At 60.4% G+C, this 115,343-nt stretch carries 92 protein-coding genes, 1 tRNA gene, 2 pseudogenes and 2 riboswitches (1 of these 97 running past the window's edge); of the genes and pseudogenes, 39 read left to right on the plus strand and 56 right to left on the minus strand.

All coding sequences use genetic code 11. From position 1 onward, the window contains the following. Nucleotides 1-99: 99 nt before the first annotated feature. The 3 genes from LCM4573_RS09870 to acnA all read right to left on the minus strand — a co-directional run bounded on the left by LCM4573_RS09870 (nucleotide 100) and on the right by acnA (nucleotide 4,582). Complete coding sequence (locus tag LCM4573_RS09870; protein ID WP_071006107.1) at nucleotides 100-849, minus strand: thioredoxin family protein; 750 nt, start codon at nucleotides 847-849, stop codon at nucleotides 100-102. A gap of 196 nt (nucleotides 850-1,045) precedes the next feature. Next, entirely contained in the window at nucleotides 1,046-1,783 is a 738-nt protein-coding gene (locus LCM4573_RS09875) for a sulfite exporter TauE/SafE family protein (RefSeq protein WP_071006108.1), read from the minus strand. A gap of 105 nt (nucleotides 1,784-1,888) precedes the next feature. Continuing rightward, a complete protein-coding gene (acnA, locus tag LCM4573_RS09880; protein WP_071006109.1) occupies nucleotides 1,889-4,582 on the minus strand; it encodes an aconitate hydratase AcnA in 2,694 nt (897 codons plus the stop codon). Nucleotides 4,583-4,843: 261 nt separating this feature from the next. Between acnA and ccmA the strand changes: the two genes are divergently transcribed. The 5 genes from ccmA to LCM4573_RS09905 are packed head-to-tail and all read left to right on the plus strand — an operon-like array spanning nucleotide 4,844 to nucleotide 7,718. Next, nucleotides 4,844-5,491, plus strand: a complete 648-nt coding sequence (gene ccmA, locus LCM4573_RS09885; RefSeq protein ID WP_071006110.1) for a heme ABC exporter ATP-binding protein CcmA — start codon at nucleotides 4,844-4,846, stop codon at nucleotides 5,489-5,491. After that, nucleotides 5,488-6,147 carry a heme exporter protein CcmB gene (gene ccmB / locus LCM4573_RS09890; protein ID WP_071006111.1) on the plus strand — a complete coding sequence of 220 codons (660 nt, stop codon included), beginning with the start codon at nucleotides 5,488-5,490 and terminating at the stop codon, nucleotides 6,145-6,147. The genes ccmA and ccmB overlap by 4 nt, the downstream gene beginning before the upstream one ends. A gap of 44 nt (nucleotides 6,148-6,191) precedes the next feature. Further along, on the plus strand, nucleotides 6,192-6,950 hold the full coding sequence (locus LCM4573_RS09895; RefSeq protein ID WP_071006112.1) for a heme ABC transporter permease: 759 nt from the start codon (nucleotides 6,192-6,194) through the stop codon (nucleotides 6,948-6,950). Nucleotides 6,951-6,954: 4 nt separating this feature from the next. Then, nucleotides 6,955-7,128 carry a heme exporter protein CcmD gene (gene ccmD, locus LCM4573_RS09900; RefSeq protein WP_071006113.1) on the plus strand — a complete coding sequence of 58 codons (174 nt, stop codon included), beginning with the start codon at nucleotides 6,955-6,957 and terminating at the stop codon, nucleotides 7,126-7,128. Continuing rightward, the gene (locus tag LCM4573_RS09905) at nucleotides 7,125-7,718 is read left to right on the plus strand and encodes a DsbE family thiol:disulfide interchange protein (protein ID WP_071006114.1); all 594 of its coding nucleotides are present in this window, start codon (nucleotides 7,125-7,127) and stop codon (nucleotides 7,716-7,718) included. The genes ccmD and LCM4573_RS09905 overlap by 4 nt, the downstream gene beginning before the upstream one ends. Here LCM4573_RS09905 and LCM4573_RS09910 read toward each other — a convergent pair whose 3' ends face one another. From LCM4573_RS09910 to dapF, 5 genes are read right to left on the minus strand one after another with little or no spacing between them, the layout of a single operon-like run. Further along, nucleotides 7,719-8,306, minus strand: coding sequence for a DUF2585 domain-containing protein (locus tag LCM4573_RS09910; protein WP_071006115.1), 588 nt, complete (start codon nucleotides 8,304-8,306; stop codon nucleotides 7,719-7,721). It abuts the gene before it with no gap. Then, on the minus strand, nucleotides 8,303-8,953 hold the full coding sequence (locus tag LCM4573_RS09915) for a septation protein A (RefSeq protein ID WP_071006116.1): 651 nt from the start codon (nucleotides 8,951-8,953) through the stop codon (nucleotides 8,303-8,305). Before LCM4573_RS09915 ends, LCM4573_RS09910 begins: the two co-directional genes overlap by 4 nt. Nucleotides 8,954-9,008: 55 nt before the next feature. Further along, a complete protein-coding gene (gene ftsY / locus LCM4573_RS09920; protein ID WP_071006117.1) occupies nucleotides 9,009-10,574 on the minus strand; it encodes a signal recognition particle-docking protein FtsY in 1,566 nt (521 codons plus the stop codon). Between the two features lie 16 nt (nucleotides 10,575-10,590). Then, entirely contained in the window at nucleotides 10,591-11,865 is a 1,275-nt protein-coding gene (mtaB, locus tag LCM4573_RS09925) for a tRNA (N(6)-L-threonylcarbamoyladenosine(37)-C(2))-methylthiotransferase MtaB (protein WP_071006118.1), read from the minus strand. Next, entirely contained in the window at nucleotides 11,862-12,779 is a 918-nt protein-coding gene (gene dapF / locus LCM4573_RS09930) for a diaminopimelate epimerase (RefSeq protein ID WP_071006119.1), read from the minus strand. The genes mtaB and dapF overlap by 4 nt, the downstream gene beginning before the upstream one ends. A gap of 211 nt (nucleotides 12,780-12,990) precedes the next feature. Between dapF and LCM4573_RS09935 the strand changes: the two genes are divergently transcribed. Beyond that, on the plus strand, nucleotides 12,991-14,934 hold the full coding sequence (locus LCM4573_RS09935; protein ID WP_071006120.1) for an elongation factor G: 1,944 nt from the start codon (nucleotides 12,991-12,993) through the stop codon (nucleotides 14,932-14,934). 16 nt (nucleotides 14,935-14,950) lie between these two features. On the opposite strand, the gene LCM4573_RS09940 is transcribed toward LCM4573_RS09935, so the two are convergent. Beyond that, entirely contained in the window at nucleotides 14,951-16,033 is a 1,083-nt protein-coding gene (locus LCM4573_RS09940; protein WP_071006121.1) for an MBL fold metallo-hydrolase, read from the minus strand. Between the two features lie 298 nt (nucleotides 16,034-16,331). Between LCM4573_RS09940 and ffh the strand changes: the two genes are divergently transcribed. From ffh to trmD, 5 genes are all read left to right on the plus strand, one after another. Continuing rightward, entirely contained in the window at nucleotides 16,332-17,891 is a 1,560-nt protein-coding gene (gene ffh / locus LCM4573_RS09945) for a signal recognition particle protein (RefSeq protein ID WP_071006122.1), read from the plus strand. A 12-nt stretch (nucleotides 17,892-17,903) separates the two neighbouring features. After that, nucleotides 17,904-18,224, plus strand: coding sequence for a chorismate mutase (locus LCM4573_RS09950; protein WP_071006123.1), 321 nt, complete (start codon nucleotides 17,904-17,906; stop codon nucleotides 18,222-18,224). Between the two features lie 68 nt (nucleotides 18,225-18,292). Continuing rightward, nucleotides 18,293-18,667, plus strand: a complete 375-nt coding sequence (rpsP, locus tag LCM4573_RS09955) for a 30S ribosomal protein S16 (RefSeq protein WP_071006124.1) — start codon at nucleotides 18,293-18,295, stop codon at nucleotides 18,665-18,667. 114 nt (nucleotides 18,668-18,781) lie between these two features. Then, nucleotides 18,782-19,348, plus strand: coding sequence for a ribosome maturation factor RimM (gene rimM / locus LCM4573_RS09960; protein WP_071006125.1), 567 nt, complete (start codon nucleotides 18,782-18,784; stop codon nucleotides 19,346-19,348). 5 nt (nucleotides 19,349-19,353) lie between these two features. After that, nucleotides 19,354-20,049 (plus strand): tRNA (guanosine(37)-N1)-methyltransferase TrmD, encoded by a 696-nt coding sequence (gene trmD / locus LCM4573_RS09965; protein ID WP_071006126.1) that lies wholly within the window; start codon nucleotides 19,354-19,356, stop codon nucleotides 20,047-20,049. On the opposite strand, the gene LCM4573_RS09970 is transcribed toward trmD, so the two are convergent. Further along, entirely contained in the window at nucleotides 20,031-20,777 is a 747-nt protein-coding gene (locus LCM4573_RS09970) for a sulfite exporter TauE/SafE family protein (RefSeq protein ID WP_071006127.1), read from the minus strand. The two genes, trmD and LCM4573_RS09970, sit on opposite strands and share 19 nt — an antisense overlap. Nucleotides 20,778-20,875: 98 nt before the next feature. Beyond that, entirely contained in the window at nucleotides 20,876-22,324 is a 1,449-nt protein-coding gene (locus LCM4573_RS09975) for an NCS1 family nucleobase:cation symporter-1 (RefSeq protein WP_071006128.1), read from the minus strand. 331 nt (nucleotides 22,325-22,655) lie between these two features. Here LCM4573_RS09975 and rplS point away from each other — a divergent pair, with 331 nt between their 5' ends. The 5 genes from rplS (at nucleotide 22,656) to LCM4573_RS10000 (ending at nucleotide 27,307) form a co-directional block, all read left to right on the plus strand. Then, nucleotides 22,656-23,192, plus strand: coding sequence for a 50S ribosomal protein L19 (gene rplS / locus LCM4573_RS09980; protein WP_071006129.1), 537 nt, complete (start codon nucleotides 22,656-22,658; stop codon nucleotides 23,190-23,192). Nucleotides 23,193-23,331: 139 nt separating this feature from the next. After that, on the plus strand, nucleotides 23,332-24,129 hold the full coding sequence (locus LCM4573_RS09985; protein WP_071006130.1) for a basic amino acid ABC transporter substrate-binding protein: 798 nt from the start codon (nucleotides 23,332-23,334) through the stop codon (nucleotides 24,127-24,129). 5 nt (nucleotides 24,130-24,134) lie between these two features. Then, a complete protein-coding gene (locus LCM4573_RS09990; protein ID WP_071006131.1) occupies nucleotides 24,135-24,977 on the plus strand; it encodes an amino acid ABC transporter permease in 843 nt (280 codons plus the stop codon). A gap of 241 nt (nucleotides 24,978-25,218) precedes the next feature. Beyond that, complete coding sequence (gene leuC / locus LCM4573_RS09995; RefSeq protein ID WP_071006132.1) at nucleotides 25,219-26,628, plus strand: 3-isopropylmalate dehydratase large subunit; 1,410 nt, start codon at nucleotides 25,219-25,221, stop codon at nucleotides 26,626-26,628. A gap of 130 nt (nucleotides 26,629-26,758) precedes the next feature. Continuing rightward, on the plus strand, nucleotides 26,759-27,307 hold the full coding sequence (locus LCM4573_RS10000; protein ID WP_071006133.1) for a histidine phosphatase family protein: 549 nt from the start codon (nucleotides 26,759-26,761) through the stop codon (nucleotides 27,305-27,307). 12 nt (nucleotides 27,308-27,319) lie between these two features. Here the strand turns inward: LCM4573_RS10000 and LCM4573_RS10005 are convergent, their stop codons facing one another. After that, entirely contained in the window at nucleotides 27,320-27,868 is a 549-nt protein-coding gene (locus LCM4573_RS10005; protein ID WP_071006134.1) for a L,D-transpeptidase, read from the minus strand. Nucleotides 27,869-28,011: 143 nt separating this feature from the next. On the opposite strand from LCM4573_RS10005, the gene LCM4573_RS10010 reads away from it, so the two are divergent. Beyond that, the gene (locus tag LCM4573_RS10010; protein ID WP_071006135.1) at nucleotides 28,012-28,695 is read left to right on the plus strand and encodes a response regulator transcription factor; all 684 of its coding nucleotides are present in this window, start codon (nucleotides 28,012-28,014) and stop codon (nucleotides 28,693-28,695) included. A gap of 11 nt (nucleotides 28,696-28,706) precedes the next feature. Beyond that, entirely contained in the window at nucleotides 28,707-29,162 is a 456-nt protein-coding gene (locus tag LCM4573_RS10015; protein ID WP_071006136.1) for a cyclic nucleotide-binding domain-containing protein, read from the plus strand. Between the two features lie 9 nt (nucleotides 29,163-29,171). On the opposite strand, the gene LCM4573_RS10020 is transcribed toward LCM4573_RS10015, so the two are convergent. The 6 genes from LCM4573_RS10020 to tesB all read right to left on the minus strand — a co-directional run bounded on the left by LCM4573_RS10020 (nucleotide 29,172) and on the right by tesB (nucleotide 36,569). After that, complete coding sequence (locus LCM4573_RS10020; RefSeq protein WP_071006137.1) at nucleotides 29,172-29,975, minus strand: exodeoxyribonuclease III; 804 nt, start codon at nucleotides 29,973-29,975, stop codon at nucleotides 29,172-29,174. A 98-nt stretch (nucleotides 29,976-30,073) separates the two neighbouring features. Then, complete coding sequence (locus tag LCM4573_RS10025) at nucleotides 30,074-30,733, minus strand: outer membrane lipoprotein carrier protein LolA (RefSeq protein ID WP_083347383.1); 660 nt, start codon at nucleotides 30,731-30,733, stop codon at nucleotides 30,074-30,076. Between the two features lie 74 nt (nucleotides 30,734-30,807). Beyond that, complete coding sequence (locus LCM4573_RS10030) at nucleotides 30,808-33,501, minus strand: DNA translocase FtsK (protein WP_071006138.1); 2,694 nt, start codon at nucleotides 33,499-33,501, stop codon at nucleotides 30,808-30,810. Nucleotides 33,502-33,736: 235 nt separating this feature from the next. Continuing rightward, nucleotides 33,737-35,095 carry an ammonium transporter gene (locus LCM4573_RS10035; RefSeq protein ID WP_071006139.1) on the minus strand — a complete coding sequence of 453 codons (1,359 nt, stop codon included), beginning with the start codon at nucleotides 35,093-35,095 and terminating at the stop codon, nucleotides 33,737-33,739. Between the two features lie 27 nt (nucleotides 35,096-35,122). Then, nucleotides 35,123-35,473: a P-II family nitrogen regulator gene (locus LCM4573_RS10040; protein WP_046796220.1), complete on the minus strand. Its 351-nt coding sequence runs from the start codon at nucleotides 35,471-35,473 to the stop codon at nucleotides 35,123-35,125. A 211-nt stretch (nucleotides 35,474-35,684) separates the two neighbouring features. Beyond that, nucleotides 35,685-36,569: an acyl-CoA thioesterase II gene (tesB, locus tag LCM4573_RS10045; RefSeq protein ID WP_071006140.1), complete on the minus strand. Its 885-nt coding sequence runs from the start codon at nucleotides 36,567-36,569 to the stop codon at nucleotides 35,685-35,687. Nucleotides 36,570-36,648: 79 nt separating this feature from the next. Here tesB and LCM4573_RS10050 point away from each other — a divergent pair. After that, nucleotides 36,649-37,872, plus strand: a pseudogene (locus tag LCM4573_RS10050) (ubiquinone biosynthesis hydroxylase); the annotation flags it as partial. Here the strand turns inward: LCM4573_RS10050 and LCM4573_RS10055 are convergent. The 9 genes from LCM4573_RS10055 to metA form a co-directional block, all read right to left on the minus strand. After that, nucleotides 37,869-38,057, minus strand: a complete 189-nt coding sequence (locus tag LCM4573_RS10055; protein WP_071006141.1) for a Trm112 family protein — start codon at nucleotides 38,055-38,057, stop codon at nucleotides 37,869-37,871. The pseudogene LCM4573_RS10050 and the gene LCM4573_RS10055 sit on opposite strands and share 4 nt — an antisense overlap. A gap of 8 nt (nucleotides 38,058-38,065) precedes the next feature. Next, a complete protein-coding gene (locus LCM4573_RS10060; RefSeq protein WP_071006142.1) occupies nucleotides 38,066-38,746 on the minus strand; it encodes an LON peptidase substrate-binding domain-containing protein in 681 nt (226 codons plus the stop codon). A gap of 96 nt (nucleotides 38,747-38,842) precedes the next feature. After that, nucleotides 38,843-39,835, minus strand: coding sequence for a thioredoxin (gene trxA / locus LCM4573_RS10065; RefSeq protein ID WP_071006143.1), 993 nt, complete (start codon nucleotides 39,833-39,835; stop codon nucleotides 38,843-38,845). A gap of 57 nt (nucleotides 39,836-39,892) precedes the next feature. Further along, nucleotides 39,893-40,402, minus strand: a complete 510-nt coding sequence (locus LCM4573_RS10070) for a prolyl-tRNA synthetase associated domain-containing protein (RefSeq protein WP_071006144.1) — start codon at nucleotides 40,400-40,402, stop codon at nucleotides 39,893-39,895. A 124-nt stretch (nucleotides 40,403-40,526) separates the two neighbouring features. After that, nucleotides 40,527-42,122 carry an EAL domain-containing protein gene (locus tag LCM4573_RS10075; RefSeq protein ID WP_071006145.1) on the minus strand — a complete coding sequence of 532 codons (1,596 nt, stop codon included), beginning with the start codon at nucleotides 42,120-42,122 and terminating at the stop codon, nucleotides 40,527-40,529. Between the two features lie 124 nt (nucleotides 42,123-42,246). Further along, a tRNA-Gly gene (locus LCM4573_RS10080) sits at nucleotides 42,247-42,321 on the minus strand. Nucleotides 42,322-42,593: 272 nt separating this feature from the next. Next, nucleotides 42,594-44,873, minus strand: a complete 2,280-nt coding sequence (locus LCM4573_RS10085; RefSeq protein WP_071006146.1) for a CDC48 family AAA ATPase — start codon at nucleotides 44,871-44,873, stop codon at nucleotides 42,594-42,596. 82 nt (nucleotides 44,874-44,955) lie between these two features. Then, a complete protein-coding gene (locus tag LCM4573_RS10090) occupies nucleotides 44,956-45,978 on the minus strand; it encodes an aldose epimerase family protein (RefSeq protein WP_071006147.1) in 1,023 nt (340 codons plus the stop codon). Nucleotides 45,979-46,064: 86 nt separating this feature from the next. Further along, on the minus strand, nucleotides 46,065-46,991 hold the full coding sequence (gene metA, locus LCM4573_RS10095) for a homoserine O-succinyltransferase (RefSeq protein ID WP_071006148.1): 927 nt from the start codon (nucleotides 46,989-46,991) through the stop codon (nucleotides 46,065-46,067). Nucleotides 46,992-47,048: 57 nt separating this feature from the next. Then, a riboswitch (SAM riboswitch) is annotated at nucleotides 47,049-47,126 on the minus strand. 158 nt (nucleotides 47,127-47,284) lie between these two features. On the opposite strand from metA, the gene LCM4573_RS10100 reads away from it, so the two are divergent. The 7 genes from LCM4573_RS10100 (at nucleotide 47,285) to LCM4573_RS10130 (ending at nucleotide 55,641) form a co-directional block, all read left to right on the plus strand. Next, on the plus strand, nucleotides 47,285-47,941 hold the full coding sequence (locus LCM4573_RS10100) for a thiamine diphosphokinase (RefSeq protein ID WP_198539714.1): 657 nt from the start codon (nucleotides 47,285-47,287) through the stop codon (nucleotides 47,939-47,941). A 5-nt stretch (nucleotides 47,942-47,946) separates the two neighbouring features. Next, nucleotides 47,947-49,764: an ABC-F family ATP-binding cassette domain-containing protein gene (locus LCM4573_RS10105; RefSeq protein WP_071006280.1), complete on the plus strand. Its 1,818-nt coding sequence runs from the start codon at nucleotides 47,947-47,949 to the stop codon at nucleotides 49,762-49,764. Between the two features lie 157 nt (nucleotides 49,765-49,921). Further along, nucleotides 49,922-50,368, plus strand: coding sequence for a response regulator (locus LCM4573_RS10110; protein WP_071006150.1), 447 nt, complete (start codon nucleotides 49,922-49,924; stop codon nucleotides 50,366-50,368). A gap of 41 nt (nucleotides 50,369-50,409) precedes the next feature. Continuing rightward, a riboswitch (TPP riboswitch) is annotated at nucleotides 50,410-50,513 on the plus strand. A gap of 39 nt (nucleotides 50,514-50,552) precedes the next feature. Continuing rightward, nucleotides 50,553-51,557: a thiamine ABC transporter substrate binding subunit gene (thiB, locus tag LCM4573_RS10115; protein WP_071006151.1), complete on the plus strand. Its 1,005-nt coding sequence runs from the start codon at nucleotides 50,553-50,555 to the stop codon at nucleotides 51,555-51,557. 4 nt (nucleotides 51,558-51,561) lie between these two features. Next, nucleotides 51,562-53,184, plus strand: a complete 1,623-nt coding sequence (gene thiP / locus LCM4573_RS10120) for a thiamine/thiamine pyrophosphate ABC transporter permease ThiP (RefSeq protein WP_071006152.1) — start codon at nucleotides 51,562-51,564, stop codon at nucleotides 53,182-53,184. Continuing rightward, nucleotides 53,171-53,890 carry an ATP-binding cassette domain-containing protein gene (locus LCM4573_RS10125; RefSeq protein ID WP_071006153.1) on the plus strand — a complete coding sequence of 240 codons (720 nt, stop codon included), beginning with the start codon at nucleotides 53,171-53,173 and terminating at the stop codon, nucleotides 53,888-53,890. The genes thiP and LCM4573_RS10125 overlap by 14 nt, the downstream gene beginning before the upstream one ends. 245 nt (nucleotides 53,891-54,135) lie before the next feature. Next, the gene (locus LCM4573_RS10130) at nucleotides 54,136-55,641 is read left to right on the plus strand and encodes a M48 family metalloprotease (RefSeq protein WP_083347395.1); all 1,506 of its coding nucleotides are present in this window, start codon (nucleotides 54,136-54,138) and stop codon (nucleotides 55,639-55,641) included. Nucleotides 55,642-55,667: 26 nt separating this feature from the next. Here the strand turns inward: LCM4573_RS10130 and LCM4573_RS10135 are convergent, their stop codons facing one another. The 5 genes from LCM4573_RS10135 to LCM4573_RS10155 all read right to left on the minus strand — a co-directional run bounded on the left by LCM4573_RS10135 (nucleotide 55,668) and on the right by LCM4573_RS10155 (nucleotide 61,756). Then, nucleotides 55,668-56,531, minus strand: a complete 864-nt coding sequence (locus LCM4573_RS10135) for an RNA polymerase factor sigma-32 (RefSeq protein WP_071006155.1) — start codon at nucleotides 56,529-56,531, stop codon at nucleotides 55,668-55,670. A gap of 312 nt (nucleotides 56,532-56,843) precedes the next feature. Further along, on the minus strand, nucleotides 56,844-57,413 hold the full coding sequence (locus LCM4573_RS10140) for a CarD family transcriptional regulator (protein ID WP_046796205.1): 570 nt from the start codon (nucleotides 57,411-57,413) through the stop codon (nucleotides 56,844-56,846). A gap of 387 nt (nucleotides 57,414-57,800) precedes the next feature. Next, nucleotides 57,801-58,139, minus strand: coding sequence for a ferredoxin FdxA (gene fdxA, locus LCM4573_RS10145; RefSeq protein WP_046796204.1), 339 nt, complete (start codon nucleotides 58,137-58,139; stop codon nucleotides 57,801-57,803). Nucleotides 58,140-58,362: 223 nt separating this feature from the next. Further along, a complete protein-coding gene (locus LCM4573_RS10150) occupies nucleotides 58,363-58,719 on the minus strand; it encodes an RNA-binding S4 domain-containing protein (RefSeq protein ID WP_071006156.1) in 357 nt (118 codons plus the stop codon). Between the two features lie 7 nt (nucleotides 58,720-58,726). After that, the gene (locus LCM4573_RS10155; protein WP_071006157.1) at nucleotides 58,727-61,756 is read right to left on the minus strand and encodes a helicase-related protein; all 3,030 of its coding nucleotides are present in this window, start codon (nucleotides 61,754-61,756) and stop codon (nucleotides 58,727-58,729) included. Between the two features lie 720 nt (nucleotides 61,757-62,476). On the opposite strand from LCM4573_RS10155, the gene LCM4573_RS10160 reads away from it, so the two are divergent. Together LCM4573_RS10160 and LCM4573_RS10165 are read left to right on the plus strand one after the other, a co-directional pair. Next, the gene (locus tag LCM4573_RS10160; protein ID WP_071006158.1) at nucleotides 62,477-62,632 is read left to right on the plus strand and encodes a DUF3309 family protein; all 156 of its coding nucleotides are present in this window, start codon (nucleotides 62,477-62,479) and stop codon (nucleotides 62,630-62,632) included. Between the two features lie 35 nt (nucleotides 62,633-62,667). Beyond that, entirely contained in the window at nucleotides 62,668-62,922 is a 255-nt protein-coding gene (locus LCM4573_RS10165; protein WP_071006159.1) for a YMGG-like glycine zipper-containing protein, read from the plus strand. 244 nt (nucleotides 62,923-63,166) lie between these two features. Here LCM4573_RS10165 and LCM4573_RS10170 read toward each other — a convergent pair whose 3' ends face one another. Both LCM4573_RS10170 and LCM4573_RS10175 read right to left on the minus strand, forming a co-directional pair. Further along, on the minus strand, nucleotides 63,167-63,892 hold the full coding sequence (locus LCM4573_RS10170; protein ID WP_071006160.1) for a beta-ketoacyl-ACP reductase: 726 nt from the start codon (nucleotides 63,890-63,892) through the stop codon (nucleotides 63,167-63,169). Between the two features lie 124 nt (nucleotides 63,893-64,016). Beyond that, entirely contained in the window at nucleotides 64,017-65,198 is a 1,182-nt protein-coding gene (locus LCM4573_RS10175) for an acetyl-CoA C-acetyltransferase (protein WP_071006161.1), read from the minus strand. A 241-nt stretch (nucleotides 65,199-65,439) separates the two neighbouring features. Here LCM4573_RS10175 and phaR point away from each other — a divergent pair, with 241 nt between their 5' ends. Next, on the plus strand, nucleotides 65,440-66,021 hold the full coding sequence (gene phaR, locus LCM4573_RS10180; protein ID WP_071006162.1) for a polyhydroxyalkanoate synthesis repressor PhaR: 582 nt from the start codon (nucleotides 65,440-65,442) through the stop codon (nucleotides 66,019-66,021). A 138-nt stretch (nucleotides 66,022-66,159) separates the two neighbouring features. Here the strand turns inward: phaR and rpmF are convergent, their stop codons facing one another. The 3 genes from rpmF to mtgA all read right to left on the minus strand — a co-directional run bounded on the left by rpmF (nucleotide 66,160) and on the right by mtgA (nucleotide 67,957). After that, complete coding sequence (gene rpmF, locus LCM4573_RS10185; RefSeq protein WP_012067326.1) at nucleotides 66,160-66,345, minus strand: 50S ribosomal protein L32; 186 nt, start codon at nucleotides 66,343-66,345, stop codon at nucleotides 66,160-66,162. Nucleotides 66,346-66,492: 147 nt separating this feature from the next. Further along, nucleotides 66,493-67,140 (minus strand): glutathione S-transferase family protein, encoded by a 648-nt coding sequence (locus LCM4573_RS10190; RefSeq protein WP_071006163.1) that lies wholly within the window; start codon nucleotides 67,138-67,140, stop codon nucleotides 66,493-66,495. Between the two features lie 70 nt (nucleotides 67,141-67,210). Beyond that, nucleotides 67,211-67,957 carry a monofunctional biosynthetic peptidoglycan transglycosylase gene (gene mtgA, locus LCM4573_RS10195; protein WP_083347385.1) on the minus strand — a complete coding sequence of 249 codons (747 nt, stop codon included), beginning with the start codon at nucleotides 67,955-67,957 and terminating at the stop codon, nucleotides 67,211-67,213. 135 nt (nucleotides 67,958-68,092) lie between these two features. Between mtgA and LCM4573_RS10200 the strand changes: the two genes are divergently transcribed. Continuing rightward, a complete protein-coding gene (locus LCM4573_RS10200) occupies nucleotides 68,093-69,007 on the plus strand; it encodes a polyprenyl synthetase family protein (protein WP_071006164.1) in 915 nt (304 codons plus the stop codon). Nucleotides 69,008-69,048: 41 nt separating this feature from the next. Further along, a pseudogene (locus tag LCM4573_RS10205) lies at nucleotides 69,049-69,659 on the plus strand (LysE family translocator). A 32-nt stretch (nucleotides 69,660-69,691) separates the two neighbouring features. Here LCM4573_RS10205 and LCM4573_RS10210 read toward each other — a convergent pair. The 6 genes from LCM4573_RS10210 to LCM4573_RS10235 form a co-directional block, all read right to left on the minus strand. Beyond that, a complete protein-coding gene (locus tag LCM4573_RS10210) occupies nucleotides 69,692-70,351 on the minus strand; it encodes an OmpA family protein (RefSeq protein ID WP_071006165.1) in 660 nt (219 codons plus the stop codon). A 76-nt stretch (nucleotides 70,352-70,427) separates the two neighbouring features. Further along, nucleotides 70,428-71,678, minus strand: a complete 1,251-nt coding sequence (gene ispG, locus LCM4573_RS10215) for a flavodoxin-dependent (E)-4-hydroxy-3-methylbut-2-enyl-diphosphate synthase (RefSeq protein ID WP_071006166.1) — start codon at nucleotides 71,676-71,678, stop codon at nucleotides 70,428-70,430. A 113-nt stretch (nucleotides 71,679-71,791) separates the two neighbouring features. Then, nucleotides 71,792-72,985, minus strand: a complete 1,194-nt coding sequence (locus LCM4573_RS10220) for an MFS transporter (protein ID WP_071006167.1) — start codon at nucleotides 72,983-72,985, stop codon at nucleotides 71,792-71,794. Next, nucleotides 72,982-73,791 carry a DeoR/GlpR family DNA-binding transcription regulator gene (locus tag LCM4573_RS10225; RefSeq protein WP_071006282.1) on the minus strand — a complete coding sequence of 270 codons (810 nt, stop codon included), beginning with the start codon at nucleotides 73,789-73,791 and terminating at the stop codon, nucleotides 72,982-72,984. The genes LCM4573_RS10220 and LCM4573_RS10225 overlap by 4 nt, the downstream gene beginning before the upstream one ends. Nucleotides 73,792-73,905: 114 nt before the next feature. Then, nucleotides 73,906-77,367, minus strand: a complete 3,462-nt coding sequence (gene pyc, locus LCM4573_RS10230) for a pyruvate carboxylase (RefSeq protein ID WP_071006168.1) — start codon at nucleotides 77,365-77,367, stop codon at nucleotides 73,906-73,908. A gap of 121 nt (nucleotides 77,368-77,488) precedes the next feature. After that, entirely contained in the window at nucleotides 77,489-78,232 is a 744-nt protein-coding gene (locus LCM4573_RS10235) for a LuxR family transcriptional regulator (protein ID WP_071006169.1), read from the minus strand. 417 nt (nucleotides 78,233-78,649) lie between these two features. On the opposite strand from LCM4573_RS10235, the gene LCM4573_RS10240 reads away from it, so the two are divergent. Beyond that, complete coding sequence (locus LCM4573_RS10240; RefSeq protein ID WP_071006170.1) at nucleotides 78,650-80,410, plus strand: glucan ABC transporter ATP-binding protein/ permease; 1,761 nt, start codon at nucleotides 78,650-78,652, stop codon at nucleotides 80,408-80,410. A 77-nt stretch (nucleotides 80,411-80,487) separates the two neighbouring features. Here LCM4573_RS10240 and LCM4573_RS10245 read toward each other — a convergent pair whose 3' ends face one another. Continuing rightward, the gene (locus LCM4573_RS10245; protein ID WP_071006171.1) at nucleotides 80,488-88,995 is read right to left on the minus strand and encodes a GH36-type glycosyl hydrolase domain-containing protein; all 8,508 of its coding nucleotides are present in this window, start codon (nucleotides 88,993-88,995) and stop codon (nucleotides 80,488-80,490) included. A gap of 26 nt (nucleotides 88,996-89,021) precedes the next feature. Beyond that, on the minus strand, nucleotides 89,022-89,156 hold the full coding sequence (locus tag LCM4573_RS28775; protein ID WP_274534850.1) for a hypothetical protein: 135 nt from the start codon (nucleotides 89,154-89,156) through the stop codon (nucleotides 89,022-89,024). A 255-nt stretch (nucleotides 89,157-89,411) separates the two neighbouring features. Here LCM4573_RS28775 and LCM4573_RS10250 point away from each other — a divergent pair, with 255 nt between their 5' ends. Beyond that, nucleotides 89,412-90,575: a M20 aminoacylase family protein gene (locus LCM4573_RS10250; protein WP_071006172.1), complete on the plus strand. Its 1,164-nt coding sequence runs from the start codon at nucleotides 89,412-89,414 to the stop codon at nucleotides 90,573-90,575. 420 nt (nucleotides 90,576-90,995) lie between these two features. Here the strand turns inward: LCM4573_RS10250 and LCM4573_RS10255 are convergent, their stop codons facing one another. From LCM4573_RS10255 to LCM4573_RS10265, 3 genes are all read right to left on the minus strand, one after another. Beyond that, the gene (locus LCM4573_RS10255) at nucleotides 90,996-91,970 is read right to left on the minus strand and encodes a threonine/serine dehydratase (protein ID WP_071006173.1); all 975 of its coding nucleotides are present in this window, start codon (nucleotides 91,968-91,970) and stop codon (nucleotides 90,996-90,998) included. Nucleotides 91,971-92,001: 31 nt separating this feature from the next. Next, entirely contained in the window at nucleotides 92,002-93,435 is a 1,434-nt protein-coding gene (locus LCM4573_RS10260; protein WP_071006283.1) for an aldehyde dehydrogenase family protein, read from the minus strand. A 69-nt stretch (nucleotides 93,436-93,504) separates the two neighbouring features. Next, nucleotides 93,505-94,242 carry an endonuclease/exonuclease/phosphatase family protein gene (locus tag LCM4573_RS10265; protein ID WP_244505287.1) on the minus strand — a complete coding sequence of 246 codons (738 nt, stop codon included), beginning with the start codon at nucleotides 94,240-94,242 and terminating at the stop codon, nucleotides 93,505-93,507. On the opposite strand from LCM4573_RS10265, the gene LCM4573_RS28515 reads away from it, so the two are divergent. Further along, the gene (locus LCM4573_RS28515) at nucleotides 94,241-94,420 is read left to right on the plus strand and encodes a hypothetical protein (protein WP_244505288.1); all 180 of its coding nucleotides are present in this window, start codon (nucleotides 94,241-94,243) and stop codon (nucleotides 94,418-94,420) included. The genes LCM4573_RS10265 and LCM4573_RS28515 overlap by 2 nt on opposite strands. On the opposite strand, the gene LCM4573_RS10270 is transcribed toward LCM4573_RS28515, so the two are convergent. The 3 genes from LCM4573_RS10270 to LCM4573_RS10280 all read right to left on the minus strand — a co-directional run bounded on the left by LCM4573_RS10270 (nucleotide 94,417) and on the right by LCM4573_RS10280 (nucleotide 98,887). Next, nucleotides 94,417-95,877 (minus strand): phosphatidylserine/phosphatidylglycerophosphate/cardiolipin synthase family protein, encoded by a 1,461-nt coding sequence (locus LCM4573_RS10270; RefSeq protein ID WP_071006174.1) that lies wholly within the window; start codon nucleotides 95,875-95,877, stop codon nucleotides 94,417-94,419. The genes LCM4573_RS28515 and LCM4573_RS10270 overlap by 4 nt on opposite strands. Nucleotides 95,878-95,952: 75 nt before the next feature. Beyond that, complete coding sequence (locus tag LCM4573_RS10275; protein ID WP_071006175.1) at nucleotides 95,953-97,311, minus strand: aspartate aminotransferase family protein; 1,359 nt, start codon at nucleotides 97,309-97,311, stop codon at nucleotides 95,953-95,955. A 142-nt stretch (nucleotides 97,312-97,453) separates the two neighbouring features. Continuing rightward, nucleotides 97,454-98,887, minus strand: a complete 1,434-nt coding sequence (locus LCM4573_RS10280) for a M20 family metallopeptidase (RefSeq protein ID WP_071006176.1) — start codon at nucleotides 98,885-98,887, stop codon at nucleotides 97,454-97,456. 529 nt (nucleotides 98,888-99,416) lie between these two features. Here LCM4573_RS10280 and LCM4573_RS10285 point away from each other — a divergent pair. The 5 genes from LCM4573_RS10285 to LCM4573_RS10305 all read left to right on the plus strand — a co-directional run bounded on the left by LCM4573_RS10285 (nucleotide 99,417) and on the right by LCM4573_RS10305 (nucleotide 104,812). Then, complete coding sequence (locus LCM4573_RS10285) at nucleotides 99,417-101,012, plus strand: ABC transporter substrate-binding protein (RefSeq protein ID WP_071006177.1); 1,596 nt, start codon at nucleotides 99,417-99,419, stop codon at nucleotides 101,010-101,012. A gap of 161 nt (nucleotides 101,013-101,173) precedes the next feature. After that, nucleotides 101,174-102,178, plus strand: a complete 1,005-nt coding sequence (locus LCM4573_RS10290; RefSeq protein ID WP_071006178.1) for an ABC transporter permease subunit — start codon at nucleotides 101,174-101,176, stop codon at nucleotides 102,176-102,178. A gap of 15 nt (nucleotides 102,179-102,193) precedes the next feature. Further along, the gene (locus LCM4573_RS10295; protein ID WP_071006179.1) at nucleotides 102,194-103,111 is read left to right on the plus strand and encodes an ABC transporter permease subunit; all 918 of its coding nucleotides are present in this window, start codon (nucleotides 102,194-102,196) and stop codon (nucleotides 103,109-103,111) included. A gap of 1 nt (nucleotide 103,112) precedes the next feature. Beyond that, nucleotides 103,113-103,964 (plus strand): ABC transporter ATP-binding protein, encoded by an 852-nt coding sequence (locus LCM4573_RS10300; RefSeq protein WP_083347386.1) that lies wholly within the window; start codon nucleotides 103,113-103,115, stop codon nucleotides 103,962-103,964. Beyond that, nucleotides 103,964-104,812 carry a dipeptide ABC transporter ATP-binding protein gene (locus LCM4573_RS10305; protein WP_071006180.1) on the plus strand — a complete coding sequence of 283 codons (849 nt, stop codon included), beginning with the start codon at nucleotides 103,964-103,966 and terminating at the stop codon, nucleotides 104,810-104,812. The genes LCM4573_RS10300 and LCM4573_RS10305 overlap by 1 nt, the downstream gene beginning before the upstream one ends. Nucleotides 104,813-104,837: 25 nt before the next feature. Here LCM4573_RS10305 and pbpC read toward each other — a convergent pair whose 3' ends face one another. From pbpC to LCM4573_RS10330, 5 genes are all read right to left on the minus strand, one after another. Beyond that, nucleotides 104,838-106,919 (minus strand): penicillin-binding protein 1C, encoded by a 2,082-nt coding sequence (gene pbpC / locus LCM4573_RS10310; RefSeq protein ID WP_071006181.1) that lies wholly within the window; start codon nucleotides 106,917-106,919, stop codon nucleotides 104,838-104,840. A gap of 11 nt (nucleotides 106,920-106,930) precedes the next feature. Next, on the minus strand, nucleotides 106,931-112,375 hold the full coding sequence (locus LCM4573_RS10315) for an alpha-2-macroglobulin family protein (protein WP_071006182.1): 5,445 nt from the start codon (nucleotides 112,373-112,375) through the stop codon (nucleotides 106,931-106,933). Between the two features lie 132 nt (nucleotides 112,376-112,507). Beyond that, nucleotides 112,508-113,263, minus strand: coding sequence for an SDR family NAD(P)-dependent oxidoreductase (locus tag LCM4573_RS10320; RefSeq protein ID WP_071006183.1), 756 nt, complete (start codon nucleotides 113,261-113,263; stop codon nucleotides 112,508-112,510). Nucleotide 113,264: 1 nt separating this feature from the next. Further along, the gene (locus tag LCM4573_RS10325) at nucleotides 113,265-114,110 is read right to left on the minus strand and encodes a PCC domain-containing protein (RefSeq protein ID WP_071006285.1); all 846 of its coding nucleotides are present in this window, start codon (nucleotides 114,108-114,110) and stop codon (nucleotides 113,265-113,267) included. Between the two features lie 25 nt (nucleotides 114,111-114,135). Beyond that, nucleotides 114,136-115,343: the 3' portion of an acyl-CoA synthetase gene (locus tag LCM4573_RS10330; protein ID WP_407071724.1), read on the minus strand. The gene runs 430 nt beyond the window's last position; 1,208 of the gene's 1,638 nt are visible here — the last part of the coding sequence; the start codon falls outside the window, past its right edge — the gene reads right to left on this strand; the stop codon is at nucleotides 114,136-114,138.

Consider the following 115,343-nt stretch of genomic DNA (forward strand, 5'->3'; position numbering starts at 1 on the left):
TCGATTGGCGCGGATTCTGCGCCAATTTGGTCCGGTCCGGTACATTGACCCTTACCCCCAGCCCCCCAGTGTCCCGGACCGGGCCGCCGACAAGGAACCTCAATATTTCTTGCGACCGACCATAAGAACGGTGGCACCGAGTATGGCTGCCGGTTCTCCGCCGGGGCCTGAGGCTTGAAGCAATACGGCGCAGCCGTCCTTCTTGGATTTGCCCATCAGCTTGCCCGGCAATGTGATCTTCATGCTTTTGCCATTCCACATGCCGACCGACTGGACGTCGTAGACGCTGTGCCAGTAATCCATGCGCTTGCCGCTGTTTTCGCCCTTGAGGACTTCCACCTGCTCGTGCCTGGTGAAATAGGCGACGACCACCTCCGCCTCGCCCTTGCCCTCACCGATTTCGATCTCGATCTCCTTGCCGCGCAACGATGCCTTGACCGGTACGTTGAGGCCCTTGCCGCTGGCTTTCAGGAGATCGATCTTGCCGTTGATGGCGGCCAGGTCCGTACCCTTCACGTGGTCCCGGCCATTGATCACCGCCTGGGGCGTGTATACGCCGCTTCTTCCGAGCGTCCTGGCATAGCCGTATTGCCGCTCGGTGTTTTCACGCGAGCTCAGCGTATCGGTCCATCCCAGATAGTTCCAATAATCGACATGGTAGGAAAGCGCCACGACATCGCCCTGGAACGCCAGGTCGCGCAGGGCCGTGTCTGCCGGCGGGCAGGACGAACAGCCCTGCGAGGTAAACAATTCGACGACTCCCTTCGGCGGTTTCGAATCCTCCGCGACCGCGGTACCTGAAAACAGCAGGGCCGCGAGGAAGATCGCTTTGCGGAACTGGGGCGTCATGAAGTGCAGACCTCTTCGAAGGACTTTGTATTGGTGACGACGTGATATCGTAACCAAGAACCTAACAAGCTGGATGATGCAAGGTAACCGTCCCGATACATAAAGAGGAAGTCACGATGGGGTGAGGCAAAGATATTCCCCGGCACCAGCGGACATTCAGCTTTCACGCGCATTGACGAATACAAACAAAGGATAGTCAGAGCAGTTTCACGATGCCCTGAGCGAAATAAACCGCACCGATTCCGGTCACGACCCAGCGGGTCCAGGAGCGGAAGTTCGCGTCGGTGATCCTCTGCAGGATTCCATTGCCCGCCAGCGCCCCGATAATGGCGATCGGCGCCGCGACAAGAACCGAGATCAGATCGACAGCCGGAAGCCTGGATGCTGCATCCCAGTAGAATGCGATCTTCGCCATATGGGAGAGCGTCTGGATCGAGGCCTTGGTGGCTATGACCTTGCGGCGATCCATCTCGGTGCGAATGAAGAAAACATCAACGGTGGGCCCTGCCACACCGACACTGATGGTCAAGGCGCCGGACATGAGGCCAGCGACAAAGGCATGCGAAGGACGGGAAGCATCGAGCTGCAGCCGCTTGAACGGCAACCATACCAGGATAGGCATCAGCCCGACCCCGATCAAAACGACCGTCAGATTGGGTGTATAATCGATCAGAAACAGAACCGAACCGGATACGAACACACCGACGCACAATATGCCGAGAATCTTCCAATCGATATAGGCACGGGAAAACCAGGCCCGTGATCCGTTTGAGGTCATCTGGATGACGCCGTGGATCGCGATGGCCGTGCCGACCGGATAGAGGAAGAGCAGGACCCAGAGCAGGATGAGCCCGCCTGCCATGCCGAAAATGCCTGACAGAAGCGACGTCAGGAACACGGTGACGGCCATTCCGACAAAGATGACGAGGGACAAGCTGCTCAGGCCTCATCGAGGCGGAACGCCACTATGAGCGGGCGCCAGAAACAGAGAGAACAGCATCCGCCGGAGGCATGCCCCGGCGGATGCAAATCATGAAGCTTAAGCAGCCAGATCGCGAAGAAYGGTCTGCAGAATACCGCCGTTGTTCATGTAGGTGACCTCATCGAGCGTATCGATGCGGCAAAGGATGTTGATTTCCTTCACCTTGCCGTCGCCATAGGTGATCTTGGCCGTCTTCCACTCACGCGGCTTGATGTCACCTTCCAGGCCTTCGATGGTGACCACTTCATCGCCCTTGAGATCAAGCGAAGCCCAGGTCGTGCCCTCTTCGAAGACGAAGGGCACGACACCCATGCCGACCAGGTTCGAGCGGTGGATGCGCTCGAAGGACTGGGCGATCACGGCCTTCACCCCGAGCAGATTGGTGCCCTTGGCAGCCCAGTCGCGCGAAGAACCGTTGCCGTATTCGACACCGGCGAAGATGACGAGCGGAACGCCCTCTTCCTTGTACTTCATGGCGGCGTCGTAAATCGACATCTCTTCCTTAGACGGATAGTGGATGGTGTAGCCACCTTCCCTGCCGTTCGGACCGAGCATGAAGTTGCGGATGCGGATATTGGCGAAGGTGCCGCGCATCATCACTTCATGGTTGCCGCGCCGCGTACCATATTGGTTGAAGTCGGCAACGCCGACGCCGTTTTCCGTGAGATAGGCACCGGCCGGAGAAGCAGCCTTGATCGAGCCGGCAGGCGAAATGTGGTCGGTGGTGATCTTGTCGCCGAAGAGACCAAGGACGCGGGCGCCCTTGATATCCTTCAGGCCCGAGCCCTTCTTGCCCATGCCTACGAAGTACGGCGGATTCTGCACGTAGGTCGACTTGTCGTCCCAAGCATAGGTCTGTCCCGTCGGAGCATTGACGGCCTGCCAGTGCTGATCACCCTTGAAGACGTCGGCATACTTGCTCTCATAGAGTTCRCGGGTGACGTATTTCTGGATGAACTCCTGCACTTCGTACGAGGTCGGCCAGATGTCCTTGAGGTAGACCGGATTGCCGTTCTGGTCCTCGCCGATCGGCTCCTTGGTCAGGTCCTTCTGGACAGAGCCGGCGAGCGCATAGGCGACGACGAGCGGCGGCGAGGCGAGATAATTGGCCTGGACGTCCGGCGAAATGCGGCCTTCGAAGTTACGGTTGCCCGAGAGGACGCCGGCAACGATCAGGCCCTTGTCGTTGATCGTCTTGGAGATCGGCGCCGGCAGCGGTCCGGAATTGCCGATGCAGGTCGTGCAGCCGAAGCCGACGAGGTTGAAGCCGAGCTTGTCCAAATCGGCCTGAAGACCGGACTTGGCAAGATATTCGCCGACGACCTGAGATCCGGGCGCCAGCGAGGTCTTGACCCACGGCTTGGTCTTCAGGCCCTTGGCAACGGCGTTGCGCGCGAGCAGCCCGGCGGCAATCAGAACCGATGGGTTGGACGTATTGGTGCAGGAGGTGATGGCGGCAATCGCAACATCGCCATGGCCGAGGTCGAAGCCTTCGCCTTCAACCGCATAGCGGTTATCGAGCTGACCAGGCTTCTTGTAATCGGCGTCCATCGAGCCGGCGAAACCGGATGCGATGTTTTCCAGCGCAATGCGGCCTTCCGGGCGCTTCGGGCCGGCCATCGACGGCACGACGTCTCCGAGGTCGAGTTCCAGCGTATCGGTGAAGACGAGATCGGAACCGTCGCCTTCGCGCCACATGCCCTGTGCCTTGGAATAGGCTTCGACCAGCGCGATGCGGTCCTTGGTGCGGCCGGACATGTTGAGGTAGTTGATGGTCTCGCCATCAACCGGGAAGAAGCCGCAGGTCGCGCCATATTCCGGGCCCATGTTGCCGATCGTCGCGCGGTCGGCGAGCGGCATATTGTCCATGCCGGGACCGAAGAATTCGACGAACTTGGACACGACGCCCTTCTTGCGCAGCATCTGCACGACGGTAAGCACCAGGTCGGTCGCCGTGACGCCCTCCTTGAGCTTACCGGTCAGCTTGAAGCCCACGACTTCCGGCAGGAGCATGGAAACGGGCTGGCCGAGCATGGAGGCTTCGGCTTCGATACCGCCGACACCCCAGCCGAGAACACCGAGACCGTTGATCATCGTGGTGTGTGAATCGGTGCCAACGCAGGTGTCGGGATAGGCGACGGTTTCGCCGTCTTCCTCATTCGTCCAGACCGTCTGGCCGAGATATTCGAGGTTGACCTGGTGACAGATGCCCGTCCCTGGAGGAACGACGCGAAAGTTCTTGAAGGCCTGCTGACCCCATTTCAAGAAGCGGTAACGCTCGCCGTTGCGCTGGTATTCCAACTCGACATTCCGGGAAAATGCCTGCGGCGTGCCGAATTCGTCGACGATGACCGAGTGGTCGATGACGAGGTCGACCGGAACCAGCGGATTGATCTTCTCCGGGTCGCCGCCGAGCGCCTTGATGCCGTCGCGCATCGCCGCAAGGTCCACCACAGCCGGAACGCCGGTGAAATCCTGCATCAGCACGCGGGCCGGGCGATAGGCGATTTCGCTTTCGACCTTGCCCTTGTTGTTCAGCCATTCGGCCACGGCAAGAATCTGGTCCTTGGTAACGGAACGACCGTCCTCGAAGCGCAGGAGGTTTTCGAGCAGCACCTTCATGGAAAAGGGAAGCTTGGAAACACCCTTGAGCCCGTTCGCCTCGGCCTTGGGCAGGCTGTAATAGACATAGTCCTTACCGCCGACAGTAAGGACGGAGCGACAATTGAAGCTGTCGAGAGATTTGGCCACGGAAAATAACCCCGCTGATAYTAAGAGCCAACACGCGCGTGCGGACGCCTATGCACTTCATGCACATCAGGATGCGGGTGCGACCATTTCCGCTGTCCGCACGAGAAGATTTTTGATGTCTTCAGGTTCGGCGCTAGGTGGAAATCACGCCGGCCGCTGGCGTGGTTGCACCGCTTATAGATAATTTCTAAGAAGGGTTCCAGACACCATTTTGAAGATTTTTCACATCCGACAATCAAATTTCAAACGAAGGCGAGGAGCATGCGGCTAACAGCCGAAAACATCGCGGCAAGACGCGGCGAAGACCTGCTTTTTGCCGAGGTCTCCTTCACCTTGACGTCAGGTGAAGCACTCATCTTGACCGGCCGCAACGGCACGGGAAAGTCCACGCTGCTGCGGGTTCTCGCGGGCCTGCTTAGGCCGGAGAAGGGGAACGTTTCCTGGTTTTCACAACACGCCGAGGCAGGAGCACGCGCCTGCGAGGCCTGTCACTATCTCGGCCATCGCAACGCCATGAAGGCCGAACTTACCGTGGCCGAAAACCTCTCCTTCTGGAAAAACTTTTTCGGCGATTTCCCAGGTGGAACCGGCATCGCGATTCAGCACGCGGCCGAAGCGGTGGGCCTCCAGGAAATCCTCCATCTGCCCTTCGGATATCTTTCTGCCGGACAGCAACGGCGCATGGCCTTCGCAAAGCTGCTACTGTCCTATCGTCCCRTGTGGCTGCTTGACGAACCCACAGCAGCAGTCGATTCGGGCGCTGAGGCAATCATCACCGCTCTCATTGGAAAACATCTCGCGCATGGAGGTGTCGTGATCGCGGCAACTCATCAACCTCTCGGACTGGCGAATGCGCGGGAATTGCGGATGACAGGATTTGCCGGTGTCGGCGAGGGGATGTGGCGATGACCGACCTCCTCCTCCGCGATCTCAAACTCGCCGTTCGTGCCGGCGGCGGCGCGCTCATCGGCGTATTGTTCTTCCTAACCGTCGTGGCCGTCATTCCATTCGGCGTCGGCCCGGATCTCAATCTGCTTTCCCGCATCGGTCCGGCGATCCTATGGATCGGTGCATTGCTTTCCGCCCTTCTCGGGCTGGACCGGCTGTTCCAGACTGACCGCGAGGATGGTTCGCTCGACCTAATGCTTATGCAGGAGCATCCGCTGGCCCTGACGATACTCGTCAAATGCGTCGCACACTGGATCGCGACCGGCCTGCCCCTCGTCCTCGCTGCGCCTCTGCTCGGTCTTTTCATGAACATGAACGAAGTCGCTATCGGTGCGGTGATGCTGACCCTGCTCGTCGGCTCCCCGGCCATCACCTTCATCGGTGCGGTCGGCGCGGCAGTCGCGGTGGCACTGCCGCGCGGCGGACTGCTCGTCTCGATCCTCGTACTGCCGCTTGCCATCCCCGTGCTGATCTTCGGCGTCAGCGCTTCCTATGCAGCGGTGGAGGAGCCCGCCCCGTTTATGCCGCCTTTCCTGATATTGATCGCGCTCACGATGTTTTTTGCGGTACTTGGACCGGTTGGCGCCGCACTGGCGTTGAAGAATGCCGGTGATTGATTAGGATCAGAGCGTCCGGCGCCATCCTAGCGCAGAAAGAATCCATGACTGAAAGCCTTGCTATCACGAAAATCAGCGATCTCGCCAACCCGACGCGGTTCCTCGCGCTGGCAGCGCGTATTCTGCCTTGGATGGCAGGAGCGACCGCATTGCTCTTCGCAATCGGACTCTACCTGAGCTTCACGACCGAAGGCGACTATCAGCAGGGCGACACGGTCAGGATCATGTATGTTCATGTGCCTGCCGCCTGGCTGTCGATGATGTGCTACACGGTCATGGCGATCTCGGCGATCGGAACCCTCGTATGGCGTCATCCGCTGGCGGATGTGAGCCACAAGGCTGCAGCGCCGCTGGGCGCAGCCTTCACGCTGATCGCGCTCGTCACGGGTTCTCTCTGGGGCAAACCGATGTGGGGTACCTGGTGGGTCTGGGATGCCCGTCTCACGTCCGTCTTCGTTCTCTTCCTCATGTATCTCGGGCTGATTGCACTCAATCGCGCTCTGGATGATCCCTCGCGTGCCGCGCGTGTCAGCGCCGTGCTCATCCTAGTCGGCTTCGTCAACATTCCGATCATCAAGTTCTCGGTCGACTGGTGGAACACGCTGCACCAGCCGGCAAGCGTCGTCCGATTGGACGGACCGACCATCGACGCGGAGTTTCTGTGGCCCCTTCTCATCATGGCAGTGGCTTTTACCCTGCTCTTCTTCACCCTGCATATAGCGGCGATGCGCAACGAAATCTGGCGTCGCCGCGTGACCGCACAGCGCCGCATGGCCGCGCGCATGGCGGGAAAGGAAGAGTGACCTCATGAGCCATACCTTCTATATCGCGATGTCCTATGGCCTCACCGCGCTGGTCGCCCTCTGTCTGATCGGCTGGGTGATGCTCGACGGCCGCGCACGCAAACGGGAACTCGCGGAACTGGAAATGTCCGGCATCCGCAGACGTTCGGCGCCCCACTCCGCGGGAGAGACAAGATGAGTCTCGAGACCGGCACGCCTGTCCRCAGGAGCTACGCCCGTTATGCGCTGGCGATCATTCCGCTCGCTGTCTTTGCGGGTTTCGTCGCCGTCGCCGGAAAGATGCTCTACGACCAGGACGTCAACGGTCGCGATGTCTCCGCGATCCCCTCGGCACTGATCGGCAAGATCGCGCCGCCGCTTTCGCTGCCTCCTCTCGAGGGTTCGGGAACCGCGCCGCTCACCGACGCTGCGATCAGGAACAAGCTGACGCTCGTCAACGTCTTCGCCTCATGGTGCGTGCCCTGCAGGCAGGAACACCCGATCCTCAAGGAGCTCGCAAAGGACGATCGTTTGACTGTCGTCGGCATCAACTACAAGGACCGCAACGATAACGCCTTGCGCTTTCTCGGGGAGCTCGGAAATCCCTATGCGGCGATCGGCGTCGATCCGAACGGCAAGGCAGCGATCGATTGGGGCGTCTACGGTATCCCGGAGAGCTATCTCGTCGGGCCGGACGGGACCATTCTTTACAAGAAGGTCGGCCCCTTCGACGAGCGCAGCCTCACCCAGGAGCTGATGCCGGCGATCGAGAAAGCAGCCGGAGGCTGACTACAGTGCCCCCTGCCATTCGCGTATGGCATCGATCGGCCAGATCAGCATCAGCACGTTGAGGGTCAGATTGTCCCGGATGATCCATCCGGTCATGAGTTCGAAGCCGACAGCGATCAGAACCGTCACCCATACCGGCAGGCGCGCGGCGGCAAGAAAGCCGAGAACCATGAAGATCGTATCCATGGCGGAGTTCAGAATGCTGTCTCCGCTATAGCCGAGCGCCATAGTGGCGGTGCGATAGCGGTTGATCACCATGGGCGTGTTCTCGGCGATCTCCCAGGCAGCCTCGATCAATACCGCCAACGATAACCGCGCCGTGAGCGGCGCACTTCGAAGCAAGAGAAAGCCGAGGCCGTAGAATAGGAAGCCATGGATGATGTGCGAGGGTGTATACCAGTCGGAGAGATGCTGGGAATTGCCGCTGGAATTCACCTCGCCTTCCCAGAGCTTCACGTAGCCGCACTCGCAGATCGGAATACGCCCCATCGCGTGGAGAACGATGATCTGAAGGACAAAAAGAACGACCGCTGCGATGAGCCAGCGTCGTGACAACGAACGACTTTCGGCTAAGCCGTCGATCGTCACTTTTCGGCCTCCGCAGTCGGCTCGCTCACCGTGTGACGCATCACGAGCGGCATCTGCGCCAACGTGAAGGCAATGGTGATCGGCATGGTCCCCCAAACCTTGAACATGACCCAGAAGTCGTCGGAGAAGTTCCGCCAGATGGCCTCGTTGAGCACCGCCAGGAACAGGAAGAAGACGCCCCAGCGGAAGGTGAGCTTCTTCCAGCCTTCCTCGTCGAGCTGAAATGCGGCGTTGAACACATAGCCGAGCAGCGACTTTCCGAAGAAGAGGCCGCCGAGCAGGACCACGCCGAACAGCGAATTGACGATCGTGGGCTTCATTTYGATGAAGGTTTCGTCCTGCAGCCAGATCGACAGCGAACCAAAAACCATAACGACCACGCCGGAAACGAATGGCATTACCGGCAGATGGCGGAAGACGATCTTCGAGATGACGAGAGAAATGATCGTGGCCACCATGAAGAGCGCCGTTGCGATCAGCAGCGGACCACCGATTGCCGAAAGCGCCGGAACTTTCTCCAACAGCCATTCGCCGCGCAGGTTTGCAAAGAAGAAGACGAGCAGGGGACCGAGTTCCAGGGCCATCTTCAGGCCCGGATGATGCTTTTCTTCCCTGGTCGGCGTGACATCGCTTTCCATCGTCTGCATGGTTCCCAAATTCTCCGGCTTCATGTGAGCAAAGCCCAACAGCCATTCTGTGGCATCAATGCGTCAAACCCGCAATCGCCTTGGCAAAATCGTCGGCCTCGAACGGCTCCAGATCGTCGACGCCTTCGCCGACCCCGATGAAATAAACCGGTAGCTTGTGCTTAGCCGCAATCGCCACGAGGATGCCGCCGCGGGCGGTGCCATCGAGCTTGGTCATGATGAGGCCGCTGACGCCGGCGACGTTGCGGAATATTTCGACTTGCTGGAGGGCGTTCTGACCGGTCGTGGCGTCCAGCGTCTGGAGCACCGTATGCGGCGCGTCCGGATCGAGCTTGCCGAGCACGCGAACGATCTTTTCTAGTTCCGCCATCAGCTCGGTGCGGTTCTGGAGACGGCCGGCGGTATCGATGATCAGCACGTCCGATTTCTTCGCCTTTGCCTGCTCGTAAGCATCATAGGCAAGCCCAGCGGCATCCGCGCCGAGCTTTGTGCCGATGAAATCGGAGCCGGTGCGCTCCGCCCATATTTTGAGCTGCTCTATTGCCGCCGCGCGGAACGTATCGCCGGCGGCAAGCGTGATCTTCAGGCCGGCGCCCGACAGTTTCGCGGCAAGTTTGCCGATCGTCGTCGTCTTGCCGGTTCCATTGACCCCGACTACCAGAATGACATGCGGCTTGTGCGACAGATCGAGTTGCAACGGTTTGGCGACCGGCGAAAGCACCTTTGAGATTTCCGCTGCCATGATGCGCGAGACATCCTCGCCCGTCACGTCCTTGCCGTAGCGCTCCGAGGACAACGCGCCAGTAACGCGCATTGCCGTCTCTACGCCGAGATCGGCCTGGATCAACAGATCCTCCAATTCCTCCAGGGTATCCTCGTCCAGCTTCCGCTTGGTGAAGAGCGCGGTGATCTGACCGGTAAGCTGTGAGGACGTGCGGGCAAGTCCGGCGCGCAGCCGCTGGAACCAGGAAAGTTTCGGCGCGGGCGCCGCGGGTGCCTGCGCGGGTTCCGGGCGGGCGGAGGAGAAGCCCTTCGGGAGGACGGGTTCGATGGCAGCCGCTTCTTCTAAAGGGATACCCCCCTCTGTCCTCCCAGACATCTCCCCGTCAGGAGGGGAGATTGGCAGAACGGCGTCGTCCTGCCCTGTATCGAAAGCTGAGTCACTTAGGCCATTGGAGTGAGTCTTTTCCGAATACGGCTCGTCATCCTCCGGGCGATCTTCCGCCTTGAGGGGGAGATATCCCGAAGGGACAGAGGGGGGCGCTTCGGTGGACCCGATGCCCTCCTCAGCCTCGGCTTCCGCCTCCAGCAGTGAAAGCGGCACCATGCCGATCTCGGGTGCATTCTCGATCCCCGGAAGGACCGCGGATGGCTCGTCTTCAGCGTCATCGGCTGGGCCGGCATCCTCGGAAGTCGCATCATCTGCAGGTCCGCCCGCGGTCTCCATCTCGGTCGGAGAAACAGGGTCGATCGACGATACCGGTAATTCTTGGTCCAGCTTCGGTTCGAGTTCCGTCTCGACCGTGCCCGGCTCCTCCGGCTTTACGCCCTCCTGCGCCTGTTCCTCGATCGGCTTTTCCTTGCCGAATGTGAAGACCTTCTTGATGAAGCTCAATGCCATGAAAAACCTGTTCCGGTTACGCTGCGAGCGCAGGCGCGACCTGCATTTCCAGATGCTTGCCGTTGTGGCCGGTAATCACCACCCGCTTGAAATCACGGGGCGGGAGGTCAGGCGCTGCCACCAGCGAGAAATTCTCGGTATGCGCAAGACCATTGTTCTCCACCAGGATCATCTGGTGCGTTCCGACCATTCTGTCGAGATGCGCGCGATGCAGCGCTTCGCCCCGTGCCCTCAATCGTGACGCGCGGTCCTTGACGAGGGCCCGGCCGAGCTGCGGCATGCGAGCCGCCGGCGTTCCGGGCCGCGGGCTAAAGGGAAAGACGTGCAGGAAGGAGATGCCGGCCTCTTCCGCAAGTGTTGCGGAACTCTCGAACATCTCTTCCGTCTCGGTCGGGAAACCGGCGATCATATCCGCGCCGAAGATCATGTCCGGGCGCAATCGCCGTGCCTGTTCGGTGAAAGCAAGCACATCTGCGCGAGAATGGCGGCGCTTCATGCGCTTCAGGATCAGGTCGTTGCCATGCTGCAGCGACAGATGAAGATGCGGCATGAAGCGCGGCTCGTCAGCGATCAGATCCCACAAATGCCTGTCCGCCTCGATGCTGTCGATCGACGACAGCCTTAATCTGAGAATATCGGGCACCTGCTTTAAAATGGTCTTCGCCAGATATCCGAGCGACGGCTGTCCTGGCAGATCGGCGCCATAGCTGGTGGCATCGACGCCCGTCAGCACGATCTCGCGATAACCGCTTTCGGTAAGTTTTCGAGCTTGATCGACCACCGCGCCCATCGGCACAGAGCGGGAGTTTCCGCGGCCATAAGGAATGATGCAGAAGGTGCAGCGGTGATCGCAGCCATTCTGCACCTGGATGAAGGCCCGCACATGCCCGTCGATATGCTTCACCATCTGCGGCGCGGTGGCCTTCACGCTCATGATGTCGTTGACGCGGAGCTTCTCTTCCGCCGCCACGCCGAAATCCGGAAGCGCTCGATAGGAGGTGCTCCTCAGCTTCTCCTCGTTTCCGAGAACGGCATCCACTTCCGCCATTTCGGAGAAGGTATGTTTCTCGGTTTGCGCCGCGCAGCCGGTGACGATGATGCGGGCATGCGGATTTTCGCGCCGTGCGCGGCGGATCGCCTGGCGTGCCTGACGCACCGCCTCGCCGGTGACGGCGCAGGTATTGACGAGCACGGCATTGTTGAGCCCGGCCTTTTCCGCCTCGGCCCGCATCACTTCGGATTCATAGGTATTGAGGCGACAGCCGAAGGTGATGACTTCGACGCCACTCAATTGACCCGAGCTCCCTGTTCATTGTCGTGAGGCTCTTCGTCGCGCGTGAAACTGCCGGTCATGGGGTTCACCTTGCCGGACCATTCCCATTCGGCCGGACCGGTCATCACGACATGATCATCATCCCGCCATTCGATGACGAGCGGTTGGCGAACCGGGCTGGAGGCGACGTCGATTGTCACCCGCCGGCCGGTGCGGCCCGTGCGTGCAGCTGAAACCGCAGCCGCACATGCGGCCGAACCGCAGGCAAGCGTCAGGCCGGCTCCGCGTTCCCAGGTGCGGGTCCGTAGCGATACGGTCGAAGTGACCTGCGCGAGCGTGATATTCGCCTTTTCCGGAAACATCGGATGGTTTTCGAGAAGCGGGCCAAACCGCTCGAGATCAAATCCCATCGGATCGCTGGTCACCCAGAAGATTGCATGCGGATTTCCCATCGACATGGCGGAGGGCGAATGGAGGACCGGATCGTCGATCGGGCCGATCTGCAATTCGATGCGGCTGGTATCGAAGAATTCTTCGGCCAGCGGAATACGGTTCCACTCGAAGACGGGTCTGCCCATGTCGACCGAAATCATCCCGTCCTCGTGCTCGACCGCATTGAGGATGCCGGCGACCGTCTGGAAGGTGAAGGCCTTGCGGCCGGTCTCGGCGGCGAGCGCCTGAACCACGCAGCGCGTTCCGTTTCCGCAAGCCTGGGCCTTCGTGCCATCGGAATTCAGGATGTCGATCCAGGCATCGGTGCCGGCAGCCTTTGGATCATGGATCGCCATGATCTGGTCAAATTGCGTGGCCGCATTGGCATTCAACGCGATCGCCGCCTCCGGCGTGACCATATCGGTGCGGCCGCGCATGTCGACGACTAGGATCTTGTTACCAAGCCCGTTCATTTTCGCGAATTCGACCGTTGCACTCATGGAAGCCGTTTCGTCTGTAGTTTCGGCCTATATGGCGGAAATGCGTTGGAAATACCAGTGGGAGCAAAGGAAAGCGGCCGCAGCTTCCCATGACTGGACCTCTCGATCGCCTGCCTCATATTTAAGAATGATTGCAATTATCTGGCACTTTACGCCGGATAGGAGCATTCTTGTCATTCGGACGCGTGCTTTTGGCAGGGGAGGATCGCCGATGCGCTGCTTCACGGTACTGGGACCGTCACAGACGGGCAAATCGACACTTGTCGCGAAACTGGCCTCGTTGGAAGGCACCCCCAAAAAAACAAGCTCTCCCTACAATCTGAACCTCCTCGAATTCCAATTCATCGGCGAAACATGGTGCGCACTCGATACCCCCGGCGCTAACGAGGCGCTGGCCGTCGCGCAGGATGCACTGCTGGCGAGCGATGTGTGCGTTCTCTGCGTCTCGCCTTCTCCCGACGATGCCGTTCTGGCAGCACCCTATCTGCGCGTCATCGAAGCTTCGGGCACTCCGTGCGTTCTCTTCGTCAACCGGATGGATGAACCCCGCGGGCGTCTGCGTGACGTAATCGCCGCGTTGCAGGCCTATTCGAACCATCCCCTTGTTCTCCGGCAGGTGCCGATCCGCGAGGGTGACAAGGTTGTCGGGAGTTGCGACCTGATTTCGGAACGGGCTTGGCGTTACCGGGAGGGCCAGCCATCCGCGCTGATCGAACTGCCCCAGAACACCGTCGAGCGGGAACATGAAGCGCGCACCGAGATGCTGGAGCAGCTTTCCGAATTCGACGACTGGCTTTTGGAAGAGCTGATCGAGGACCGCGAACCGGCAAGCGATGCACTGTTCACGATCGCTTCGCGCATTCTGAAGGAAAATCGGGTCATCCCCGTCATGTTCGGTGCAGCTTCTCATGCGAACGGTGCCATGCGCCTGATGAAGGCGCTCCGCCATGAAGCGCCGCCGGTCGCCGTCTTGCAAGCCCGCCTTGCCTCCGGACTGGAAGATGAAAAGCTTTCCGCCGTGAGCTTCCACGCGTTTCATCGGGCGAATGTCGGGAAAATGGTCCTTATCCGCTCGCTTGTCGAGGGTCTGAAACAGGGCGCGGCACTCGGCGGCGCCGGGTTGGGACCGATCCAGGAAAACGGCAATGGCAAGGCTGCCGGCGAGGCCGGCTCCGTCTTCGCGGCGGTCAAATCCGACCATGTTCCCGTTCCATCGCTTTTGACGTCCGGCCGGGCAATCGAGCCACCGGATTGGGCGATGCCGCCGACACCGATGCTGGAGCGAATACTGGTTCCGAGCAGCGAGCGTGATGAGGCCAAGCTGTCCGCGACGCTGGCGAAACTCACGGAAACCGATCGCGGTCTGAAGGTCACGCAGGAAGAAGGCACCGGCGCTCTGCTGATTTGCGCGCAAGGTCCGGTGCATCTGCGTGAGCTTCGCAAGATGCTTTCGGAGGTTTTCCGGGTTGAGGTGGCCGAGCGCGCGCCCAACCCAGTCTACCGGGAAACCATTTCAAAGCCCTCCAACGTGCATTACCGTCACCGCAAGCAGACGGGCGGCGCCGGCCAGTTCGCCGATGTCCATCTGAGCGTCAGGCCGAACGACCGCGGCCAGGGCTTCGCGTTCAGGGAAACCGTCAAGGGCGGYACGGTTCCGCGAAACTACATACCCTCCGTGGAAGCCGGAGCCCGCGAAGCCATGGAGAAGGGGCCGCTGGGATTTCAGGTCATCGATATCGACGTGACCTTGACCGACGGACAATATCACTCCGTCGACAGTTCCGATTTCGCCTTTCGCGCGGCCGCGAAGATGGGCGTGCGCCAGGCCTTGTCCGAGGCGTCGGCTGTTCTGATGCAGCCGGTGATCCGCGTCGAGATCCATATACCCTCGGTCTTTTCCGGCGGCATGGTGACCCTCGTCTCATCGCTCAAAGGGCAGGTGCTCGGCTTCGACCGGGACGAGAACGCAAAGGGATGGGATATCTTCCGGGCGCTCGTTCCCGGCGGAGCACTGGAGGAACTGGCGCGGTCGTTGCGTGCCGCCACGCAGGGCATTGGCTACTATTCCAAGACTTTCGATCATTTCGAGGAGCTCTACGGCAAGGAGGCGGACGCCATCATCAACGCCCACGGCTCCGGCGCGCATTCAGGCTGACCGCGGCGTCGGACGCTCAAACATGCGCCGCCGGCACCTCGAAGACCTCGCCAGGCCGCATGGGGCGGAAACGTTCGCGGGAGATATTTCGCGCCTCGAGCGCCGCATGAAGTGCGGTTACCGGCTCCTCGATACCCTCGTCGGTGAGCTTGAAAGTACCCCAGTGATGGCCCGCGACGAAAGCCGCCTCGCAGGCAAGCATGCCTTCGACCGCCTCCTCCGGATTCTGGTGCTGCGCACGCATGAACCACCGCGGCTCATAGGCGCCGAAGGGGAGGTTGGCGAGCCGGAAAGGCCCATGCTTTTCCCGCGCGGCCCGATAGTTGATACCCTGATGAAAGCCCGTATCGCCGATATGATAGATCTTGCCCGCCGGCGTTTCGATAACGAAGGCAGCCCAGAGCGCCATGCGTCGGTCCCCCAGCCCTCGCGCCGACCAGTGATGGCAGGGCTCGCAATGGAGTTTCATACCGGACGCCATCTCGATGGCATCACCCCAATCCACCACCGTTATCTTCGCATCGGCCACTCGGCTGCGAATGATCGCGTCGTTTCCCAACGGGGTGATGAAGTGCGGCTTGTCGCGGTCCTGCAGGACCCAGAGGGTCTCCAGATCCAGATGGTCGTAATGATTGTGCGTGACAATCACCACGTCGATCGGCGGCAGGTCGCCCATGCGGACGCCCGGCGGATTGATGCGCTTCGGGCCGGCGAAGCGGAAGGGGCTYGCCCGCTCATCCCATACCGGATCGGTAAGGATGTTGAGGCCCGCGACCTGGATCAGCATCGAGGCATGACCAACCATGGTGACCACGATACGGCTGCCCTCCACCCGCGTTTCCGGAACGGCTTGAGGAAACGGGCTCGGAAAGCTCTCCGGCCAGGCAATGTTGCCGCCGCCAAGCTTCCAGCGTAGCAGGTTGAAAAAGCCGCTCGGCTCTTCCCCATTGGGATTGAAGAAGAGTTTTCCGTCAAAGTGATCGGAAATGGGACCGGAATAATATTTGTTGGCCGCCATGGCGCCTCTCGCGGTAAAGCCGCCCGTGATCGCCACGAGCACACCAATGCCTGTCCATTTCAAGAATGAGCGACGCTTCATGTTTCATTTATTAGAAGCTGCCGCACACCTCTTCAAGCGAATGGTCGAGGAGCACGGAAATGTTATGAAGCCCTGTCTCCCTTGACTTTGGCTGCCTTTTCCTGTTTAAGCCCGGCGATCTGCTGACAAGTCGAGAACTTGAAGCCGCCGACCGGGACCCGCAAAGGTATAAAGAGATCCCGGAGGTCAACACCCGACAGCGCGTCGCGCCCTCGGGTGCTTTTTGGCTTTGCGTCTTGTTTTTGTCACGGAAGCACCCGACGTTTCCGGTAACCCGGAAGCGAAGAAGGAAGAAACGATGTTCGAAAACCTCCAGGACCGTCTTGGTTCCATCCTCAGTGGACTGACCGGCCGTGGCGCGCTCTCGGAAGCCGATGTTTCCGCAGCCCTGCGCGAGGTTCGCCGTGCGCTGCTCGAGGCCGACGTGGCGCTGGAAGTCGTCCGCTCCTTTACCGACAAGGTGCGCGAAAARGCCGTCGGTGCGGAAGTCCTGAAGTCGATCAAACCCGGCCAGATGGTCGTCAAGATCGTTCATGACGAACTGGTCGAGATGCTGGGTTCCGAAGGCGTCGGCATCGATCTGCATGCGGCAGCCCCCGTCGTCATCATGATGGTCGGCCTCCAGGGTTCGGGTAAGACGACGACGACCGGCAAGATTGCCAAACGGCTGACCGAGCGCGAGAAGAAGAAGGTGCTGATGGCGTCGCTCGATACGCGTCGCCCGGCAGCCCAGGAACAGCTCCGCCAGCTCGGCGTCCAGACCGGCATAGACACGCTGCCGATCATCGCCGGCCAGTCGCCGACCGATATCGCCGGGCGCGCCGTGCAGGCCGCGAAGCTCGGCGGCCACGATGTCGTTATTCTCGATACCGCCGGCCGCACGCATATCGACGAGCCCTTGATGGCGGAAATGGCGGAGATCAAGCGGAAATCCAATCCGCATGAAATCCTCCTCGTCGCCGACAGCCTGACCGGTCAGGACGCCGTCAACCTCGCCCGCAATTTCGACGAGCGCGTCGGCATTACCGGCCTTGTCCTGACCCGCATGGACGGCGAYGGCCGCGGCGGTGCAGCACTCTCGATGCGTGCCGTCACCGGCAAGCCGATCAAGCTGATCGGTACGGGCGAAAAGATGACGGAGATGGAGGAGTTCCATCCCCGCCGCATCGCCGACCGCATTCTCGGCATGGGCGACATTGTTTCGCTGGTCGAAAAGGCCGCCGAAAACATCGACGCGGAAAAAGCCGCGGCGATGGCCAAGAAGATGCAGTCGGGCAAGTTCGACCTGAACGACCTCGCCGATCAGCTCCGCCAGATGAAATCGCTTGGCGGCATGGGCGGAATCATGGGTCTGATGCCAGGCATGGCCGGAATGAAGGACAAGCTCGCGGCGTCGGGTATGAACGACAAGATGTTCGACCGCCAGCTCGCCATCATCTCCTCGATGACAAAGGCCGAGCGCGCCAATCCGGATATACTGAAACACTCCCGCAAGAAGCGCATTGCTGCCGGTTCCGGCACGGATGCGGCGGAGATCAACAAGCTTCTGAAAATGCACCGCCAGATGGCCGACATGATGAAAATGATGGGCGGCAAGGGCAAGGGCGGCATGATGAAGCAGATGATGGGCGGCCTTGCCTCGAAGATGGGGCTTGGTGGCATGGGCGGCATGCCTGACCTTTCAAAGCTTGATCCGAAGCAGCTCGAGGCTCTGCAGAAGCAGGCGGAAGCGGCGGGCATCAAGCCCGGCTCCATGCCTGGCCTGCCGGGCGGCGGTCTTCCCGGTCTGGGCGGCGGCACGCTGCATGGTCTCGGTGGTGGCTTTCCAGGCCTTCCAGGCCTGCCGAAAAAGAAGTGAGGAGGGATTTGGATGGTTGACTCCGAGGTGAAGGCCCGGCTTTCGAGCTATCGCCAGTCGATCGACAACATCGATGCGGCGCTCGTGCACATGCTGGCCGAGCGTTTCCGCTGCACAAAGGAAGTTGGCCTCTTGAAGGCCAAGCACGATTTGCCGCCGGCCGATCCGGCGCGCGAGGAATACCAGATCGAACGCCTTCGCCAACTGGCGAAGGAAGCCCGTCTGGACCCGGATTTTGCTGAGAAGTTTCTGAACTTCATCATCAGGGAAGTCATCCGGCATCATGAAGCGATCGCCGCCGAGCATGGCGGCAATACGAAACAGACCGCCTGATGGCGGCCTCAAGAAAAACCCCGGCCCGCCGGATGGCGGCCGAGAGAAAACCCAAGGAGTAAATTGAAATGGCCCTTAAGATTCGTCTCGCCCGTGGCGGCTCCAAGAAGCGTCCGTACTACCACGTCGTTGTTGCCGACGCCCGCTCGCCACGCGACGGCCGCTTCCTCGAAAAGCTCGGTTCCTGGAACCCTATGCTGGCCAAGGAAGATGCAAAGCGCGTTGAGCTGAACGCCGATCGCATCAAGCATTGGCTCGACAACGGCGCGCAGCCGACCGACCGCGTTCTGCGCTTCCTCGCGGAAGCCGGCATCGCTCAGCGCGACGCCCGCAGCAACCCGGAAAAGGCAAAGCCGGGCAAGAAAGCCCAGGAACGCGCCGCCGAGCGTGCCCAGCGCGAGGAAGACGCCAAGGCCGCAGCAGCCGAAGCTGCAGCGGAATAATTTCAGCGTTCCGGCATTTTCGACGGGCGGCATGGCGACATGCCGCCCGTTTTGCTGTTTGCTTTTGATCGCGCGGAGCTTAAATGAAGCGACACAACCGAGATGAAGACCCGCATGGCCAAGCTTGAGAACCCCATTCTGATGGCGACGATCGGAGCCCCTCAGGGCCTGCGGGGAGAAGTGCGTGTGCGGTCCTATACAGCCGATCCCGTGGCGCTTGGCGACTACGGCAACCTCCATAGCGAGGACGGCCGGATTTTCGAAATCCTCGAGATCCGCGAAAGCAAGAATGTCGTGATCATCCGCTTCCGCGGCATCAATGACAGGAATGCGGCCGAGGCCTTGAACGGGCTCGAACTCTTCATCGAACGCGACAACCTGCCCGACGAGGAGTTGGAAGAGGACGAGTTCTACTACGCCGATCTCGAGGGACTGGAAGTGGTCGATCGCGACGGCAAGAGTTACGGGACCGTCAGCGCCATCTTCGACTTCGGCGCCGGCGACCTTCTGGAGCTGAAGGGCGCCGGCCGTCGCCCGGCCCTCATCCCCTTCTCGGAAGCCGCGGTGCTGGAAATCGACCTCGAGGGAGGAAAGATCCTGATCGATCCGCAGGCCGCCGGCTTGACCGAAGAACCCGATGACAGTGGTCCCGGGAAGAGCTTCCGCCGCAAGGGCAGTTAAGGCCTATGGTTTTCCGCGCGACGATCCTGACGCTTTATCCCGAAATGTTTCCCGGCCATCTTGGCCATTCTCTGGCCGGAAAAGCGCTGGAGCGTGGCCAATGGTCGCTCGAAACGATGCAGATTAGGGATTTCGCAGAAGATAAGCATCGAACGGTGGACGATACGCCGGCCGGCGGCGGCGCCGGCATGGTGCTGAAACCGGACGTGCTCGCCCGCGCGATCGACAAGGTCTCGGAAGGAGACAGCCGCCCGCGCCTGCTGATGAGCCCGCGCGGCAAGCCGCTGACGCAGGCAAGGGTGCGGGAACTAGCAGCGGCCGGCGGCGCAGTCATCGTGTGTGGCCGGTTCGAGGGGGTTGACCAGCGGGTCATCGATGCCCGCAGTCTCGAGGAAGTTTCGATCGGTGACTACGTTCTTTCAGGTGGAGAGCCCGCCGCGCTGACCCTGCTCGATGCCGTTGTGCGCATCCTGCCAGGCGTCATGGGCAACGCGCTTTCCGGCACCCATGAGAGCTTCGAGAACGGGCTTCTCGAGCATCCGCACTATACCCGCCCGCAGGTCTTCGAAGGCCGGGAAATACCGGCCGTACTGACCTCCGGAAACCATGCGGCGATCGAAAAATGGCGGTATGAGCAGGCGCTGCGGCTGACGCAGGAACGCCGCCCCGACCTTCTCGCCGATCAGCCCGTCACGAAATAGTAGACGGTGAGCGCCGTGCCCACGGCAACCACGCACCAGCGCAATATGGCTTGCGGCACCCGTCTCGCCATCCAGACGCCCGCATAGCCGCCAAGAGCGCCAGCCGGAATCATGACGATCGCTTCCGGCCAGGCGATCACCCCGCCACCGACGAAAATGACGATCGCCACCGCCGCAATCAGCATCGAGAGAAGATTCTTCAGCGCATTGAGATGGTGATAGCTGCCTCCGGTGGTGAGGCCGAGTACCGCCAGCATCATGATGCCCATACCGGCGCCGAAAAAGCCGCCATAGATTGCCGTCGGAAGCTGCGCTGCCACGCTCGGCAGCGAATTGGCTGGGCGCTCGGCGGATGCTTTCGGCTTCAGCCAGGGACCGGCAGCGAATACGGCCGTGGYGGCGGCCAGTAGCCACGGCACGATGGCGCGAAAAGATGGATTGTCGAGCGACAGGAGCAGCAGCGATCCCCCAATGGCTCCGATCACCGAGACGACTGCCAGAGCAAGTGCGCTGCGCCAGCGGCTGGATATCTCGTCCCAATAGGCGAGCGTTGATGTGACGTAGCCCGGAAACTGTACGATGGAAGAGGTGGCATTGGCCGAAATGGGCGGTATGCCGCCAAGCGTCATGGCCCCGAAAGTCAGGAACGTGCCGCCACCGGCAATGGCATTGACTGCGCCGGAAAGAAAGCCGGCGACGAACAGGAATACGATAGAGGCAAGGGTCATCAGCGGATTCGGAACTTGGAGCTTTTACGTGAAGGAGCGAGTACAGGCAAACGAGGATACCCGCCTGAGCAGGCGGGTATCCTCTTGATCGGAGGGAATCAGGCGAAGGCAGGCTTGCGGCGTGCGCCCGCCCTCAACATGAAATATACGGCGCCACCGATAGCCACGCCGAAGAACCATCCGTAGGTCCCCCACCAGGCCGGCAGTATCGTGGTGAAGGTCGGCAGGATGGAGGAAAAGAGCGCGCCGACCGCAAAGGCGATGAAGGCATTGCCGTGCCAGCCGTTCTGGAAGCGGAACTCGCCATCTTCTCGGTAAAGCGCCTCCACGTTGAGCTGGCTCTTTCGGATGAGATAGTAATCGACCATCATGATCCCGAAGATCGGGCCCATCGTGGAACCGATGAAGTTGACGAAATGCGCCGCACCCGTTTCCCATGGCGCGAACGGATAGAGCGCAAGCGCGATCAGCGCGGCGATGTATCCGCCTCGCTTGAAGGATATCTGGCGCGGAAAGACATTCGCGAAGTCGAATGCCGGCGAAACGAAGTTCGCCACTACGTTGATACCGAGCGTCGCCACCGCGAAAGTGAGCGCGGCGAGCAAGGCTAGGAACCAGCTATCGAATTTCGCCGAAATCTGATCCGGATGCAGCAGGACTTCACCATAGACGGCGTAAGCGGCCGTGGTGGTCACGCCGGCAACCAGGCAGAAGGCTAGGAGATTGATCGGCAGTCCCCAGAGATTGCCCTTCCGCAAGGTCTTCTCATCCTTCGCATAGCGCGAGAAATCGCAGAAATTCAGATAGAGGGCCGCAAAATAGGTGATCCAGGTTGCCGCTACCGCTGCAAGCGCAGCGAACGACCCCGGCTCGCCGGGCACGCCGGCGTCCTTGGTCTTTTCGATAAGAACATCCCGCGGAATTTCGGAGCCGAATGAGAACGTGCCGGATTTCACGAGCAGATAAACGGCAAGGATCAGCATCATGATCCAGACCGCCGGGCCCGCCCAATCCTGGAACTTGCGGACGGTTTCCATGCCGCGCTGGATAATCAGCAACTGCAACGCCCAGACAATCACGTAGCAGATCACCTCGAGCGTCGAATGACCGAGCATGTGGCTGCTCTGGTGGAAGGCAAGCAGGCTTTCGTTCCGGATGAGCAGCGCCACGATGGCGCCCGAGGCGGCCGCGGTCTGAGCGCCGTACCAGAAGCAGGCTACGACCGCGCGGACGAGTGCCGGCGCGTTGGCTCCGAACGTGCCGAAGGAAGCGCGTGCGAGCACCGGGAACGGCACGCCGGTACGCACGCCGGCATTGCCCACCAGGCTCATGAGGGCGAAGATCACCAGCGAACCGATGCCGATCGCGATGACGAAATTCACGAAACTGCCGCAGAGCAGGAAAAGGCTTGCCGCAAGATAATAGCCCCAAAGGCTGTGGACGTCGGACGTCCAGACGTTGAAAATGCTGAAAGCGCCCCATCTCCGCTCCTCGGCGGGCGCAAGATCCTCGTTGTACAACGATGGCGACGGATTGCTGACCGACATGATATCCCCTCCCATGCCTTCCTTGGAGCCATTGGCTCCGTAGCAAGTCTGCTGCTTATCTCGGCATTTGACAAATTGTTAATCACACCATGCACAGCCTTCGTCTTCGCCATCCTGCCCGCAAGTACCGAAGCCCTCGGGAATTTTTCCATTAAGGGATGACAATCGGGACTCTTTCGTGTATTGGCGCACCCGGAAATGGGACATAATCCCGTYGACCAGCAAGCAAAGAATGGCGAATCCGCTCTGCCTGACGGCAAATCCCGAGGCTTGATCCAAGGGATATCATCGAGCGCTCTGGCTGTTTCWGAAGAACTTAGAGGTTTGACCGATGAACATCATCCAGGAATTGGAAGCCGAACAGGCCGCCAAGATCGCCGCTCAGCGCACCCTTCCGGAATTCTCTCCGGGCGACACCGTCCGCGTCAACGTTCGCGTTCGCGAAGGTAACCGTACCCGCGTACAGGCCTATGAAGGCGTCTGCATCGCTCGCTCCGGCGGCGGTCTCAACGAAAGCTTCACTGTCCGTAAGATCTCCTACGGAGAAGGCGTAGAGCGCGTTTTCCCTGTCTACTCGCCGCTCGTCGAAAGCGTCGATGTCGTCCGTCGCGGCAAGGTCCGCCGCGCCAAGCTTTACTACCTGCGCGATCGCCGCGGCAAGTCGGCTCGTATCGTCGAGAACACCGGCACCCGCGCCCGCAAGTTGAACGAAGCCGAGCGCCAGGCTCTTGCTGAAGAGAAGGCACGCATCGAGGCAGAGAAGGTGGCAGCCGCCCAGGCTCTCGCCGCAGAGAAGGCCGCAGCGGAAGCCGCCGAGGCAAAGGCAGCAGCAGAAGCACAGGCAGCAGCGGAAACCTCCGCCGAATAAGCTTCGAACAATCATTCTGAAAAAGGCGGTCTTCGGGCCGCCTTTTTTGTTTCCTCTCGGCGGCGCGGCAAATGCCGGCCTTGCCATTCACTTTTGAAGTGTGAGACTTTTCCGCCGTTCACTTCATGAGGGGTTTCCAATGCTCTCCCGTCGCCCGTTCCTCGCCGGCCTTGCTGCACTCCTCTTTGCGCCGCTTTGCGGCCAGGCAGCGGAACTGCCCGATCTCGGCGGACGCGCCGTGGTCGTGGTGACGGAAAACGCCTATCCCCCGCTGCAGTTCGTCGATCCCAAAAGCGGCGCGGTGATCGGCTGGGAATACGATGCGATGAACGAGATCGCCAAACGTCTCAATTTCAAGGTGGAATATCAGAACACCAGTTGGGATGCGATGATCCAGGCCGTCGCGGACGGGCAGTACGATATCGGCATGACTGGCATCACAATTAAGGACGACCGCAAGGAGAAGGTGGATTTCTCCGATCCTTACATACGCTCGCAGCAGCTCATGCTGGTGCGCAGCGATGAGGCCCGGTTTACCGATGCCGAGAGCTTTGCGGGGACCGAGGGCGCTCTCATCGGTGCTCAGCCGGGGACAAGCCCGTTCTACACGGCGGTCTACGAAATCCTCGACGGCAATGAACAGAACCCGCGCATCAAGCTCTTCGAAACCTTCGGAGCGACGGTGCAGGCGCTGAAGGCCGGCGATGTCGATCTGGTGCTGACGGACAGCACCGCCGGTGAAGGCTATGTGAAGGCCTCCGGCGGCACATTGAAGATCGTCGGTGAGCCGCTGGGTACGGAAGACTTCGGCTTCATCTTCAAGAAAGGGTCCGATCTCGTCGCGCCGGTCAACGCCGCAATCGCCGCGCTGAAGGCCGACGGCACGCTGGATAAGCTGAACAGGAAGTGGTTCCTCGACTACAAGATGGGCCAGTGAGCCTCATGAGGGCTTCCGGTCAGAAGGTCGCCGTACCGCAGGACTTTCCCTGGTGGCTCGCCGCTTTCGGGATGCTTTGCCTCGTGCTGGCCGGCGTGATCGCCYTCAACGAACTTTATGCGCAGGTCTTCGGCGTCGTCATCAAGGGAATCGGCATAACGATCGGCGTGACRCTTGCCGCCTTTTTCCTGGCGACCGTACTTGGCCTCGGCATCGCGCTGGCTGGCCTTTCCGGCAATATCGTGCTCCGGCAGGCGGCACGCTTCTATGTCGAGATGATCCGCGGCATACCGATCCTCGTCCTGCTTTTCTACATTGCCTTCGTCGGCGCACCGGTCTTCGTGACGCTCTACAATTGGGCGCTGAAGCCATTGATCAACAGCGGCCTGGTGGAAAGCCTGCTCGTTCGGGATGTTTCTCTGCTTTGGCGAGCCGTGATTGCGCTGACGATCGGTTATGCCGCCTTCATCRCCGAGATATTCCGCGCGGGGTTCCAGTCGGTCGACGAGGGTCAGATCGAGGCAGCGAAGGCGCTTGGCCTYACCCGCTTCCAGCGCTTCCGRCTGATCGTTTTCCCACAGGCGATGCGGGTGATCTTTCCACCYCTCTCCAATGATTTCGTATCGATGGTGAAGGATAGTTCGCTCGTCTCCGTGCTCGGCGTTGCCGACATCACACAGATGGCCAAGGTTTATGCAGCCGGCTCGTTCCGCTTCTTCGAGACCTATTCGATCGTCACCTATATCTATCTCCTGTTGACGATTGGACTTTCGCTTGTCCTGCGAAGCGTCGAGAGACGCCTGCGCACCAAGAGTTCTCCTATCGGACGCGCTAAGCTGGAGAGATGATGCCAACAGCTTCAAGATTGCCGCGCCCCGCAAAAACTGCTAGAAGCTCACGCCATGGGATCGAAATTCGGATGCCTCGCGAAGCAGTTCATCGTGCTGCAGGACCACAAGCGCCTGCCGGCACGGTTCTATGCGCGCGTCTCCGGGGCGCTTTGCGACCGACTTAGCTGACTTCACTCAGCATGAGGCAGCCAGCAGCTGCCGACCCAAATCCTTTCAGTCAGCATTACGGATAGCAGCCATGAGCGCACCCCGCACCCTCTACGACAAGATCTGGGACGACCATGTCGTCAGCCAGGACGAGAACGGCACCTGTCTTCTCTATATCGACCGTCACCTCGTGCATGAAGTGACGAGCCCTCAAGCTTTCGAAGGCCTGCGCATGGCCGGCCGCAAGGTCCGCGCGCCGGAAAAAACGCTCGCCGTCGTCGACCATAACGTTCCGACGACCGCCGACCGCCATGAGGGCATCAAGAACGAGGAAAGCCGCATCCAGGTCGAGGCGCTCGCGCAGAATGCCAAGGATTTCGGCGTCGAATATTATTCCGAGAAGGATGTCCGCCAGGGCATCGTCCATATCGTCGGGCCGGAACAGGGCTTCACTTTGCCTGGCATGACGATCGTCTGCGGTGACAGCCACACCTCCACTCATGGCGCTTTCGGCGCCCTCGCCCACGGCATCGGCACGTCGGAGGTCGAGCATGTTCTCGCTACCCAGACGCTGACGCAGAAGAAGGCGAAGAACATGCTGGTGCGCGTCGACGGGAAGCTTCCCGAAGGCGTCACCGCCAAGGATATCATTCTCGCCATCATCGGCGAGATCGGCACCGCCGGCGGCACCGGCCATGTGATCGAGTTCGCCGGTGAGGCGATACGTTCGCTCTCCATGGAAGGCCGCATGACCGTCTGCAACATGACGATCGAAGGCGGCGCCCGCGCCGGCCTCATCGCTCCGGACGAGACCACCTTCGCGTATATCAAGGACAAGCCGCGCGCTCCCAAGGGCAAGGCTTGGGACATGGCGCTCGACTACTGGAAGACGCTGCACACGGAAGAAGGCGCGCATTTCGACAAGGTCGTCGTGCTCGATGCAGCCAACCTGCCGCCGATCGTCTCCTGGGGCTCTTCGCCGGAAGATGTCATCTCGGTGCAGGGTGTCGTACCGAACCCCGATGACATTCAGGAAGAGACGAAGCGAGCCTCCAAGTGGCGTGCCCTCGAATATATGGGCCTGCAGCCCGGCACTAAAATAACCGATATCGCCATCGATCGCGTCTTCATCGGCTCGTGCACCAACGGCCGTATCGAGGATCTGCGTGCCGCGGCCAAGGTCGTCGAAGGCAGGAAGGTTGCTTCCACGGTCAACGCCATGATCGTGCCGGGCTCCGGCATTGTGAAGGAGCAGGCGGAAGCCGAGGGGCTCGACAAGATCTTCAAGGAAGCTGGCTTCGAATGGCGCGAGCCGGGCTGCTCCATGTGCCTAGCGATGAACGACGACCGCCTGAAGCCGGGCGAGCGCTGCGCCTCCACCTCGAACCGCAATTTCGAGGGCCGTCAGGGCTATAAAGGCCGGACCCATCTCGTCTCGCCGGCCATGGCGGCCGCCGCCGCGATCGCCGGCCATTTCGTCGATATCCGCGAGTGGAAGTAAGGCTACGGTCTGCTGGAGACATAAATGCCGCCCTTCAGGGCGGCATTTTTCTTGAAAGTCGCTCTTTAAACAGGAGACCCGATCGGCGCTTCGCGACATAATAACGAAAGTGTCAGAAGAGGGAGCTTTCATGCCGGGGAGACAGAAAGCAGCGCACAACGACCCGCATCGCCGGTTGATTCTGCTGCGGCACGCAAAGTCCGCATGGCCGGAAAACGTTCCCGACCGGGAGCGGCCCCTTGCAGCACGAGGAGAAAAAGCCGCGCCCCTCATGGGAGACTATATGGCCCGCAAGGAACTCATTCCCGACCTTGCTCTCGTTTCTCCCGCCCGGCGAACCCGGGAAACATGGGCTCTGGTCCGCGACAAGCTACCGGAGGCGGTGGAAGCCCGCGAATGCCCAGAGCTTTACGAAACGGCATCGCCCAAAATTCTCCGGTTTCTGCAAAGCATCGAAGCCACCTATCGAAATCTTCTTATCGTCGGGCACAATCCCGGTCTTCAGGAACTGGCGCTCTTGCTGACGGGAACAGGAGATGCGGATCCCCGTGAGAGAATGATCGAGAAATATCCCACGGCCGCACTCGCCGTGCTCAACTTCGCCATCGCCTCCTGGGCAGATATCAAACCCGCCCAAGGCCATCTCGAGCATTTCATCACACCACGCTCACTCAGATGAAATGAAACTGCCTTATAGAACCCGCACTACGGTTCCCTTGCGCATGAAGCGGATCAATCGTCTCATATCGGCGAGGCTTACGGCAACGCAGCCCGCCGTCGGCTGATATCCAGGCTTGATCAGGTGGAAAAAGATGGCCGACCCACGATGGCGCCGGCGCGAGGTGATGTTCCAGTCGAGTACGAGGCAGATGTCATAGAGGCCGTCCTGGCGCATCATCTCCTCATGGCTTCGGTGGAAAGGCGCCTTGACCAGGCGATTGTAGGAGGCATGCTCAGGCTGGTCGCACCACAGCATGTCCTTGCGGATTCGCCTTATCGGCAAGGACGTGGCGAGCGATCGCACCCGATCTCCGCGCGTGAACCCGTAAAGCAGCGGCATTGCGGCAATCGGCGTTGCGCCATCTCCTTCTCTCTTGAGAATGCTGCGCCCAGAGCGGCCGATCGCTGCTGGAACCGTAATTCCCCCGAAGTTGATGATCGCGCGCGTGGAGCAGCGGGGAGCGGCCCGTACCGTCACGACACCGCGCGAACCCGTTCCCCTCTTTCGAAAATGCGCCATTTTTCTCACAAGTTTTTGCTTTGAAAATGATTTCGTTTGAATTCATAGCACGATGGGACTTAGATCAAGCGCCCGAACCAATTGTGCCGCTGAAAACTATCGGCCGGCGCTGAGCGAAGACGCGAGACGAGAGGCAAGGACGTATGGCAGCGCGGACGATTCTGCTGGTGGACGACGATAACGATCTGCGCGAGACGCTGGTGGAGCAGCTATCGCTCTATGACGAATTCAACCTCCTGCAGGAAGCCACAGCCACCAAGGCCATGGGCGCGGCAAAAGCCAGCCAGGTCGATCTCCTCATCATGGATGTCGGCCTGCCGGACATGGACGGCCGTGAAGCGGTGAAGCTGCTGCGCAAGAACGGCTTCAAGGCGCCGATCATCATGCTGACCGGCCACGACACCGATTCTGATACCATTCTCGGCCTTGAGGCGGGCGCCAACGACTACATCACCAAGCCCTTTCGGTTTGCCGTGCTTCTCGCACGCATCCGGGCCCAGCTCCGGCAATACGAACAGAGCGAAGACGCGACCTTTACGGTCGGTCCCTATCTCTTCAAGCCAAGCCAGAAACTGCTCACCACCGAGGATGGAAAAAAAATCCGGCTAACGGAAAAGGAAGCGGCCATCATCCGCTATCTCTATCGTGCCGGCCAAAAGGTGGTGACCCGCGACGTGCTCCTCGAAGAAGTCTGGGGCTATAATTCCGGCGTGACCACCCATACGCTCGAAACGCATGTCTACCGCCTGCGCCAGAAGATCGAGCGCGATCCTTCCAATGCCGAGATCCTGGTGACCGAAAACGGCGGCTACAAGATCGTTCCTTAAGAAGAATATCCATGGCGCTTGCCGATGACATACACCTGATTTCCCAGGTTCCGCTCTTCCGGGGGCTGGATGGCGATCAGTTGCGGCTGATCGCGTTCGGCGCTGAGCGGCGGGGCGTGGCTGCGGGCCAGGAGCTTTTCCGCGAAAGATCGCCGGCCGAGAGTGCCTTTGTCGTGGCAAGCGGCCGATTCGAGTTATTGGCCGCCGGGCGCGACGGCAATCTCGTCGCCGAGAAGGTCGCCGGGCCGGGCACGCTGCTTTCGGAGCTTGCGCTCGTCACCATGGTGGAACGCAAGTTCACCGCGATTGCTCTGGAGGATTCCGAAGCGCTGCGCATCACCCGCACGCTCTTCCACCGGCTGCTGGAGGAGTATCCCCAAGTGGGCCGCGCCGTCGAAGCGCGCATACGCGAAAACATCGCGGATCTCGCCAAAGCGGCCGCTGCCATGCAGCACCGCTTTCGCTGATACTCCATTTCAGATCTTGAAGACCGCCGTGACCGGCACATGGTCGGATGGCTGGTTCCAGCCGCGCGCTTCCTTCAGCACCTCGATACGCTCCAGAAAAGGACCGAGATCGGCGGACGACCAGATATGGTCGAGCCTGCGGCCCTTGTTCGCGGCTTCCCAGTCCTTGGCGCGGTAGCTCCACCACGTATAGATCTTTTCCGGCTCCGGCGTGTACTGGCGCATCAGGTCGAGCCAGCCGCCCTTGGCGATGACCTCCTTCATGCCATCGGTCTCGACAGGCGTATGGCTGACGATCTTCAAGAGCTGCTTGTGCGACCAGACATCATGTTCGAGGGGCGCGATGTTGAGATCTCCGACGAGGATGGAGGAGATGCCCGGCATGGCATCGGCCTTCAGCGACTTCATCTCCTCGATGAAATCCAGCTTGTGGCCGAACTTCGGATTGATCGTGCGGTCCGGCTCGTCGCCACCGGCGGGAACGTAGAAGTTATGAAGCCTTATGCGCCGCGAACCACGTTCGAAGATCGCCGAAATGTGGCGCGCATCGCCGACCCCGCAATAATTCTGCCGATGGTCTTCATGAAGCGGCACTTTCGAAGCGATGGCAACGCCATGATAGCCTTTCTGGCCATGAATGATGATGTGCCCGTATCCGAGGTCCTTCAGCGGCTGGAGCGGAAACTCCGGCTCCATGCACTTTATCTCCTGCAGGCAGAGAATATCGGGCTTGTGGCGGACGAGGAACTGCTCGACGATCGGCATGCGCAGCCGCACCGAGTTGATGTTCCAGGTCGTGATCGAAAAAGTCATGCGCTGTMCCTCGCTTGGCCAGCGAGGTTTAGGAGATTTCATGGGCGCTGAGAAGCGAAAAGGCGGCCATTCCGGTCGCCTTCCAAGGCCTTGCCCCGTCAGTTACGGCTGCGGGGGCGATGCACTTCCGCATAGGGAATGTTGAAGACCTTGTCATCGAGGCCCATGCCGGTCTTGACGTTGTATATCATCACCGACGTGTCCTTGTTCTGAGCATCGGTGATGGTCCACTGGCGCAGGTCGTAAGTCTTGGAATCGAACATCATCGTGATGGTCGAATCCCCGAATATCGTCTTGTTGCCGAGAACGATCGTCGTCAGATCGTCCTCCACACGCACGCCGCGCACCATCTGGTTCGACAGGTCGATCTTGCTTGCCAGCAGCAGGCTCAGCGGCGTCTTGGAGAGCGGATAAAGGTCCCACGTCTTCAGCTTCATATTGCCGATGACAACGTTCTTACCATCGGCAATCACGCGGATCGGCGAGGGATCGTCGAAATTGAAGCGCAGCCGGCCGGGACGTTCGATGAAGAATTTTCCGCCCGTTTGTTCACCGCGGGGGCCGAACTGCACAAATTCGCCCATCATCGTTTTGACCGAGGAAAAATGATCGGCGATGCGCTGTGCCGCCGCGGAGCCACCGGCGCCTTGGGCAAAGCCGGATGCCGGTGTAAGGACCGCGGCTGCCAGGCCTGCAAGACCGAGAGAAAACTGCCTGCGGCCGATAGCGCCCGAAAGGATGGTTTTTTGGTTCTTCATTTGTATCTCCTTCCGCTGCTTCCTGCGCGTGAAAGGCGGCGGCTTGATGGCCCGGCGCCCTCTTCAACAACCTGTTACCGCTCGAGGATATCCGCCTCGGTCGGAACCAGAATCTCGCGCTTGCCGGCGTGGTTCGCCGGTCCGATCAGCCCCTCTTTCTCCATTCGCTCGATGAGCGAAGCGGCACGATTATAGCCGATGCCCAGCCTGCGCTGGACGTAGGAAGTGGAAGCCTTGCCGTCACGCAGCACGATCGCCACCGCCTGGTCATAGGGGTCGTCCGATTCAGAAAGGTTGGAAGTACCGGCAGGTCCGCCGCCGTCGCCATCCTCGTCGTCATCGGCCGTGATCGCATCGAGATATTGGGGTGCGCCCTGAGTTTTCAAGTAGGCAACGATCTCCTCGACTTCGATGTCCGAGACGAACGGCCCATGAACGCGCTGGATACGGCCGCCGCCGGCCATATAGAGCATGTCGCCCATACCGAGGAGCTGTTCCGCTCCCTGTTCGCCCAGGATCGTTCGACTGTCGATCTTGGAGGTCACCTGGAAGGAGATGCGGGTCGGGAAGTTTGCCTTGATCGTGCCCGTGATGACGTCGACAGATGGACGCTGGGTCGCCATGATGACGTGGATGCCGGCTGCGCGAGCCATCTGCGCCAGACGCTGAACCGCGCCTTCGATATCCTTGCCGGCGACCATCATCAGGTCCGCCATCTCGTCGATGATAACGACGATATACGGCATAGGCTGGAGATCGAACTCCTCCGTCTCGTAGATCGCTTCGCCCGTCTGGCGGTCGAAGCCGGTCTGCACCGTGYGGGTCAACACCTCGCCCTTTGCAAGGGCCTGCTCAACTCGGGTGTTGAAGCCGTCGATGTTTCTGACCCCGATCTTCGACATCTTCTTGTAACGCTCTTCCATCTCGCGGACGGTCCACTTGAGCGCAACCACCGCTTTCTTCGGATCGGTAACGACGGGAGAGAGTAGATGCGGGATGCCGTCGTAGACGGAGAGTTCGAGCATCTTCGGATCGATCATGATCAGACGGCATTTTTCCGGTGTATAGCGGTAAAGCAGCGACAGGATCATGGTGTTGATGGCGACCGATTTACCGGAGCCCGTCGTACCTGCGACGAGCAGGTGGGGCATCTTGGCAAGATCGGCGACCACCGGCTCTCCGCCGATCGTCTTGCCGAGTGCCATGGCGAGCTTGGCCTTGCTCGCCTCGAAATCCTTGCTGCCGATCATTTCGCGCAGGTAGACCGTCTCGCGCGTGCGGTTCGGCAGCTCGATACCGATCGCATTTCGCCCGGGAACCACAGCCACACGGGCAGCGATCGCGCTCATCGAGCGGGCAATATCATCTGCCAGGCCGATGACGCGGGAAGACTTGATGCCTGGCGCCGGCTCCAGTTCGTAGAGCGTGACCACCGGGCCGGGACGGACATGAATGATCTCGCCCTTGACGCCGAAATCCTCCAGCACGCCTTCCAGCATGCGAGCGTTCTGTTCCAGCGCATCAGCCGAAAGAGAGGCGTCGCGGGCGACCGCTTTCGGCTCGGCGAGCAGATGAATGGAGGGAAGCTGGAAGCCGTCGGGATCGATGAAGGAAGCCTGAGCCTCGCGCACTACGCGGGCGCTCGGCTTCGGCGGGGCCGCAGCAGGAGTGACGCGCGACGCCATTCGTGCACCGGCCCCGACCGGCTGCGGCGCCCGTGAGGCTACGAAGGGCGCATCGTCGTCGTCCGGCAGGATACCGGCGGGACGACGGGACATGTCCATGTCGAAGGGCGTATCATCATCCTCGTCATCGTCGTCGTCGATGGACATTGCGGGGGCAGCGACCACGCGACGGGAGCCACTCGCTGCGGACGAGGAACCGTCGAGCGACGGCTCAAGCCGGCGTCCCGGAGAGCCCGATGCAGCCTTGGCACGCATCGGCTCGTTGAGCGTGCCGAATTCGTCCTCGTTGAAATCATAGGGCTGGTCGAAACTGACCCTCGCACGCGGCTTGATCCCTGCCAGACGGCGCAGCCTAGCCTGAGCAATGTACCAATAATGGGCAAGCGCTCCGAAGGCCAGGAAACCGGCAAAGCCGCGTTCGTCATCCTCGTCTTCCTCGGCCTCCTCCCGTTTCGAACGGGCCTTGGCGGCCGCGACCGGTGCCTCGTCATCCTCGCTGTCTTCAAAGGCCTCGCCGACCAATCCGGATGCGAAGAGCAGCAGCCAGGCGGAGGGCAGCGCGAAAACAACGCCCAGCACGGTGGCGACGATACCTGTCGGATAGGTGCCGACGAAGAGAGCCGGGAAGCGCAGGATCATATCGCCGATGACACCACCGATGCCGTTCGGAATCGGCCAGGTAGGCGGCGCCGGAAAACAACCGAGCGTGGCTGCTGAAAGCAAAGTGCCGCCCCCCCAGGCCGCAAGTCGCGCAGGGATACGGTGATACCTGCGGCCGGAGATCAGGGCGAGTGAGAAGGCAAGTACCGGCAAAAGTGCAAGCAGACTGGCAAGCCCCAGGAACTGCATCATCAGATCGGCGAAGGCAGCACCGGCAAAGCCGAGCAGGTTGGTCGGCGGATTGTCGGTAGCATAGGAGAAGCTCGGATCGGCGACGTTCCAAGTGGCAAGTGCCGCGACGGCAAGTGCCAAGGCGATGAACAGGCCGAAGCCGGTGAGCGCCATGAGCTGGCGGATGACGAAGGCGGTCAGCACCAAGCGGGTGGACCTGGTTTCCATTGCCGCCGAACTGCTTCTGCCCATCGTGTTTGCCCGTCTGTCCCTGCCAAGCGCCATCCATGCGAATCGATCGCGGGGCGGCCGATTGTGCTATTTCAGCCAAGACTAAGGTGCGGGTGGTTAATGCCCCTTTAACCACGATCCGGCGCGGCAATGCAAAAAGCCCGGACCGATGGTCCGGGCTCAAAGCGGGCTTTCGAACGAAAGCCGTGGCGGGCTCTCTTGCGGCGGCACGTATGTACCGCCGCGAACCCCTTGATTACTGATGGTATGCCGCTTCGCCGTGGGAGGCGAGATCGAGACCTTCGCGTTCGGCTTCCACCGTGACCCGCAGGCCGACGATCACATCCACGATCTTGTAGAGGATCGCGGAGACGACGCCGCACCATACGATGGTGATCACGACAGCAGTGAGCTGGGTCATGAACTGGCTGCCCATCGTCACGCCCTCGGCATAACCGATGCCGCCGAGCGACGAAGAGGCGAAGATGCCGGTCGCCAGCGCGCCGAAAAGGCCGCCGACGCCATGAACGCCGAAGACGTCCGCCGTGTCGTCATAGCCGAACTTGTTCTTCACCACTGCGATGAAGAAATAGCAGATCGGCGAAACGATAAGGCCCATGACAATCGCGCCCATCGGGCCGGCGATGCCGGCCGCCGGGGTGATCGCGACGAGACCGGCGATCATGCCCGATGCTGCGCCCAGCATGGAAGCCTTGCCGCGGGCGAAGGTTTCCACGATCGACCAAGACACGATCGCAGCGGCGGTGGCGAGAAAGGTGTTGACGGTTGCCAGCATCGCGCCGCCCGAAGCCTCCAGGTTCGAACCCGCATTGAAGCCGAACCAGCCGACCCACAGCATTGCGGCGCCGACGAGAGTGAGCGTCATGGAGTGAGGAGCCATCATGTCCTTGCCGTAACCGACGCGCTTGCCGACCATGATCGCGCCGATAAGGCCCGCGATACCGGCATTGATGTGGACGACGGTGCCGCCGGCAAAGTCGAGCGCGCCCATACCGAACAGCAGACCGTTGGCATCCCAGACCATGTGAGCGATCGGGAAATATACGAAAGTGGCCCACAGGATGCAGAAGAGCACCACAGCCGAGAACTTGATGCGCTCAGCAAAGGCGCCCACGATCAGCGATGGGGTAAGGGCCGCGAAGGTCATCTGGAACAGCATGAAGATGAATTCCGGAATGACGACGCCGTCGGAGAAAGTCGCGGCGGTGGAATCCATCGTCACGCCAGAAAGAAACATCTTGGCCGTGCCGCCGAAATAGGCGCTGGTTGAGCCGCCGAAGGCGAACGAATAGCCATAGATGACCCAGACGAGCATCATTGCGGCACCGACAACCGTGCACTGCATCAGCACCGACAGCATGTTCTTGGCGCGCACGAGGCCGCCGTAGAAGAGCGCAAGGCCCGGCATCAGCATGAAGAACACGAGAAGCGTGCAGATGAACATGAATGCGGTATCGCCCTTCTCAGGAACGGCAGCGGCTGCCTCAGCCGCCGGCGCTGCGGCTTCCTGTGCGAAGGCGGCGACCGGCACGAGGAGAGCTGCGGAGGCAGCGCCCAAGCGTCCGAGAGAGGTTGAAATCTTGGAAAATTGCATTGGTAGTAACTCCCCTGATCGGCCGCGTTAAAGCGCTTCGGTATTGGTTTCGCCGGTACGGATGCGCACGGCCTGCTCGATCGAATAGACGAAGATCTTGCCGTCGCCGATCTGACCGGTTTTGGCGGCTGAGGCGATCGCTTCCACGGCTTTCTCGACGAGGTCAGAGGGGACTGCGATTTCGATCTTCAGCTTCGGCAGAAAACTCACGGCATATTCGGTACCGCGATAGATTTCGGTGTGTCCCTTCTGGCGTCCGTAACCTTTGACTTCGGTAACGGTCAGGCCCTGGATACCGACAGCCGTGAGGGCTTCGCGCACCTCATCGAGCTTGAACGGCTTGATAATGGCCATCACGATTTTCATCTGGCTTCCCATCCTTTGTTTGTCCTCGGCGCGGAGCCGACTCTCCTCATCGCTGGCGGATCATGACAGCGACTGGCGATCTACATTCAAAGGGCGTGCCAGATTCATTGGCACCTTTAATTTATTGAAAAATAATGCATAATGTGTAGGTGCGACAAAAACGGATATTTGAGCGGCGCTTGGATGGCAAAATTATGTGCAAAAATGAGAAATTGCACATAATTTAATCATTTGCTCTTTTCCGAATCAATCCTTCCTGCGCCACGGAGGCAATCAGGCTACCACTGCGGGTATAGAGACTGYCGCGCGTCATGCCGCGTGCGCCGGAAGAACTCGGACTGTCCTGAGTGTAGAGGAGCCAGTCGTCGAAAGCGTGGGGACGATGGAACCACATTGCATGATCGAGACTTGCGACCTGCAGGTCGGGATCGAAAATCGACGTGCCATGCGCATAGAGGGACGTGTCGAGAAGCGTCATGTCGGAGAGATAGGCAAGCACCGCCGCCTGATAATGACGATCGGCGGGAACCTCCCCCACGGTGCGCACCCAGATATCCTGCCTTGGCTCCAATTTGTCCTTGGTGAGATAGTGCACCAGGGAAACGGGCCGGATTTCGATCGGTCGTTCGTGGCTCCAGTATTTGCGCACCGCTGCGGGCGCCTGCGCCAGGAAGAGTTCCCTGAATTCCTTTTCTCCCATCAGCTTTTCCGGCAGCGTAACCGGCGGAATGGCTATCTGATGGTCATAGCCCGGTTCCTCGATCTGGAAGGAAGCGGACATGGAGAAGATCGCCTTGCCGTGCTGCACGGCGACCACGCGCCGGGTGGCAAAGCTTGATCCGTCACGGATCCGCTCCACCTGAAAGACGATCGGCACCGCGGGATCACCTGGCCGCATGAAATAGGCATGCAGCGAATGAACGAAGCGATCCGCAGGTACGGTGYGCTGCGCAGCCATCAGCGCCTGGGCAATCACCTGCCCGCCGAAGACGCGCTGCCAGCCGATCTGCGGACTATTACCGCGGAAGAGGTCCTCCTCGAGCTTCTCGAGGTCGAGCGTGGCGATAAGCTGCCCCATGGCGGACGGGGATTCGGAAGGGCGCGACATTATGGCGAACTCCGGTGATAGGAAGCGGATGCCGGATGATCTATATGCATCGGAGTAACATTCTCAAGTCTCACGGGAGCGGATGAAAATGCTGGACATGCTGGTTGTTGGAGGCGGCTATGTGGGTCTTGCCGCCGCCGTCGCGGTCAAGCAGGCTGCACCACATCTCAAGGTGGAAGTCGTCGAAGCGGCTCCGGAAATGATCTGGGAGAGAGACGAGCGCGCCTCTGCCATTATCACTGCAGCCACTCGCATGCTGGAAGTTCTCGGACTATGGGAAGAAATCCTGCCCGACGCCCAGCCGATTAACCGGATGATCGTCACCGATTCCCGTACTTCCGATCCGGTGCGGCCCGTCTTCCTCACCTTCGACGGTACAGTAGAGGAAGGCAGACCATTCGCCCACATGATTCCGAATGTCGCCATGGTACGCGCGCTCAGGTGCGCTTGCGAGCGGCTCGGCATCACCATCCGGCATGGGCTTTCGGCAACCGGGTTCGAGACCGGCAGCACGAGAACGATCGTCACCTTCTCGGATGCCTCGACGACGGAGACCCGTCTGCTGGTCGCTTGCGACGGCGTGCGCTCCAAGCTTCGCGACATGGCCGGCATCCGCACCGTCTCCTGGGACTACGGCCAATCCGGCATCGTCGCGACGGTCGCGCATGAGCGGCCGCATGAGGGCATGGCCGAAGAACATTTCCTGCCTTCCGGCCCCTTCGCGATTCTGCCGCTTACGAACAACCGTTCATCGCTCGTCTGGACTGAGCGCTCGGATGAAGCAGAAAGGCTGGTCGCGTCCRACGATCTGGTATTCGAGGAGGAATTGCAGCGTCGCTTCGGCCATAAGCTCGGTGAATTGACTGTCATCGGCGAGCGCCGCGCCTTTCCGCTGGGACTGACCCTTGCACGCGCCTTCGTCGCTCCTCGCTTTGCTCTTGCCGGAGATGCAGCGCACGGCATCCATCCGATCTCCGGACAGGGGCTCAATCTCGGCTTCAAGGATGTGGCAGCACTTGCCGAAACGGTGGTCGAAGCCGATCGGCTCGGACTCGATATCGGCGCGCTCAACGTGCTGGAACGCTACCAATCCTGGCGGCGCTTCGATACGTTCCGAATGGGCGTGACGACCGACGTGCTGAACCGGTTGTTTTCCAACGACGTCACTCCGATCCGCATTGCCCGCGATTTCGGTCTCGGCGTGGTCGAACGGCTGCCGGCGCTCAAGAACTATTTCATCAGCCAGGCCGCGGGCAAAACCGGCGAAAGCGGGCCAAAACTCCTGGCCGGACAGGCGATCTAATCCTCCAGTCGCCTTGCCTCGGAAACCAGCATGATCGGAATGCCGTCACGGATCGGATAGGCAAGCTGGGCGCTCCGCGAAACGAGTTCGTTGGTTTCCCTGTTGAAGGAAAGCCGGCCCTTCGTCAGCGGGCAGACGAGGAGATCGAGGAGTTTTGGATCGACCTTGCTGAGCTTTTCGTCCATGGTCTTACCTATTGCAGGATCGTGTCGGAATCGCCGAAATCCCGGGCAAGCAGGATCTGCGTGATGGCAATCAGCGTTTCGGCACGGCTTTTCAGGTCGGGTGCCTCTAGGAGCGCCTGTTTTTCTGCTGGACCGAAGGGCGACATCATCGAGAGCGAGTTGACGAGCGTGCGGTTGCCGGCGCGCTCGACGCTCTCCCAATCCGCCTCCAGCTTATTGGCGTCGAGATAGGCCCTGAAGACGCGCAGCAATTCGGCGCGATCGACCGCGCTTTCCTCATCCTCCTCGAAGGAGAGGTCGGCCACCATCGGGGCAATGCGGAAGGTTCGGTAGGGATGCCCCGCGCCCACCTCATCCAGGAGACGGAAACGGCAAATGCCGCTGATCGAAATGATATAGCGGCCATCGCCGGTCTCGGCGAAGGACGTGATGCGCCCGATGCAGCCCACGGTACTGAGCGGAGGGCGAGAGTTTTCAAGCGGCTCGGCGGCTTCCTGAAGCGAGGGTTGAACGATGCCGATCAACCGGCTTCCAGCGAGAGCAGCATCGAACATGGCCAGATAGCGCGGCTCGAAGATATTGAGCGGCAACTGCCCGCCCGGCAACAACAAGGCGCCTGTGAGAGGAAATACCGGGATTGCGTCGGGCAAATCCTCCCGCTTCACATACCTCGCATTTCCCACGATCATGGGACCATCACCTCCGGACGCTCGCCTATGGCACAAACTCTACCGACCAGAATGTGGTGCGGCGGCGGCTGAACGCAAGTGGGCGCCCCAACCGCCCTACGAGAAGAGGAGCGAAGAAAGCCGGCGCCTGGCCGAAATGGTGGCCGGATCCTTCGGTCCCCACACGTCGAAGAACTCCAGAAGCTGGCGGCGCGCACCGTCATCATCGAACGTCCGGTCCTTGCGCATGATCGTCAGCAGATGTTCGGCAGCTTCCTCACGCATGCCCTGGACGTTCAATATCTTCGCAAGCTTCATCCGGGCTTCGTGATTGTCGGGATGAAGCGCCAGATCGTGCTCTAGCGCCGCCGGATCGCCGAGCTGGCGAGCTTCCTCGATCTGCTCGAGCTTCCGTGCGACAGCCTGGATTGCCACTTCCTTGGCAAGATTTTCCGGAATGGAAGCCAGCATCTGGCTGGCACGCGCCGTCTCGCCCATGGCGATCATGCATTGCATCATGCCGGCCGCGGCTTTGACATTTTCCGGATCGGCCTGCAGGACTGCACCGTAGAGCTGAGCGGCACCCTGGATATCATCCTCATCGAGCTGCTTGTCGGCTTCATCAAGCACGCCTTGGATTTCGGCGGCCTGATCGGCACCGGCCGGACCGGCGAGCTTGTCGATGAACTGACGGACCTGGCTTTCGGGGACTGCTCCCATGAAGCCATCCACAGGCCGGCCATCGACAAAGGCGATAACTGCCGGAATCGATTGGATGCCGAGCTGGCCCGGGATCGACGGGTGATCATCGATGTTCATCTTCACGAGCTTCACCCGTCCCTGGGCCTCGTTGACCACCTTTTCGAGCACGGGAGTGAGCTGCTTGCACGGCCCGCACCAGGGCGCCCAGAAATCGACGAGCACCGGTTGTTGGCGGGACTCCTCCAGCACATCCTTGGCAAAACCGGCGGTGGACGTGTCACTGATATGGTTGCCGCCACTACCGGCAGGMGCGGCAACGGGCTGGGAGCCATAGTTTGCCGAGGCGGTCATCTGGCCGCCATAGGAGGCACCATAGGACCCGCCATATGGATTGTTGCTGCCGCTCATAGATGTTCTCCCGGAACGCTTTGGATATCAGGCTCTCTTGGCCGCAAAGATCGTATGTCAGTCGGTCACTTTCAAGACAAGCGGCTCATGACCGGTCGCCTTGAGAAAACGGACGAGGTCGTCGCGGCCGATGGAGGTCGTCGCATCATTCGACAGCGGATGCCCGTTGATGATGTCGTGCTTCATAAGATCTTCATCCAGCACGAAGGTAACATTTCCGTCGGTGTCGTTAAAGGCGCCGAAAACCGTCACAGCGCCTGGGATGACCCCGAGATACTCCATCAGTTTTTCCGGCTTGCCGAAAGAAACCCTGCTGGAAGCGCCTATCGCCTTATGAACCGACTTGAGGTCCACCGTGGCGCGCTCCTCCACGGTCAGCACAAAATACTGATCCTTCTTGTCCTTCACGAAAAGATTCTTCGTGTGCCCACCAGGAATTTCGTCGCGCAGGCTCTCCGATTCCGAAACGGTGAAGACCGGCGGATGATTTTTGGTGGAATGGGCAATGCCCAGATCGTCGAGGAAACGGAGGAGATCCTCAGGCTTTTTCGGCGTGGAATTGGTCATGAGTTCGCGGGAAGGACTGGATTTCTGAGATGAGCCGGCGGAACCGGCAGGCGGGCGGCACGACTATAGCTGCATTGCATTGGCCGGCCAAGCGAATGTCCGTTCCTTGCAAGATCCGGCTGCGTCAGGCTGCACTTGCCCGGATTGTTTCCGGCGCCGATCCATGCTGCTCCTTGGATTGCCGATGGAACTTGATGAACTCGGCCGCCGGCAAAGGTTTGGAAAAAAGCCATCCCTGGCCAAAATCCACATGATGTGCCTTGAGGTATTCCGCTTGGCGCTCGGTCTCGATCCCTTCTGCCACGGTGAAAAGCCGAAGCTCCTTCGCCATGCCGATGATATACGGAGTAACGGAACTGGTGGCGGCCTCCATTCCGGCCGTATCGACGAAGGATTTGTCGATCTTCAGGGCGTCCAGCGGCAGCTCCTGGAGATATTGCAGGCTCGAATAGCCGGTTCCGAAATCGTCTATGGCAACGGAATGTCCACGCTGCCGTGCGATCTRCAGGGTCGTTCTGGCCGCTTCGATGTCGATGAAGCCCCGCTCCGTCGCCTCCAGCCAGATTTGTTCATGCCGGATGCCGGTGCCRCGAAGCCGGTCGTCGATGACATCGAGGATACGGCCCGAAGCCATATCCGCCGCGCTAAGATTGATGGCGATATGAACCGTACGATCCTGCAGCAGCACCGTCTTCAGATCGGCGATCACCGTCTCGACCACCTGGTCCGTAATTGGCATGATCAATCCGGTTTCTTCCGCAAGCGGAATGAAAAGATCGGGCCGGACGAGTGAGCCGTCCGGCCTCCGCCAGCGTACCAGCGCCTCCGCGCCGACACATATGCCCGATTTGAGCTCGACGATCGGCTGATAATGGACGACGAACTCCCGCTTTCGGATCGCAACCTCCAAATCCGCAAGCGGGGAGAGGCGCTTGCGGGAAAACCAGGCAATGGTTCCGACCACGAAAGCGGCGATGAATGCACCGATCGGCAGCAGGAGGAGTTGCTCGCTCTTGACCTTGCCGCTCAGATTGGCCTTCGGCTCCATGGCGATCGCGACGAGACCGTCGCCGCGGGACACCGCGAACATCGTGTCTCCCGCCACTCCGCTGCCCGCCTGGCCAAGCACTGAGTGCACGAAGGCTGGATCGGGGCCATTCAATCCGTCGAGCAGCATGCCGTCTGTGTTGGCAATCGCCAGCGATACGGTGTCGTCGACCAGAATATCCACAAAACGGGAGGGAACCACGAGCGCATTATGGCTGCCGAGATGCATGGCAGTCATGCGGTGCCCGTGGCTGATGGCCGGTTGGACGCGAAGCGTAATCTCCATGCCGTCCGGCGTCACGTAATCGACATGAGACTTGGCGACACCCTCGTCGCTCCTGCCCCAGGACGTGCATCTGAGCAAACCGTCGTCGAAATAGCCTACCTCCTCGATCGAAGGCGTGTTGACGGTTATCATCCGCATCCGCCTGATATGCTCCTCCGCGCATCGCGGAAAATCGGCAGCTTCTACCGCCTCGAGCGCCTGTCGTGCATCTTGGAAGGTTCTAGTTGCCCTCAGACGAGCCTGCTCCGCCGCATGCGTGAGGACCGCAAGCTCCTTATCGAGGGCAATCGCCCATGACATATAGGCCATGGCGGCAACGGGGATCGCGGCGCCGAGAAGCCCAAGCATGATCGCGGTGGCGATTATGCGCGAACGCCGCATCTCCATGTCGCCGCTCCTTGCTCCATCAGGGCATTTTGGCGAGCATGAATTAAGAAATCCTGAGAATGGTGGGAAACCGCAGCGGCTTTTGGCCCATGCGATCGATAACCGGGAAAATATGATGGAAATCTGGAGCGGGCGAAGGGATTCGAACCCTCGACCCCAACCTTGGCAAGGTTGTGCTCTACCCCTGAGCTACACCCGCTCATCAAACCTCGATCCGGGGTAGACGCTGGACCGTGGGCCGCGGCTTCTCGCCGGCGACGGGCGCTATATGGCGCAACCGAATTTCAAATGCAACAGGGAAATGACGAGAACGGCCAAGAATTTTTTCACCTGCGAAAAGCCCGGTGTGAGCGCGGCACTCGAAGCGGGACCAGCCAAGTCTTCCCTCCGGCAAGGAAGTTAGCCTGGCCAGCCGCCCAGGAATCACAAAAAAGACCCGCAAGCTCGACTAACCGGTAAGCTACCCAGGAACTATTCTGCGGCCTGGCGAAGCGGCACGAAGCCGATCTGCTGGCGATTGGGGCCCTGCTGCTTGAGGGTGCGCTGTATCTCCTCGTATTCCCGCTCCATTTCGGGTGTCACGGAAGGCCTGGTTTCGGAGAGCGCCTGTTCGAAGTGCTTACGTGCAACCTCCTGAACATCGAGCCTTTCACGCAATGCCAGAAGTCCGGCCCTTCGGGTGAGGTCCTCCAGGTCCGCTCCGGTATAGCGCTCGGTCGCCTGCGACAGGTGGTCGAGATCGACATCGCCGGCAAGCGGCATGTTCCTGGTGTGTATCCCCAGGATCTTCCGTCTGCCCTTTTTGTCCGGAACCGGCACATAGACCAGTTCGTCGAAGCGGCCCGGCCTCAGCAACGCAGGATCGAGGAGGTTCGGCCGGTTCGTGGCCGCCATCACCACGACGCCCTGAAGCTCTTCCAACCCGTCCATTTCAGCAAGCAGCGTATTCACGACGCGCTCCGTCACCGCGGGCTCGCCAATGCCGCCGCCTCGCGCAGGCGCAAGCGAATCAATCTCGTCGATGAACACCACGGTCGGTGCCACCTGCCTTGCCCGCTGGAAAAGGCGGGAAACCTGCTGCTCCGATTCGCCGTACCATTTCGAAAGGAGATCGGAGGATTTGGTTGCGACGAAGTTGGCCTCGGCCTCCCGCGCCACGGCCTTTGCAAGCAGTGTCTTGCCTGTTCCCGGCGGGCCGAACAGAAGGAATCCCTTGGCCGGCCGGATGCCTAACCGCCGGAAGGACTGCGGCGATTTGAGCGGCAGCTCGACACCCTCCCTTAGACGCATCTGCGCTTCGTCCAGCCCGCCAATATCGGCCCAGCCGACATCCGGCACCTGGATCATGATCTCCCGCAGCGCACTTGGCTGAATACGCTTCATGGCGCTCAGAAAATCATCCTGCCTGACGCTGAGATTCTCCAGCACCTCCGAAGAGATGCCTTCACGTAGGTTCAGGTCTGGAAGGATGCGCCTGAGCGAATCCATGGCCGCTTCCCTTGCTAGTGCCCCCAGATCGGCTCCCACGAAGCCATAGGTGGTGCGGGCGATCTCATCGAGATTGACATCCTCCGCGAGCGGCATGCCTCGAGTATGTATGGCCAGGACTTCCCTGCGCCCCTCCTGATCGGGGACGCCGATGACGATCTCGCGATCGAAACGTCCCGGCCGCCGCAAAGCCTCGTCGATGGCATCCCGCCGGTTCGTCGCGCCGATCACCACGATATTCTGACGTGGCTCCAGCCCATCCATTAGCGTCAGAAGCTGGGCGACGATCCTTCGCTCCACCTCGCCGGTTACCTGTTCGCGCTTCGGCGCGATGGAATCGATCTCGTCGATAAAGATAATCGCGGGCGCGCTCTGCCCCGCCTCCTGAAAGACCTGCCTCAGCCGCTCCTCGGACTCGCCGTAACGGCTGCCCATGATCTCGGGACCGGCAATGTGGAAAAAGTTCGCCTCGGTCTCGTTGGCGACGGCGCGTGCAAGCAGAGTCTTGCCCGTTCCGGGCGGGCCATGYAGCAGTACCCCCTTGGGCGGCTCTATCCCCAATCGCTGGAAAAGTTCGGGATGGCGAAGCGGCAGCTCGATCATTTCGCGCACCTGATCCACCGACGAGCCGAGGCCGCCGATATCGTCATAGGTCACATCGGCGCGCCGAGCTTCCTTCGGCTCTTCGTATTGCGGCCGCAATTCGATCACCGTGCCCTCTCCAACCTGGACGACACCGCGCGGCTGGGTGGAAACGACAGCCAACCGGATTTCCTGCAGCCCGTAAGCCGGAAGATCGAACATCCCCCGTACCATTTCATCAGGAATATTGCCCGCGCGAACGCGTTGGTAAATCGAGGTGGAAATCACGTCCCCAGCGACCATCGGCCGGTGCAGAAACGTGCGCTTCAAAGCTTCGCCGGATCCTTCCAGGCGAAGGTTCTTCTGTGCCGGAGCCAACACGATACGAGCGGCAGGCCGGACCTCCGCTTTGCGTATTTCGATAAAATCACCGCTGGAAACGCCCGCATTCACCCGCTGGAGGCCGTCAAGCCGCACGAGCTTGAGGCCCTCATCTTCGGGATAGCCCCGCACGGCAATGGCAGCCGTGTGCCGCTTGCCGAGGATCTCTACGACATCGCCTTCTCGGACATTCAACGCTGCGAGCGCTTCCTGGCTGAAACGCGCCAAGCCGTGGCCGGCATCCTGCGGTCTGGTATTGGCGACTTGAAGCTTTACGCCCTGTTCCTCGGCTTCGGGCATCGGATCCTCCCTCGGAAGTCGATCGGCTTCCAATCAACGAGGCCGTAAATCGATGGTTCCCGAGCCGACGCAAATGTCCCGATCAGTTTTTCGAGAAGACGTAGTCGGTTTCCTGGCGCAGCACCTCGCCGGGCCGCAGCACGGCATTTGGGAAGTTCCCGTGATTAATGGCGTCCGGCCAGACCTGGGTTTCCAGGCAGAAGCCTGCGAAAGGACCGTAGCGCCGTCCCTCCAGACCCAGCACGGGAACGTCGAGCTTGAAGGCAGCATAGAGCTGCACACCGGGCTCCGTCGTCCGCACTTCCAGCGAAACACCGGAATTGACGCTACGCGCAATTGCCACCGAACGTTTTTCCATGCGCTCGGAAGAAAGACAGAAGTTGTGATCGAAAAGCACTTGCTCGCCGTTCTCGGAGCGCTTCATCGGTCCCATTTCCCTCAGATCGAAGGCGCCTTCAACGGACCTGATCTCGCCAGTCGGAACCTGCCTTTCATCGAGCGCGAGGTAATGATCGGCCGCGATCATGATGTCGTGACCGAGGGCGTCCTCCCGCCCGTCGAGATTGAAATAGGAGTGCTGGCAGATATTCGCGATGGTCGGCTTGTCGGTCGTCGATTCATAGACCACCGACAGAACGCCGTCGCCCTTGAGCTGGTAGGTGRCAGCAACGGTGCAATTGCCGGGATAGCCCGCCCGCCCATCCGGATCGATGATCCGCAGCGTGACCTTGTCGGAGGAGAGATCGACGATTTCCCAATTGCGCTTGCCCAGGCCGTCACTGCCGCCGTGCAGATGCGTCACACCCTTCTCGTTGAGTTCGAGCYGATAATCCTGACCGTCGAGCGTGAACTGGCCGCTGCCGATGCGGTTGGCACAACGGCCGGGTGTCGCACCGAAATAGGAAGAGTATCGGGGATAATCGTCGAACGTCTCGAAACCGAGCACAAGCGGCGGCTGATGCCCTTCGAGCCGAAGATCCTGGATCACCGCGCCCCATGTGATGACCTTGGCCGTCAGCCCGCCGCCCGAAAGCGTGACGCGGTAGACCGTTTCACCGGTCGCGGTTTTGCCGAAAACCTCGCGTTGATTTGCCTCGCCCGCCATGTCTCACCTCTCCCGTTCGATCGACCGGTGGCAAACTAGGCTGATTTCCCGTCTCTCTGCAACGTCTCGCCGGCGGAAAAGCTTTTCTAAACCCGTACCGCGCCGATCTTCTCCAGTTCGTACGGGGTAGTCTGGTAGATCTCGTTGATCCAGTTGCCGAAGAGGAGGTGCGCGTGGCTGCGCCAACGGTTCTGCGGCGTGAGTTCGGGATCGTTGTGGGGGAAATAATCGTGCGGCATCTTGATCGGGACACCGGCGTTCACATCACGGAAATACTCATCCGCCAGGGAAGTGGAGTCATATTCCACGTGATTGAACATATAGAGCCGCTTGCCAGCCTCTTCCTGCACCAGGCAGACGCCCATCTCGTCGGATTCCATAAGGATGGCCAGTTCTGACACCTTTTCGATGTCGGTCCTGCGCACTTCAGTCCAGCGCGAGACTGGCACCTGGAAGTCATCCGAAAAGCCGTTGAGATAGACTGAAGAAGGCGCAAGATTGCGGTGGCGATATACGCCGAAAGCCTTCTCCTTCAGCTCGTATTTAGGCACGCCATGGAAGTGATAGATCGCCGCCATCGCACCCCAGCAAACGTTCATGGTCGAGTGCACGTTTGTCTGCGTCCAGTCGAGAATCTTCTGCATCTCGTCCCAGTAGGTGACCTCCTCGAACGGCAGCGTCTCGATCGGTGCACCGGTGATGATGAAACCGTCGAACTTTCGGTCCTTTACCTCTTCCCAGGTCTCATAGAAGGAAAGCAGGTGATCTTCGGAAGTGTTCTTGGCCTTATGGCCGCCGATACGAACAAGCGACAGTTCGACCTGCAGCGGTGTTGCCCCGACGAGACGCGCCATCTGCAGCTCGGTCTTGATCTTGTTCGGCATGAGGTTGAGCAGACCGATCTGCAGCGGGCGGATGTCCTGCCGGACCGCCGCAGTCTCGGTCATAACCCGTACGCCCTCCTGAACGAGCGTGTCGAAGGCAGGTAATCTATCGGGAATTTTGATCGGCATGTATCAACCCACAAATGAAAAAACCGGCGGCGGAAAAAATCGCAGCCGGTCCGTGGGAAGCATCTTCTCGCGGCCCTTTAGCGACTTTTTTTACGTGGCTGCAAGCCGGCCGGCCAAATCACCACGGAATTCTCGACGCTTCAATTACGCCTTGCTTCATTATCCGTCAATGGGAGCAAAATCTTCCACGGGCGCGCCATGCCGTGAAAACCCGGTGGAAGGCGCATAACGGTTGAGGAAGGAGAGCAAGCGGAAGGCAGCTTTCCCTTTTGTCGTTGTTTGCGCTATGGGCAATGCCCATGACCACTTCGACCTTCACAATCCTGCTCGGCGGCGATCTCGCCATTACGGACCGTCTTCGTGCGGAGCTTGCCGGCAGCCGCTTCATCGCAGCCGATAGCGGGATGAAACACGCTGAGGAACTTGGCGTAACGCCGGAACTATGGGTCGGCGATTTCGACTCCACCGACGCCGCGCTCACAGCCAGGTGGCCGGACGTGCAGCGGCAGCCCTATCCTTCTGCCAAGAACGAAACCGATGGAGAGATCGCCACCGCGGAGGCTATCTCCCGAGGCGCCGAGCGGTTGATCTTCGCCGGCGCCATCGGCGGCGAGCGGAGCGACCACCTGCTTCAACACTTCGTCCACGCCATGAGCCTTGCGGAACGGGGCCTGGACATTCTCCTGACCTCCGGCGAGGAAGAGGCCGTTCCGCTTCTGCCGGGCAAGAAAGTCCTCGATCTGCCGAAAGATTCGCTGTTCTCCATCATCGGTTTCTCGGCACTGGAAGGGCTCGACATCACCGGCGCCAGATATCCCTTGAAACAGTTCGGGCTGCCTTTCGGTTCGTCTCGTACGGTTTCCAATGTCGCGGAAGGTCCGGTGGAGTTTTCGCTTTTCGCGGGCAGAGCCATAATCATCGCCCGCCCTCGTGATTTTTCCGGAGCCTGATGCCCGTGGCACCCCCTATCCTCAAACTCGATGATATCTTCCTGAGCTTCGGCGGCACGCCTCTGCTTGCTGGCGCCAACCTTCAGGTGGAACCTGGCGACCGCATCTGCCTCGTCGGCCGCAACGGCTCCGGTAAGTCGACCTTGATGAAGATGGCGGCCGGCATGGTCGAGCCGCAGTCGGGAGAGGTTTTCCGCCATCCGGCGGCGACGATCCGTTACCTGGAACAGGCACCGGATTTCGCGGGTTTTTCGACCGTGCAGGCCTATGCAGAAGCGGGCTTGGGGCCGGGTGACGATCCCTATCGCGTCACCTATCTGCTGGAGCATTTGGGCCTGACGGGAGAAGAGAACCCGAAAACCCTTTCCGGCGGAGAATCCCGCCGTGCGGCGCTCGCTCGGGTCATGGCCCCTGAACCCGATATCCTGCTGCTCGACGAGCCGACCAACCATCTCGACCTGCCGACCATTGAATGGCTGGAAGAGGAGTTGCGCAAGGCGAAGAGCGCATTGGTGCTGATCTCCCACGACCGGCGCTTCCTGGAAAAGGTGTCGACGGCGACCGTCTGGTTGGATCGGGRCATTTCCCGCAGGCTCGACAAGGGTTTTGYCCATTTCGAAACCTGGCGCGACGAGGTGCTGGAGGCGGAGGAGGTCGAGCAGCACAAACTCGGCAAGGCGATTGAGCGCGAAGAGCACTGGCTTCGCTATGGCGTGACTGCAAGGCGCAAGCGCAACATGCGCCGACTTGGCGAACTCCAGTCGATGCGCGCCACTTATCGGGGCCACAAGGGGCCGCAAGGCACCGTTCAAGCATCAGCCAGCGAGGCGCGCGAATCCGGCAAGCTCGTCATAGAAGCGGAAAACATCACCAAGGCTTATGACCGCACCATCGTGGCACCCTTCTCTATCCGGGTGCATCGCGGCGACCGGATCGGCCTCATTGGCCCGAACGGTGCCGGCAAGACGACACTTTTGAAAATGCTGACGGGCCAGCTCCTGCCGGACAGCGGCACAGTGAAGCTCGGCACCAATCTGGAAATCGCTACGCTCGACCAGAAGCGCGAGGATCTGAACCCGGACGATACGCTCTCCCATTATCTGACGGACGGTCGCGGCGAAACCCTGCTGGTCAACGGGGAGCAGAGGCATGTCGCCGGTTATATGAAGGATTTTCTCTTTCAGCCGGAACAGATCAGGACGCCGATCAGGAATCTCTCCGGCGGCGAGCGCGCTCGGCTGATGCTCGCCCGCATCATGGCGAGACCCTCCAATCTCCTGATCCTCGACGAGCCCACCAACGATCTCGACATCGAGACCCTGGACCTTCTGCAAGAGATCGTCGCCGGCTATAACGGCACGGTCATTCTCGTCAGCCACGACCGCGACTTCCTGGATCGTACCGTGACATCGACGATCGCGCCCGCCAATCCGGAAGCGCCCGACGGCCGCTGGATCGAATATGCGGGCGGTTACACGGATATGCTCGCGCAACGGAAGGGCGCGCAGGAAGAGAAACGCCGGGCTGAGAAGACCGAAAAACCGAAAGCGGAGGCCCTGCCTGCGGCAGAAGCGCCCAAGGCGAAGGGGAAACTCTCCTACAAGCAGAAGTTCGCGCTCGAAAACCTGCCGAAGGAGATTGCCAAGGCCGAAGCCGAAATCGCTGCTCGCGAAGAAAAGATGGCTGACCCCGACCTATTTTCAAAGAATCCTTCGGCTTTCAACAGACTGGCGGCCGAAATGGAGAAGCTGCGAGAAAGCCTCGTAAAAATGGAAGAAGAATGGCTGGAGCTTGAAATGTTGCGCGAAGAGCTGGAAGGATGAATTAACGAAATATTAGCCGTACCAGCCAGTTAGATCGAAAATTCTGTCGCAAAACGGAACATTCTCGAAATCGAACCGTTCGAAAGTGCAATCTTGGACGGGACAGCTTGATTTTTCTCGACCTGGATTGAGAACCGATCAACGATGGGGACATCCCATGCTGACAAATGTAACGCGTCGTCGGCTGGCCGAGAATGCGATGAAACAACGGGTGCTGATCGTCGAGGATGAGTTCCTGATAGCGCTCGACATCGCCGAAACGATCGAAAACATGGGCTTGAAAGTGACAGGTTTCGCCAATGCCCGAGAAAATGCAATGGAGCTCGCATCGAGGGCCGATCTGGCAATCGTCGATGTCAATCTTACCGACGGAAGAACCGGGCCGGAGATTGCCCAGGAACTGGCCGAGCGCTACGGCGTCACCGTGATTTTCATGACGGCCACACCGGAGGACATCGCCGAAGAAGGGCAAAACTCGCTGGGCGTCCTTACCAAACCGGTCATGCCTCATGTGCTTGAACAATCGGTCGAGTATGCGGTCGCAAGCCGTCTCGGGGCCATAGCCCCCGCCCCCCGAGAAATGCGGCTGTTCCGGCAGGTCTAACTTACCGCTTGTCAGCCGCAACGCCCGCCGCTAAATCTCGTTGCGATCTAACGGGGTGCCGCGCTGACGCGCGGCTGAGAGGCTTGGCCAACCCGCGGAACCTGATCCGGTTAACACCGGCGGAGGGATTAGACGGCTCATCTTCAGCGCCTATTCCCCGCAACGACACAATAGGAGGGCGCCGATGCGAAGCACCATTTTTCTGACGATCGCCGCCGCCGGTCTCTGCTTTTCCTCCGCAAATGCGCAGGAAAAGACACTCACCATCTACACCTATGAAAGCTTCATCTCCGAATGGGGTCCGGGACCGAAGGTGAAGGAAGCCTTCGAGAAGACCTGCGGCTGTGTGCTCAACATGGTGGGGATCGCCGATGGAGTGGCACTCCTCACCCGTCTGAAACTCGAAGGCGAGAGCACCGGCGCGGATATCGTGCTCGGCCTCGACACGAACCTCATTTCCGAAGCCAAGGCGACCGGGTTGTTCGAGGCGCACGGCATCGATACCTCTGCCGTCAATGTACCCGGCGGCTATACGGACGACACCTTCATTCCCTATGATTACGGCCACTTCGCTGTCGTTTATGACACGCAAGCGATAAAGAACCCGCCGAAGAGCCTCAAGGAACTGGTGGAGGGCGATCCTTCGCAGAAAATCGCCATCGAGGACCCGCGCACGGCAACGCCGGGCCTCGGCCTGCTGCTCTGGATGAAATCCGTTTATGGCGATCAGGCACCCGAAGCCTGGACGAAGCTGAAGAACCGCATTCTCACGGTGACACCGGGGTGGTCGGAGGCCTATGGTCTGTTCACGAAAGGTGAGGTGCCGATGGTGCTCTCCTATACCACCTCCCCCGCCTACCACCTGATGGAGGAAAATACCGACCGCTACCAGGCAGCAGCCTTCTCGGAAGGACACTATATCCAGATTGAGGTGGCCGGCCTGCTGAGAACGGCCTCCGACAAGGACCTTGCCCGGCAGTTCCTGAGCTTCATGATCTCCCCGGCCTTCCAGGACATCATTCCGACCACCAATTGGATGATGCCGGCCGCGAAGACTTCGCAACCGCTTCCCGAGACCTTCGGGAAACTGGTTCAGCCGCAGAAGACCTTCCTTATGGGTTCCGATGAGGTTGCCAAGAACCGTCGGGCATGGATCGGCGAGTGGCTTGCCGCGATGAGCATGAACTGACCCCATGCTGACCGGCGCGGAGCGACGACGCGGCATCGCCTTTGGGGCAGCAAGCCTCCTGGGCATAGTGCTCTTTATCGGCGTCGCCCTGGGCGCGCTGCTTTCATGGGACGCCGGGACATCCGGCGAGCGCCTTTTCACCGCCTATACCTGGCGCATCCTTCGCTTCACGCTCTGGCAGGCGACACTTTCCACCGTGCTTTCGGTGGGTCTTGCCATCCCCGTCGCGCTGGCRCTCGCTCGCCGGACGAACTTCCCCGGCCGCATCTGGATCATCCGGTTGATGGCCATACCGATGGGCTTGCCGGTTCTGATCGGCGCGCTCGGCCTGATCGGCATCTGGGGGAGACAAGGAATACTCAACGGCTTGCTGTTGAAGCTCGGAGTGGATCAGCCCGTGAGCATATACGGCCTTTCCGGCATTCTGCTGGCGCATGTGTTCTTCAACCTGCCGCTCGCCGCTCGCCTGATGCTTGCCGCGCTTGAACGGCTGCCGGGAGAATACTGGCTTCTTTCTTCCGGCCTCGGCATGAAATCCCTTTCCGTCTTCCGCTTCATCGAATGGCCCGCGATCAGAGGTGTCATTCCCGGAATTTCTGGGCTGATCTTCATGCTTTGCGCCACCAGCTTCACCCTCGTACTCGTGCTCGGCGGAGGGCCGGCGGCAACCACGCTCGAAGTGGCGATCTATCAGGCGCTGCGTTTCGATTTCGATCCGCCGCGCGCAATCGCCCTCTCGTTCCTGCAGATCGGTGTGACAGCGCTGATCCTGATCGCCATTTCTCTTTTCCCCGCCCCGGAGGATTCAAGCGCCGATGTCGGACGAGCCGTGCGTCGTTTCGACGGCAGAAACCTGGCTGCACGCCTTTGGGATTGTCTGGCAATCCTGCTTGCGACCGCCTTCCTGATCCTGCCGCTCTCCTCTATCGTTCTGTCTGGCCTCAAGGCCGATCTCTGGAACCTCGTCACCAGCCCCGTCTTCCTGCGTGCCGCGCTCACCAGTCTCACAATCGCGTTTGCCGCCGGCCTGCTCGCGGTAACCGTTGCGCTTGCCATCATCAGGGCCCGAAACGCCATCACCGACATGAAGCGACCGGGCAGGCCGTCCAGAAGCTTTTCGACATTGCTTGGCGGCATGTCGTCGCTGGTGCTGCTGGTTCCGCCGGTCGTTCTCGGAACCGGCTGGTTCCTGCTCCTGCGGCCCCTCGGCGATGTCGCACGTTTCGCGCCGACCCTGGTCGCCGTCATCAACATGCTGATGGCGCTTCCGTTCGTGGTGCGCGTCCTCGCACCGGCGATGGAACTTCACCGCAAGCGCACGGGCCGACTTGCCGCAGGTCTGGGAATATCCGGATGGGCGAAACTCTGGCGGATAGACCGGCCGGCTTTGACGAAACCCCTTTTGGTGGGGCTTTCTTTCGCCATGGCGCTTTCGCTCGGCGATCTCGGTGCGGTGGCGCTTTTCGGTTCCGCCGATCTCACGACGCTCCCCTGGCTTGTTTATAGCCGGCTATCCAGCTATCGCACGAACGACGCCGATGGGTTGGCGCTGATCCTCGGCGTGATCTGCCTCATCCTGACGATGATCGGCACCGCCGGATACAGAAGGGCCAATGGTCGTGGCTGAGGAATACGGCATCGTTCTGGATAAGGTCGAACTCCGGCTTGGCTCGAAGGATTTTCGCTTCGATTGCAAATTGCCGGCCGGCGCGATCATAGCTGTCACTGGACCTTCGGGCTCGGGCAAATCCACGTTTCTCAATCTCGTCGCCGGCTTCGAGACGCCGGATACAGGGCAAGTGAGGATTGCAGGCGGGGACGTGACGGAAACGCATCCCTCCGAACGGCCTGTTTCGATCATTTTCCAGGACAACAATCTCTTCGGCCATTTGAATCTCTTCACCAATATCGGCCTTGGGATCAGTCCGTCTCTGAAACTGGGCACAGCGGATCGCCAGGCGATTTCGGATGCGCTGCAACGGGTGGGGCTTGGCGGCTACGAAAAGCGCATGCCCGGCACGCTATCGGGAGGCGAGAGGCAAAGAGCAGCCTTTGCCCGCACTCTCGTCCGCCAGAAGCCCGTGCTGCTGATGGACGAACCCTTTGCCGCCTTGGATCCAGGCCTGCGGCTGTCGATGGCGAGCCTCCTTTTGGAGCTGCACCGGGAGGCCGGTAACACGATCCTGATCGTCACCCATGATCCCGATGAATTGCGCCGGCTCGCCGACCATGCGATCTTCATCGACAGTGGCAAAATTCTGYTGGAGGCGCCGATCGAGGAATTCCTGACGCRTGCCGATGTCCAGGCTCTTTCGGAYTTCCTGAACGCCTAGCCTGGAGACCCCTCGCCACAATTTGGACGTGCCATAATGGCATCGCCCGGCGGGGTTTTCTTTGCAAATGCATCGACGGCACCAATTTCTATAAGAACATCTGTCCATGTGACGCAAAAATCGCTAAGCGACATGGAAGCGGAAACCGAGCCGGCATGAAGATGGAGATGAGTTGTGTCTCCTAGACCGGTTTCGGAGGCGGGTCTTGAGGCATGAAGCTGCGGAACACGAATAGAAAGCGCGAAATGGCAGTGCTTGCCCCTATCAAGCGCTTTGCCGATATCCTGCCCGGCTCGCAGGGCGTGACCGGTATCGTTCTTGCCGCGATCTTGCTCAGCGGCTGCCAGTCGGTGCTCGAACAGGCTTACCAGCCGAATGTAGCGCCCTCCTCGAACCCGCAGATCGTCGAAGAGGTTCAGAAAAACGACCCTCGCGCGCAGATGGGCGCACGTGAGCACCCCCGCATCGTCGCAAGCTATGGGGGTGAATATCACGACCAGAAGACGGAGCGCCTGGTCGCCCGGATCACCGGCGCGTTGACGGCCGTTTCGGAAAACCCGGCACAGTCCTACCGTATCACCATCCTCAATTCTCCCGCTATCAATGCCTTCGCGTTGCCGGGGGGCTATCTCTATGTCACGCGGGGACTTCTGGCACTCGCCAACGACGCGTCGGAGGTTGCCGCGGTTCTGTCGCATGAAATGGCGCATGTCACCGCCAATCACGGCATCGAACGGCAACGCCGCGAAGAAGCCGAGGTGATCGCGAGCCGTGTTGTGTCCGAGGTATTGTCCAGCGATCTTGCCGGCAAGCAGGCCTTGGCCCGCGGCAAGCTCAGGCTGGCCGCCTTCTCCCGACAGCAGGAACTACAAGCTGACGTGATCGGCGTGCGAATGCTCGGTGAAGCAGGCTATGACCCTTATGCTGCCGCGCGATTCCTCGATTCGATGGCCGCCTATGCCCGTTATTCCGCCGTCGATCCCGATAGCGACCAGAGCCTCGACTTTCTCTCGAGCCATCCCAATTCGGCCCAGCGTGTCGACCTTGCCCGCCGCCACGCCCGCAATTTTGGGCAGGAAGGGACTGTCGGCGACAAGGGACGCGACTACTACATAGCCGGCATCGACGGCCTGCTCTATGGCGATAGCCCGCAGGAAGGCTATGTCCGCGGCCAAACCTTCCTGCACGGTGGGCTCGGCATCCGCTTCGAGGTTCCCCCCGCTTTCCGGATCGACAACAAGGTCGAAGCAGTGTTGGCAACCGGCCCCGGCGAGACCGCTATCCGTTTCGATGGCGTCGCCGCCGGCGATTACGACAGTCTCACCAATTACCTTACGAGCGGTTGGGTTGCAGGGCTTCAGCCGGAGACGGTGAGAGAAATTCAAGTGAACGGGCTTCCGGCCGCGACCGCGCGCGCTTCCGCCGAACGGTGGGATTTCGACGTTACGGTCATCCGGCTCAACAATCAGATATTCCGGTTCCTGACCGCCGTGCCGAAGGGCAGCACGATGCTGGAGCCAACCGCAAACCTTTTGCGGACGAATTTCCGGCAGATGACACCCCAGGAGATCGCGGCCTTGAAGCCGCTGAGAATCCGTGTCGTCACGGTTGCGCAGAGCGATACGATCGCCTCTCTCGCCGGCCGGATGATGGGTACCGACCGCAAGCTCGATCTCTTCAAGCTAATCAATGCGATGCCCGCCAGCGCGACGGTTTCGCCTGGCCAGAAGGTCAAGATCATATCGGAATAGCCCAAACTATTTCCGAGCCGACTGCTTTAGCAGGCGGCGGCCATTTGCGGATTAGAGGAAACCAAAGCTGATTTCAGCTTCTCGATCGCGCGGCTTTCAATCTGGCGCACCCGCTCCTTGGAGATGCCAAGTTCCGCACCGAGCGCCTCGAGCGTTGCCCCTTCATCGGTGAGGCGCCGGGCGCGAATGATTTTCTTTTCCCGTTCGTTGAGCTTGGTGAGCGCGCCCTGCAGCCATTTCAGCCGCCGCTCTCCGTCGATCATGCCGGAGACCTGCTCATCCGGCAGCGGTTCGGCACTTGCCAGCATATCCAGCCGTTCGCCGCTATCCGTATCACCGGCAATCGACGGTGCCTGCAGCGACGCATCATTGCCCGAAAGGCGGGCATCCATGGTCTGTACGTCAGCGACGCTGACGCCCAGCGCCATGGCGATCTCCTCGTGAATGGCTCGAACGGTAAGATTGGAATCACCACGCGCGAGCTTGGCCCGCAGCCGGCGGAGATTGAAGAACAGGGCCTTCTGCGCCGAGCTCGTACCGCCGCGCACGATCGACCAGTTGCGCAGGATATAATCCTGCATCGAGGCACGAATCCACCAGCTCGCATAAGTCGAAAAACGTACGTCACGGGCTGGTTCAAACCTTGCCGCGGCTTCGAGCAGCCCTACATAGCCCTCTTGAACGAGATCGCTCATCGGCAGTCCGAAGCCACGAAACTTGGAAGCCATGGCGATAACAAGGCGCATGTGCGCAAGCGCGATCTGGTTGCGAGCATCCTGATCTCGGCTGTCCTTCCAGCGGACGGCGAGATCCCGCTCCTCCTCGCGGGCTAGATACGGAGCCGACATCGCTATTTTGATCATGTTGCGGTCTGCGGACATGGCTTTCATCGTGTTCTCCGTCAAACGGTCTGATCCGATAAAGACAGGAGATCTCGAGCAGACAAGCCGACGCGCCATGCCGTTGATTGGAACGGACGGACTATGGACGCTGTGCAGTAACCTGTCGCTTTTGCTCCCCTCGCTGGTGATGCGAATTCGACCGGGACTCTGCCGGACGTGTCCGCGCCATTGTCGAAACGGAAGAACTGATGGTGCAGCAGTTAGTTCGCCGTTCCGGCGGGTTAACGCGAGAGAGACCAAAAAGTTCCAATAAAAAACCCGGCTCAAGGCCGGGTCTTTTTGGCTTTTTATAGGGTTCGATCAGGCCGCTTCGTCCTGAGATTCGTCTTCATCTATGGCCTTGCCGCGCTTGGGACCTTTGGCAAGGTTGACTTCAACGAGGCGAACGGCTTCCGTTTCGGACATCTTGTTCACGGCAGCGATTTCACGCGCCATGCGATCAAGGGCTGCTTCGTAAAGCTGACGCTCCGAGTAGGACTGCTCGGGCTGGTTCTCCGCGCGATAAAGATCGCGAACCACCTCTGCGATCGAGATCAGGTCTCCGGAATTGATCTTGGCATCATATTCCTGCGCCCTGCGCGACCACATGGTGCGCTTGATGCGGGCCTTGCCCTGAACGACCTTGAGAGCGCGTTCGACAAAATCCGTTTCCGATAGCTTGCGCATGCCGATGCTGACCGCCTTGGCAACGGGAACCTTGAGGCGCATCTTGTCTTTTTCGAAATCGATAACAAAAAGCTCAAGCTTCATGCCCGCCACTTCCTGCTCTTCGATGGCGGTGATAGTGCCTACGCCGTGGGCCGGATAGACAATCGATTCACCAGTCTTGAAGCCCTGTCGTGCCGGAGATTTCTTCTGTTGAGTCGTCATTCGTTTCACAAACTCCCTATTACGCACCCGGTTTGCCGGGTCGGGAACCGGGTCAATCAGGCCCGGATGAGACGGGGAAAACCGTCAAGCCATTTCCATACTGGTCCGACCAACGCGCGCGAAAAACAAACCCCATCGCGAATGGCGACTGACAACCTACAGCGTTGCAATGTCACGGGAACCGCGTTTCGGGTGATCTGTTGCTTTCGTGATGTTTTTTGGGCACGCGAGTGCCGTCTTGTGGAACAGTATTTGTTGTGTACCACAAAAAAGTGCCGAAATCAATAATTTGCTTTAGGAAGTCGATTCCGGCGCACCAATTGCTGCTGCCCAACAAAAAGGCAGAAGCAATGTACTATCGGAATATCGCGTTGACTTTGGAAGATTTCAATCCCCCTGGCCGGGTTCCGGTGAGAAGAACTTGTCGAACTTGTTTTCAACGCCATCCATCTCTTTGGCTTCAGGTAGCTCGTCCCGCTTGACCGTAATGTTCGGCCAGATTTGGGCATAGTCCGCGTTCAGCTTCAGCCATTTGTCGAGACCCGGTTCCGTATCCGGCTTGATCGCCTCGGCGGGACATTCCGGCTCGCAGACCCCACAGTCGATACATTCGTCCGGATGGATGACGAGAAAATTTTCACCTTCGTAAAAGCAATCGACCGGGCAAACTTCCACGCAGTCGGTATATTTGCAGCGGATGCAATTGTCGGTCACGACATACGTCATTACGGCACTCCGAGAAAATCGCGGTCAGAGCAAAGGCGAACGGAAAAGGCGCCAAGGAAAACCGGAAACCCGCCCATTTCCAATGGTGCAGGCGACCGGATTTCGTCCGTCAGGTAAAGCCTTTGCAGGCATATAGCAAGGACAAACAATCCTTTAAACCGGCTGTCGGGAGTGCTTTATTCTCCCCGAGACCGGATCGGAAAGCGTCCCGTTTCCATCGCACCTATCTTCGAAAAGACTTGGATGCGGGTCCGCGCTGAGCACGCTCGAAAGGCGTGAGCGGCTTCTGCCGATCCGGCGGCGTCACGTCGTCGTAAAGCAATTTCGCCTCTTCGAAGGGACCGCGCCGGGCGCCGGGCGCTCGCACCACCAAAACGAGGTCGCGTCTATCGAGGAGCATTTCGATCCTGTCGCCAGGCTTTACCATGCGGCTCGGCTGATCGCAGATCTCGCCATTGATCGTCACCGCACCAGCCGAAATCAGCGATTGCGCAAGCGAGCGCGATTTTACCATGCGGGCGAAGAAGAGCCACTTATCGATGCGCTGCCGCGAATCCTGTTGTGGCTCCTTTTCCGACATGAGAGACCTATTTCTTCATTTGCTCCTTGAGAGCAGCCAGCTTTGCGAAGGGTGAATCCGGATCGATCGGCTTCTCCTTGCGCGGGGGCTTGGCTTCGAAACGAGAGGGTTGCGACGTTTTGCCACGCTCCGCCCGATCCTGCCGCTCGCCACGCTCCTGCCGCGGCCCACGCTCGCCCTTGTTGCCGTCCGGCCGACGGTTTTCGCGGTTCGGCCTGCCGCCCTCACGCCGCCCTTCCGTGCCGGCACCGGCATTTCGCTGACCCTGGCCTTGGCCTTGACCACGCCGCTCGCCCTGCTGTGGACGACGCTGGTTGTCGCGGCCGCCACCCGGACGCCAGAGCAGGACCGGCTTCGGTTCTTCCGGCTCTGTGGGCTTGGCAGCCTCGGATGCATCCCCTGCCTCTGCAGCAGGCTCTGCGGTTGCTTCCTGGGCTGGAGCTTCGGCAGCCGTTTCTTCCGCCTGCCCCTCAGCCGGGGCTTCCGCGGTCCGCTCCTCGCCGAGAGCATCAGCCTCTTCATCCGTGTCGACTGCGGTTTCTACAGCCGGTGTGGATGTAGCCGCGGCACCGACGTCATGGCTCGCGAGGAAAGCCTGAGCTTCCTCGGCCTTGATTGCGTCCGCCCGATAGCCGAGCCCCTTGAGTATTTCCTCCATGTCGTCCGGCGTCGCACCGAGGATCGAAAGCATGGCGGTGGTCGTCGTGAAACGCCGACCATCATAAGCACCTTCCGGACGCGGTGTTGCGCCAGGCTTCCACTGCAGCAGAGGCCGGATCAGATCGGCAAGGCGCTCCAGGATATCTATGCGCACCGCGCGCTTTCCGAGGAAGCGAAAGCCTGCGAGTTTGTAGAACATCCGCTCGAACCCAGGCTCAGCGACGACAGAAGTGCGGCCCGCAGCAAGCGCCGGAATGAGGTCGCCATAGCCCGGCTTGTCGAGACCGTCATTCTTCAGCGCCCACAGCAGCGTAATGAGTTCCGCGGGAGCGGGTTTCAGAAGTACCGGGATGAAAACATGATAGGCGCCGAAACGGATGCCATAGCGGCGCATGGAAGCACGGGCATCCTGATCGAGCGCCTTCACCTCGTCGGCGACGTCGCGGCGGAAGAGCACGCCGAGATTTTCTACAAGCTGGAATGCCAGCCCCTTCGCCAATCCCTGAAGATCCTCGGCACGGGAAAGGTCGTCGAGCGGCTTTAGAACCGTCGCGATGTGATGATTAACGAAGCGCTCGATGCGCGCATGGACATGGTCTCGCGCATTTCCGGTAAGCTGTTCGTCCGAGAGGAGGATAACGCGGGGGCGCATCACGTTGTCGCCCGCGGCAAGGCGGCCGACGGGCTCTCCGAGCCAGCGCACGAAACCATCCGAGGCGAGCGCGAAATCGCCGTTACCCGCCGCATAAAGCCGGGCGGCCCGGGCTTCGAACTCCAGAGCAAGCGCCTTTTGTGCCGCGGCCTGGATAGCCTTGGCGTCCGGCCCTTCCGCACCCGCAACGGGCGTGAACCGGAACCCGGCCAATTGTCCGACGTGATGCCCCTCTACGAAGACATCGCCATTCACACTGATTTCTGCTTCCAGCATCGCATTCTCTCTAAGGCGCTTCATGAGCACAGATGTCCTGCGATCAACAAAGCGTTTCGTCAACCGTTCATGTAACGCGTCGGACAACCTATCCTCTATTTCCCGCGTCTTTTCTTGCCAGTGTGTCGGATCAGCAAGCCAGCCGGGGCGGTTTGAGACATAGGTCCAAGTGCGTATCTGCGCGATCCGGGCGGAAAGCGTATCGATCTCGCCGTCGGTCCGATCGGCACGGCGAACCTGCTCGGCCATGAAATCTTCGTTCACCGTCCCCGCTCTTACGAGATCGAAGAAAAGCGTCGAAATCAGGTCCGCATGTTGTGCAGGTGTTATACGACGATAATCCGGCAGCGCACAGGTCTCCCAGAGTTTTTCGATCCGCTCGGGGGTGGTCGCGGCATCCTTCACCTCCGGATAACGGGAAAGGTAATCGAGAGCCTGACTGTCCGTTGCCGGGAGTGCCCGCGCCAGCCCCGGCAGGGTCGGAGCCATATCGAGACTTTCGCGCAGAGCCTTGAGCGAGGAAAAGTCGAAGCTCTTGGATCTCCACTGCAGCACCTTCACATGATCGAACTCATGCCCCTCGATTCGCTCGACGAGTTCGTCGTCCAGGGGTGCGACCCGCCCCGTGACGCCGAAGGTGCCGTCGCGGAGATACCGGCCGGCGCGCCCGGCGATCTGACCGAGCTCGGCCGGGTTGAGGTTGCGGAACTGATAGCCGTCGAATTTCCTGTCCTGCGCAAAGGCTACATGGTCGACGTCGAGGTTGAGACCCATGCCGATAGCGTCGGTGGCGACGAGATATTCGACATCGCCTGCCTGATAGAGCCCGACCTGGGCATTGCGCGTTCGCGGGCTAAGCGCGCCGAGCACGACTGCCGCTCCTCCGCGCTGCCGGCGGATCAGCTCGGCGATCGCATAGACTTCGTCAGCGGAAAACGCGACGATCGCCGAGCGCTGCGGCAAGCGAGTGATCTTCTTCTGCCCGGCATAGAAGAGCTGCGAGAGACGCGGCCGCTCCACCACCGTGAGCCCCGGAAGCAGCTTTTCCAAGATGGGGCGCATGGTGGCAGCCCCGAGAAGCAGCGTTTCCTCGCGCCCGCGCAGGTGCAGGATGCGATCGGTGAAGATGTGGCCCCGTTCGAGATCGCCGGCCAACTGCACTTCGTCGATTGCGACGAAGGCGGCCTTGGTCTCGCGCGGCATCGCCTCCACTGTGCAGACCGAAAACCGCGCATTGGGGGGCGTGATCTTTTCCTCCCCTGTGACTAGGGCCACATGGGCGGTCCCGACCTTTTCCACCACGCGCGTATAGACCTCGCGCGCAAGCAAGCGCAGCGGCAGGCCGATGACGCCCGATCCGTGCGCCACCATCCTCTCGATGGCATAGTGAGTCTTGCCGGTATTTGTGGGGCCAAGCACGGCTATTACGCCGCGCCCGCTGAGCGTCATGGGCTGGAAGTTCAAAGCCGGATCCCAAACATCCTATCCGGCCGCTCCCTCGCTTGCACGAAACGGCGACCGTGTCACACATGGCAATCCACGCCGCGAAACGCAAGTCGGCAAGCCCTCTCCTTTCGCAAAAATTCCAGAATCTCCCTTGCCGAACATGCGCTTCCTGCAACCGGGGACCACCTATCGGCGAACAAACGCGAACGAATCAGCTACGAATCAAAGACTCAAGAGGATTCGGCTTTTGTTCACCGCTATATTTAGTGAAGGTGGACGAATGTGCCACGACATTCTGAATCTTGCTTGCTGCCGCCCTCGCTAGAGCGACCCCAAAGCGCTGGACGCGGCTGTTCAGAGAACGCAGGAAGAGTCAATCCATTGATTTGGTTAATTTTTCTTCAGCATTCAGAACCTTCGCCCCCCTTTATAAGGGAGCTCCCGTTAACATCTTGGCCAAAAGTGGAACGAATCATCGACGAATCGGCGACTGGAGAATTTTCATGATTTGTTCTCACAATATCTGGTAGACAGCAATGCGCGGAAGACACGAGAACAAGGTTTTTAAAACTCATTTTGGCGGGCGATCGATGACCGTTGTTAACGTTTTCTCCCGTTCCATTTACCCATTGTTTACAAAGACAGGGCCCTCTGGAACAAAACTGTTAAGCCAGCGTTTGTTCCCGCACATCTTGACAGATTCTGCAGTGGAGGAGGAAAACCATGCTCGGAACGATTTTACTCGTGATCCTCATCCTGCTCCTGGTTGGTGCGTTGCCAAACTGGGGCTACAGCCGAAATTGGGGATATGGCCCTTCGGGCGGACTTGGCCTGGTGGTTCTGATCCTCATCATCCTCCTGCTGATGGGCAGGATCTGAGCGGGGCACCCGCATAGAAGGGAAGGGAAAGTCAGATGAAGAAGTTCTTGCTCGCATGCGCCCTGATCGGAACGCTTGCATCCTGCACATCCACCGAAAAGGGAACCGCGATCGGCGCGGCATCCGGCGCCATCATTGGTGGCGCGGTCACAGATAGCTGGGGTGGCGCGGCCGTCGGCGCAGTAGCCGGGGGTCTCGTCGGCGCAGCAATTGGTGAATCCGAAAAGCGGCGCGGCTATTGCGTCTATCGCGACCGTTACGGCCGGACTTATGAGGCACGTTGCCGCTAAGCTGTACCGGCTTTCGGGGACACTGAAACAAGCGGGCGCGGTCTAAACGGCGCCCGTTTATTTGCCCGTTAACTTTCGGGCCGAAACCGGAACGAATCGCTGACGAATCGGCGACGGATGCGTTTTCGTGTTTTGTTCACCGCTATATATCGTTGCAAAACAATCCGTTAACCACAAATTTCCCAATGCTTCCTGATCACTCTTCCATCCGATCGTTAACGGATCGGAGCGCGAAAGCGATCCGTCAAACGAAGAGCTGGCCGCCGTTCACCGTAAGTGTCGATCCGGTGATGAAAGCTGCGTCATCAGAAGCGAGAAACACCACGCATCGGGCAATTTCCTCCGGCTCGCCGAGCCGGCCCACCGGGATTTGCGGAATGACTTTCTCGCTCAGCACCTTCTCCGGCACGGCCATGACCATTTCTGTCGCGATGTAACCGGGGCAAATCGCATTAACGGTGATGTTCTTCGTCGCGCCTTCCTGTGCCAGCGCCTTGGTGAAGCCGAGATCGCCGGCCTTTGCGGCGGAATAGTTGACCTGCCCGAGCTGTCCCCTCTGCCCGTTGATCGACGAAATGTTGATGACGCGCCCGAAGYCACGCTCACGCATGCCCGGCCAGACCGGATGAGTCATGTTGAAGAGGCCCGTCAAGTTGGTCGCAATGACCTCGTTCCATTGCTCCGGAGTGATCTTGTGGAACATTCCGTCCCGTGTGATTCCCGCGTTGTTGACGAGGATATCGACCGGACCCAGCTCCGCCTCGATCTTTGCTATGCCCTCGACACAAGCCTGATAATTCGAGACATCCCATTTGAAGACCGGAATACCCGTGCTCTCGTGGAAGGCACTCGCCTTTTCTTCGTTGCCGGCGAAATTCGCCGCGACGCGGTAGCCCGCATCCTTGAGTGCGATGGAGATCGCGGCGCCGATACCGCGTGTTCCTCCCGTAACCAGGGCGACCCTGCTCATGCTCGACATTTCCCCTTTTACTTAACCGCATCCGATTCTTGATGATCCGGTTAAGCGGCAATTTCTACGAGCGTTTGTCATTCCTGATCGATCCGCCGCCAATCGGCGAAGCGCTTTCGTACGGCTACATGGCCTCGAAACACATGGCGACACCCATGCCTCCGCCGATGCAGAGTGTAGCAAGTCCCTTCCTGGCGCTGCGGCGCTTCATTTCGAAGAGCAGCGTATTGAGGACGCGAGCACCGGATGCACCGATCGGATGGCCGATAGCGATCGCCCCGCCGTTGACGTTGACGATTGCCGGGTCCCAACCAAGCTCCTTGTTAACGGCGCAAGCCTGCGCGGCGAAAGCTTCGTTGGACTCCACCAGATCAAGGTCGGCAACCTTCCAGCCGGCCTTGTCGAGGGCCTTCCACGAGGCGGGAATGGGACCGGTTCCCATGACCTGAGGATCGACACCCGCCGTCGCCCAGGACACGATGCGCGCCAATGGCGTAAGACCACGGCGGGCCGCCTCCTCTTCCGTCATCAGAACGGCCGCCGCCGCCCCGTCGTTAATTCCGGAGGCGTTGCCCGCGGTCACCGTTCCTTCTTTGTCGAAGGCGGGGCGAAGCTTGGCCATGGCATCGAGTGTTGCGCCGGCGCGAATATATTCGTCGCTGTCCACCGTCACGTCTCCCTTTCTCATCTGAACGACGAAGGGAACGATTTCATCCTTGAAGCGCCCGGCGGCTTGCGCTGCCTCCGCCTTGTTCTGGGAGGACACGGCGAACTCATCCTGCTCGTCACGCGAAAGCTGCCATTGGCGGGCGATGTTCTCGGCGGTGATGCCCATGTGATAGCCATAGAAGGCATCCGTCAGCCCATCCTTGAGCATAGTATCGATCAATTTCAAGTCGCCCATCTTCACCCCGCCGCGCAGGTGCGCGCAATGGGGCGCCATGGACATCGATTCCTGCCCGCCGGCGACGATGATCCGCGCGTCGCCGAGTGCGATTTGCTGCATGCCGAGTGCCACGGCCCGCAGGCCAGAGCCGCAGACCTGGTTGACGCCCCAGGCAGTCGCCCCCTGCGGCACGCCAGCCTTCATCGCAGCCTGCCGGACCGGATTTTGTCCTTCGCCTGCCGACAACACCTGGCCGAGGATCACCTCATCGACCTCGGCGGCATCGACACCCGCACGCGACAGTGCTCCCCTGATCGCAACTGCCCCGAGTTCATGCGCCGGGACAGTCGCGAATGCTCCATTGAAGGAGCCGACAGCGGTGCGGGACGCTGATGCGATGACGATGGATGGGGTAGCCATGAGTGTCTCCTCCTTAATGGTGCATTGCACGAGACTGGCAAAGCTCGCCTTCGGAGTCAAACGCCAGGCACCGTCGGTTATATGCTGTTAATGACCTTGAAAATACATGGATTTGCTGCGCAACACGAATGACATCGCGTTGCACAAAGAGATTGTCAGCCTGCGTCATTTGGGCTTACATTCCTTTTGGGAGAAGAAATACCAAACATAAAAACACACTGACGGGACGAGGAGGCAAACTATGGCGAAAACCGAAGGCGAAATCATAATCAAGAAATATGCCAACCGACGCCTTTATAATACCGGCACCAGCACGTATGTGACGCTGGAAGATCTCGCGAAAATGGTGAAGAAGGGTGAAGAATTCACCGTTCAGGATGCCAAGACGGGCGAAGATATTACCCATTCCGTGCTGACCCAGATTATTTTCGAGCAGGAATCGAAGACCGGAAACACGTTGCTGCCGATTTCCTTCCTGCGCCAGCTTATTTCCTATTACGGCGACCACATGCAGATGGTCGTGCCTACCTTCCTCGAGCATTCGATGAAGACCTTCGCCGACCAGCAGGCACAGATGCGCGAGCAGATGACGCGGGCCTTCGGTGAAACGCCGCTGACCAAGAACCTGCAGGTCCCGATGCAGATGATGGAAGAGCAGGTGCGCCGCAACACGGAACTGTTCCGACAGGCCGTACAGATGTTCTCTCCCTTCACGGCCCAGCCGCCGGCATCCACACCCAAAAAGGCGGAATCGAAAGACATCGATGAGCTGAAGGAACAGCTCCGCAACCTTCAGAATCGGCTCGACCGCCTGGGAAGCTGACGCGCCGACGTCTCCCTACCGCGATGCAATTCCTATCGACGACGCGAGGCACAGTCAGTGCCAGTGCCTGCCTGAATATCCAGAAACAAAAAAGGCCGGCAAAGCCGGCCCCTTCATGCAAATTTCTGCAAGAAAAGCTTATGCGCTTTCCTTCGGCGTCAGAACCTGGCGACCGCGATACATGCCAGTCTTGAGGTCGATGTGATGCGGACGGCGCAGTTCGCCGGAATTCTTGTCTTCGATATAGGTCGGGGCCTTGAGCGCATCAGCGGAGCGGCGCATACCGCGCTTCGACGGGCTCGTTTTTCTCTTCGGTACAGCCATTTCTGTTACTCCACTTCGTGCAAGACATGGTCCTCGGCCGGAATTGAGGCCGAACTCGCCACGTCTCGATTTCGGAAATTTGCCGGGCTTATACATGTCCGACGGGGCTTTGACCAGTCCCCGACCGGATTTTTTCGAGAATTCCGCTTATGCTTCGTCTTCCGGCACGATCCAGGTCTCGGCGAGCGCCGCCTGCTGCCATTTCTGCCAGCCCGGATGCGCCTTCACCGCCGCCATATAGTCTAGCGTATCACTGTCCGTCACCAGGTCATAGATCTCGAAACGGTTGACGACCGGCGCGAACATCGCGTCGGCCGCAGAAAACTGCCCGAACAGGAAAGGCCCGCCGGATTTATTCCTGCATTCGCGCCAGATCGTCTCGATGCGGGCGACATCCTCCGCAACGCCCTCCGGCAGGGCGATTTTTCCCTTTGGCCGCCGCATGTTCATCGGGCAGGCGTTGCGGAGCGCCCGAAAGCCGGACAGCATCTCCATGGAGATCGACCGAGCAACGGCGCGATCTGCTGCCGCGCTTGGCCACAGACCCTTGTCGGGGAAAAGTTCCGCCACATACTCGATGATCGCGAGAGATTCCCACACACGCACCTCACCGTGATGCAGGACAGGCACGCGCCCCGTCGGCGAAATCTCCTTGAACTTCGGATTGCCGGCCGGGAAATCGAACGGGATGAGAACCTCCTCGAAGTCGATGCCGACCGCCGTCAGAGCGATCCAGGGACGGAAGGACCATGACGAATAGTTCTTGTTGCCGATATGGAGGATCAGCTTGTCCATTTGAATCCGGTTGAGCACTGTTGTCCCTATATCGGCCGCCCTTCCTCACGACCAATGAAATCGCGGAAACTCAATCATAAAGACATTTGATGTAGTCGCCGGAGCTGCGCGCGCGGCGATCCACCAAACCTGCAAGCCGCCGCATGCCGCGGCCGGGCTTGCCCGCCACGCGCTCGATGGGATTGGGAAGCGCAACGGCGAGAAGTGCGGCTTGCTGYCGGCTGAGCTGTGAAGCCGAAACACCAAAGTGATGCCTTGCCGCCGCCTCGGCACCGTAAATGCCGGGACCCCACTCCGCGACGTTGAGATAAATTTCCATCATTCGCCGTTTCGGCCAGACGAAGTCGGCCGCAATCGCAAGCGGCAGCTCCAGCACCTTGCGAAGGAAGGAGCGCCCGTTCCAAAGGAAAAGGTTCTTCGCCGTCTGCATGGATATGGTACTTGCGCCGCGCGTCGCACCACCCTTGATCGTCTGTTGGATTACGAGACGCATCTCCCCCCAGTCGACGCCGCCATGGGCACAGAATTGCCCGTCTTCCGACATCATCACGGCGCGCACAAGGTTCGGCGAGATGTCTTCGAAATCTGCCCACTGACGGTCATATCCGCGCAAGGCTGCAAGATCGGCCAGCATCAGCGTCGAGATCGGGTGAACAAACGGAACCCCGTAGACGAAGATCAAGAGATACGAAAAAAGCACGAGCGCAGCGGCGGCGAGCACGATCCGCCGCAGAAGCGACTGAAGGGGTCGCCTTCTGCCGACTCGCGCTATCAACGGCTCATCCTCTCCGACTGACTGTTCCGAGCTGACGTCCAATGATCCCCACTCTTCCTATCTTCTTGGAAGTTTCATAACCGCTGCGCAGAGGCAAGGCGAGTCCGTCGATGAAAACTTCCAGTGTACTGGTGAATCGCCGTTGCCAGCCAGTCACTGTCATGCCAAACAGCGGCCATGACGATGGGACGGACAGCATTCGAAAATCACTTGCGGGAGCGGGCGGCGGAGACAGAAGCTCTGCTTGGTCTGCTGCTTTCCGATCAGTGCCTTACCGGCGAGATCACCCGCCCGCCCCACCTGCTGGCCGCCATGCGCCACGGCGTGCTGAACGGCGGCAAACGGCTGCGGCCATTTCTGGTGGAAGAGAGTGCGGCGCTCTTCGACGGCGAGCCTGAAGCCGCGCGCCGCGTTGGGGCGGCCCTTGAATTCCTGCACTGCTATTCGCTGATCCATGACGATTTGCCGGCCATGGACGATGACGACCTGCGCCGCGGGCAGCCGACTGTCCATAAGGCTTTCGACGAAGCGACCGCAATTCTCGCCGGTGACGGCCTGCTCACCTATGCCTTCGATGTGGTCGCCGCCCCGGAAACCGAACTTCCCGATCGGCGCAAGGCGGAATTGGTTCTGGCGCTTGCGCGCGCCGCCGGCATTGGCGGCATGGCGGGTGGTCAGGCGCTCGATCTTGCGGCGGAAAAATCACCGCCCGACGAGACCGGCATCACCACGTTGCAGGCCATGAAGACCGGTGCGCTCCTGCGCTTCGCCTGCGAGGCCGGCGCCATCCTGGCCGGAGCGGGAGAGAGCGATCGCGAGCGCCTCAATCTTTTCGGCCAAAAGATAGGACTTGCCTTCCAGCTCGCCGACGATCTTCTCGATATCACCGCCGATGCCGCCACTCTCGGCAAGGCCACAGGCAAGGACGCGGGACGCGGCAAGGRCACCCTAGTTGCCTTGCATGGAATTGCCTGGGCCGAGGAACGGCTCGCCACGCTGACCATTGAGGCCGTGGATCTTCTTGCGCCTTATGGAAAAAAAGCTGAAATACTTCAGGAAGCGGCCCGCTTTATCGCCAGCCGCGAACACTGAGGAGCGGTTCAATACCCGAGATTTTCAGTTCCCTGCCGCAGATGTGGCCGGCCTATGTCGCCTATCTGATTGCCGTGGCGAGCCCCGGCCCCGCGGTCTTCGCCATCATCGGCACCTCAATCGCGCAGGGCCGCCGCGCCGGCCTGATCACCGCTTTCGGCATCAGCGGCGGATCGCTGACCTGGGCCACTGCAGCCGCGCTCGGGCTTGCAGCCGTGCTGCGGCACTATGCGATCGCGCTTGAAATCATGAAGATCCTCGGTGAGCTTTATCTGCTCTATCTTGCCTGGAAAGCCTTCAAATCGGCACATCTGCCCGACGCTCAGGCAGCAATCGGCGACACGACGACGAACCTCGGTGCCCGGCAGCTTTGGCTGAGAGGATATGCCATACACGTGACGAACCCAAGGCGATCTTCGCCTGGCTCGCCATCATCTCGCTTGGTCTGCCGGAAAATGCACCGGCCCCMGCGATCCTGCTGATCATCGGTATCTGCATGATTTCCGGTCTGATGATCTTCACGGGCTATGCCGTGTTGTTTTCGACACCAAGAGCCCTGCGCAGCTACCGGGCCGCGCGGCGCTGGATCGAAGGCGCGATGGCGCTGTTCTATGGCGCCGCCGGCTTGAAGCTCCTGGCGAGCCGGGTTTAGCCGGCCCGCTTCTGGAGCGGTTCAGGTTAACCTCAACCTTGCGTGATCGGCGCGATCGTCACCTCGACGCGCCGGTTCTGCGCACGGCCATCCGGCGTCGCGTTGGATGCAACCGGCTGCGACGGGCCGAAGCCCATTGTGGACATGCGACGCTGATCCACTCCACGGCCTGCAAGATAATTCGCGACCGATGCGGCGCGGCGTTCCGAAAGCGCCTGATTATGCGCGAGACTGCCGGTGGAGTCCGTATGGCCGTTCACGTCTATATAGGTCTTGCCGAATTTATTGAGCACGATCGCAACGGAATCGAGCGTGGCGTAGAATGGCGGGATCACCTGATCCTGATCGGTGGCGAAGGTGATGTTGGATGGCATATTCAGAATGATGCGATCACCAGCACGGGTCACCGAAACGCCGGTTCCCTGAAGCTGCGCGCGAAGCTCCGCTTCCTGGCTATCCATGTAGTTGCCGATCGCACCACCGGCGAGGCCACCGATCGCTGCACCGATGAGCGCATTGCGGCCCTTGTTGCCGCCGCCGACCACAAGCCCGCCGAGCGCGCCGAGACCCGCGCCGATCGCCGCACCGCCTGCGGTATTGGAGACCTTCTGCTCGCCCGTATAGGGGTCGGTGGTGGTGCAGGAGGAAAGATAGGTCGCGCAAAGCGCAACGATTGCGACTTTCTTGATCATTCGAATCGATATCCCCGTCGTCTGTGGCCACACTTCATTTATCATGAAATGCGGCGATAGCGAGGAGAACTCGAGCCTATTCGGCCGCCGTCCGTTGACCGAAGCGCTGTTCAATATATTCGACCACGAGCTTTTCAAAATCCGCCGCAATATTAGGGCCGCGCAGCGTCATGGCCTTCTTGCCATCGATGAAGACCGGAGCCGCCGGCGTTTCTCCGGTTCCGGGAAGGGAAATGCCAATATCGGCGTGCTTGCTTTCACCCGGTCCGTTGACGATACAGCCCATCACCGCAACATTCAGCGCCTCGACACCCGGATATTTCTCGCGCCAGACCGGCATATTCTTGCGGATGTCGTCCTGGATGCGTTGGGCGAGTTCCTGGAAAACGGTGGAGGTCGTCCGGCCGCAGCCGGGACATGCGGCAACGACCGGAATGAACTGCCGGAAGCCCATGACCTGAAGGATTTCTTGGGCTACCTGCACCTCGCGGGTGCGATCGCCGTTCGGCTCCGGCGTCAGCGAAACACGGATCGTATCACCGATACCTTGCTGCAGCACATAACCCATGGCCGCGGATGAGGCGACAATGCCCTTCGACCCCATGCCCGCTTCAGTGAGGCCCAGATGCAGGGCATGGTTGGAACGCTCGGCAAGCATCGAATAGCAGGCGATCAGGTCCTGCACCTGACTGACCTTGGCCGACAGAATGATGCGGTTACGCGGCAGACCGATGCTTTCAGCAAGCTCCGCCGAGATCAATGCGGACTGGACGATCGCCTCATGCATGACCTGCCGGGCGGAAAGCGGAGAGCCAGCTTCCGCATTGCGATCCATCAAGGTCGTCAGCAAATCCTGATCGAGCGATCCCCAGTTGACGCCGATGCGCACCGGCTTGTCGTAGCGGATCGCCATCTCGATGATGTCGCCGAACTGCTTGTCCTTCTTGTCCTTGAAGCCGACATTGCCCGGATTGATGCGATACTTGGCGAGCGCCTCGGCGCAGGCCGGATGATCGGCCAAGAGCTTGTGGCCGATATAATGGAAATCGCCGACAAGCGGCACGTCCATGCCCAGCCGCAGCAGGCGTTCGCGGATCTTCGGCACGGCAGCCGCGCTCTCGTCGCGGTCGACCGTGATGCGGACAATCTCGGAACCGGCTTTGTAAAGCGCGGCGACCTGGGCGACCRTCGCGTCGATATCCGCTGTATCCGTATTGGTCATCGATTGGACGACGACGGGCGCACCGCCGCCGACGATCACGCCGCCGACATCGACGGCAACGGTGGCACGACGCGGTTTCGGATCGTAGTCGAGCGGTGAGGACATCTGGCTTCTCGTCACCTTGTAAATCTGAGTGCCTTTTCAGGTGGAGGATGACTTGCAGCTTGTCAACCACTCACCTGAGGCACTTTTACGGCATGACCGGCCAAGCCGCCTCATCAGTGATGCGCCCCGTCCGCATGCCGCGCCAACCGCGATACGGCCAGCACGACCACGAGGAAGCCGGAAAGCGCCAGGAAGATCGACGCAAGCCCGGTATGTTCGGCGACGAAACCGATAACAGATGGTGCAAGCAGGATACCGGAATAGCCCATGGTCGTGACGACGGAAAGCCCGACACCCGCCGCCATGCCCGGCAGGTTGCCGGCGGCGGAAAAAACGATCGGCACCATGTTGGAAATACCGATACCGGCCAGCGCGAAGCCTGCAATGGCAACCGCCGAATTCGGCGCAAGCCCGATGATCGCAAGCCCGGCAATGGCGATCGTGCCGCAGATCCTGAGCGTCATCACAGCGCCCAGCCGGTCGCGGATGAGATCGCCTGCAAAGCGCATGGTCGCCATGGTGAGCGAGAATCCGGCAAAGGCGAAGCCGGACAGCGCCACCGAAGCGCCGAGTTCGTTGCGCATGTAAAGCGCGCCCCAGTCGAGGATAGCGCCTTCCGGGATCATGCAGAACAGCGCGACAACACCGATCAGCCAGGGTAGCGGCGTGCGCGGCAAGCGGCTGTGCGTCCCGTCCTTGTGCTCGTCGGGATGCGGCGCGTCATGCAGCACGATTTTCCAGCTGGCGGCGATCATCAGTCCGGCGAAGAGCGTGACGACAACGGCATGTGCAAAAACGCCGATCGACTGGATGAGAAAGCCGCCGGTCGACGCGCCGACAAGCCCGCCAAGGCTCCAGAACGCATGGCAGGACGACATGATTGCCCGGCGCATATGCTTTTCGGTCGCCACCGCATTCGCATTCATCGCCACGTCCATCGCACCGATCAGCCCGCCGAACAGGAGGATGGCAATCGCACCGCTCCAGATCTCACCGGTCAGCGAAAGCAGCAGAAGCATCGGTGTCAGAAGCACCGCGACGAACTTCGACACCGTGCTGGAACCGAAGCGGGCGATCTGGCTGCCGGCGATCGGCATCATGATGATGGAGCCGACGCCAAAGACCAGGATCATCAGCCCCAGTTCCTTTTCGCTGAGTCCGAGACGCGATGCGAATTCCGGTATCTTCGGCGCCCATGCGCCGATCATGAACCCGTTCATCAGGAACAACAGCGCCACACCTGCGCGTTCCCTGGTCAGATAGGACCCGAGCGGGCGCACCGCCTTTTCGACATCCGACTGGCTCATGGAGTGTTTCCTCTTGTTGGTTTCTTGTCGTTGATTGTGCCGGAGGCGCAGCGATGTACCTCGACACCCTGCCGGACCAGTTGCTCAACCACTGCCGCATCCGCATCAGCTTCCACTACCAGCGACAGCGGTGCGGCGAGATCGTGCACATGAAAGGCCGCCCGAAGCCCGAGCTTGTCCGAAGTGATCGCCGCGAGACTACGTTTGCTGGCGGTACTTGCCAGCCGCTTGAAGGCGGCGTCCTCGAAAACGTCAGCCGCCAGTCCTTCGTCCAGCGTCAGGCCGCATGCGCCGAGGATACAGAGGTCGGGGCGTATCGTCTCCAGTTGCCGGATGGCCGTCGCATCGATCGCCGCCCCCACGGCAGGATCGACCTTCCCGCCGATCATCACGAGTTCGATGCCGGCCCGGCCGGCAAGCTCGGCGGCGATGGCCGGCGTGTTGGTGATTGCCGTCAGCCGTAACGCTTCGGGAAGATTGCGAGCGATGGCCAGATTGGTCGATCCTGCATCCAAGAAGACGGCGCTGCCCTCGGCGAGCAAGCCCGCCGCCTTCCGCCCCAGCATCGCCTTGCGGTCTGGCTCGTCGGCGATACGAGTTCGAAGCGGCACAGTCTGCCCGGCGGGCAGAAGCGCGCCACCATAGACGCGCTCGCACTCGCCCCGCGCCGCCATCTCGCGCAGGTCGCGCCGAACCGTATCTTCCGACACGTCGAAAGTCTGCGCCAGTTCATGGGCAGAAACGCGTCCCTTGGCGCGCAGCTGCGCCAATATCTCCGACTGTCTTTCGCTGACAAAATGATCCATGCGCAACAACATGCACAATTCGGCACAAACATGCAATAACCGGCGCTCGTTATTTCAGTCCAACGAAAAAGGCGGCCCTTTAGGCCGCCTGGATCTGTGGAGTGAAGGCGTTGTTCAGCCGCCGTAGACGATCAGCAGATCCTTTGCATCGATCTGGTCGCCGGCCTTGACCAGCACTTCGGCGACGATGCCGTCCTTTTCAGCATGGAGCGCCGTTTCCATCTTCATCGCCTCGATGGAGAGCAGTACATCACCGGCCTTGACGGCCTGACCGGATGAAACAACAACCGTCGATACGACGCCCGGCATCGGTGCGCCAAGATGGGCGGCATTCCCGCTTTCCGCCTTGCGACGCACGGCTCCACCTGAAGCACCGTGCGCCCTGTCCGGCACCTTGATGCGGCGGGGCTGGCCATTGAGCTCGAAGRACACCGTCACCATGCCTTGCGCGTCGGTCTGGCTCATCGCCTGATTGACGATGACGAGTGTCTTGCCCTTCTCGATATCGGCGAACAGCTCCTCGCCATCGGCAAGCCCGTAGAAATAGGCGTGTGTCGGAAGCACGGAGACCGGGCCATAGGTTTCCGCTGCCTGCGCGAAATCTGTGAATACCTTCGGGTACATCAGGTAGGATGCGAACTCGAAGTCATCGATCTTGCGCCCGAGCTTCTCCTCGATCGTCTTTCTTTCCTGATTGAGATCGGCATCGGCAAGCAACGAGCCAGGCACAGCCGTGTAAGGCTCCTCGCCCTTGAGCGCCTTCTTCTGCAAGGCCGCCGGCCATCCACCCGGAGGCTGGCCGAGATCGCCCTTCAACATCGAGACGACCGATTCCGGGAAAGCGATGTCCTTCTCCGGGTTCTCGACGTCGGCCACCGTCAGGTCCTGGGAAACCATCATAAGCGCCATGTCGCCGACCACTTTGGAAGACGGCGTCACCTTGACGATGTCACCGAACATCTGGTTGGCGTCGGCATAAGCCTGCGCCACCTTATGCCAGCGGGTTTCGAGGCCGAGCGAGCGGGCYTGCTCCTTGAGATTGGTGAACTGCCCACCCGGCATTTCGTGCAGATAGACCTCCGAGGCCGGCCCCTTGAGATCGCTTTCGAAGGCGGCATATTGAGCTCGCACCGCCTCCCAGTAGAAGGAGATGCGGCGAATCCATTCCGGATCGAGGCCCGGATCACGCTCTGAACCGGCGAGCGCCTCGACGATCGAGCCGAGGCAAGGCTGCGAGGTATTGCCGGAAAGGGCATCCATCGCCGAATCGACTGCATCGACGCCGGCATCGACTGCGGCCAGCACCGTCGCCGCCGAGATGCCGGACGTATCATGAGTGTGGAAATGGATCGGCAAGCTGGTCGCCTCTCGCAGCGCCTTGAACAGCACCTTGGCCGCCGCCGGCTTCAGGAGGCCGGCCATATCCTTGAGGGCGATGATATGCGCGCCCGCCTTTTCCAGCTCTTGCGCCAGCGCAACGTAATATTTGAGGTCGTATTTCGGTCGGGCGGAATTCAGGATATCGCCGGTGTAGCAGATCGCCGCCTCGCAAAGCCTGTTCTCTTCCTGGATCGCATCCATCGAAACGCGCATGTTCTCGACCCAGTTCAAGCAATCGAAAACGCGGAAGAGATCGATCCCGCCTGCAGCCGCCTGGCGAACGAAGTATTTGACGACATTGTCGGGATAGTTCTTGTACCCGACGCCGTTGGCGCCGCGGAGCAGCATCTGCAGGAGCAGGTTCGGCGCACCCTCGCGAATAAGAGCGAGCCGCTCCCACGGATCTTCGGTCAGGAAACGCATCGACACGTCGAAGGTCGCCCCACCCCAGCATTCCAGCGAGAAGAGGTTGGGCAGCGCGCGGGCATAGACGCCCGCGATGCGCGCGATGTCATACGTGCGCATGCGCGTGGCGAGCAGCGATTGGTGCCCGTCGCGCATGGTCGTATCGGTCACCAGAACGCGCTTCTCGCCCCGCATCCATTCGGCGAATTTCTTCGGCCCAAGCGCCTCGAGCTTCTGTTTCGTGCCGTCGGGGATCGGTCCGTTGATATAGGGCAGCACCGGCTTGGCGGCCTGAGCCGATGGCTTCGGGCGCCCCTTGGTTTCCGGATGACCATTCACCGTAACGTCGGCGACATAGGTGAGCAGCTTGGTGGCGCGATCCTGGCGCTTCACCTGCTCGAACAGTTCCGGCGTCGTGTCGATGAACCGCGTCGTATAGGAATTGTCGCGGAACTTCGGGTGGCCGATGATCGCCTCAAGGAAGGTAAGATTGGTTGCTACGCCACGGATGCGGAATTCGCGCAACGCCCTGTCCATGCGGCTGATCGCCTCCTGCGGCGTGCCGCCGGAGGCCGTTACCTTCACCAACAACGGATCGTAATAGCGGGTGATGATCGCACCCGTGTAGGCAGTTCCGCCATCGAGGCGGATGCCGAAACCGGCGGCCGAGCGATAGGCTGTGATCCGGCCGTAATCCGGAATGAAATTGTGCTCCGGGTCCTCCGTGGTAATGCGGCACTGGAGCGCATGGCCGTTGAGACGGATATTCTTCTGGGCCGGCACGCCGGATTCCTGCGTGCCGATCGCAGCTCCTTCGAGGATGTGGATCTGCGCCTTCACGATATCGATGCCGGTAACCACCTCGGTCACCGTGTGCTCCACCTGGATGCGCGGATTGACTTCGATGAAGTAGAACTTGCCGGTATCGGCATCCATCAGATATTCGACGGTGCCGGCGCCGATGTAGTTCGTCGCCTTGGCGATCTTCAGCGAGTAGTTCGCCAGTTCCTGCCGCTGAGCATCCGTAAGATAAGGCGCGGGTGCCCGCTCGACGACCTTCTGGTTACGCCGCTGGATAGAACAGTCGCGCTCGAAGAGGTGCACGATATTACCGTGGGTATCGCCCAGAATCTGGCTCTCCACATGGCGGGCCCTTTCCACGAGCTTCTCCAGATAGACCTCGTCCTTGCCGAAGGCCGCCTTGGCTTCCCGCTTGGCTTCCGTCACCTCGCGAGCCAGATCGGTTTGCGAGCGGATGACGCGCATGCCGCGCCCACCACCGCCCCAGGAGGCCTTCAACATGACCGGATAGCCGATCTCGGCTGCCATCCTGGCAACTTCCGCCATGTCGTCCGGCAGCGGCTCGGTTGCCGGAACGACCGGCACATCGACGGAGATCGCAAGGTTGCGGGCAGCCACCTTGTTTCCGAGCTGGCGCATAGTCTCTGCGGTCGGACCGATGAAGATGATCCCGGCCTCGTTGCACGCCTCCACGAACTCGGGACTTTCCGACAGGAGCCCGTAGCCGGGATGAATGGCATCGACGCCGGACAGCTTGGCGACCCGGATGATTTCGGGAATGGAAAGATAGCTTTCGATCGGCCCGAGATCGCGCTGGAGATGCGGGCCGCGACCGATCTGGTAGCTCTCATCGGCCTTGAAGCGATGCAGCGAGAGCTTGTCTTCCTCCGCCCAGATTGCGACCGTTTTTATGCCCAGCTCATTGGCTGCGCGGAAAACCCGGATCGCGATTTCAGAACGGTTGGCGACAAGAATCTTCGAAATCGGCAAAGCGGTCCTCCTCAAAACCCCAGCAGAATGCTGCACTGCGAAGAACCAATAGCGCCTTAACTGCCGAAGTTCAATTTCTCCTAAAACATCTTCTCAAATTAATGTGAACTCGCCCAGTCCTTCAAGCGACGAGACCATGTCGGAACGCGAAGGCAACCAGATGCTGCCTGTTTCGAGCGTTGAGCTTGTCCTGCAGGCCGTTGATGTACCAGTCCACGGTATGATTGGAGATGCTCAGCGTCCGTGCGATGTCGTGCGAGGTCATCCCGTCCGCCAAAAGGCCGATCACCTCCATCTCACGGCGGGTAAGAGGCGCACCGAGAGCCGTTGCCTTTTCGAGTTTCTTCGCCTCGCCCGCAAACTCCATGAGACGCCAGAAGACCTTTTTCGCCGCCGTTTCGAACAATGCCATTTCGGCAGGCGACAAGTCGACGGAACGGCTGCTGCTGATCATCATGCTGCCGAGCAAGCCGCCGCGGCCATGAACGGGAAATGTATAGCCGTCATTGAGCCCGTGGCGACCGCTATCCTGCATCATGCGCTGCGCGCGCGGCCATAGCGGATCGTTTCTCAACATCGCGGAAGCCTCGCGCCATCGGAAGGATCTATGGGCGATTCCCATTATTCGTATGGCTGGATCGATGAGGATATATTTTTTGGCAATATAGTTTTCCCGCCAGCCTGCCGGCCAGTGCCCTGCCAGCATCATCTTCATCGGGTTCTCRTGAGATTTAGGCTGCGTCAGAACGCCATAATATTCAAATCCATAGGTCTTCAATAGGGATTCGAGCAGCGTTACGAGATCGCTCTTTGTCTTAGTCTCGCCTACCAATACCAAAAGTTGGACGATGGATTGAATACTCAAGCTTGCCCCCGAAATCCTGCATTATGCCTTACGTCCTGTTCTCGCTCTGAGATAAAAATATCTTAATCGCGTAACCCATAGTTGATCGGCTTGGTTAGCAAATTACTGAAAAGGGATAGCAAAATCTTGCTATGGCGAGTCAAAAATCGTGTCTGTTGAAACCTACCTTGAGCTGCAAGGGGTGAAACATTCATGCAGAAGCCTATTATTTCCTGCATCCGTCGCGAAAATGTCGTTGCGGATCGCCTGCGTATTCATGTTCGCCGTTGAAATGATGGAATAAATTCGCACGCAATCTTTTTTCGTAACTTTCAGGGTCGGTTCATTTCAACGGGAGTATGAGCACCTAACGCAGTATTGTCGCCGCATGTTCCTACGACGGAAAGCGGCGGATGTCATGAAAGAGGGTTACACCAGTTGTCACTACTCCAGGTATATTCCCGAGCTCTGAAATATCTCGCAGCGAATCGCTTCAGGGTTTCGCTGGTCGTCATCGCCAACATCGTGCTCGCGGCGATCACCATCATAGAGCCGATTCTTTTCGGCCGAATCATCGATGCGATCTCTTCCGGAGGCAGCGTCGCTTCCGTTCTGATGCTCTGGGCGGGCTTCGGCGTCTTCAACACGATTGCCTATGTTCTCGTCGCTCGCGAGGCCGACCGCCTCGCCCACGGCAGGCGCGCCTCCCTGCTGACGGAAGCCTTCGGACGCATCATCTCGATGCCGCTTGCCTGGCATCATCAGCGCGGCACCTCCAACGCCCTTCATACCCTGTTGAGGGCTGCAGAAACCCTGTTCGGGTTGTGGCTCGAATTCATGCGAACGCATTTGGCAACCGCCGTTGCCCTGCTTTTACTGATCCCGACGGCGATCTCCATGGATTGGCGGCTCAGCATCGTTCTGATGGTTCTCAGCGTGCTCTATTGGATCATCGGCAAGACCGTGATGAACCGCACCAAGGAAGGGCAGGCCTCGGTCGAAAGCCATTATCACAACGTCTTTTCGCATGTTAGCGATTCGATCAGCAACGTGTCGGTGCTGCATAGCTATAACCGTATCGAAGCCGAGACCAAGGCCCTCAAGGACTACACCAAGGATCTGCTGGCCGCCCAGTATCCGGTTCTCGACTGGTGGGCGCTCGCAAGTGCGCTGAACCGCACCGCCTCGACCGTCTCCATGGGCGTGATCCTGGTTATCGGCACTATCCTCGTGCAACGCGGCGAAATTCGCGTCGGCGACGTAGTGGCGTTCATTGGTTTCGCCAATCTCCTGATCGGGCGTCTGGATCTCTTGCGCCAATTCGCGACCCAGATCTTCGAGGCACGCGCCAAGCTCGAGGATTTCTTCCGTCTGGAGGATTCCGTGCAGGAACGCGAGGAACCTGCCGGCGCCGGAGAGATGGGAGCCGTCCGCGGTGAGGTGGAGTTCCGCGACGTTTCCTTCGAGTTCGGCAATTCGACACAAGGCCTGCACGACATCTCCTTCATCGCCAAGGCCGGCGAGACGGTAGCCATCGTCGGCCCAACCGGCGCGGGGAAGACGACACTCGTCAACCTCCTCCAGAGGGTCTACGATCCGCAGAAGGGCAAGATCTTCATAGATGGCGTCGACACCAGCACGGTCACCCGCAAGTCGCTGCGCTCTTCCATCGCGACCGTTTTCCAGGATGCCGGACTGCTCAACCGCTCGATCAGCGACAACATAAGACTCGGTCGGGAAGGAGCTACCGAAGAGGAAATCGCCGCCGCCGCCGAAGCAGCCGCCGCCGCCGAATTCATCGAAAGCCGCCTTAATGGCTACGAAACACCGGTGGGAGAACGCGGCAACCGACTGTCGGGCGGCGAGCGCCAGCGCATCGCGATCGCACGCGCAATTCTCAAGAATGCACCTATACTGGTGCTGGACGAAGCCACCAGTGCACTCGACGTAGAGACCGAGGCGCGGGTGAAGGCCGCTATCGACCGGCTGCGCAGAAACCGCACCACTTTCATCATCGCGCATCGGCTCTCCACCGTACGCGATGCCGACAAGGTGATCTTCCTCGATCAGGGCCGCATCCTCGAGATGGGCTCCTTCGAAGAACTCAGTCACAGCGGAGGCCGCTTCACGTCCCTGCTCAGGACGAGCGGCATCCTCACCGATGACGAGGCAAAGCGGGGCGAACCCGAACCCGCCTGACTTCATGACCTATACCAAAAAGCAAAAAGCCCGCCTCCGAATGAACGGAGGCGGGCTTTCTTTTGACCTGACCTGCGTTAGCCGGAGACCGGCTGCGCCTGCCGCTTTGACTTTCCGGTTCCGAGGGCAAAGCCCTCGTCTTCCTTCACCGCCTTGCCGTTAATGGTAACGACGAGATCACCCTTCTTTCTTTCGACAGCAATCTTGTAGCTCTTGCCGTCGAGAACCAGCTCGGCGGAATAGCGGTCCCAATCGGAAGGGAGAGCCGGCCGCACGAAGAGGCGGTCGCCCTGGCGGCGGATGCCAAGAATGCCTTCCACAGCTGCGCGATAGAGCCAGCCAGCGGAACCCGTGTACCAGCTCCACCCGCCGCGCCCGGCGTAATCGCCCGCGCCGTAGACGTCCGCGGCAACCACATAGGGTTCCACCCGGTACTTCTCGGCGGCATCGCGATCGAGTGCATGGTTAACGGGGTTCAGGATCTGGAAGCACTTCCAGGCATCGTCGCCTCGCCTAAGCGCCGCAAGCGCCAGAACGACCCAGATCGCCGCGTGGGTGTATTGCCCACCGTTTTCACGAACGCCCGGCGGGTAGGCCTTGATGTAGCCCGGATCCTGCGTGCTATCGGCAAAGGGCGGCGTGAAGAGCCGGATGATGCCGGTTTCCGGATCGACGAGCTTCTCCAGCACCGCGTCCATGGCCTGCTTTGCGCGCTCGGGATCGCCCTCGCCCGAAAGCACACTCCAGGACTGAGCGAGTGAGTCGATGCGGCATTCCTCGCTTTGGCTGGAGCCCAGCGGGGAACCGTCGTCGAAATAACCGCGTCGATAGTAATCGCCGTCCCAGCCGGCCGTTTCCAGCGCCTGCTTCAGAGACGCCAGATGACTTTTCCATGCCTCCGCGCGGGTCGCATCGCCACGTTCCTCGGCATAGCCGATGAAGTCGCGCAGCGCACTCGCAAGGAACCAGCCGAGCCAGACGCTTGACCCTCTTCCGCCGATGCCGACCCGGTTCATTCCATCGTTCCAGTCGCCGCCGAGGATCAGCGGCAGACCGTGTTCTCCAGTTCGTGCGATCGCCAGATCGAGGCCGCGGGCCGCGTGCTCGTAAAGGCTTTCCGCATCCGCGGACTGATCAGGCTTGAAGAAGGAATCGTGCTGGTTCTTGGCGAGCTGCGGCCCCAAAAGGAAGGGAAGCTGCTCGTCAAGAAGCGTCTTGTCCCCCGTGGCGGCGACGTATTGATGGACCGCATAGGCGAGCCATACGACATCGTCGGAGATCATCGTTCGCACGCCGGCGCCGGTCTGCGGCAGCCACCAGTGCTGCACGTCACCTTCGGAGAATTGCCGCCCGGCGGCGTTGACGATCTGCCGCCGCGCAAGTGACGGTTCGTGGACGAGGAATGCCAGCGTATCCTGCAGCTGGTCACGGAAGCCGTAAGCGCCGCTCGCCTGGTAGAATGCCGACCGCGCCATGATGCGGCAACCAAGTGCCTGGTAGGGCAGCCAATGATTGACCATATGGTTGAGCCCACCGTCCGGCGTCTCGATCTTCAGGCGACCCGTGAAGCGCTTCCAGAAATCCCGGTTACCGGCGACAATCCGATCCGGGTCGTCGTAGCGAAGCTGTGCCACCAGCGCCTTGGCTTCCTCGCGGGTTTCCGCATCACCCAGGAAGATGTTGAGCAGCTTTTCCTCGCCTGGCCCGAGTTCGACATCGAAGGCAAGCGCCGCGCAGGGGTCACCGTCGATCTCGAAGGTTCCGGCAAGCGGCGCGGCGGCAGCAACCGCAGCTGGCCGATCGATGCTGCCGAACCTTCCGACGAACTCGCGCCGGCTGGTCGTAACGCTCGACGGCACCTCGCTCGCCGAGAGAAAAGCGAAACGGCGGAAATCGATGCTGAACGGGTTGGTGGCGACGAGTGCACCCGTTTCCTCGTCGCGACTCGTCAGGATGAAGGGCAGCGAGCGCTGGGGATTATTGCCCAGCAGCCATTCCGCATAGGCATAAATCCTGAGGCTGCGCGGCTTGGCACCGATATTCTTGACCAGCATCGAGGAAAGCTTGACCGGCCTTTCCCTGTCGACTGTCTGGGTCAGCTCGACCGTGAAACCGTTGTCCTCGGTCGAAAAGTTCGAATAGCCAAGCCCGTGGCGGGTCTCGAAACGGGCGGACGGACGGCGAGACAGCGACGCGAACGGCGTGACGATATCACCGCCCTCGCGATCGACGATGTAGAAGCCTTCACCTGGCCGGTTGATGACCGGATCATTGGTCCAGGGCGTGAGCTGATAGTCACGCGAGTTTCGGGACCATGTGAAGCCCGCACCCTCCGCAGAGACATGGAAGCCGAAGCTCTCATTCGAGATCACGTTGATCCACGGTTGCGGCGTCGATTGGCCTCCGGCAAGACGAACCACATATTCGCTGCCGTCTTCGGCAAACCCGCCGAAGCCGTTCCAGAACTGAAGGTCACCTGCATCCTGCACCGCTTCGCCGGCAATGAAATTCTCGCCGGTGAGCAATGGACGCCGGTCGAGTTCCTGCGTGCGCGGGGYGGCAAACAGGGTGATGGCGCGATTGAGTTGATCGACGATCTTGCCGTTCTTGGCGTGAAGCACGACGCGAGAGGCCGCGAAGAGACCGTTCGCATCCTCTTCGGTCATCAGGTCGCGGCGTAGCGCGAAGACATGCTGGGCACCTTCCTGCTGGCTTGTGCGGCGGGCATTGTCGGATACCCCCTCGATCGCGTGCTGCATGTCCTGGGCATAGGAGGTCGCCCGCTCGTTGAAGACGACGAGATCAGCGGTGACACCGCGCGAGCGCAGGTACTCGTAGGCGCTTACCGCCTCGCGGGCCACCGGCATATCCGTGTCGTCGTTGATGCGCAGCGTGAAGATCGGATAATCGCCGGAGACACTCTGCGGCCAGAGTGCCGACTGCGGCTGCATGCCGGATTCGATCGTCGCCTGGTCCGCCCGCAAATGCATGTCCGGATAGATGAGATAGCGCGCGAGATGCTGGAATGCGGCGGCCTGCTGCGAATTGATTCCGAGATGGCGCATCTGCACCTGCGTGCGGGTCCAGGACTGGACCAGCTCATGGGCAAAGGCATCCGGATGGCGGTAGCGCTCGATCGCCTGGTCGAGCTCCTCACGCTTCGGCGCGGCAATTGTCCAGAAGATCACACTGACCTTTTTGCCTGCCGGCACCCGAACGACGCGACGGAGCGACAGGACCGGATCGAGCGTGAAACCGTCCGTACCGGAAAGCGTCGCGCCGGCATCGAAGGCTGCAGCCTCGGCAAGCGTGCGACCGCGGCCAAGGAATTTCCGCCGGTCGGTCTCGAACTCGGTCGGCCGAGCGGAGCCGGCATTGTCCGAGGCAAGATGCGCGACGATCATATCCGGATCGCTGGGATTGCGCTTGTTGCGCCATGCCCGGATCACATCGCCGCGCTTGCCTATTTCGGTGCGGACGAACATGCGCGAGAACAACGGATGTGCGCTGTCGTCGTTATCACTGGCGAGGACCGGCTCCATATAGGACGTCACTTCGATGAAGCGGTCTTCCGCGCCCATGTTGAACAGCGTGACCCTGCGGCCTTCCGCGTCGTGCTCGGTCGCCACAATGCATTCGACGACACTCGTGAGGTCGCCGACAGTCTTGTGGAATTCGGCCTTGTCGTCGCCGAAGACGGTCTTTGCCTTCTCGCCCTCAGCTCGCCGGGGCTCGGTGGTAGTCGACCACCACTCGCCGCTTGCGGTATCGCGCAGGAAGATGAATTGGCCCCATCGGTCTTCCGTCGGGTCCGGCTTCCAGCGCGCGACCGAAAGGCCGTTCCAGCGCGAATAGCCAKAACCAGCAGCCGTGAGCATGAGCGAATAGTGGCCGTTCGAGAGCAGCACCAGCTCGCGCTCGCTGAGCGCCGGATCGGCGATCGTCCGGATTTCCGAGCGAAGAAGCTCCGCCTGTCCCTTGCCGGGCGTTTCCTCGTGCTTGGCGCTCATCACCGGAATGTCGCGCGGTGCCTTTTCCTGCAGCAGCAGTTCGGCGGCCTCGATCACCGGATCGGAGTGGAAGAGCTCACGCAGGATGCCGTTGAGAACTACGTTGGCGACCGCCGCGATCGACATGCCGTGGTGGTGCGCATAATAGTTATAGACCACGGCGCAGCGTGCACCGGTGGGCACGCGCGTCGGCGTGAAATCCACGGCGTCGTGGAAGCCATAGGCGCCGAGAGCGCCGAGCGAGCGCAGCTCCTCGAGGTTTTCGAGCGCCGCCAGCGGATCATACTGGCTGGCAAGGATCGAGGCATAGGGTGCGATCACCGCGTTTTGCCCGAGGCCGCGCTTCAGGCCGAGCGTCGGCACGCCGAAGTTCGTGTATTGGTAGTTGAACAAATGGTCGCGCGCATTGAAGGCCGCTTCGGAAATGCCCCAGGGCGTACCGAGACGCTTGCCGTGAGCGATCTGCTCCTTCACCACCAGATTGTTGGTCTGGTTCAGGATGCCGCCCTGCCGCTCCTGCATGACGAGCGGCGGCATGAGGTACTCGAACATCGAGCCGGACCAGGAGACGAGCGCGCCCCGCGCACCGACCGGCACCACCTGGCGACCAAGACGGTACCAGTGCTCGTTCGGAAGATCGCCCTTGGCGATGCCGAACAGGCTCGTCAGACGGCACTCGGAAGCGAGCAGGTCGTAGCAGGCCTCGTCGAGTTCGTTGGTCTCGACCCGGTAGCCGATCGAAAGCAGCCGGCGATCCTTCCGGAACAGGAAGGAAAAATCCATTGAGAAGGCAAGATCGCGTGCGCGGTCACGCAGAGCGGCCAGTCGCTCCCGCAGCGGTTCGATATTGGAGTGATCGAAGACACTGTCGGCGATATGCGCCTCGCAGACATTGACCAGCGAGGAGGTCCAGCGCGTCACCTCGTCGCTCTGGGACGACTTCACCTCATGGTGCAGGTTGGTCGCAAGCTTCTGGATGTCGCGGGCCAGCACGGCCAGGTTAATGATGCGGATGGAGGCGAACTCGTGCTCTCGCTTGACGGCTGCAAGAGCGTTGCTGAACCCAACAATACGCTCCTCCAGCCGGCGGCGCAGCGGCCGCACGGTCTTGCGGTCGTCCGGCAGGGCCTTGAGCGTTTCAGCAAGAATGCCGGCAACGTCGCCGATGCCGTCGAGGCTACCCTGAAGATGCGCCGAGGGCGCCTCGGCCCAGATGCGGCAAGCGGAGGAAACGGCGATCAGATGGCCCGCCAGATTGCCGCTGTCGACGGCCGAGACGTAGCGCGGTCCGAGCGTCTGCAGACTATCGGTATGGTACCAGTTGAAGAGATGGCCACGATACTTCTCCATCCGGTCGACGGTCGCGATGGTCCGCTCCAGCCTCTCGATGGTATCGGTAAAGTTCACCCAGCCGAAATTGCGCGCCGAGATGACGGAAAGCAGGTAGACGCCAATATTCGTCGGAGAGGTGCGCTTGGCGAGAATAGGCTCAGGACGCTCCTGGAAGTTGTCGGGCGGCAGGAAATTCTGCTCCTCCGTTACGAATGCTTCGTAATAGCGCCAGGTGCGGCGAGCGATCTTGCGCAACTCCACGGAGACCGGCTCGGGAACGAAGAGGCGGTCTTCCGTCTCGGCCGACTGGCTGACATACCAGGCCACCAGCGGTGATAGAATCCAGAGTATGGCGAATGGAATGCCCACCAGGAAAGCGTTATCGCCGGGAATTGCGGACAGGATGATGCTGAGCACCRCAATGGCCGGCGCATGCCACATGGAGCGGTAGTAGTCCTGTGGACTGCCCTGGGCACTCGACTGGATGCTAGCCGCCGTGCGCCATTCCAGCATCAGCTTACGGCTGACGAAAAGGCGGTAGAGCGAGCGGGCGATTGCATCGGTCATGATGCAGGCGGTATCGGCAATGAAGACGATCCGCAGCGCGACTTGCGCGTTCGCCGAACGGATGTCCGACCAGACAGAATAGAAATGCGCTCGCGGAATGATATCGGTCGAGCGGGGGAAAATGCCGGTCACGAGTGAAAGCGTCGGCGCCACAAAGAGCGAGAAGATCAGCAGTATCTGCCAGACCAGCGCCCCAAGCGGGTCCATGAAGTACCAACCCAGCACGGAAGCGAAGAACCAAGCGATCGGGGTCAGCGAGCGGCGCAGGTTATCGATCATCTTCCAGCGGCCGAGCGCGGTGACGCCGTGCTTGGTATCGAGGATATAGGGCAGGAGCTGCCAGTCGCCGCGCGCCCAACGATGTTGACGGGAGACCTCGACCTCATAGCGTGTCGGAAAGTCCTCGACCAGTTCCACATCGGTCACCAGGGCGCAACGCGCAAAGGAACCTTCGAGAAGATCGTGGCTGAGCACCGAATTTTCGTCGATGCGGCCCTTCAGCGAAGCTTCGAAGGCATCGACATGATAGAGCCCCTTGCCGGTGAAGCTGCCTTCTCCGGTCAAGTCCTGATAGACGTCGGAGACGGTGAAGACGTAAGGATCGAGACCCCGTCCGACGGAATAGACGCGCTGGAAGACCGAAGCATCCTTGCCGGTCGTCAGCGACGGCGTCACACGAGGCTGGAGAATGCCGTAGCCATGAGTTACGCGGTTCGTCTTCGGATCGAGGACTGGACGATTGATCGGGTGGTGCAGCTTGCCGACGAGCTTTGTCACCGCATCCCGCATCAGCCGCGTATCGGCATCGAGCGTCATCACGTATTGCACGTTTTCCGGAACGATATTGGCACCTGGCAGATAGCTGGTATCCCGGTCACCGCGCAGCAGCAGGTTCAACTCGTGCAGCTTGCCGCGCTTGCGCTCCCAGCCCATCCACACGCCCTCGTTCGGGTTGAAGAGTCGGCGGCGGTGAAGGAGGTGGAAACGCGTCTTTCCGTCATGCGCGTAGCGTGCGTTCAGTGTCGCGATCTCGCGCTTGGCATAGTCGAGAATCTCGAGGTCGGCGGYACTTTCCTCGACATTGCTGTCGCRCCAGTCGCTGAGGAGCGCAAAGGAAATCTCCCCGCGCGGATTGGCGAGATAATGGACTTCCAGATTGCGGATCAACTCGTCGACACTGTCGCGATTGGTAATCAGGCACGGCACGACGAGAAGCGTCTTCGCATCCTCGGGTATGCCTTCCTTGAACTCGTATCCCACCAGCCTCGTCGGCCGCACGAAATAGGTGACGAGAGTGTTGAAGAGGCCGGTCGCGCCTTCGGAGGCAGGCAAAGCGAACATCAGCATGAAGAAGGAGATGACCGGCCAGGACATATCCGCCTGCACCATGAACCAGCCGACGATCGCCATGGCCAGCACGGTCAGCAGGATCACCGGTCCCGCAATCGCGAACCAGTTCAGGCGCCGGACGAGCCGGAGGGTCTGCTGCAATATCGCCGGCGGATAGCCGACCCTCGCCTCCAGTTTCCGCCGATGGCGGCCAACGATGAAAGCGCCGATATTGGTCTCGCGGGGATCGGCATTGCCGTTCGCGGCCGCTTCTTCCGCAAGTGCGACTGCGGCGAGCGCCACCTCGGTCTCGCTCTTGCGCGAGCGTCGCGCGACCTTTTCGATACGGTTGCGATAGGCATTGCGCGAGCCGAAATCGAGCGCCTCGTAATCGGTGTGCTCGCGGAAGATCTTGTCGACCTTGGAAACTTCCTCGAACCAGACGCTCCATTCGGTATCGTCGATCTCGCGCAGGCTCTTGATGATGTTGCCCATCGTCACATTACCGGACGAGAGCCGGTTCTGCTCGGCGAGCATCACCTCTTCGATATCCGTGCCGGCGCGCTCCAGGCGCTCTTCGATCCAGGCGACGGCGAAACCGGACGTCTGCGCGGCATTGCGCAAGCGGTAGAAGAACTGCGCGATGAAGGTATTGTCGTCCGCAAACGCTTCGGCGCGCTTCAGCACATCGAGGCTCGCCGTCTCGTCGTTGAGACGGATGATCTCGTCCGCGACCTCATTGGCCTTGCCGCGCATGTTCCGCGAGCGCTCGACCCGGGTCGCGATACGCCGCAGGTTTTCGATCAGAACGAAGCGGATGAAGGACGGCAGCGCCCACAATTCACCGATTTCCAGCGATTCCCTGACCTGAAAGCCATCGACCATGGCTTCAAGCGCGTCGGTCGATACTGTGCTGTGGGTGTGGGCGACATAAAGCCAGGCGAGCGCCARCACGCGCGGTATTTCATTGCCGCCGATCGGCATGCGCGGCAGCTGTCCATAGAACCGCCGCGGGAAGTCCCGCCTTACTTCCTGGATGGCCTCCTCGACGATGTAGTGATTGTCGAGCAGCCATTCCGCCGCAGGAGTTATGGTTGCGCCGGCATCCACGTCAGCCGCTGTCGCGCGATAGACGCGAAGGATTTCCTTTTCGTTCTCCCGATGCCGCTGGAAGAAATCGAAAGGACCGAAACCCGGCAAGCTGCGCGCTCCGTCGCGGCTAAGTTCTTCCCCGCACGCCCGCAGCTCCTCCGTATTGAAATAGGTCGAGCGGATCGAATCATTGTGGTCGATCTGCTTGGCTTCGTTCTCGCGTTGGGAACCGGTCGGCGTGGTATGAAGGGACATGGATACGACTTTTCGGTGAGAACTGGTTAGCTGTCGGCCTTGCCTGGATCGGCTGCCCGGTAGGTGCCGCGCATCACGTCATTGATGAGGGCCGACCGGATGCACATCCGCGGAGGAAAGAAATAGAGGGCGGCAACGATATTGCAAACGATTGAACGCAACTACTGCCTGCTTCTTTACGGATTCTCGCATCACTTGCATCTATCTCCGCGAGCCTGAATAAAGCCTGAACGAAACCAGCGRCTCGAGCGAGAGGATTATTCGCGCCTTCCGCATGTCGTCTCGTTTTTCGACGACTCATGGGCAATCCGCAGCAAGCCACTTATTGGCGGCTTATTTTGGCGGAAGTGACCTTACCGCCGCGGGTTCGCGCTGCTATTCATGGCCCTCCTGACATGAACCATTGGTGTTGCGCGATGACGATCCAGTTTTCGAACTACATGGCAGAGGTGGTCGCCACGCGGCGCTACCTTCACCAGCATCCCGAACTCGGGCTTTCGGAGTTCAATACGTCCGATTTCATTGCCAAGCGGCTCACCGAACTCGGTTACGAGGTTACCCGCGGTCTCGGCAAGACCGGCGTCGTCGCCACGCTTAGGAACGGCAGCAGCATACGCTCTGTCGGGATTCGAGCCGATATCGACGCCCTGCCTATCCGAGAGGAGACCGGGGCGGAGTATGCCAGCAAGAACGAGGGCCTGATGCATGCCTGCGGCCATGACGGACACACGGCCATGTTACTTGGCGCGGCGAAGATCATAGCCGAGCGCCGCAATTTCGATGGCACCATCCACCTCATCTTCCAGCCGGCGGAAGAGAATTTCGGCGGCGCCAAATTGATGATCGAGGACGGACTATTTAAGCGCTTTCCCTGCGACGCCGTCTTCGGCCTCCACAACGATCCTGGGCTTCCCTTCGGTCAGATCTTCGTCAAGGACGGTCCTATCATGGCGGCCGTTGATGAATGYCGGCTCATCATCAACGGTCGCGGCGGCCATGGAGCCGAACCGCAGGACACGGCCGATCCGATCGTTGCGGGAGCGAGCATCATCATGGCACTCCAGACCGTAGTCTCTCGCAACATTCATCCGCTCGATCCGAGCGTCGTCACCGTTGGTGCCTTCAATGCGGGGATTGCCAGCAATGTCATTCCGGAGCGGGCGGAAATGGTGATGAGCATCCGCTCCTTCGACCCTGCCGTTCGCGACAAGCTGGAGGAGCGCATCCGCACCATCGCCGAAGGTCAAGCCGCAAGCTACGGCATGACTGTCGCTATCGAATACAACCGTGGCTATGAGGCGACCGTAAACCATAAGGCCGAGACGGATTTCGTCCGGGATCTCGCCAGACGCGTGGTGGGCGAGGAGAACCTGGGAGAGATCCCCCGCCCGATGATGGGCAGCGAGGATTTCGCCTATATGCTGGCCGAGCGGCCGGGTTCCTATTTCTTCCTGGGGACACGGCGGACGGAGAATGATCCGCCGCTTCACCACCCGCGTTTCGATTTCAACGACGACGCCCTGCCGATTGGCACCGCCTTCTGGGTAGAATTGGCGGAAGCCTATCTGCCGGTAGAATAACCCATTGAAAATAAAACGCCTCCCGCACCTGTATGCGCGGGAGGCGTTCGGGTCGGAGCCCTATTCGTTCCTCATGATCCAGGGAGGATCAGACGGATCACGGGAACAAGCCGAGCGTCACGGCACCTACGAAAAGGAAAGCCGCGGTAACGAGCGCGGCATGCACGGCCACCTGCCATCGGTGAGCGGAATGAGCACCTCGGACCGGCATCGACCGCGTATGAACACTGTGCCTGAACTGCCGCATCTGATCTCTCCGAGCCTTTGCGCTGCAACGAGCGTGACCCAATGCTAGCTTATCTCTAGTAAGCCGATAGAGATAAGTTTCTAAGTGGCTGGAGGTTCCGTAGAAAATCTGTTTTCGAGTGGCGGCGATTTCGGCGATTAACGGTTTATTATACTCTGAGGCAAAATCGAGGCTCAACCATCGAACCGATCGAGCGCCATCCGGAAGATATCGGGATCGATATTGCCTCCGGAAGYAACGGCGATCACGGTCTCGCCGAGTGTCTCGCCATGGAAGAGCGCGGCTGCCAGAGCTACGGCTCCACCCGGCTCGATGACGATCTTGAGACGGCTGAAGGCAAGGRCAACCGCGTGGAGCGCCTCATCTTCGCTAACGACGATGCCCGGACCGCAAAGCCGTGCCATGATCGGGAAGGTGATGTTGCCCGGCTGCGGCGTGATGATCGCATCACAGAGCGAACCGGAAACCGAAGCGTTGCGCTCGATTCTACCGGATGCGAGCGAACGGGTGATATCGTCGAACCCCCGGGGTTCGCACGGGCGGGTCCGAAGCTGTGGTGCCCTTGCCTCAAGCGCGAGCGCTATGCCGGAGATGAAACCCCCGCCGCCTGAAGGCACCAGCACTTCGGCGCCGCCGATGCCCTGCTCCTCGGCCTGTTCCGCAATCTCAAGCCCCGCCGTGCCCTGTCCGGCGATCACTAACGGCTCGTCGAAAGGCTTGATAAGCGTCAGCTCTCGCTCCTGGGAAAGCTTTGCGCCGATCGCGTCGCGATCTTCGCTCGCTCGGTCGTAGAGAACGACCTCGGCGCCGTAGGCCCGGGTATTCTCGATCTTGATGTGCGGCGCATCCGAAGGCATGACGATGACGCTTGGAATACCGTGCATCCTCGCCGCCAGCGCAATGCCTTGCGCGTGATTGCCGGACGAAAACGCGATGACGCCTTTCGCTTTCACTTGCGGCTCGAGCGCTGAAATCGCCGACCATGCGCCACGGAACTTGAACGAGCCGGCGTGCTGTAGGCATTCCGGTTTCACGAAGATCCGCCGCCCGGCAATTTCGTCCAGGAATGGGGAGGAAAGCAGGGGCGTAGAACGAATATTGCCGCCCAGACGTTTCCGGGCGGCTTCGATCATGGCGATGTCGGTCATGCGAGTATCCGAGGTGAAATGCCCTATCTGGTCAAGCCAGCGTATAGGCGGTTTTCACGACCGTAAAGAACTCTGCGGCATATTTGCCCTGTTCGCGCGGACCGAAGGAGGATGCCTTGCGGCCGCCGAACGGTACGTGAAAATCGACGCCCGCCGTCGGCAGGTTGACCATCACCATGCCGGCCTCCGAATTGCGCTTGAAATGCGTCGCATACTTGAGGCTGGTCGTCGCGATACCGGCCGAGAGGCCAAACGGCGTGTCATTGGCGACCGCCAGTGCTTCCTCGTAGTCCTTGACGCGGATGACAGAGGCGACCGGCCCGAAGATTTCTTCTTGGCTGATGCGCATCTGGTTCGTGGCTTCGGTAAACAGCGCCGGCTGAAGGTAGAAGCCGGGCGTCTCGCGCTTCAGCACTTCGCCGCCGAAGGCGAGCTTAGCACCCTCCTTCTTGCCGATGTTGATATAGTCGGTGTCCTGCTTGAGCTGCTTTTCATCGACGACCGGACCGATATGCGTGCCCTGCTTCAGGGCATTGTCGATCGTGAGCGTCTTCAGCTTCTCGGTGAGCGCCGCGACGAACTTGTCATGAATGCCTTCGGTGACGATCAGCCGCGAGGAAGCAGTGCAGCGCTGGCCGGTGGAGAAGAAGCCGGAATTGGCAGCAGCTTCCACGGCGACGTTGAGGTCCGCGTCGTCAAGCACGACCATCGGGTTCTTCCCGCCCATTTCGAGCTGGAACTTCCGGTTATGCTCGATCGAGGCCAGAGCGACACGCTTGCCGGTGCCGGTGGAACCCGTAAACGTGATGCCGGCGAGATCCGGACTGTCGAGCATGGCCTGGCCGACCACGGAGCCGCGGCCCATGACAAGGTTCAACACGCCCTTCGGCAGGCCGGCGCGATGCAGGATATCGACGATCGCCCAGGCACAGCCCGGCACAAGATCGGCCGGCTTGAGCACAACGGTATTGCCGTAGGCGAGCGCCGGTGCGATCTTCCAGGCGGGAATGGCGATCGGGAAGTTCCAGGGCGTGATGATGCCGATGACGCCAAGTGGTTCGCGAGTGATCTCGACGCCGATGTTCGGGCGGGCCGAGGGCACCACTTCGCCTGTCAGGCGCAGCGTCTCGCCGGCGAAGAAATCGAAGATCTGGGCTGCCCGGATCGTCTCGCCGATCGCTTCCGGCAAGGTTTTACCCTCTTCGCGGGCCAGCAGATTCCCGAGTTCTTCCTTGCGGGCGAGTATCTCGTCGGCAGCCTTCTTGAGGATCGCATGCCGCTCGAGGATRCCCGAACGGGACCATGCAGGGAATGCAGCTTTCGCGGCCGCGATCGCCGCCTTGGCATCTTCCGCGCTGCCCTGTGCGTACATGCCGACAACATCATTGGTATCGGAAGGATTGATGTTCTTAGAAGCTTCGCTCCCAACCCATTCGCCGTCGATCAAATTCTGGTAGATGGTCATGCTCGGCTCCTCTCGCTTCATCGATGGCTGCTGCTTTACGATGCCAGGGCCGAGCATTCAATAGTATGACTAAATGTTTTCCTCGACGGCGCGCAAAGACCCCGATGCGGAGGCCCCTCCCAGCTTCACCAGGGCCTTGACGGGAAGGTGGTCGGAAGCAAGCCGTGCAAGGGGACTGTCATGGGCTTCGACGCTTTCGATGAGTCCTGGCCTGTTTGCCATGATGCGATCGAGCGCCAGTACCGGCAGGCGGGAAGGAAAGCTCGGGATCGCAGGAGGCAGGCCGAAAACGGTGGCGAGCGTGTTGAGCGAGGACCGATCTCCGAGCCGCCATTCGTTGAGATCGCCGAGCAGGATGGTGGGCTGCTCCTCGCGAGAACGCAGGATATCGATGATCATCCGCGTCTGCTGATGGCGCGACCGATGAAGCAGACCGAGATGTGCGGCGATTATCCTCAGCGCGCGACCGTTGTTGAGCTCCAGTTCCGTGATCAGCGCGCCACGCGGCTCAAGCCCCGGCAGTTTCACCTGGTGGACGTCGCGCACCAGCCCCTCCCGAAAGAAGACGGCATTGCCATGCCAGCCATGCGCCTTGGAGACCCCCAAAAGCGGTACGGGAAACAGTCCCGCCTCCCGCTCCAGCCATGTGAGGTCCAGCAGGCCGCGGCGCTCTCCGAACCGGGTATCGGCTTCTTGCAATGCGATGAGATCCGGCGCGATTTCGCGAATGACGTGGCTCGTGCGGGCGGGATCGAACTTGCCGTCCACGCCTACGCATTTATGCACGTTATAGGAGGCGATCAGCATGCTGGCGGGATCGCGCAGCGGGGTGCTTCCTCTACCGCCGCGATTCTTCCTGTCACGGATTGAAGCGATGATCCTTGCCGGAAGAGTGTCGCCTTTTTTTCGCATGACCGTCATTACGTTCGCAGATGCACAAAAATATAGAAGGTTTGGCCCGCCGGGCCAGCAGTTTCGCATTTAAAGGTAGGGAGACCCGAGCCACAGCACCCGTCCGATAAGCCGGACCGGGAACGGCCGCGATCGCAGGCCCTCCAGCGTCACTTCCGTTGCTGAGGAAATGGCGAGATCGATCCTTCGTTCCAGCGCCTCGGCAAAAGATCGATCGAGAACTTCCAGATCAACCTCGAAATTCAGACGCAGGGAGCGCGGGTCGAGATTGGAGGAACCCACATAGGACCAGCATCCGTCGATCACTAGAAGCTTGGAATGATTGAAAGGCCCGGATGCCCTCCAGATGCGGCAGTAATTCTTGAGCATCTGGTCGAACTGAGCAGTCATCGCCTGGTCGACCAGAACAAGATTGTTCGCAGTCGGAACGACGATATCCACCTCGACACCACGCCTGGCGGCGGTGACGAGCGCCGTGATGAGTTCGCGGTCGGGCAGGAAATAGGGGGAGACGATACGGATAGAGGAGCGTGCCACGGAAAAGGCTCCCATCAGCATCTTATGGTTGGTCTCCACGCTGCGGTCCGGCCCGGAGGAGACGGCACGGATAGCTACCGGCGACCCCGGTTCCGTGCTTGGCGGCAGGAGCTTCCAGGCTTCGCCTTCCAGCACCTCGTCCGTCGCGAAGCGCCAGTCGGCGGCAGCGATCGCGAAAAGATCCCCCGCCACGGGTCCGGTGACACGGAAATGCGTGTCGAAGGCGCATTTGTTACCGCTCATCTCACTCGAAAAGCCCTCGCGAATATTCATCCCACCGGTAAACGCGATGCTCCCGTCGACCACCATGATCTTCCTATGCGTGCGCAGATTGGCATAGGGAAGCCGCAATCCCATGATGACATTGCCGTTGAAGACATCTGAGGTGACGCCTCCTTCGCGCAGCATTCCCAGAACGCTCGGCACCGAATATCGGGCGCCCACCGCATCGATCAGCACCCGCACCGTCACGCCCCGTTTGACTGCGGCGATCAGGGCATCGACGAAACGGTGACCGATCCTGTCGCGATCGAAGATATAGGTTTCGAGAATGATGCTGCGGCTGGCTGTGTCGATCGCCTTCAGCATCGCACCATAGGCTTCGTCGCCGGTATCGAGCAAGGTGATCGTGTTGCCGCTCGTCAGCCGATGACGGGTTACCCGATCACCGAGCGTTTTCATGGCGCGAAACCGATTGCCGAACTTCTWGGCCGTCATCTCGCCCGTCACGTCATAGGAGGCGACGTGGTCTCTGATATAGCCCTGTACGTCCGAGCGGCGGTCGCCGATGACATTGCGGCGGATTCGATTGATACCGGCTATGAGATAGAGCAACGCCCCGATAATGGGCGAGAGCACGATGATGCCGACCCAACCGATCGCGGAACGAACCTCCTCCTTGGTCATCGCGGCATGAATCGCCGCCGCCGTCCCCGCCAGGACCGAAACAGTGAAGAGTATATGCGGCCAGTAGGTTTCTGCGAGTTCCAGCATGACGCGAAGATATAGGTACGCGCACAGCCTGCGCAATCGGAGCCGGAACAAAGCTTGTTCCGGCTCCGCAGCACCTCAGGCAGTGTCGAGCTGTTTCGCGAAAGCGTCGAGCGAGGCTTCGAAGGTATCGAAGATGAAGTCGATTTCCTCTTCCGTGACGATGAGCGGCGGGCAAAGCGCCAGCGAATCCCCGATCGCTCGCGAGATCAGCCCCTTCTCCAGCATCACCGAAAACAGCTTCGGACCGAGCTGCCCAGCGCTGTAGCCCTCGCGAGGCTTGAGCTCCAGCGCTCCGATAAGACCGACACCGCGCGCTTCGATCGCCAGCGGATGGTCCTCCAGTGCCTTCAGTCTCTTCAGGAAATGCGGGCTCAGTGCCCGAACATTGCCGACGAGATCGCGCTCCTCGATGATGGCAATGTTTTCCAATACGACCGCCGCCGCGACAGGATGGCCGGCAGCGGTGACGCCGTGGCCGAAAGTGCCGATCCTGGCGGATTCGTCGGCCAGAGGACCGTAGACAGTCTCGTTGATGAGAAGCGCGGAGATCGGCTGATAGGAGGAGGAAATCTGCTTGGAAAGGGTGATGATATCCGGCTGCATGGCATAGGTTGTCGTGGCGAACATCTCGCCGGTGCGCCCAAAGCCGCAGATCACCTCGTCGGCGATCAGCAGGATGTCGTATTTCCTCAACACTTTCTGGATCGCTTCCCAATAGCCGGCCGGCGGCACGATGACACCGCCGGCGCCCATCACCGGTTCGCCGATGAAGGCGGCAACAGTCTCCGGCCCTTCCTTGAGAATGAGGTCCTCCAACTCCTGGGCGCAGCGCTGCACGAAGGCCGCTTCCGTTTCGCCCTCCTGCTTGAAAGCGCGATAGTGCGGACACGACGTATGCAGGATACCGGCGATCGGCAGATCGAAGGAGCGGWGGTTGTTCGGCAGGCCCGTCAGACTGGCGCTGGCGATGGTGACGCCGTGATAACCCTTCACGCGCGAAATGATCTTCTTCTTCTCCGGTTTGCTCAGCGCATTCGACCGGTACCAGACAATCTTGACCGCCGTGTCGTTGGCCTCCGATCCTGAATTGGTGAAATAGGCCTTCGACATGGGAACCGGGGCCATCTGGATCAGCTTTTCGGCAAGATCGACAGACGGTCCGTGAGTCCGGCTCGTGAAGGTGTGGTAATAGGGCAGCTTCGCCATCTGGCGCGCCGCAGCCTCGACCAGCCGGTTCTCGCCGAAGCCGACCGCCACGCTCCAGAGGCCGGACATGGCTTCCAGATACATCTTGCCGTTGTTGTCGTAGACATAGACTCCCTCGCCCCTGTCCATCACCAGCGAGCCGTCGCGCTCGAGCGCTCGGGCATTGGTGTAGGAGTGGAGCTGATAGGCCTTGTCCCTGGCTTCGATGGAATTCGGCTGAATGGTCACGACGATCTCCTGTGAGATTTGCTGCGCGTTCGGTCTTCATGCGCATATAAATCTCATAGGCGTAAACACGGACCTTTGACAGCCCGTGCCTGTGAATTCGGCCGTCCTTTCGTTCAAAATAATTGACACAAGGAACCTGCTGTCATTTTGCGGTCATCGCCTCGATTGGCGGCTTGGCACCCTCCGGAATCGGGCTCGTGTATTCCTGTCCCTTCCGGCGCTTCTTGAGATCCGCCCAGGCGGCCTCCCGGAGCTGTTCACTTTCAAGTGCGGCCAGACCCGTGGCGRCAAGCGCCTTGGCGGCCGAGATCATACCCTTGTGGGCTAGCGCACTCTGGCCTTGGGCAACCGCCTGCCAGGTATGGAGCTGCGTGCCGATCGCATGCGTCGCGCCATAGGCCTGCACGGTCGGAACTACCCAGCTCACATCGCCGACATCAGTCGAGCCGCCCATCTGGCGAACTTCGTTATGCGGCGGCAGGATGAAATCCGTAAGCGCGATGTCGCGCTGTTCGAGCTTCTCCTGCGCCCAGCTCGCAGCAATGTCCTCGGCGGTCAGCGTGCCGCGGATCTGCTCTGCAAAGGCGAGATCGGCCTCATCGAATTCCGGCGGGCCCAGGCTTTCCCAGATGTCCTGCATCGCATCCATCAGCGGCGTATTGACCATGAGGTTGGAAACGCCGGAAAGTATCGTGCTCTCGACCTTTGTTTCCGTCATCAGCGCGGCCCCCTCGGCCACCTTCTTGACCCGCTCGATCAGGGAGATGAGACCGGGCAGCTCGGGTGAGCGCACGACATAGCGAACCTTGGCGTGCGCCTGGACGACATTGGGGGAGATGCCGCCGGCATCGAGGACCGCATAGTGGATACGGCAATCCGACGGCATGTGCTCGCGCATGTAGTTGATGCCGACATTCATCAGCTCGACGGCATCGAGCGCGCTGCGCCCGAGCTCGGGAACTGCCGAAGCATGAGCGGCCCGCCCCGTGAAGGTGAAATCGATACGGCAATTGGYGAGCGAGGTTTCGCGCTGGACCCCGGCAAAATTGCTCGGATGCCAGCTGATGGCGATATCGACATCTTCGAATGCTCCGGCTCGCACCATGAAGGCCTTTGCGGCGCCCCCCTCTTCGGCGGGGCAGCCGTAATAGCGCACACGGCCGGGCGTGCCGGTCTTTTCCAACCAGTCCTTCAACGTAGTCGCGGCAAGAAGCGAGGCTGCGCCGAGAAGATTGTGCCCGCAACCATGGCCGTTTGCGCCCGCCGTGACGGGATCGACCTGGGCAACGCCCGCCTTCTGGCTCAATCCGGCAAGCGCATCGTATTCACCGAGCAAAGCAATAACGGGGCCGCCTTCGCCAGCTTCGCCGATCAGCGCGGTTGGAATGCCGGCGACGTTTTCGGTGATCCGGAAGCCCTGCGCCTCCAGCATCTCGCGATGGGCGGCCGCCGAAAGCGTCTCCATGTAGCAGGTCTCCGGCGTCTCCCACACCCGGTCGCTGAGTTCGGTAAAGACCTCCTTCTTCTTGTCGATGAGGTCCCATATGAGCGGGCGATTGGAGCTGCCTGTCGTCATGAAATATCTGCCTTGGCTAACGTGGTCTGCGGTGGGAGGGGTGGACCGTATCCCATTCTTTTCGCCTCGGGAATGCGGCCAATCCCGAAAATTAAGGATTCGGCAGCCTTGACGGCACGCAGAAAGCGCAAGCGGAGGCGCTCTCTGCAATTGTCACGCGGTGGTGTCTCGACAAGTCAATCATAATCGCTATGCTCCGCCGCATGGTCCGACGGTGACTTCGCAGAACAATAAAAAACGGCAAAAACGTTTGGGTGAACTGCAGAAACTGGGGAAATTTTTCCACAATACATCTCGGACGTAAAAATTTGGGGGTAGCCCCGAATTCAAAACGATGGGAAGAGTTTGCAGAATTCGCGACCACCTTCCCGAGAAGGGAAAGCAGCAGTCGGCCGGTCGGTGCAGCATTGAACGGCCAGGAGGTGAAGAAAAGAACAATGCCACTTGAGGCGCCAAGGGAGCGCGCCACTTGAAAAAAACGAAATCAACCTGACCGGCTTTTGCCGGCAAAGGTATTGGGAGACTAGTCATGAAAGTCAAACTCGCACTTGCCGCAGCGCTTCTGTCGGCAACGTTCTTCGCAAGCGCAGCCAGCGCGAAAACCTTCGTCTATTGCTCCGAAGGTTCTCCGGAAGGCTTCGATCCGGGCCTTTACACCGCCGGCACCACCTTCGACGCTTCGGGCCATCCGATCTACAGCCGACTGCTGGAATTCGAACCCGGCACAACCAAGCCGGTTGCCGGCCTCGCCGAAAGCTGGGAAATCTCTGAAGACGGTACTGTCTATACTTTCAAGCTGCGTTCGGGCGTGAAGTTCCAGACGACGGACTTCTTTACCCCTACCCGCGAGCTGAACGCCGATGACGTGGTGTTCTCGATCGGCCGCCAGATCAAGACGGACGATCCGTGGCACCAGTACGTCCCCGGCACCTCCTGGGAATATGCGGCCGGCATGGGCTTCCCTGATCTCATTAAGTCGATCGAAAAGGTTGACGATCTCACTGTCAAGTTCACTCTGAACCGTCCGGAAGCACCCTTCCTCGCCAACCTCGCCATGCCTTTCGCTTCGATCATGTCGAAGGAATATGCTGACAGCCTCGACGCCGCCGGCAAGAAGGAACAGCTGAACCAGATGCCGGTCGGCACTGGTCCGTTCACCTTCGTCGGCTATCAGCAGGATGCGGTGATCCGCTACAAGAAGAACGCCGACTACTGGGGTCCGGCTCCGAAAATCGACGATCTCGTTTTCGCGATCACGACGGATGCTTCCGTTCGCTATCAGAAGCTTAAGGCTGGCGAATGCCACCTGATGCCCTATCCGAACGCTGCCGACGTTGAGTCCATGAAGGCCGATCCGAACCTCACGGTTCTTGAGCAGGAAGGCCTGAACGTCGCCTACATGGCGTACAACACCACCCAGGCTCCTTTCGACAAGGTAGAAGTCCGCAAGGCGCTCAACAAGGCAATCAACAAGAAGGCGATTGTCGACGCTGTCTTCCAGGGCATGGCAACGCCGGCCAAGAACCCGATCCCGCCGACCATGTGGTCTTACAACGACGCGATCGAGGACGACAGCTACGACCTAGACGCTGCCAAGAAGATGCTCGAGGAAGCCGGCGTCAAGGACCTTTCCATGAAGGTCTGGGCCATGCCCGTATCGCGCCCCTACATGCTGAATGCCCGCCGCGCAGCGGAGATCATCCAGGATGATTTCGCCAAGATCGGCGTGAAGGTCGAGATCGTCTCCTACGAGTGGGCTGAATATCTCGAGCGCTCCAAGGCGAAGGATCGCGACGGTGCTGCCATCCTCGGCTGGACCGGCGATAACGGCGACCCGGACAACTTCCTCGATACGCTGCTTGGCTGCGACGCAGTTGGCGGCAACAACCGCGCTCAGTGGTGCAATGAGGAGTTCAACTCGCTCGTGAAGAAGGCAAAGACCACAGCGGACCAGGAAGAGCGCACCAAGCTGTATGAAGACGCTCAGGTCGTCTTCAAGCGCGAAGCTCCCTGGGCAACGCTCGACCACTCCCTGTCCATCGTTCCGATGCGTAAGGGCGTGACCGGCTTCACCCAGAGCCCGCTTGGCGATTTCACCTTCGAAGCGGTCGATATTTCCGAATAATAGCCGTTTCTTAGCATTTTTTGCCGCGGGGCGCGTTGCGTTTCCCGCGGCAATTGCTTTATGAGACCCGGAAAAATGTGGCGGAGACGCCTCAATTGCCGCACTCATGGCTTGACAAGGCCATGAATCGGTCAAGAACCAAAAACCATCGAAGGTTTCGAATGTTTGGCTTTCTCCTGCGGCGGCTCGCCGTATTGATCCCAACTTTCCTTGGGGTCTCCATTATCGCCTTTTCCTTTATCCGACTTCTGCCGGGCGATCCCGTCGCCCTCCTTTCCGGCGAGCGTGTGATGTCGCCGGAACGCCATGCCCAGATCAGCGCGCAGCTCGGTCTCGACCGTCCGCTGGTCGTGCAATATTTCGACTATCTCGGCGGCGTGGTGACCGGTGACTTCGGCTCTTCCATCGTTTCCAAGCAGCCGATCCTGGATCAGTTCCTCGCACTCTTTCCGGCAACGGTCGAGCTTTCCATCTGTGCCATCATCATCGCCATCGTTCTCGGCATTCCTGCCGGCGTGATTGCGGCGATCAAGCGCGGCTCCTTCTTCGACCAGTCGTTGATGGGCATTGCGCTCGTCGGCTATTCCATGCCGATCTTCTGGTGGGGCCTGCTGCTCATCATCCTCTTCTCCGGCATCCTGCAATGGACGCCTGTCTCCGGCCGCATCTCTCTGATGTTCTTCTTCCCGCCGGTCACCGGCTTCATGCTGATCGACTCGCTGCTTTCCGGTCAGAAGGGTGCCTTCGCATCGGCGCTCAGCCACCTCGCGCTGCCCTCGATCGTGCTTGCGACCATTCCGCTTGCGGTCATAGCCCGCCAGACCCGGTCGGCCATGCTGGAAGTGCTCTCCGAAGACTACGTTCGTACCGCGCGCGCCAAAGGCCTGTCGCCATTCCGCGTGGTCGGCATCCATGCTCTTCGCAACGCCATGATCCCGGTCGTGACGACCATCGGGCTGCAGATCGGCGTCATGCTGGCTGGAGCTATCCTCACGGAGACGATCTTCTCCTGGCCAGGCATCGGCAAATGGATGGTCGATAGCGTCTTCCGGCGCGATTACCCGGTCATCCAGGGCGGTCTGCTTCTGATCGCCGGCATCATCATGTTGGTCAATCTCGTGGTCGATCTGCTTTACGGCCTGATCAACCCGCGTATCCGCCACTAGAAGGAAAGAAACCCCATGGCCGATACTCTCATCGACAAGGCACCCGAGGCGGCTTCGACCGCCCAGCTTCGCCGCCAGATGCTCAAGGAGTTCTGGTTCTACTTCTCCGAAAACCGCGGCGCCGTGATCGGCCTGTTCGTTTTCCTCGCACTCGTCGTCGTCGCTGTGCTGGCGCCGGTAATCGCTCCGCACTCGCCGTTCGAACAATACCGTGATGCGGTTCTGGTGCCGCCGGTCTGGACGGACGGCGGCCGCGCCAGCTTCCTGCTCGGCACCGATGCTGTCGGCCGCGACATTCTCTCGCGCCTGATTTACGGAGCGCAGTACTCGCTGTTCATCGGGGTTTTCGTCACGACGCTTTCGCTCACCGGCGGCATTCTCGTCGGCCTTATCGCAGGTTACTACCGCGGCTGGGTCGACACCGTCATCATGCGTCTGATGGACATCATCCTGGCCTTCCCGTCGCTCCTGCTCGCACTCGTGCTTGTCGCGATCCTTGGACCTAGCCTGACCAACGGCATGATCGCCATCGCGCTCACCTTGCAGCCGCATTTCGTGCGCCTCACGCGCGCCGCGGTGATGTCGGAAAAGACCCGAGACTATGTGACGGCTGCGCGTCTCGCCGGCGCCGGTCCGCTGCGGCTGATGTTCCGCACCATTCTGCCGAACTGCACCGCACCGCTGATCGTGCAGGCGACGCTGTCCTTTTCGAACGCCATCCTCGATGCCGCCGCCCTCGGCTTCCTCGGCATGGGCGCCCAGCCGCCGGCGCCCGAATGGGGCACTATGCTCGCCGAAGCTCGCGAGTTCATCCTGCGCGCGTGGTGGGTAGTCACGTTCCCCGGCCTCGCAATCCTCATCACCGTTCTTGCCATCAACCTGATGGGCGACGGGCTGCGCGATGCGCTCGACCCGAAACTGAAGAGGTCCTGACATGGCGCTTCTGCAAATCGACAATCTGACCGTCGAATTCGAAACTGCGAACGGCTGGTTCAGAGCCGTGGACGGCGTGTCCAWATCCGTCGACAAGGGCGAAGTGCTGGCAATCGTCGGCGAGTCCGGCTCCGGCAAGTCCGTCTCCATGCTTGCGGTTATGGGCCTGYTGCCTTGGACTGCGAAGATCACCGCCGACCGGATGCTCTTCGAAGGTCGCGATATCCAGAACATCGATCCGGCCGAACGGCGCAAGCTGATCGGCAAGGATATAGCGATGATCTTCCAGGAGCCGATTGCGAGCCTCAATCCGTGTTTCACGGTTGGCTTTCAGATCGAGGAAGTTTTGCGCATCCACCTCGGCCTCGGAAAGAAGGAGCGCCGCGCCCGCGCGATCGAGCTCTTCAAGCTGGTCGGCCTGCCGAATCCGGAGGAGCGGCTGGGTCATTTCCCGCATCAGATGTCGGGCGGGCAGTGCCAGCGCGTGATGATTGCGATCGCGATTGCCTGCAATCCGAAGCTTCTGATTGCCGACGAGCCGACCACCGCGCTTGACGTGACGATCCAGAAGCAGATCCTCGATCTCCTGATGTCCCTGCAGGCGAAGAACGGCATGGGCCTCATCATGATTACCCATGATATGGGCGTCGTAGCCGAGACCGCTGACCGGGTGGTCGTGCAGTACAAGGGCCGCAAGATGGAGGAGGCCGACGTGCTTTCCCTCTTCGAGAGCCCGAAGAGCAATTATACCAAGGCGCTGCTCGCCGCCTTGCCGGAAAACGCGACAGGCGATCGGCTCACCACCGTATCTGCCTTCTTCGACGGCACRCCCGAGCCCGCGGAGGCACGCTGATGACCGATACCCTGACCAAGAACACCATGCTCGAAGTGCGCAGCATCAAGCGCGACTACGAGCTGCCCGGCGGTCTTTTCAAGCCGAAGAAGACCATCCATGCGGTGAAGGGCGTCTCCTTCTCGCTGGAGCGCGGCAAGACGCTGGCGATCGTCGGTGAATCCGGTTGCGGCAAGTCCACTCTCGCCCGCATGCTGACCTTCATCGACGAGCCGACCTCCGGCGAACTCTATATCGACGGCGACAAGATCGACACTCGGCCCGGCCATCTCACGCCCGAGATGCGCCAGAAGGTGCAGATCGTTTTCCAGAACCCCTATGGCTCGCTCAACCCACGCCAGAAGATTGGTGACGTTCTCGGAGAGCCGCTGGCGATCAACACCAAAATGAGCGCTGCCGAGCGGCGCGACCGTGCGACCGAAATGCTTACAAAGGTCGGTCTCGGTCCGGAGCACTACAATCGCTACCCACACATGTTCTCCGGTGGCCAGCGCCAGCGCATCGCGATCGCCCGCGCGCTGATGTTGAACCCGAAGCTGCTCGTGCTTGACGAACCGGTCTCGGCCCTCGACCTTTCTGTGCAGGCCCAGGTTTTGAACCTTCTCGCAGACCTGCAGGACGAGTTCGGACTCACCTATGTCTTCATCAGCCATGACTTGTCCGTCGTGCGCTACATCGCCGACGAGGTGATGGTGATGTATTTCGGCGAGGCGGTGGAATACGGCACGCGCGACGAGGTCTTCTCCGACCCGAAGCACGAGTATACGCGTACCTTGTTCAAGGCGACCCCGCGGGCGGATGTGGACTCGATCCGGGCCCGCATCGCCAAGAAGAAGGCGGCGGCCTGACACTTCCTCCTTGAGGGAAGGCGAGTTACTCCACGAAGATCCTGACGCTGGCGGCGCGGCCGGCAGCGTCGATCACCGTCAATGTCGAATATCCTGCACCGTCCGGCATCCACTGGCTGGTGCGACGGCGGGAAATCTCCGCAAGCGGCCTGCCGTTGGCAAGCCACCGGAAGGGCGCGCGGCCGCCCTGCAATTTAAGCGCCAGCGGCGAAATCTCTCCCGAACGAGCACCAAGATCGATCCTTGCCCCTTCCGGGGGGTAGACGATCTGAGGCGCCCGTTCGCGGATCGACGCGGAAATCAGACCGCTCGATGTCGTTGAAAAGCGTCGTTGGCTGATCGGCAGCTCGGACGGCGCAATCCGCATTGCGCCCGCGGGGGCGGCAGGCAGCGGTGTAATCGGAACGCCTGACTTCGAGAAGGCTTCGAAGAGGATCGGCGCCGCCGTCTGGTAACCGGCGATCCCCGGAACCGCGCCATTGTCTGGCCGGCCGACCCAGACGCCGAGCACATAGCGCCCGTCGAAACCCACCGACCAGGCGTCACGATAGCCGTAACTCGTTCCGGTCTTGTAGGCGATGCCGAGCCTGCGGCTGCCTTGCGGCGGCAGGACATCGGAAAGAATGTCGGCGACATGCCATRCCGCCTGGGGCTCCAGCAGCGGCTCGCCATCGACCATGCCGGGCTGATCCTCTATGCCGTTACCGAGCCGCAGCGGCTGGCCGCGATTGGCAAGCGCCGCATAGGCCTGCACCAGATCCTTCAATGTGATGCCAACGCCGCCGAGCCCGATCGCCAATCCTGGCGCCTCGTTGGGCGGCAGGACCGGCCGCACCTCCGCTCGACGGAACCGCAACATCAACCGCGAGGGACCGACGGCATCGAGAAGCCGCACCGCCGGGACATTAAGCGACAATTGCAACGCCTGGCGGACACTGACATCGCCCTGGTAGCTCATATCGAAATTCTTCGGCCGGTAACCGAAGAAATCCGCCGGTCGGTCTTCGATAATCGTCTCCTGGCTGACCAGCCCCTGCTCGAAGGCAAGGCCGTAGATGAAGGGCTTCAGTGTCGAACCCGGCGAGCGATGGACGCGCGTCATGTCGATCCAGCCGGAACGGCTCGCATCGAAATAATCGGCCGATCCTACTTCCCCGACGATCGCGCCCGTCGTGATATCCGCCATCACCATGGCGACGGAAACCCGCGGACTGAGCTTGGCGGCCGCCTCGAGCACAACCTGCTCCAGCCCTTGCTGAATGCTGCGCTTCAATGTTGTGACGTGACGGCCTGACCTCGGCTCCCTACGGATCGCAGCTTCCGCCAAATGCGCCGCATAGGCCGGCAGCTGGAGGCGCTGCGTGGGAATAGCATCGCCTCCAGCACGATCGGCTTCGCCATCTCCCAATACGTCCTCGACAGCCGCTCTCATCAGCACGCGTTCGCGGGCAATCTTTGCAGTTTCGAAATGCCGGTCCGGCCTTCGTCCCTCCGGTGACTGCGGCAGGGCAACGAGCAATGCCGCCTCCGCCACCGTCAGCCGGCGCGGCTCCTTGCCGAAATAGGCGAGACTCGCTGCCCGCACCCCTTCCAGATTGCCGCCATAGGGAGCATGGGTGAGGTAGAGTTCGAGTATCTGCTGCTTGCTCAGCCGACGCTCAATCTGAACCGCACGAACGAGTTGGAGCAGCTTGGCGGAAAGCGAGCGGGTTTCGCGTGGCTCGATCAGCCGCGCCACCTGCATGGAAAGCGTCGAGGCGCCGGAGACCACGCGACCGTTGGTGACGAATTGCAAGGCGGCACGCCCGACCGCCAAGGGATCGACACCTGAATGATCGAAGAAGCGCTGATCCTCATAGGCCACCAGCATCGTCAGGAAGCGCGGATCGACATCCCCGACCGAAGTTTTCAAGCGCCAACGGCCCTCCGGCGTCGCGAAAGCGCGCAACAGCTGGCCGTCCGCATCCAGCACCTCAGCGGAGACCACACCCGCCTTCTCGAGCGGCGGTGGAAAAGCCTTGTCGGCAGCATCGAGACCGAAGGCGATCCCTGCCAGCACGGCAAGGGCGACCCCGGAACCGGTCAGGATTTTCCGCTGGAGCCTCATTTTCCGGGACCTTATTGCGCCGCCGATACCTCCATGCGGCCTGTCGCGGTGCGAGCCGAAAATTGCGGGCGGTACATGTCTTCCACATTCGCCGCCGGATGATCATACGTACCCGGAGTTACGGCGCGGACGACATAGGCCAGCGTAATCTCGCGATTGTCGCCGGTATTGCGGTTGAAGGCCGCTACGAACCGATCGTTGCGAAACTCCGTATGCGCCGCCTCCAGCTCGCCGATCCAGTCGAAATTGGAAAGCTGCGCACTGCTGACGAGGCTCGGATTGTCGATCTGGAAACCGGCCGGAAGCAGATCCTGAACGAGGATGCGCGAAGGCCAGTCATTGGTTTCGGTAATCGTAAGCACCACGACATAACGCTCGTTCTGCTTCGCTTCGGTAACATTCGCCACCTCGCCATCCATTGTGTAATAGGTGCGCTCGATGGTGAAGCCGTCGCCACCCGCCGGCAGCGGCTCGGCAGGGGCGGCGACGGTTGTAACCGCCGCCTGCAATGGGTCGCCACTGTCGTTGCGGATGGTCAACGGATGGTCGAGGAGTGTGTCTCCCGACATTTGCGACATCAGCGTGCCGTGATGTTCGGCGCCGTTGACGTCTAGCCGCAGACTATCGTCACCATTCTGAAGCGCACGAGCTGCAAGGAGCATCCAGGTCTGCTCCTGCGTGCTGGTATAACTCTTCTCCCGCCATTCCTTGGCAACGATATCGGCAAGAGGAGCAACGATCGGCGGTACCGGCCGGCTTTCGGCGGCCAGGGCCAAAACCGCAGCCCCGTCTCGTAGCGACGAACCGTAGTCGGAACGGGCAAGGCTCACCTTTTGAACCTGCGCCTGCTCCGACATCTGCAGCGAATCCGCGAAAATAGTGCGGGCGCGCTGCTGATCTCCATAGAGCGATAGCGCCGCCGCAATATGTGCCTTGGCAAGCGGCGTCGGAAAATCGCCGAGTGATGCATCCGCATAATAACGCAGGTCGCTGATCGCAGCCTTGCGGTTGCGCGCAAGCACATAGAGCGCATAGGCGATCTCATTGCCCTGGTCGCCCACATTGTTGGTATAGCCCAGCGTATTCTGCAGGCTTTCCAGTGCTTGTACCAGCGCCTGTTCGGGCACTTCGTAGCCCTGTTCTCGGGCCCGGGTGAGGAAGTCCGTCACATAGGCATCGAGCCAGAGATCGCCGTCGCCCGGTCCCCAGAGGCCGAAACTGCCGGCGGACGATTGGTAGGACAGCACGCGGTGGATGGCATCCTGAACCCGCTTCTTCACCTCGGCATCGTCGGCCAGGCCGTTCTGCGTCGCCATTTCGCTGAGATAAAGCAGAGGCAGCGCCTGGCTGGTCGTCTGCTCGGCACAGCCATAGGGATAGCGGCTGAGGCTCATCAGCAATGCCGGAATATCGAAGGCGCTGGAGCGGCTGACATTCAMCGCGACGGAGGCTCCGGGCAGGATGCTGTCCGCCAGAAGGTCACCATTCACCGTCAGGCTGTTGCCGGATGCAAGCGAGATGAGGCGCCGCGTCGTAACCGGCAGCACCCCTGGGCGGATGGGAATATCCAGCGCCTGATCCAGCGAAAGGCCGGAAGCGTTCGAAAGACGGATGAAGACCGTGCCGTCGCCCGGCTCCACGCCGGTCACGGGCATGGTAAGATCGAGCTTGCCGCCCGCCTGAAGACTAATGGTTTGCTCCGCCCCCTGCTCGACTGCGACCGCATCGTTTGTAGCAATTTCCAGTCTGTAGTCGCCGGCCGGCGCATCGGTATTGGCGATGTCGAGCCGCAGGTTCGCCTTGTCGCCAGGCGCAAGGAAACGCGGCAGGCTGGCGGTGATCACCACCGGATCACGGATTACCACATCCTTCACCGCATGACCGACACCGCTTTTCGACCATGCGACAGCCATCACGCGGGCCGTCCCGTTGAACTGCGGAATGTCGAAGGAGACGTTTGCCCTCCCCTGAGCGTCGAGCTTCACTGGGCCCAAGAAAAACGCGAGCAGTTTCTCCTTGGGTGGGTTGCCCTGCATCGCCATGCTGCCGCCGTCGCCACCGGTCCGCAACCGCCCGGTCGCACCAAGTGAACCGTCGATCAGCCGCCCATAGAGATCACGGATTTCGAGCCCCAACCGCCGCTGGCCGAAATACCAGTCATCTGGCGCGGGAGGCTCGTAGCGGGTGAGGTTCAGGATGCCGACATCGACGGCAGCGACCGTCACGTAGGCATCCTCATCAGCACCGGCACCCGCCACCTGAACCGCAATGTCGAGCGGTCTGCGCGGCATCGTCTGCTCCGGTGCATCCAATGAAATCTGGAGATCACGATCGGCAGGATCGACCTTTAGCCAAGTGATACCGATGGAGCGCATCGGCATACGGCTTTCCTGCGCCACGCCGGGACGGAATAAGGTAGCCGTGATATAGGAACCGGCACCCCATTCAGCGGTCACGGGAATCTCCACCTCTCCGCCTTCCGCGCCAATGCTGACCGTCTTTGCCGAAATCAGCTCTTCGGCACCTGCGATCACCATCAGCTCCCCCGCATAGCGAGAGGAAACCTTGAGCTTGGCCGTTTCCCCAACCGCATAGCTCTGCTTGTCGAGCGYGATTTCCAGCGCGTCCGGCGTCTCCGTGGACGTCGCGGTGACGAACCAGCCGGCGTCGAACTCGACGCTGGAGGCCGGCCCGCCGGCATCGGCGGTTTCCACCTCCAATCGATAGCGCCCCCAGTTGACCGGAACGGAGATTTCGCCGCCATCCGCCGTCACGTCCAGCGTGCCGTTGGAAACCTGGCTGGTGCGGGTGACGGGCTCGTAACGCCAGGAATTCCCATCGCGATACCACTGATAGTCCCGGTCGATCTTGATGAGCTTCCAGGAGAGGGCCTGCATGGCCTGTTTCTGGCCGGCGGTGTCCACGCCGATGACGTGAAATTTTCCGACAGAATTCTCTGCCAGGTCGCCGGAAAATTCCGGTTTGATGCCGATCCGCGCATCCTCGGCCTTCACCGGCAAGGTCAAGGTACGCTCCACGGCACGCCCACCCGCTTCTTGCATGCGCACCACGATGTCGGCGGTGACGAGCTGCGTCGTCGACGGCGCTTCGGTGACGGAAACATCGAAGCGTGCCTTCCCCTGATCGTCAAGGACCGGGAGAGCATCGAGGGGAATACGCGCCGCCTCATTGGCCTCTTCGTCCGCCAGGCCGAACTGATAGCCAGGGAAGGAAGCATTCTGCCTGGTTGTCTTCAGCACCATCTCGCCTTCGAGATTAAGCCCGGCAGCAGGCGCGCCATAGAGATATCGCCCGTCGATTTCGACCGGTACGGGCGTGCCGACCGAGATATCCTTGGCTTCGCTCGTCATGTCGAACTCAATGCGGTCCGGGACGAAGTCATCCACTAGGAAAGGCTTTTCGCCGATTGGCGAACCCTTGGGGTCTGTGAAGACCTGCATCGTCCACGTGCCACGCATCGCCGTCTGCTGCAGGGGCAGGTCGAGCGCGTAACCGCCGAGGGCACCGGTACTGACCACGCGGCGGTCCTCGACTCCATCCGGCCGCAGGAAGACGAAGGTCAACGGCAGGTTTTCAATTGCAGCGGCATCGACATCGCGAGCAAGCGTGGAGGCATGAACCGTTTCGCCGGGTCGATAGATGCCGCGCTCGGTCCATGCAAGAAGATCGATCGCACCGGGCGCGGGCCGGCCGGTAACGCCACGGTCTGACAGATCGAAACCGGCGCGGGTCATGTCAAGGAAGACATAGTCCTCGTCGCCGTTCCTTGCGGTCATCATGGCAGGCGCCATGCCGGACGTGCCGCGCGTCAGTCCGGCGGTGAAAGTGGCGCGGCCGTCTGCATCGGTCGTCGCGGTACCGAGAATCTCGTTATTGCGGGCAAGAAGCTGCAATTCGACACCGGCAAGCGGTTCGGCCGAGCCGAGCGACCGGGCAAAGACGTTGAGGCCATCCGTACCCGTATATGTGGAGAGCCCGATATCGGAAACCACGAACCACTGCGTTGCCTTACTGCTCCATTCCTGCGAAACGGCGTTGGTGACGGCAGCCGTCAATACATAGACGCCGGGCTTTCGGGTTGGCAGCACCTCGTCGACAGGAAAGCTCGTCGTCACATCCTTGTTGAGATCCTGCGCAAGATCGATCGTACCCTGCCAGACCAGTTCGCCGCTTTCCGTCTCGATCCGCGACGCACCATAGCCATCCATCTGGGTGAGGAACTGCGAATTGGTGAGCAGCGAGACGATGTTGCGATCGCCGATGCGGTAGAGCTTCAGATCCGCGCTTTCGGTATTGACCGAGACGATGGGAATGCCGCGACGCGCGGTGGATGGCAGAACGAAAGCATCGCCTGTAAAACGCACCGCCGGCGATCGATCCTTCACATAGAGATCGAGATCGACCTGCGCTTCCAGCGGCTCATCGACCGACGATGGCAGGCCACGTCGGAACGAAAGCTTGAGGCGCTGACCATGCGTCAATCCCTCAACGCATATCTGATTGTCCTTGGCCTCCATTGCTTTGGGCGCCTGCCCATCGACCACGACGAAAGGCGCATAGTCGGTGTTCTTCACCAGAGCTTCGGAAAACTGCACGCAGGCGCGCGGATTGGCGCTCTCGGCATCGATCGTATTGCCGACGATACGAAAGCCCTGCCGCTCGCGCAGATCGTTATAGGCGGCCTGAACGGTACGGGCATTMACAAGCGCAAGGCTCTGCTTATAGGCCGTCAACGCAGAGCGGTAATTCTCCTGTTTCGCCAGCCCTGCCGCCAAAACCGCAAGCGCGTCGGCCCTCTTCTGTGTGGTGCGGGTAAGCTGATAGCCGTTGACGGCGGCAAGAACGCCCCGCGCCGTCGCATCGCTATTGCCCTCAGCCGTGCCGGCCGCGCGCGCCATCTCTATCCAGAGGTCGCCGTTTTCCCGCTGGATCGAAAGTGCGCCCTGGAAATTGTAGAGCGCCGTGTCGACATTGCCGGAGAGGAGCTCGTTTTGCGCTATCGTGCGCAATTCTTCCGCACCGTAACCTTTCTGGTTGTCTCCGAGCGTGAGGTCTTCCTTCTGCTTGCGCGCCTGCTGCAGCAAATCCTCGGAAAGGAAGGAGAGTTTGGGCGCGGCACCAATATCCGGCTCTGCAGCCACCTCCATGATCTTGCCGGCAACGGCGCCGGGGAAGCTGTTGAGCTGGTTGAAATCGGATTTGAGGAAGCACCACCGCGCTTTGACGTTGTAGGTGAAGGCCTTGCAGGCATTGTCGCCGATGCAGACGGCTTCACACTCAGCCTGGCTGACATTCTGCACAGTGCGCAGATCGAAACCGAAATAATCGCCATTGGGTGTGGTCTCGATCCGCCGCTCCGCGGCGATCACAGGCGGCATAAGGCCAAAAACAGAAAGAACGAGAGCGGAAAAGCCGATAAACGCGCGCTTAGACATGATGTCCTCCCCGTCGCTGGCGTTCTATGCTCGCACTTTTCTAATTTACTTTCGCAATGTCAACGCGCCGCAGCGGTTGCAGCTCGAGATTTTCATGAGGGTTTTGCTGCAAGGGACGGTTGCTCGGGTTGCTCAATTCATCAGGCCGGCAGCGGTAAATCCGCCGTCGACCGAAAGAACCTGACCCGTAACGTAGGAGGACTGCCGCCCGTCGATCAGGAAGGCGATCGCGGACGCAATCTCCTCCGGCCGGCCATAGCGACGCATCGGCACCGTGCGATGCCATTCCTCGCGTGTCGCGGCGGTGTGGTTTTCCTTCACCATCGGCGTCTCGATTGGTCCCGGCGCGATGGCATTGACGCGAATGAGGTCGTCGGCGAGCTCAACCGCCATGATCTTGGTCAGAGTTATCAATGCGCCCTTGGACGCACCGTAGGCCGAACGGCCGAGATTGCCCTTGATGCCGGAGACGGAGGCGATATGCACGATCGAGCCTCCGCCGTTCTCTTTGAGGAGCGGCGCCAGTGCCTGTGAAAGAGCAAATGCTCCCACGACATTAACCTCGTAAATGCGCCGGAGCTGTTGGGCGGTCGTGTCGAAAAAGCGGGTGTTGGCGGCAATGCCTGCACTGTTGACCAAAGCCATGAGCGGCACCGCAAGCTCTCGGCAATGGCCGGCAAGACGGGAAACCGCCTTCTCGTCGGTAATATCGATTGCCACYGGGGTCATCATGGCAGCCTTGTCGTCGAGCCGATCCGACAATCGGTCGAGGGCAGAAGCATCGCGATCGGCCGCAACCACATGCCAGCCCGCTTCGACCAGCATTTCGGCGGTCGAAAACCCGATCCCCGACCCCGCTCCTGTGACGACCACGCTCCCCCGAGCCATATCAATCCTCCCGGTTTTCGATAATGACGAGTTCGAAGGTGACGCCGACCGGATTTTCGCACCGAGCAAGCCGGCCGTCATAAATGACACCGTCAGTGTCCACCACGGCTACATCGAGCCGCGCCCGCAGGCCTTCATCAGTCCGTTCCAGCACGCCGTTTTCGATATCGATTTCCGTTGCGATGCAGTTCACCCGTCGACCGTCCTCGAAGACCGGTTCATAGATACTGCCGATGCCGTGGATGCGAGCGCTTTCGATGCCGGCTTCGGCGCAAGCATCTTCGACCGCGGTCACGATATTCTCGTTCGGCCGGACGCGAAGGAGAATGCCATTGCCGCTTCCACTCTCACCCTTGGCCGAAAACAGGGTGAAATTGGTTTCCGGATCCGGGATGGAAGAGAAAGTCGCAACCGCGCTTCCATGACCTCTTACCCGGATCGGGCGGCTTACGACGCTGTCGAATGGCAGCACATGGCCCATGCGCGACCTTCCCTCACCCGTATCCCAGATACCATGACAATGGAGGAAGGGCGCGCCGTCACGCTCGCCGACCATCGCGGTCGCAGCAACGAACCTGCCGCCTGCCTCGGGCGCATGGGTTTCGCTGTACCAGGCAGCGTGTTCCTCATCCGGAGAAAGTGCCGGCAGCACATAGCGGAAAGGATCGCAGGCACCGCCTTCGATCGTCACATAGCCGCCAAGACAACCAGCTTGCGCAAAGACCCGCGCGATCCCGGCCATGAAGGTCTCACCAGGCCGGAGCTCTCCTTCGACCTGCTTCAGGACGGTGCTGACCGCTTCCCGCCGAACTTCGGCGATCGGGCCGGGGTGCCTGATTTGCCGCATTGCGGATGATTCCTTCCGTGCAGCATCAGCCATCGATCTCGCCCCGCTTCTGCAATTCCTCCCGGATCATCTTCTTGGTGATCTTGCCATAGGCCGATTTCGGCAGGGCTTCCCAGAAAACGAAGCGCTTCGGCATCTTGTAGCGGGACATCTTGCCGTCGATGAACGCGAAGAGTTCTTCCTCGGTGACGGATGYCCCCGGCTTCGCGACACAGACGGCATAGCCTACCTCACCCCAAAGCGGATCGGGCACACCGAGTACCGCGACTTCGCTGATCGCGGGATGGGTAAGAAGCTTTTCTTCGATCTCGCGCGGATAGACGTTGGAGCCGCCGGAAATATACATGTCGGAAGCGCGGCCAGTGATATAGAGGAAACCTTCCTCGTCCATGTGCCCGAGATCGCCGGTGCGGAACCAGCCGTTGCGGAATGCCTTCTCATTGGCTTCCGGGTTATCGTAGTAGCCGGCAAAAACGGCCGGACCGGTGCAGCAGATTTCACCGGTCTCATTGGGCGCCAATTCATCGCCGGCATCATTCTGGATCGAGACCTGCATGCCGGTCCGCTCCATCCCGCAGGTGCCTATCTTGACGTTCTCCCCATCTTCGGCCGAATGCAGCGCAGGCGGCAGCACGGTGATCGCGCCGGTCACCTCGCCGAGCCCGAAATACTGCACGATGACGGGTCCGAGCGCCTTCAGCGCCCGCTTCTGGTCCTCACGGTACATCGGCGCCCCGGCATAGATCACATAACGCAACGAGGAATGATCGTATTTCTCCGCCGCCGGATGCTCGATCAGCATCTTCAGGATCGTCGGCACGGTGAACATGGTGGAGACATGCCATTTCTCGATCAGCGCCCAGGCGGCGTCAATATCGAACTTCTCGGTCGGCAGCAGGATCGTCTTCACCCCATGCGCCACCTGTGTSAGCTGATGCACGCCGGCACCATGGGAAAGCGGTGCCACGACGAGCGAGGCATCCACGGAAGTGACCCCAGGCATCAGATCACAGAGATGGTTGTTGATGACGAAAGCCATCTGGCCATGCGTCAGAACGGCAGCCTTGGGTCGCCCGGTAGTACCCGACGTAAAAAAGAACCAGCAGGGATCGTCGCGATCGACCGCTGCCTCCACGGGCTTGCGGCCGCGGAATTCCTCGACCAGCCCATCATAGGATTGGCCGAACCCAGCTTCGCCGATCACAACAACGAATCCGACATCCGGGTTGTTGC

The organism is Rhizobium sp. LCM 4573 (assembly GCF_001854865.1).
Lineage (GTDB): Bacteria > Pseudomonadota > Alphaproteobacteria > Rhizobiales > Rhizobiaceae > Neorhizobium.

Coding starts and splice junctions, on each gene's coding strand:
- LCM4573_RS09870 (WP_071006107.1), bottom strand. CDS start 849: ATGACGCCCCAGTTCCGCAAAGCGATCTTCCTCGCGGCCCTGCTGTTT.
- ccmB (WP_071006111.1), top strand. CDS start 5,488: ATGACCGACCTCCTCCTCCGCGATCTCAAACTCGCCGTTCGTGCCGGC.
- LCM4573_RS09895 (WP_071006112.1), top strand. CDS start 6,192: ATGACTGAAAGCCTTGCTATCACGAAAATCAGCGATCTCGCCAACCCG.
- ccmD (WP_071006113.1), top strand. CDS start 6,955: ATGAGCCATACCTTCTATATCGCGATGTCCTATGGCCTCACCGCGCTG.
- ftsY (WP_071006117.1), bottom strand. CDS start 10,574: ATGGCATTGAGCTTCATCAAGAAGGTCTTCACATTCGGCAAGGAAAAG.
- dapF (WP_071006119.1), bottom strand. CDS start 12,779: ATGAGTGCAACGGTCGAATTCGCGAAAATGAACGGGCTTGGTAACAAG.
- LCM4573_RS09950 (WP_071006123.1), top strand. CDS start 17,904: ATGGTTGACTCCGAGGTGAAGGCCCGGCTTTCGAGCTATCGCCAGTCG.
- rpsP (WP_071006124.1), top strand. CDS start 18,293: ATGGCCCTTAAGATTCGTCTCGCCCGTGGCGGCTCCAAGAAGCGTCCG.
- rimM (WP_071006125.1), top strand. CDS start 18,782: ATGGCCAAGCTTGAGAACCCCATTCTGATGGCGACGATCGGAGCCCCT.
- trmD (WP_071006126.1), top strand. CDS start 19,354: ATGGTTTTCCGCGCGACGATCCTGACGCTTTATCCCGAAATGTTTCCC.
- LCM4573_RS09975 (WP_071006128.1), bottom strand. CDS start 22,324: ATGTCGGTCAGCAATCCGTCGCCATCGTTGTACAACGAGGATCTTGCG.
- rplS (WP_071006129.1), top strand. CDS start 22,656: ATGAACATCATCCAGGAATTGGAAGCCGAACAGGCCGCCAAGATCGCC.
- LCM4573_RS09985 (WP_071006130.1), top strand. CDS start 23,332: ATGCTCTCCCGTCGCCCGTTCCTCGCCGGCCTTGCTGCACTCCTCTTT.
- leuC (WP_071006132.1), top strand. CDS start 25,219: ATGAGCGCACCCCGCACCCTCTACGACAAGATCTGGGACGACCATGTC.
- LCM4573_RS10000 (WP_071006133.1), top strand. CDS start 26,759: ATGCCGGGGAGACAGAAAGCAGCGCACAACGACCCGCATCGCCGGTTG.
- LCM4573_RS10005 (WP_071006134.1), bottom strand. CDS start 27,868: ATGGCGCATTTTCGAAAGAGGGGAACGGGTTCGCGCGGTGTCGTGACG.
- LCM4573_RS10010 (WP_071006135.1), top strand. CDS start 28,012: ATGGCAGCGCGGACGATTCTGCTGGTGGACGACGATAACGATCTGCGC.
- LCM4573_RS10015 (WP_071006136.1), top strand. CDS start 28,707: ATGGCGCTTGCCGATGACATACACCTGATTTCCCAGGTTCCGCTCTTC.
- LCM4573_RS10020 (WP_071006137.1), bottom strand. CDS start 29,975: ATGACTTTTTCGATCACGACCTGGAACATCAACTCGGTGCGGCTGCGC.
- LCM4573_RS10025 (WP_083347383.1), bottom strand. CDS start 30,733: ATGAAGAACCAAAAAACCATCCTTTCGGGCGCTATCGGCCGCAGGCAG.
- LCM4573_RS10035 (WP_071006139.1), bottom strand. CDS start 35,095: ATGCAATTTTCCAAGATTTCAACCTCTCTCGGACGCTTGGGCGCTGCC.
- LCM4573_RS10040 (WP_046796220.1), bottom strand. CDS start 35,473: ATGGGAAGCCAGATGAAAATCGTGATGGCCATTATCAAGCCGTTCAAG.
- LCM4573_RS10055 (WP_071006141.1), bottom strand. CDS start 38,057: ATGGACGAAAAGCTCAGCAAGGTCGATCCAAAACTCCTCGATCTCCTC.
- LCM4573_RS10060 (WP_071006142.1), bottom strand. CDS start 38,746: ATGATCGTGGGAAATGCGAGGTATGTGAAGCGGGAGGATTTGCCCGAC.
- LCM4573_RS10070 (WP_071006144.1), bottom strand. CDS start 40,402: ATGACCAATTCCACGCCGAAAAAGCCTGAGGATCTCCTCCGTTTCCTC.
- metA (WP_071006148.1), bottom strand. CDS start 46,991: ATGCCGATCAAAATTCCCGATAGATTACCTGCCTTCGACACGCTCGTT.
- LCM4573_RS10100 (WP_198539714.1), top strand. CDS start 47,285: ATGCCCATGACCACTTCGACCTTCACAATCCTGCTCGGCGGCGATCTC.
- LCM4573_RS10110 (WP_071006150.1), top strand. CDS start 49,922: ATGCTGACAAATGTAACGCGTCGTCGGCTGGCCGAGAATGCGATGAAA.
- thiB (WP_071006151.1), top strand. CDS start 50,553: ATGCGAAGCACCATTTTTCTGACGATCGCCGCCGCCGGTCTCTGCTTT.
- LCM4573_RS10130 (WP_083347395.1), top strand. CDS start 54,136: ATGGCAGTGCTTGCCCCTATCAAGCGCTTTGCCGATATCCTGCCCGGC.
- LCM4573_RS10135 (WP_071006155.1), bottom strand. CDS start 56,531: ATGAAAGCCATGTCCGCAGACCGCAACATGATCAAAATAGCGATGTCG.
- LCM4573_RS10140 (WP_046796205.1), bottom strand. CDS start 57,413: ATGACGACTCAACAGAAGAAATCTCCGGCACGACAGGGCTTCAAGACT.
- fdxA (WP_046796204.1), bottom strand. CDS start 58,139: ATGACGTATGTCGTGACCGACAATTGCATCCGCTGCAAATATACCGAC.
- LCM4573_RS10150 (WP_071006156.1), bottom strand. CDS start 58,719: ATGTCGGAAAAGGAGCCACAACAGGATTCGCGGCAGCGCATCGATAAG.
- LCM4573_RS10155 (WP_071006157.1), bottom strand. CDS start 61,756: ATGACGCTCAGCGGGCGCGGCGTAATAGCCGTGCTTGGCCCCACAAAT.
- LCM4573_RS10160 (WP_071006158.1), top strand. CDS start 62,477: ATGCTCGGAACGATTTTACTCGTGATCCTCATCCTGCTCCTGGTTGGT.
- LCM4573_RS10165 (WP_071006159.1), top strand. CDS start 62,668: ATGAAGAAGTTCTTGCTCGCATGCGCCCTGATCGGAACGCTTGCATCC.
- LCM4573_RS10175 (WP_071006161.1), bottom strand. CDS start 65,198: ATGGCTACCCCATCCATCGTCATCGCATCAGCGTCCCGCACCGCTGTC.
- phaR (WP_071006162.1), top strand. CDS start 65,440: ATGGCGAAAACCGAAGGCGAAATCATAATCAAGAAATATGCCAACCGA.
- rpmF (WP_012067326.1), bottom strand. CDS start 66,345: ATGGCTGTACCGAAGAGAAAAACGAGCCCGTCGAAGCGCGGTATGCGC.
- LCM4573_RS10190 (WP_071006163.1), bottom strand. CDS start 67,140: ATGGACAAGCTGATCCTCCATATCGGCAACAAGAACTATTCGTCATGG.
- LCM4573_RS10210 (WP_071006165.1), bottom strand. CDS start 70,351: ATGATCAAGAAAGTCGCAATCGTTGCGCTTTGCGCGACCTATCTTTCC.
- LCM4573_RS10220 (WP_071006167.1), bottom strand. CDS start 72,985: ATGAGCCAGTCGGATGTCGAAAAGGCGGTGCGCCCGCTCGGGTCCTAT.
- LCM4573_RS10225 (WP_071006282.1), bottom strand. CDS start 73,791: ATGGATCATTTTGTCAGCGAAAGACAGTCGGAGATATTGGCGCAGCTG.
- LCM4573_RS28515 (WP_244505288.1), top strand. CDS start 94,241: ATGCTGGCGGGATCGCGCAGCGGGGTGCTTCCTCTACCGCCGCGATTC.
- LCM4573_RS10265 (WP_244505287.1), bottom strand. CDS start 94,242: ATGCTGATCGCCTCCTATAACGTGCATAAATGCGTAGGCGTGGACGGC.
- LCM4573_RS10285 (WP_071006177.1), top strand. CDS start 99,417: ATGAAAGTCAAACTCGCACTTGCCGCAGCGCTTCTGTCGGCAACGTTC.
- LCM4573_RS10290 (WP_071006178.1), top strand. CDS start 101,174: ATGTTTGGCTTTCTCCTGCGGCGGCTCGCCGTATTGATCCCAACTTTC.
- LCM4573_RS10295 (WP_071006179.1), top strand. CDS start 102,194: ATGGCCGATACTCTCATCGACAAGGCACCCGAGGCGGCTTCGACCGCC.
- LCM4573_RS10305 (WP_071006180.1), top strand. CDS start 103,964: ATGACCGATACCCTGACCAAGAACACCATGCTCGAAGTGCGCAGCATC.
- LCM4573_RS10325 (WP_071006285.1), bottom strand. CDS start 114,110: ATGCGGCAAATCAGGCACCCCGGCCCGATCGCCGAAGTTCGGCGGGAA.